General features: G+C 43.6%; 85 protein-coding genes and 1 pseudogene (2 of these 86 running past the window's edge). 16 read left to right on the plus strand and 70 right to left on the minus strand.

Annotated features, from left to right (window positions below; genetic code table 11):
* From ACDJ58_RS15435 to ACDJ58_RS15450, 4 genes are all read right to left on the minus strand, one after another.
* Nucleotides 1-120, minus strand: the beginning of a protein-coding gene (locus tag ACDJ58_RS15435; RefSeq protein ID WP_413379373.1) for a class I SAM-dependent methyltransferase. Its footprint begins 636 nt before the window's first position; the window shows 120 of its 756 coding nt (coding positions 1-120); it begins with the start codon at nt 118-120; its stop codon lies off the left edge, out of view.
* A 17-nt stretch (nt 121-137) separates the two neighbouring features.
* Nucleotides 138-2,426: a DEAD/DEAH box helicase gene (locus tag ACDJ58_RS15440; protein WP_413379376.1), complete on the minus strand. Its 2,289-nt coding sequence runs from the start codon at nt 2,424-2,426 to the stop codon at nt 138-140.
* Nucleotides 2,427-2,611: 185 nt separating this feature from the next.
* Complete coding sequence (locus ACDJ58_RS15445) at nt 2,612-4,915, minus strand: copper amine oxidase N-terminal domain-containing protein (RefSeq protein WP_413379378.1); 2,304 nt, start codon at nt 4,913-4,915, stop codon at nt 2,612-2,614.
* A gap of 300 nt (nt 4,916-5,215) precedes the next feature.
* Nucleotides 5,216-5,971, minus strand: a complete 756-nt coding sequence (locus ACDJ58_RS15450) for an alpha/beta fold hydrolase (RefSeq protein WP_413379380.1) — start codon at nt 5,969-5,971, stop codon at nt 5,216-5,218.
* 388 nt (nt 5,972-6,359) lie between these two features.
* Between ACDJ58_RS15450 and ACDJ58_RS15455 the strand changes: the two genes are divergently transcribed.
* From ACDJ58_RS15455 to ACDJ58_RS15475, 5 genes are all read left to right on the plus strand, one after another.
* On the plus strand, nt 6,360-6,650 hold the full coding sequence (locus ACDJ58_RS15455; RefSeq protein ID WP_413379382.1) for a hypothetical protein: 291 nt from the start codon (nt 6,360-6,362) through the stop codon (nt 6,648-6,650).
* Nucleotides 6,637-7,203: a class I SAM-dependent methyltransferase gene (locus tag ACDJ58_RS15460; protein WP_413379384.1), complete on the plus strand. Its 567-nt coding sequence runs from the start codon at nt 6,637-6,639 to the stop codon at nt 7,201-7,203. Before ACDJ58_RS15455 ends, ACDJ58_RS15460 begins: the two co-directional genes overlap by 14 nt.
* 90 nt (nt 7,204-7,293) lie before the next feature.
* Nucleotides 7,294-7,974 carry a response regulator gene (locus tag ACDJ58_RS15465; RefSeq protein ID WP_413379386.1) on the plus strand — a complete coding sequence of 227 codons (681 nt, stop codon included), beginning with the start codon at nt 7,294-7,296 and terminating at the stop codon, nt 7,972-7,974.
* Complete coding sequence (locus ACDJ58_RS15470) at nt 7,967-9,067, plus strand: sensor histidine kinase (protein ID WP_413379388.1); 1,101 nt, start codon at nt 7,967-7,969, stop codon at nt 9,065-9,067. Before ACDJ58_RS15465 ends, ACDJ58_RS15470 begins: the two co-directional genes overlap by 8 nt.
* A gap of 19 nt (nt 9,068-9,086) precedes the next feature.
* Nucleotides 9,087-9,698: a class I SAM-dependent methyltransferase gene (locus ACDJ58_RS15475; RefSeq protein WP_413379682.1), complete on the plus strand. Its 612-nt coding sequence runs from the start codon at nt 9,087-9,089 to the stop codon at nt 9,696-9,698.
* 382 nt (nt 9,699-10,080) lie between these two features.
* On the opposite strand, the gene ACDJ58_RS15480 is transcribed toward ACDJ58_RS15475, so the two are convergent.
* The 4 genes from ACDJ58_RS15480 to ACDJ58_RS15495 all read right to left on the minus strand — a co-directional run bounded on the left by ACDJ58_RS15480 (nt 10,081) and on the right by ACDJ58_RS15495 (nt 16,069).
* Complete coding sequence (locus ACDJ58_RS15480; protein WP_413379390.1) at nt 10,081-10,476, minus strand: VOC family protein; 396 nt, start codon at nt 10,474-10,476, stop codon at nt 10,081-10,083.
* Between the two features lie 405 nt (nt 10,477-10,881).
* Entirely contained in the window at nt 10,882-12,252 is a 1,371-nt protein-coding gene (locus ACDJ58_RS15485) for an MATE family efflux transporter (RefSeq protein ID WP_413379392.1), read from the minus strand.
* 1,271 nt (nt 12,253-13,523) lie between these two features.
* Nucleotides 13,524-14,822: an NCS2 family permease gene (locus ACDJ58_RS15490; RefSeq protein ID WP_413379394.1), complete on the minus strand. Its 1,299-nt coding sequence runs from the start codon at nt 14,820-14,822 to the stop codon at nt 13,524-13,526.
* Between the two features lie 446 nt (nt 14,823-15,268).
* The gene (locus ACDJ58_RS15495) at nt 15,269-16,069 is read right to left on the minus strand and encodes a GNAT family N-acetyltransferase (RefSeq protein WP_413371766.1); all 801 of its coding nucleotides are present in this window, start codon (nt 16,067-16,069) and stop codon (nt 15,269-15,271) included.
* A 166-nt stretch (nt 16,070-16,235) separates the two neighbouring features.
* Here ACDJ58_RS15495 and ACDJ58_RS15500 point away from each other — a divergent pair, with 166 nt between their 5' ends.
* Nucleotides 16,236-16,637: a VOC family protein gene (locus ACDJ58_RS15500; protein ID WP_413371767.1), complete on the plus strand. Its 402-nt coding sequence runs from the start codon at nt 16,236-16,238 to the stop codon at nt 16,635-16,637.
* Between the two features lie 435 nt (nt 16,638-17,072).
* Nucleotides 17,073-18,440 (plus strand): MFS transporter, encoded by a 1,368-nt coding sequence (locus ACDJ58_RS15505; protein WP_413371768.1) that lies wholly within the window; start codon nt 17,073-17,075, stop codon nt 18,438-18,440.
* Nucleotides 18,441-18,869: 429 nt separating this feature from the next.
* On the opposite strand, the gene ACDJ58_RS15510 is transcribed toward ACDJ58_RS15505, so the two are convergent.
* The 11 genes from ACDJ58_RS15510 to ACDJ58_RS15560 all read right to left on the minus strand — a co-directional run bounded on the left by ACDJ58_RS15510 (nt 18,870) and on the right by ACDJ58_RS15560 (nt 35,284).
* Entirely contained in the window at nt 18,870-20,990 is a 2,121-nt protein-coding gene (locus tag ACDJ58_RS15510; RefSeq protein WP_413371769.1) for a discoidin domain-containing protein, read from the minus strand.
* 315 nt (nt 20,991-21,305) lie between these two features.
* On the minus strand, nt 21,306-24,359 hold the full coding sequence (locus tag ACDJ58_RS15515) for a glycosyl hydrolase (RefSeq protein ID WP_413371770.1): 3,054 nt from the start codon (nt 24,357-24,359) through the stop codon (nt 21,306-21,308).
* A 17-nt stretch (nt 24,360-24,376) separates the two neighbouring features.
* The gene (locus ACDJ58_RS15520) at nt 24,377-25,378 is read right to left on the minus strand and encodes a glycoside hydrolase family 130 protein (RefSeq protein ID WP_413371771.1); all 1,002 of its coding nucleotides are present in this window, start codon (nt 25,376-25,378) and stop codon (nt 24,377-24,379) included.
* A gap of 32 nt (nt 25,379-25,410) precedes the next feature.
* On the minus strand, nt 25,411-26,238 hold the full coding sequence (locus ACDJ58_RS15525; RefSeq protein ID WP_413371772.1) for a carbohydrate ABC transporter permease: 828 nt from the start codon (nt 26,236-26,238) through the stop codon (nt 25,411-25,413).
* Nucleotides 26,239-26,251: 13 nt separating this feature from the next.
* Nucleotides 26,252-27,154, minus strand: a complete 903-nt coding sequence (locus tag ACDJ58_RS15530; protein ID WP_413371773.1) for a carbohydrate ABC transporter permease — start codon at nt 27,152-27,154, stop codon at nt 26,252-26,254.
* A 73-nt stretch (nt 27,155-27,227) separates the two neighbouring features.
* On the minus strand, nt 27,228-28,592 hold the full coding sequence (locus ACDJ58_RS15535; protein WP_413371774.1) for an ABC transporter substrate-binding protein: 1,365 nt from the start codon (nt 28,590-28,592) through the stop codon (nt 27,228-27,230).
* 173 nt (nt 28,593-28,765) lie between these two features.
* On the minus strand, nt 28,766-30,427 hold the full coding sequence (locus tag ACDJ58_RS15540; protein WP_413371775.1) for a response regulator: 1,662 nt from the start codon (nt 30,425-30,427) through the stop codon (nt 28,766-28,768).
* Nucleotides 30,424-32,103, minus strand: coding sequence for a sensor histidine kinase (locus ACDJ58_RS15545; RefSeq protein WP_413371776.1), 1,680 nt, complete (start codon nt 32,101-32,103; stop codon nt 30,424-30,426). The genes ACDJ58_RS15540 and ACDJ58_RS15545 overlap by 4 nt, the downstream gene beginning before the upstream one ends.
* 554 nt (nt 32,104-32,657) lie before the next feature.
* On the minus strand, nt 32,658-33,095 hold the full coding sequence (locus ACDJ58_RS15550) for a nucleoside 2-deoxyribosyltransferase (protein WP_413371777.1): 438 nt from the start codon (nt 33,093-33,095) through the stop codon (nt 32,658-32,660).
* A gap of 66 nt (nt 33,096-33,161) precedes the next feature.
* Nucleotides 33,162-33,962 (minus strand): Cof-type HAD-IIB family hydrolase, encoded by an 801-nt coding sequence (locus tag ACDJ58_RS15555; RefSeq protein ID WP_413371778.1) that lies wholly within the window; start codon nt 33,960-33,962, stop codon nt 33,162-33,164.
* A gap of 578 nt (nt 33,963-34,540) precedes the next feature.
* Nucleotides 34,541-35,284 carry an SDR family NAD(P)-dependent oxidoreductase gene (locus tag ACDJ58_RS15560; RefSeq protein WP_413371779.1) on the minus strand — a complete coding sequence of 248 codons (744 nt, stop codon included), beginning with the start codon at nt 35,282-35,284 and terminating at the stop codon, nt 34,541-34,543.
* Between the two features lie 216 nt (nt 35,285-35,500).
* Between ACDJ58_RS15560 and ACDJ58_RS15565 the strand changes: the two genes are divergently transcribed.
* Nucleotides 35,501-36,634: a LuxR C-terminal-related transcriptional regulator gene (locus ACDJ58_RS15565; RefSeq protein WP_413371780.1), complete on the plus strand. Its 1,134-nt coding sequence runs from the start codon at nt 35,501-35,503 to the stop codon at nt 36,632-36,634.
* Nucleotides 36,635-36,696: 62 nt separating this feature from the next.
* Here ACDJ58_RS15565 and ACDJ58_RS15570 read toward each other — a convergent pair whose 3' ends face one another.
* Together ACDJ58_RS15570 and ACDJ58_RS15575 are read right to left on the minus strand one after the other, a co-directional pair.
* Entirely contained in the window at nt 36,697-38,001 is a 1,305-nt protein-coding gene (locus tag ACDJ58_RS15570; protein WP_413371781.1) for a sensor histidine kinase, read from the minus strand.
* Complete coding sequence (locus ACDJ58_RS15575; protein WP_413371782.1) at nt 37,976-38,689, minus strand: response regulator transcription factor; 714 nt, start codon at nt 38,687-38,689, stop codon at nt 37,976-37,978. The genes ACDJ58_RS15570 and ACDJ58_RS15575 overlap by 26 nt, the downstream gene beginning before the upstream one ends.
* A gap of 333 nt (nt 38,690-39,022) precedes the next feature.
* Between ACDJ58_RS15575 and ACDJ58_RS15580 the strand changes: the two genes are divergently transcribed.
* On the plus strand, nt 39,023-39,523 hold the full coding sequence (locus ACDJ58_RS15580; RefSeq protein ID WP_413371783.1) for a DedA family protein: 501 nt from the start codon (nt 39,023-39,025) through the stop codon (nt 39,521-39,523).
* A gap of 586 nt (nt 39,524-40,109) precedes the next feature.
* Here ACDJ58_RS15580 and ACDJ58_RS15585 read toward each other — a convergent pair.
* The 4 genes from ACDJ58_RS15585 to bglS form a co-directional block, all read right to left on the minus strand.
* Nucleotides 40,110-41,318 (minus strand): CynX/NimT family MFS transporter, encoded by a 1,209-nt coding sequence (locus ACDJ58_RS15585; protein WP_413371784.1) that lies wholly within the window; start codon nt 41,316-41,318, stop codon nt 40,110-40,112.
* Nucleotides 41,315-42,007: a FadR/GntR family transcriptional regulator gene (locus tag ACDJ58_RS15590; protein ID WP_413371785.1), complete on the minus strand. Its 693-nt coding sequence runs from the start codon at nt 42,005-42,007 to the stop codon at nt 41,315-41,317. Before ACDJ58_RS15590 ends, ACDJ58_RS15585 begins: the two co-directional genes overlap by 4 nt.
* A gap of 239 nt (nt 42,008-42,246) precedes the next feature.
* Nucleotides 42,247-44,235: a Na+/H+ antiporter gene (locus ACDJ58_RS15595; protein ID WP_413371786.1), complete on the minus strand. Its 1,989-nt coding sequence runs from the start codon at nt 44,233-44,235 to the stop codon at nt 42,247-42,249.
* Nucleotides 44,236-44,507: 272 nt separating this feature from the next.
* Nucleotides 44,508-45,221 (minus strand): beta-glucanase, encoded by a 714-nt coding sequence (gene bglS / locus ACDJ58_RS15600; RefSeq protein ID WP_413371787.1) that lies wholly within the window; start codon nt 45,219-45,221, stop codon nt 44,508-44,510.
* Between the two features lie 304 nt (nt 45,222-45,525).
* Here bglS and ACDJ58_RS15605 point away from each other — a divergent pair, with 304 nt between their 5' ends.
* Nucleotides 45,526-46,632 (plus strand): FAD-dependent monooxygenase, encoded by a 1,107-nt coding sequence (locus ACDJ58_RS15605; protein WP_413371788.1) that lies wholly within the window; start codon nt 45,526-45,528, stop codon nt 46,630-46,632.
* 186 nt (nt 46,633-46,818) lie between these two features.
* Here the strand turns inward: ACDJ58_RS15605 and ACDJ58_RS15610 are convergent, their stop codons facing one another.
* From ACDJ58_RS15610 to ACDJ58_RS15640, 7 genes are all read right to left on the minus strand, one after another.
* On the minus strand, nt 46,819-47,307 hold the full coding sequence (locus ACDJ58_RS15610) for an NUDIX hydrolase (protein ID WP_413371789.1): 489 nt from the start codon (nt 47,305-47,307) through the stop codon (nt 46,819-46,821).
* Between the two features lie 129 nt (nt 47,308-47,436).
* Entirely contained in the window at nt 47,437-48,618 is a 1,182-nt protein-coding gene (locus ACDJ58_RS15615; RefSeq protein ID WP_063563670.1) for a NupC/NupG family nucleoside CNT transporter, read from the minus strand.
* 15 nt (nt 48,619-48,633) lie between these two features.
* Entirely contained in the window at nt 48,634-49,938 is a 1,305-nt protein-coding gene (locus tag ACDJ58_RS15620; RefSeq protein ID WP_413371790.1) for a purine/pyrimidine permease, read from the minus strand.
* 45 nt (nt 49,939-49,983) lie between these two features.
* Nucleotides 49,984-50,691 (minus strand): purine-nucleoside phosphorylase, encoded by a 708-nt coding sequence (gene deoD, locus ACDJ58_RS15625; RefSeq protein ID WP_413371791.1) that lies wholly within the window; start codon nt 50,689-50,691, stop codon nt 49,984-49,986.
* A gap of 159 nt (nt 50,692-50,850) precedes the next feature.
* The gene (locus tag ACDJ58_RS15630; protein ID WP_413371792.1) at nt 50,851-52,287 is read right to left on the minus strand and encodes a helix-turn-helix domain-containing protein; all 1,437 of its coding nucleotides are present in this window, start codon (nt 52,285-52,287) and stop codon (nt 50,851-50,853) included.
* 565 nt (nt 52,288-52,852) lie between these two features.
* Nucleotides 52,853-53,482 carry a DapH/DapD/GlmU-related protein gene (locus ACDJ58_RS15635; protein WP_413371793.1) on the minus strand — a complete coding sequence of 210 codons (630 nt, stop codon included), beginning with the start codon at nt 53,480-53,482 and terminating at the stop codon, nt 52,853-52,855.
* A 72-nt stretch (nt 53,483-53,554) separates the two neighbouring features.
* Nucleotides 53,555-55,000 carry an MATE family efflux transporter gene (locus tag ACDJ58_RS15640; RefSeq protein WP_413371794.1) on the minus strand — a complete coding sequence of 482 codons (1,446 nt, stop codon included), beginning with the start codon at nt 54,998-55,000 and terminating at the stop codon, nt 53,555-53,557.
* A 67-nt stretch (nt 55,001-55,067) separates the two neighbouring features.
* Between ACDJ58_RS15640 and ACDJ58_RS15645 the strand changes: the two genes are divergently transcribed.
* A complete protein-coding gene (locus ACDJ58_RS15645) occupies nt 55,068-55,967 on the plus strand; it encodes an AraC family transcriptional regulator (protein WP_413371796.1) in 900 nt (299 codons plus the stop codon).
* Here ACDJ58_RS15645 and ACDJ58_RS15650 read toward each other — a convergent pair.
* The 5 genes from ACDJ58_RS15650 to ACDJ58_RS15670 all read right to left on the minus strand — a co-directional run bounded on the left by ACDJ58_RS15650 (nt 55,964) and on the right by ACDJ58_RS15670 (nt 63,102).
* Nucleotides 55,964-57,757, minus strand: coding sequence for a sensor histidine kinase (locus tag ACDJ58_RS15650; RefSeq protein WP_413371797.1), 1,794 nt, complete (start codon nt 57,755-57,757; stop codon nt 55,964-55,966). The two genes, ACDJ58_RS15645 and ACDJ58_RS15650, sit on opposite strands and share 4 nt — an antisense overlap.
* Complete coding sequence (locus ACDJ58_RS15655) at nt 57,750-59,381, minus strand: response regulator transcription factor (protein WP_413371799.1); 1,632 nt, start codon at nt 59,379-59,381, stop codon at nt 57,750-57,752. The genes ACDJ58_RS15650 and ACDJ58_RS15655 overlap by 8 nt, the downstream gene beginning before the upstream one ends.
* 19 nt (nt 59,382-59,400) lie before the next feature.
* Nucleotides 59,401-60,942 carry an extracellular solute-binding protein gene (locus ACDJ58_RS15660; RefSeq protein WP_413371800.1) on the minus strand — a complete coding sequence of 514 codons (1,542 nt, stop codon included), beginning with the start codon at nt 60,940-60,942 and terminating at the stop codon, nt 59,401-59,403.
* Nucleotides 60,943-61,176: 234 nt separating this feature from the next.
* On the minus strand, nt 61,177-62,337 hold the full coding sequence (locus ACDJ58_RS15665; protein ID WP_413371801.1) for a Gfo/Idh/MocA family protein: 1,161 nt from the start codon (nt 62,335-62,337) through the stop codon (nt 61,177-61,179).
* A gap of 18 nt (nt 62,338-62,355) precedes the next feature.
* Entirely contained in the window at nt 62,356-63,102 is a 747-nt protein-coding gene (locus ACDJ58_RS15670; protein ID WP_413371803.1) for a sugar phosphate isomerase/epimerase family protein, read from the minus strand.
* A gap of 154 nt (nt 63,103-63,256) precedes the next feature.
* Here ACDJ58_RS15670 and ACDJ58_RS15675 point away from each other — a divergent pair, with 154 nt between their 5' ends.
* Nucleotides 63,257-64,090, plus strand: a complete 834-nt coding sequence (locus ACDJ58_RS15675; RefSeq protein ID WP_413371804.1) for an AraC family transcriptional regulator — start codon at nt 63,257-63,259, stop codon at nt 64,088-64,090.
* A gap of 52 nt (nt 64,091-64,142) precedes the next feature.
* Here the strand turns inward: ACDJ58_RS15675 and ACDJ58_RS15680 are convergent, their stop codons facing one another.
* From ACDJ58_RS15680 to ACDJ58_RS15730, 11 genes are all read right to left on the minus strand, one after another.
* Nucleotides 64,143-67,238: an alpha-mannosidase gene (locus tag ACDJ58_RS15680; protein WP_413371805.1), complete on the minus strand. Its 3,096-nt coding sequence runs from the start codon at nt 67,236-67,238 to the stop codon at nt 64,143-64,145.
* A 169-nt stretch (nt 67,239-67,407) separates the two neighbouring features.
* Entirely contained in the window at nt 67,408-68,769 is a 1,362-nt protein-coding gene (locus ACDJ58_RS15685; RefSeq protein ID WP_413371806.1) for an ABC transporter substrate-binding protein, read from the minus strand.
* Nucleotides 68,770-68,903: 134 nt separating this feature from the next.
* Nucleotides 68,904-69,881 carry a carbohydrate ABC transporter permease gene (locus ACDJ58_RS15690; protein WP_413371807.1) on the minus strand — a complete coding sequence of 326 codons (978 nt, stop codon included), beginning with the start codon at nt 69,879-69,881 and terminating at the stop codon, nt 68,904-68,906.
* On the minus strand, nt 69,878-70,774 hold the full coding sequence (locus ACDJ58_RS15695; protein ID WP_413371809.1) for a carbohydrate ABC transporter permease: 897 nt from the start codon (nt 70,772-70,774) through the stop codon (nt 69,878-69,880). The genes ACDJ58_RS15690 and ACDJ58_RS15695 overlap by 4 nt, the downstream gene beginning before the upstream one ends.
* Nucleotides 70,771-72,942 (minus strand): DUF5696 domain-containing protein, encoded by a 2,172-nt coding sequence (locus ACDJ58_RS15700; protein WP_413371810.1) that lies wholly within the window; start codon nt 72,940-72,942, stop codon nt 70,771-70,773. The genes ACDJ58_RS15695 and ACDJ58_RS15700 overlap by 4 nt, the downstream gene beginning before the upstream one ends.
* A gap of 46 nt (nt 72,943-72,988) precedes the next feature.
* A complete protein-coding gene (locus ACDJ58_RS15705; RefSeq protein WP_413371811.1) occupies nt 72,989-75,004 on the minus strand; it encodes a YIP1 family protein in 2,016 nt (671 codons plus the stop codon).
* Between the two features lie 28 nt (nt 75,005-75,032).
* Nucleotides 75,033-75,899: a carbohydrate ABC transporter permease gene (locus ACDJ58_RS15710; RefSeq protein WP_413371812.1), complete on the minus strand. Its 867-nt coding sequence runs from the start codon at nt 75,897-75,899 to the stop codon at nt 75,033-75,035.
* A 2-nt stretch (nt 75,900-75,901) separates the two neighbouring features.
* Nucleotides 75,902-76,807, minus strand: coding sequence for a carbohydrate ABC transporter permease (locus ACDJ58_RS15715; RefSeq protein WP_413371813.1), 906 nt, complete (start codon nt 76,805-76,807; stop codon nt 75,902-75,904).
* Nucleotides 76,808-76,869: 62 nt separating this feature from the next.
* Entirely contained in the window at nt 76,870-79,827 is a 2,958-nt protein-coding gene (locus ACDJ58_RS15720) for an extracellular solute-binding protein (protein ID WP_413371814.1), read from the minus strand.
* Nucleotides 79,824-80,942: an ABC transporter ATP-binding protein gene (locus ACDJ58_RS15725; protein WP_413371815.1), complete on the minus strand. Its 1,119-nt coding sequence runs from the start codon at nt 80,940-80,942 to the stop codon at nt 79,824-79,826. Before ACDJ58_RS15725 ends, ACDJ58_RS15720 begins: the two co-directional genes overlap by 4 nt.
* A 287-nt stretch (nt 80,943-81,229) precedes the next feature.
* Entirely contained in the window at nt 81,230-81,904 is a 675-nt protein-coding gene (locus ACDJ58_RS15730; protein WP_413371816.1) for a nitroreductase family protein, read from the minus strand.
* A 189-nt stretch (nt 81,905-82,093) separates the two neighbouring features.
* Between ACDJ58_RS15730 and ACDJ58_RS15735 the strand changes: the two genes are divergently transcribed.
* A complete protein-coding gene (locus ACDJ58_RS15735) occupies nt 82,094-82,690 on the plus strand; it encodes a TetR/AcrR family transcriptional regulator (protein ID WP_413371817.1) in 597 nt (198 codons plus the stop codon).
* A 294-nt stretch (nt 82,691-82,984) separates the two neighbouring features.
* Here ACDJ58_RS15735 and ACDJ58_RS15740 read toward each other — a convergent pair whose 3' ends face one another.
* Nucleotides 82,985-83,890 carry a LysR family transcriptional regulator gene (locus ACDJ58_RS15740; protein WP_413371818.1) on the minus strand — a complete coding sequence of 302 codons (906 nt, stop codon included), beginning with the start codon at nt 83,888-83,890 and terminating at the stop codon, nt 82,985-82,987.
* 130 nt (nt 83,891-84,020) lie between these two features.
* Between ACDJ58_RS15740 and ACDJ58_RS15745 the strand changes: the two genes are divergently transcribed.
* Complete coding sequence (locus tag ACDJ58_RS15745) at nt 84,021-85,046, plus strand: alpha/beta fold hydrolase (RefSeq protein WP_413371819.1); 1,026 nt, start codon at nt 84,021-84,023, stop codon at nt 85,044-85,046.
* Nucleotides 85,047-85,168: 122 nt separating this feature from the next.
* On the opposite strand, the gene ACDJ58_RS15750 is transcribed toward ACDJ58_RS15745, so the two are convergent.
* Entirely contained in the window at nt 85,169-85,597 is a 429-nt protein-coding gene (locus ACDJ58_RS15750) for a MarR family winged helix-turn-helix transcriptional regulator (RefSeq protein ID WP_413371820.1), read from the minus strand.
* Between the two features lie 158 nt (nt 85,598-85,755).
* Here ACDJ58_RS15750 and ACDJ58_RS15755 point away from each other — a divergent pair, with 158 nt between their 5' ends.
* Complete coding sequence (locus ACDJ58_RS15755; protein ID WP_413371822.1) at nt 85,756-87,066, plus strand: amidohydrolase family protein; 1,311 nt, start codon at nt 85,756-85,758, stop codon at nt 87,064-87,066.
* A 329-nt stretch (nt 87,067-87,395) separates the two neighbouring features.
* Here the strand turns inward: ACDJ58_RS15755 and ACDJ58_RS15760 are convergent, their stop codons facing one another.
* The 12 genes and pseudogenes from ACDJ58_RS15760 to ACDJ58_RS15815 all read right to left on the minus strand — a co-directional run bounded on the left by ACDJ58_RS15760 (nt 87,396) and on the right by ACDJ58_RS15815 (nt 104,324).
* The gene (locus ACDJ58_RS15760; protein ID WP_413371823.1) at nt 87,396-88,382 is read right to left on the minus strand and encodes a glycoside hydrolase family 43 protein; all 987 of its coding nucleotides are present in this window, start codon (nt 88,380-88,382) and stop codon (nt 87,396-87,398) included.
* Between the two features lie 83 nt (nt 88,383-88,465).
* Complete coding sequence (locus ACDJ58_RS15765; protein WP_413371824.1) at nt 88,466-89,488, minus strand: endo-1,4-beta-xylanase; 1,023 nt, start codon at nt 89,486-89,488, stop codon at nt 88,466-88,468.
* 18 nt (nt 89,489-89,506) lie between these two features.
* A pseudogene (locus ACDJ58_RS15770) lies at nt 89,507-89,663 on the minus strand (glycoside hydrolase family 43 protein); the annotation flags it as partial.
* Nucleotides 89,664-90,542 (minus strand): carbohydrate ABC transporter permease, encoded by an 879-nt coding sequence (locus ACDJ58_RS15775; RefSeq protein WP_413379684.1) that lies wholly within the window; start codon nt 90,540-90,542, stop codon nt 89,664-89,666.
* A gap of 74 nt (nt 90,543-90,616) precedes the next feature.
* Nucleotides 90,617-91,582, minus strand: a complete 966-nt coding sequence (locus ACDJ58_RS15780) for an ABC transporter permease (protein ID WP_413371825.1) — start codon at nt 91,580-91,582, stop codon at nt 90,617-90,619.
* Between the two features lie 141 nt (nt 91,583-91,723).
* Nucleotides 91,724-93,397 (minus strand): ABC transporter substrate-binding protein, encoded by a 1,674-nt coding sequence (locus ACDJ58_RS15785; RefSeq protein ID WP_413371826.1) that lies wholly within the window; start codon nt 93,395-93,397, stop codon nt 91,724-91,726.
* Between the two features lie 224 nt (nt 93,398-93,621).
* Nucleotides 93,622-95,160 (minus strand): response regulator, encoded by a 1,539-nt coding sequence (locus tag ACDJ58_RS15790; RefSeq protein WP_413371827.1) that lies wholly within the window; start codon nt 95,158-95,160, stop codon nt 93,622-93,624.
* The gene (locus ACDJ58_RS15795; protein ID WP_413371828.1) at nt 95,135-96,973 is read right to left on the minus strand and encodes a sensor histidine kinase; all 1,839 of its coding nucleotides are present in this window, start codon (nt 96,971-96,973) and stop codon (nt 95,135-95,137) included. Before ACDJ58_RS15795 ends, ACDJ58_RS15790 begins: the two co-directional genes overlap by 26 nt.
* 43 nt (nt 96,974-97,016) lie before the next feature.
* Nucleotides 97,017-98,543 (minus strand): helix-turn-helix domain-containing protein, encoded by a 1,527-nt coding sequence (locus ACDJ58_RS15800; RefSeq protein ID WP_413371829.1) that lies wholly within the window; start codon nt 98,541-98,543, stop codon nt 97,017-97,019.
* A 322-nt stretch (nt 98,544-98,865) separates the two neighbouring features.
* Nucleotides 98,866-99,219 (minus strand): VOC family protein, encoded by a 354-nt coding sequence (locus ACDJ58_RS15805; protein WP_413371830.1) that lies wholly within the window; start codon nt 99,217-99,219, stop codon nt 98,866-98,868.
* 326 nt (nt 99,220-99,545) lie between these two features.
* The gene (locus ACDJ58_RS15810; protein WP_413379686.1) at nt 99,546-100,832 is read right to left on the minus strand and encodes a cellulase-like family protein; all 1,287 of its coding nucleotides are present in this window, start codon (nt 100,830-100,832) and stop codon (nt 99,546-99,548) included.
* Nucleotides 100,833-100,928: 96 nt separating this feature from the next.
* Complete coding sequence (locus ACDJ58_RS15815; RefSeq protein ID WP_413371831.1) at nt 100,929-104,324, minus strand: DUF5107 domain-containing protein; 3,396 nt, start codon at nt 104,322-104,324, stop codon at nt 100,929-100,931.
* A gap of 127 nt (nt 104,325-104,451) precedes the next feature.
* Between ACDJ58_RS15815 and ACDJ58_RS15820 the strand changes: the two genes are divergently transcribed.
* Nucleotides 104,452-105,348 carry an AraC family transcriptional regulator gene (locus tag ACDJ58_RS15820; protein WP_413371832.1) on the plus strand — a complete coding sequence of 299 codons (897 nt, stop codon included), beginning with the start codon at nt 104,452-104,454 and terminating at the stop codon, nt 105,346-105,348.
* A gap of 119 nt (nt 105,349-105,467) precedes the next feature.
* Here the strand turns inward: ACDJ58_RS15820 and ACDJ58_RS15825 are convergent, their stop codons facing one another.
* From ACDJ58_RS15825 to ACDJ58_RS15860, 8 genes are all read right to left on the minus strand, one after another.
* Nucleotides 105,468-106,697 carry a multidrug effflux MFS transporter gene (locus ACDJ58_RS15825; RefSeq protein ID WP_413371834.1) on the minus strand — a complete coding sequence of 410 codons (1,230 nt, stop codon included), beginning with the start codon at nt 106,695-106,697 and terminating at the stop codon, nt 105,468-105,470.
* A gap of 362 nt (nt 106,698-107,059) precedes the next feature.
* Entirely contained in the window at nt 107,060-109,318 is a 2,259-nt protein-coding gene (locus tag ACDJ58_RS15830; RefSeq protein ID WP_413371835.1) for an FAD-dependent oxidoreductase, read from the minus strand.
* Nucleotides 109,319-109,337: 19 nt separating this feature from the next.
* Entirely contained in the window at nt 109,338-110,165 is an 828-nt protein-coding gene (locus ACDJ58_RS15835) for a carbohydrate ABC transporter permease (RefSeq protein WP_413371836.1), read from the minus strand.
* 15 nt (nt 110,166-110,180) lie between these two features.
* Nucleotides 110,181-111,065, minus strand: coding sequence for a carbohydrate ABC transporter permease (locus ACDJ58_RS15840; RefSeq protein ID WP_413371837.1), 885 nt, complete (start codon nt 111,063-111,065; stop codon nt 110,181-110,183).
* Between the two features lie 106 nt (nt 111,066-111,171).
* Nucleotides 111,172-112,479 carry an ABC transporter substrate-binding protein gene (locus tag ACDJ58_RS15845; protein WP_413371838.1) on the minus strand — a complete coding sequence of 436 codons (1,308 nt, stop codon included), beginning with the start codon at nt 112,477-112,479 and terminating at the stop codon, nt 111,172-111,174.
* A 93-nt stretch (nt 112,480-112,572) separates the two neighbouring features.
* Nucleotides 112,573-113,340, minus strand: a complete 768-nt coding sequence (locus tag ACDJ58_RS15850; protein ID WP_413371839.1) for a response regulator — start codon at nt 113,338-113,340, stop codon at nt 112,573-112,575.
* Complete coding sequence (locus ACDJ58_RS15855; RefSeq protein WP_413371840.1) at nt 113,318-115,141, minus strand: cache domain-containing sensor histidine kinase; 1,824 nt, start codon at nt 115,139-115,141, stop codon at nt 113,318-113,320. The genes ACDJ58_RS15850 and ACDJ58_RS15855 overlap by 23 nt, the downstream gene beginning before the upstream one ends.
* Before the next feature lie 159 nt (nt 115,142-115,300).
* Nucleotides 115,301-115,343: the 3' end of a phosphoenolpyruvate hydrolase family protein gene (locus ACDJ58_RS15860; RefSeq protein WP_413371841.1), read on the minus strand. It continues 788 nt past the right edge of the window; 43 of the gene's 831 nt are visible here — the last part of the coding sequence; its start codon lies off the right edge, out of view; the stop codon is at nt 115,301-115,303.

The following is a 115,343-nucleotide window of genomic DNA, read 5'->3' on the forward strand; positions in this document are numbered from 1 at the left end:
GTTACTGTTCGCACGTAAACCGACGACGTCGTACAAATAGTCGATAGCCTCTTTTGGATAGCTCGGGCGGTATTTTAAATACGAATCGACCCGGCTCGAAAACCGTTCTCTACTGTTCATCGATCGTCACGCTCCCATCAATATTTTGACAGCCTATGTACCGGCCACAGTACCAACCTCAAAATCTCGCGTCCCCAAAAAGCAAATACCGTCGTTCCGGTCCATGAGCTGCGCTTATCTTGGCTGTATTGATCGTTGATCATATAAGTCCGAGTCGAAATAGGACTCTTCAGACCGAACTGTTCCCATTTCGCCGGATCATTCGAACCTCCAAGTTTTCTAAGCATATTCGCCGACTCATGATCTATTTTAGCCGGAATTTGCTCGAATGCTTGGGTGATTTGCGTATGAAACTCGTCGATCGGGTTGCGACTGGTAATGCTCTCGAGATGGATGCTTTCGCGAATGTAAGAAACGTATGCCAGATGGTCAGCCCAGAACTCGTCGATATAAAAAAGCCGTACCCGCTGCTCCGATGGGCTCATCGGTCTCTCGCCTTTCAATATTCCGAGCCGTTCTTCGTATAGGATTCGCCTCTGATCCTCCACCATATCCGAATAACAGTTCAATTCCCGCTGAATATCGAAATTTTGACCTATGATAACGCGCTGAATATGCTCGATTTTGCTGCGGAGCGCCGGATCATCAAGAACCTCGTCCTGCCTGGGAGCGCGAAACAGTCTATGAATGCCGAAGCGAAACATCAACTCGTCTTCCAGGCTTATATAAAATACGGAAGCTCCCGGATCACCTTGGCGGCCGGAACGCCCGCGCAGCTGGTTATCAATCCGCATGCTTTCGTTCACATATGTACCTATCACGTATAATCCCCCCAGCTCGGCAACCACTTCTGCCTGCGCTGGGTTGCCGCCGCCGAGACGAATGTCGACGCCGCGTCCTGCCATATTCGTAGATACCGTTACGGCGCCGATTTCTCCCGCTTTGGCGATGATTTCGGCTTCTTTCGCATCGTTTTTCGCATTCAGAACCTGGCAAGGTACGCCGGCAACGGCAAGCGCCTCCGCCAGAATGTCAGACTCCTCGACGCTTGACGTACCAATAAGAATGGGGCGTCCCACCCTATGGACGGAAGAGATTTCTTGTACAAGCGCCTTATATTTGGCTTCTTTATGGGTGTAAATTCGGTGCTTGTGGTCGATCCGTATGTTTGGCTGGTTCGGCGGAATTTGCACGACCTGCAGCGCATAGATATCTTCGAATTCCATTGCTGAAGCGTGCGCCGTAGCCGTCATTCCGCAAATTCCTGAGTACAGGCTAATGAAGTGTTGAATGGTGATCGTACCGAGAATTCTACCACCGGCCTTCCACTGCAACCCTTCTTTCGCCACCAGTGCAGCTTGCAGCCCGTCCGGCAAATACCTGTTCTCAGCCACACGGCCGGTATGTTCTTCGATTAGCTCAATTTCACCGTCCCGGACGATGTAATCGACGTCTTTTTTTAATAACGATTCCACATGCAGCGCACAATTCAATGACGTTAACAAATGACTATTATGGCTATCGTACAAATTGCCGCATCCCAGCAGCAACTCCGCTTTCGCAGCACCCGCATCATTCAAGTAAACGTTCCGCTGGAACTCGTCAAAATCGTAATGCTCTGCTGGCTGCAGCTGCCGGGCCACTTCTGCGAAAAGAACGCCGTCACTCTTGGAAGCGCTCGAATCGCCACTAATGACTAACGGCACCCGTGCTTCGTCAAGAAGCAGTGAATCCGCTTCGTCGACGATGACGTAGTGGAAAGGACGGTGTACGGTATCAGCTACATTGAATGCTATTGTGTCACGCAAATAATCGAACCCTGCTTCTTTAGCCGTAACATAGGTTATATCCTTGGCGTAAGCTTCCTGTTTCTCCAACAGTCTCATGCCCGCTTGAACCGAACTTACCGTTAACCCGAGGTAGCGGTAGATTGGGCCCATCCACTCTGCATCTCGATTTGCCAAGTAGTCGTTAAATGTGAGCACATGAACGCCTTCGCCTGTCAACGCGTTTAGATAAGCAGGCATAACAGCAGAGAGGGTTTTTCCTTCACCGGTATGCTGCTCGATCAAAAATCTCTCGTGCAAAGCAATAGCAGCCATAACCTGGACATCGTAAGGCTGTAATCCGAGTGTCCTCTTCGCAGCCTCGCAGACTAACGCATAAGCATCAACAAGCAACTCATCCAAATGCGTGCCTAATCTTGCTTCTTCTTGCAGCCGAAGGGATTCCGCTTGCAGGCGCTGATCGTCCCAAGCTTCCAAATTCCGTTTCCTGATAAGCTCCACTTTGTCTCGATAGTCTTTCAACAAACGTCGGGTATCGCGCTCTTTGAATTCACGTATCAACTTGGCGACTACATTCATCGGAATTTGATTCCTCCTCAGTAGAAATAAGCGGTTTTAAATATGGCTTTTTAAGCGGCTTCCATTCCGTATATCCTCATATTGCCCCGTTATAAGAAAAGACTCCTTACGGAGTCCCTTCTTTAGATAGTTAATACGCCAGCCAAACCATTCGTTCCCGCTCTAGCTTATGAGAGACAACTTCATCACTTCTCCGATGGAAGCGGTGTAAATAGCAGATTGACCGGCAGGTTGCTTCCTGGCGCGGCAGAGAAAAGAATCGTTACGCTCTCTCCATATGCCCCTGTGCGGTAAAGAACGCTTTGTTCACTTGAATTGCTAACAGCAACGTTACCTTCGGCAATGGATACAACCTGATTGTTCACTAGAGCAACTCCTGAGTACTTCCCTCCACGAGGGTTAAATGAGATTAACGTACGTGGAGCCACATTGCTCAACGTGATTTTGTACAATACGCCAAAATTACCCGCGTTGGATGCGTCTGTGTAAGCCATTGGATCTGTTCCAACCAGATTGGGATCGCTTGCGTTATCACCCAGTGGCAGACGAGCTGGTTTGGCTCCCACTTGCTGATCATACGTTATGATACGAGTCGCATTCGGGTACGTTCCACGGTTGTGCACACCGTCACGATCAAGCACAGGCAGCATTGGTAAAGCCTCGAACGGATCTTTATTTTCTTCGACCAGGATAACGTTATAGTCCAGGGAATAATCACTATAAGCATCCGAATAGAGTGAGATCACTTGTCCTTCTTTCATCGGAGTTTTATTTAGTTCGGTCAAAATCAGTTTGCTTTCTCCAGGTTGAATAACCTCTTTCTTCTGATCGGCTCCGGTCTGAATCGATTTGAACCATTTATCAATCGACAATTTCCCAGCTACGGTAGCATACGGTGTAGGCCCAGCAAAGCCCATATTTTGTTGTTCGAATACTACCGGATTTGGGTTGTTATTGGTTGCAATAACATACATTTTCACTCTTTTTCCTGTATTGTTCACGTGGTGAATCATGAACCGGGTCTGCCCCGAAGATGATTCTTTGTACACGATGCCTTCCGTATTAACCGTTTCAGGACTGTTACTGCGGATCAGCAGACTTGGTTCATCCGTGTAGGTATAAGGCAATTTTTCCATGGAAGTTACTTCGCCACCGTTAAAGGTAAATTTCTGTCCTACCGGCGTGAAGAGTAAATTGAAATCGGAAAATGAATATAATGTCTCATTGGTTATGGTTATAACTTTGGAGTACGTGTTCGTCGCGCCGTGATTGTCAGTAACAGTGAGTGTCACCGTTTTGGGACCGGGTTCAAAGAAGGCCAGCGAATTGTTTTCCCATACCGTTTTATCAATACTGTTTTCATCATCTGTACTTTGATCAATGTATATTATTTTTTCACCCATTTTATATTGTTCCTTGTCTGTGGTGAACATGGCTACAGGAGGAAGATTAGGACTCAAAACTTGAATCGTCATCGAATAGGGATCGCTCCATTGACCGTTGGAATCCTGTACTTGATATGAAATCGTATATGTACCCGCTTGATCAAACGATTCCTGACGACCTGTCCAGCGTTCGTCTAGGATATCCAGACCATTTGGAGAACTGGAAGAAGTCACATAGTCCACCTTATCGCCCGCAAAAATTTCCTTTTGGGAAATCACAAAGCTTGCAATGGGTTTAGTATTCAGATTCAACACAACCGTTTTAGCAGACTGATTCACTTTATAGGTGATGTTCAGAGCTTGAGTAATGGAAGTTAAAGGCACCATGAACGTATTTTTTTGCTGATAAGCAGGGCCTTTCATCGTTCTGGACTCTCCATTTACGGTATAGACCGTGCTGTTGGTTTTGAATCGGAGCTCATTATCACCACTGATGATGATGGTTTCCTTGGTTTTGTTATCGTATTTGACCCCGTATCCCACACGGTCCACCAGTGCACGGATCGCAACATAGGATACGCCGTTCTTTACAGTCATTGGCTGGCCAGCAAGATACGTTTTCCCATCCTGCTCCATTTTGTTGCTATTCATGTACAACGTCAGATTGCCGCCTGCTGCTACGGCAGAATTTCCATCAATGGATGGTTGCTCTATTTGAGCAGGCGTAGCTGGCGTTTCAACATCCTCAGTGGATCCTTCCTGAATCGTAGTAGACCCCGTACTCGTTTTGTTTGTTGTCGTCTCTCCCCCATCTATGGCGGGTTTCTCGATATCTGTTTTAGGTGTTGCCTCAGTGTCTGTCAAAGTTCCGCTTTCTTTTACTTTAGTGGACGGAGTACTGCTGGATGCGTTACTGCTACCCGTTTTCACTTCACTCTCTGCAATCGGCTGCTCTTTCTTCAGCACCTCAACCGATTCTACTTTTGCTGTGTTTACTGAAGCTGTGTCATCTTGCGGTGCTGATTGCGCATTCACAGAACCGACTGCAAATGCTTGAAAAACGGCTAAAGCGGTAAAAATGGACAATTTCTTCTTCATATTCATGCTTTGTCTTTGGCTCCTTCTGCTCCCAAGTAATTGTTATCCTCTCAAAAAGTCATACTATTAGACGCTTGGTTTAGGAAAAAGTTTCTAGCAAACTTGTAAATTATGGATCAAGTGCAGCAATTTTTCAATGGAAATACTATTCATTTAACAAGAATGATACGTATTTTTAATTTACAGCTTTTGTTCCTCCCTACTAAACTCTTCACGTTCTCCGGTAATCGGGACACGAACTTGTTCCGATAAAACAAAAAAGCCACTTAAATAGCGACTTTCAAAGGTGTATTCTCGTACCGGTTCTCACCTGTGACAAAACTGTCGAATGTTATTTGCTAGTTTTTCCGCATGAGTAAGGACAAGCATATGATCGGCCCCTTTGATTTCGGCAAACCTAATCGCAGGTACACGCTTGAAGTGCTCGGCGATCTTATACATATCCGGCCATTCTATTGTTCCTTGTATAAATAACGTACTTGCTGCAATTTTCTCTAAACGTTCAATCGAAGGCGGCTCTGGCCAAAGGATCTCAAAGCTTCTCCACTCGGTAAATACCCTTGCCATGTAGTGAGCATGCATTTCACTCAGAAAACTCCGATGGGGGCTAGCCATCGTAACCCGATAGATGGGTCCGGCTAAAGACAACTCCACAAGTTTTGAAATATCGGGAGCGGCCGCATTCACCGATGCAATATATGTGGTGAATTCTTGCGAATATGCAAATCCCGTTAATGAAGGGGCAATCACCACTAGCCGCTCAACCATGGAAGGATATGATAACGTAAAATCAGTCGCGACTTGCCCACCGATAGAATGGCCAACAAGTGTGACACGATCTAGTCCAAGATGTTCGAGAAGTTTGCGCAAATCCTCCACGAGTGAATTCGGTTCTTGTATAGCAGGAGAGCGGCCGGTTCCTCGACCATCGAAGGTAATGATCTTGAATGATTTTGCCAGTTCAGGCACCATATACCTCCACACCCTTGAGTCGACACCTCCCGAGTGAATCATGACAATCGGGACTCCATTCCCTTCGATTTCGTAAAAAAGTTCCACCATGTCCCCTCCTTATTATGGAAATATTTTCTTTATTATAATTTTAATGGTGATTGAGCGCGCTGTCTATATTAAAAAAGATATCTAGAAAATCCCTCTCAAGTTACTGCAATGGGCCTTCATATATCCAGAAATATGATTAAGCTGCAAGGTGGTACGTTAACATTAAATCACACGAACAACATTATTATTTTGACTGTGCCACTTGATCACCGCTCCAGAATATATCCACTTTATCAAGTCTTGCAAGTAAGTTGGTAAGGCTTTTTGTCTTGAACGTAGTTATTTGGCTTTGCTTATGTATTCTTTAGATTTTCTTCAGAAATATGCTCATTAATTCCTTAGTTTTTTTCATTATGATTTCTGTATCGACACGAGAGGAGGCAAAACAATGATCAGTAATACAATCTTAGAGTTACTTCATCAGTATGGAAATCTGATTTTTTATTTTGCCTTCTCGTTAGGGCCATTCGGAATTCCAATTCCGAATGAGATCACGATGATCAGCGGTGCCATTTTGAGCCACACGGGTGTTATCAATTCATGGATCACATACTTCTGTATTCTAGCGGGAACCTACTTCGGCGGTCCATTCTATCTACGCTTCATTTATTACATGTCTACTGGTTTTGATAACATACCATCACATATATGGAGGAACCACAAAAATGAATTCCAATGAACCTATTTTATTTCTGAAAAGCTTTCTTCAAAGCCCTAAACATGTTGGCAGCATCATACCCAGTTCCCGGTTTCTCGCCAACAAAATGGTGAACCAAGCGCCTTGGCTAGAAGTAAAAGCAGTCGCCGAACTCGGTTCGGGTACAGGTGCCATCACTCGTTATATTCATCAACAGGCAAAAGATTGGACCAAAGTGTTATTGTTTGAGATGAACGAGACGATGAGGAATAATCTGAAAACTGAATACCCAACATTCCCCTGTTATCCAGATGCCTCTCGATTAGTGGAATCCATGAAGCAAGAAGGTGTTGAGCAACTGGACTGTGTATTTAGCGGGTTGCCTTTCTTCAACTTTGAGTCTGAATTGAGAAATACTTTGGTAGACCAGATCCATAAGGCACTCAAACCTGGGGGGTTATTCATCGCCTTTCAATATTCACTTCAAATGAAAAAAACATTATCCGAACACTTTATCATCGAAAAAATAGAATTGGTGCCTTTGAATATCCCCCCTGCGTTCGTTTATGTCTGTCGCAAAAAGGAAACAATTTAAACATTCTGGGCTATAGTTCACACTGATGGTATCCTCTTTATAAGGATTTAAAATTTTATTTAAAACAGGTCATAAAAGGAGTGTTGAATCATGAGTACCGTTCTCGTTGTTGATGATGAACCCGATATCCGAGATGTCATTCATGTCTATTTACGTAACGAAGGATATCAGGTCATTGAAGCAGCCAATGGTGAGGAAGCGCTAAATATTATCAAAACAACATCGGTCCAACTCGTAATACTGGATGTCATGATGCCCATCATGGACGGAATTAAAGCCTGCTTCAAAATAAGAGAAGTATCAACCACTCCCATTATTATGTTATCCGCCAAGGAAGAAGACATTGATAAAATCACGGGCCTGACTACCGGGGCTGACGATTACATGGTCAAACCGTTTAATCCGCTAGAATTGCTGGCTCGCGTTAAAGCTCAGTTACGACGTCAAACACTGATTGGCAAAGCCGAATTCAATTCACTTATCCTGATCAAGGACCTTGTCATTGATACAAGTAAACATTCTGTGAAGTTAAAAGAGAATGACATTCCACTAACTCCACTGGAGTTTTCCATTCTGGTGTTGCTTGCCAGCCATCCCGGACAAGTATTTAGCTCCGAGAAGATTTACGAAACCGTATGGAAAGAGCCTTTTGGATATTCGGATAATACGGTGATGGTCCATATTCGTAATCTACGAGAGAAACTGGAAGTGAATCCACGAGAACCTCAGTATATTAAAACGGTGTGGGGAGTGGGCTATAAAATTGACTGATTTATCTAACCCATCACATCGAAATCGAAAGAAAAAAATTCAGATCAACATTTTGATCCGAATTATTTTGAGCACTATTGCTGCAGCTGGCTTTAATAATATGCTCATTTTCCTTTCTATAGATGTTTTTAAAGCTTGGGAACAGGCCTGGTTCCGTAATTCGCTTCCGTATGTAATTACACCGATTTTTATAGTGATTTTTATCATAACCTTTCTGTTATTAACACGTCGAATGGTTAAAGATATCATTCACTTAGAGCAGGGGCTTCAATTCATATCTGAAGGTAATCTGGACTACCGGGTGCCTGTAGTTCGGCAAGATGAACTGGGGCGAGTCGCTTCCAACATTAATCACATGACTGAACAGTTGCAACTGCAGATGTTCAAGGAGCGCGAGCTGGAGAAATCCAAGATGGACATGATCACGGGCATCTCACATGACCTGCGCACACCGCTTACTAGCATAATCGGCTATATTGAGCTTCTTAGAACAGATTCCTTTCAAGACAAAGCAGAGTATGACCGGTTTATTCAGAATACCTATAACAAAGCAACGCATTTGAAGAAGTTGCTCGATGATTTATTTGAATACACGCGTCTAACCTCAGTGGACACCCAATTGGATCTGAAAAAGATTGATCTATATCAACTTCTGGACCAGTTGTTGTTTGAATTTGAACCTTTAGCTCAGGAGAATGGTATTCACATCGAGAAAGAGATTGGTGATGCCCCAATCATGGCCTGCGTGGATAGTGATAAGATTGCTCGGGCCATCGATAATCTTCTCATAAACGCCCTAAAGTATTCTTTTAAGCCTGGTACGATTCACATTCGAATGAACATGCGTCATGAACACATTACCATTGAAGTCGAAAATAAAGGGACGCCGCTCACAATAGAGCAAAAAAACAAACTGTTTGATCGCTTTTATAAGGTTGATTACTCAAGGAGCAGCGAAGGCATTCAATCGGGGTCTGGTCTGGGTCTATCGATTGCAAGAAATATTGCGGAGTTACATCAAGGTACCTTGACACTTCAACATACTCATAACGTATTTACGTTCCAGTTAAGCTTGCCTTCCAACATCCAGTGAAACATCAATGAATTCAACAATGGAGGATACAGCATTGAAAACATCCGAACCTCTTCTTTTCCTGCAAGGATTTCTGAAGAACCCCAAACGAGTAGGAAGTGTCCTGCCCAGTTCAAAATTTCTGGCCAATAAAATCGTCCAGTCTGTACGATGGGATGAAGTTAGAACCGTTGCAGAGCTGGGTCCAGGTACAGGTGCCATCACACGTCTCATGAGAGCACACTTACCGAAATCTGCAACCGTGTTTTTATTTGAGAGAGACCCAAAAATGAGAAGTAATCTGAAGAAAAAATATCCTGAATTCATGTTCCATTCGAATGCGTCCTATTTATTGAAAAGAATCAATCAAGAACATGTTCATCAGTTGGATTGCATCATTTGCGGACTACCGTTTTTTAATTTTTCCAGAGAAATGAGACAAAACCTCCTGTCGCAGATCAATACAGCGCTCCGACCTGGAGGCATGTTAGTGTTATACCAGCACTCACTTCATATGAAGAAACGGTTGGCTGAGCTATTCGATATTGAGTATATTCAATTTGAGCCCTTCAGCCTCCCTCCTGTTTTTGTGTATATTTGTCGCAAAAAGGAAGATGAGGGACACAGTGAAACGAGGGAATTGGGCATATAGTGTTTTGGAATACGAGAAATTTGTACAGCCTTCATTGATATCTCTCCTATCCTTTATTTGGGACAGTTATTACACCGCCTGAACTACAGTCTATTAAGTCAATCCCCTGATTTTTCATTTTCTTGCATAAATAATAAGAGTCTCTGGTGTATTTCTCTCTCTACTTTACACTCCGTGGTGAAGTAAACTTCTCTTTGCTTTGAACCCTTCCCGTTTACAATGGCAGAGCAGTTCTCCCAGTTCAGATCCTCAATGTTTAACCTCTCGACCTCTCCAATTCGGCAGCAACTAAAACAATTAATTCTAGTTTGCTTCTAATGGGAGTTTTTAGACTATGGATTCAACTAGCGTTTCTCGTTAGTTCAATGCGCAAACTTAATATCTATGACAATTGCTGCGCAATCTCCCAGACATGTCCTGCCGGATCTGTGAAGGTAGCAGTGCGCACACCCCACGGACGGTCCACTGGACCATGAAGTAGAGCAACGCCTCGTATATTTAATTCCTTACATACTGCATCTACATCATCCACCCGAATGGTAAACTGGAAACGAGATCCGGATTCTCGGCTTGCGACTGTTCCAGGATGGATCAGACCGTACGCCTCGGAAATATTCAGGAGGTTAATGCTCATATTTCCAAAGTTGAATACCGTAGACACATCGTCTTCATATACGGCGTAAACACCAAATACTTCTTGATAGAACGCCCACGCCCTTTGCAAATCCTCCACAAACAAGGTAATCACATCAACATTCATAGAACCTAAATTCTTCATACGTACACCCCTTCACATTCAGATTAATTTAAAACACAAGCTTTTGTACCAGTTCGTCCTTTTGGCGCAGGTGATGGACAAAATGCATACCTACCAAATCGAGCCACTCGCGCGCGTTGAGCCACCCAAAGCCGTCATGTCTTCGCTTTTGTATGACTCAATTAGCTCGGTACAATTCAAATAGTCACATCTCTTTATCCGAATATATACTCCATATTACCATGCAACAAAAAATGTATTTTTTTCTATTGTTAAGTCAAGGATGTTCTTTAGTGATCCTTGATAAAGGATCACTACAACTGCATATTTACATATCATTTTCTCCAGTGCAGGTTAAGGAGCATCAGCTCGATCGCTCTTCAATCTTTATTTATTGACTCCTTTCTTCTGGATCAGTCAACATATTCAAGATTTAGTCGATTTATCTTTTAAAAGCTTTTTGATGGTAACTCCAAATAAAACACAGCAAGTAAGTGCAGCACATAAATCTGCAATGGGCTCAGCAATAATAACTGCATCAGTTTTCGGACTAATAAAATTAGGGAGCAAGAGTACTAATGGAATAAGCAGAATAATTTTTCGCAAAATCGCGATGAATATAGAAACTCTAGCTTGTCCCAAAGCAATAAAGACCTGTTGAAAGGCTAATTGAATACCATAAATACACGTTCCCAAGAAAAATATTTTCATTAGTCTAGCCGTCAAAACAATAAGCTCTAGATCATTGGTAAACATGTTAATGGGTAGCTGCGGTATAAAAATGGCTATGCCCCACATCAACAAGCCTATAGTAGCGCAAATAATACTACAATATAAAATTGTGGATTTCACTCGTGAAAAATCGCGAGCTCCGTAGTTATAGCTAATGATTGGTTGTGCGCCCTGTGCAAAACTGGACAGCATCAGCCCAAATATTTGCATCAGTGTTCCCAAAATCCCCATAGCCGCAACATACATATCACCACCATATCTAGCGAGAGACGTGTTAAATACAATTTGAATTAAACTTTCCGTCGACAGCATAATGAATGGAGAAAGCCCCAACATAAGAACGCTTGTCGCTTGTTTAAGGTTGATGCGCATATTGGATAAGCGTAAGCGCAAAAAGGCACGTTTGGACGTTAAAAAGCCTAAAACCCAAATCGCCGAAATAAATTGTGCAATAACAGTAGCCCAAGCTGCACCCTTAATGCCCAAATTCATCCCAAAAATAAAAATGGCGTCGAGGATGATGTTCACAACCGCACCAACACATACTGTGAGCATGGCTGTTTTAGCATATCCTTGTGCTGCAATAAATGGATTCAATCCCAGAGAAATGAGTACTCCCAATGTACCAAAAAGGTAAATGTCTAGAAAATCATTGGCGAACGGCAATGTTTCATGGCTTGCACCAAATAGTGTTAAGAATGGTGACTTAAAGAGAAGAAACACAGTTGTTATTATTATAGATGCCATTAGTAGCATAGAAAAACAACTACCTAGTAATTCTTCCGCTTTTTTATGTTCTCCTTCGCCCATTTTTATAGAAGCTAGAGGAGCTCCACCGGTTCCAAATAGAGCTGCAAAAGCTGAAATCAACATAATTATCGGAAAAGACACACCTATAGCCGATAAGGCTAGCGTTCCACTCTCTTCCATTCTGCCGAGGAACATCCGATCAACTACACTATACATGGCATTGATCAACTGAGCTATGACGGCAGGAGTAGCTAACCAAAAAATTAGCTTGGGAATACTTTCGTTCGCAAAACGGTAATTTATTCGATTTTTCATTACAGTTGACACCTTCTTTTTGATCTTTAAAAAATGTTAAAAATGTTACTGATGCTAACGAAGCCAATATCACTCTTCGGTTTGAGTTCTCTCCTTCTCCAATGAAAGTAGTAAAACTGCCTTTCTAAGGATATGGTGAAATTCCATTCCTTTAAATAAAACGCTAACTATGTTGTTAGCTGAACTGTGCAGTGGAATATACACTTTTCTGCCTTGCTGTGATCATTATTCCGTTGGCTGCACTCCAGTAACGTACGGCGAATGAAGTTCAGGTGTGAGATGAGTATCCTCAAAAAGATAGATGGGAATCCCGTGTTATTCAATGGTTAAAGCTGCCTCCATTATTCTCGTTCTAATTGTTCATGAAGTTCAGTGTCCAGAAATGTTAGATTCGAATCAACAAATACAGATTAACACAATAAACCTCGATGTAAAACATCGATTTTAACACCTCTATTTCGCGCCTCATAGCCCTTAAAAGGCATGGTTAACCCCTATATACTGGTATAGTGATATGAATAGTTATACGATGAAATGGAGCGTCTACAAAATAAATACTCCATAGCATTTCAAGCACTCTGGTACCAACGAGGCGGGAACAAAAACCAATTCACACCGTAACATCTGAATACACTTCTGCGAAATATCCAAAAGGTGACGGTGTTACAAACAATGTGGGATTAGGCGATACTAAGAGAAGTTTAATATTGATGTCAAAACTGACTGGGTCAACGATGAGTACGATACCAAATTGAATTTGGCTATAGCATAGAACGATCTTCCCGACGTGTTTAGTGTTAATCCATCACAATTGAGGCAGTTGGTCGAAGCTGATATGGTGATGGACCTTACCGATGGCTTTGATCAACACGTAACGTAAAGCGGCAGCCGAAAGCATTGTGCTTCTGAAAAACGAAAACGCCATTCTCCCGCTGCAGCCGGAATCGATTTCGTCGATGGCCGTGATTGGCCGGTTTGCCAAAAGCCCAGAATTCAAGGGGCGGGCAGATGTTTACTCCTGGCCCGAGCAACAATTCCGTGTTCCAAGAGGAGCCTATCGCATATCCTGTTGGGTAACAGGTCGCGGGAACATTTTCTGTCGTGATGCCCATTTCTTCATCACTGTTCGTTTTACGGATCCCGTTTGTTCATTCCCCGAAATGATGTGCTACCCGTAAATGGCATGAATAGATTACGTTGAGTCTAAATGTGATGTAAAAAAGGAGAACTGCTGTATACAAGCAGTTCTCCTTTTTATTAAAGCGTTTCTCTCAGTGATCCAGGAATACAAGCTGAATGAAGAATAATACCGCAAAAATGTAGAATATCGGATGAACATCCTTGCCCTTTCCGCGAAGCAGCTTGAGTACCGGATAGAAAATGAAGCCTACGCCGATGCCTGTCGCAATACTGTGCGTCAACGGAGTAAGTATGATTATCAGGAAAGCAGGAAATGTTTCTTCGAGATCCTTCCAATTGATTTTGCTGATTACGCTAATCATAAAGTAACCAACAATAATCAATGCCGGAGAAGTGATCGCCGGGATACCTGATATCACACTTACGATAGGTGTAAAGAACAAAGTAAGACCAAGCAGTACACTTACCGTTACCGCCGTCAGTCCTGTTCTTCCTCCTGCAGCCACCCCTGTGCTGGACTCGATATAAGCCGATGTTGGGCTCGTTCCGAGCAAAGCTCCAGTGGTAGTCCCTACGGCATCAGCCAATAGGGCGCCGCGTGAGCGGGGAAATTTACCTTCCTTCAGAAGTCCCGCTTGTTCAGCAACTCCGAGCATCGTCCCCGTCGTATCAAACAGTGTGATCAACAGGAAAGTAAATATGATGGTATACAAGCCATTAGAGAAAACGCCTGCCAAATCCAGTTGGAAGGCCGTTGTTGTGAGGCCTTGCGGCATGGATACAATCGATTCCGGCATTTGAAATAGTCCCATAATCCAGGCAAGTATCGCTGTTACCACCATTCCGATGAACAGATAACCTTTTACATTGTAAGACATAAGCACCACAGTGATAATCAAACCGATAATGGTCAGGTAAGTCATAGGCTCTGCCAAGTTCCCGATCGTAATCAAATTTGATTCTGAATCGGCAATAATCCCGGCATTTTGCAGGCCTACCGTTGTAATAAACAATCCGATCCCTGCTGTTATCGCGTGCTTAAGGCTCGCAGGAATGGCATCAAGCAGCATGTAACGAAATGAAGTAAGCGATAAAATAATAAACAAAAGCCCTGCTATAAATACCGCTCCTAGTGCAACCTGCCAAGATACACCATATCCAGCAACTACACTATAGGCAAAGAATGCATTCAGACCCATACCAGGCGCTATGACAATCGGATAATTGGACCCGATTCCCATAATCAGCGTCGCCACAATACTTGCCAACACCGTAGCAATGAATACGCCGTTAAAGTCCATCCCCGTACTGCTGAGTATTCCTGGGTTTACAATCACTATGTATACCATCGTGAAAAATGTCGTAATCCCTGCGATGATCTCTGTTGATACAGTCGTGCCTCTTTCTTTTAGTTTGAACCAATTGTCCATGATTAAAGCCAGCCTCCAACTTTCAAATTATTCACCAAAGCTAAAAACAAAAAAAAATCCTAATCATCGTAATAGGATTGTAATATTATCGCTCCTATATTCGTCATTAGGATTAAAAAGCTAAGATTCTAAACCAATGATAAGGATACTCATATCTGCTTTACCCTGATGCCCCTTTCGAATTTTAATAAATATAACACTCATTGTCAACGAATTAACGTATTGTTCACAGTTGTTTACGAACTATATTGAGATGATATTAAGTATTCATTCGTTTTTTTAGAACAGGCTATACTGAATCCAGACCACAATTAGCATATTATAGATTAAATGTTTTTACATACGGCGATAAAAGAAAACGCTGACATACGGCAAACGAAGCCCATCCTTTAAATGCTTATATCGATAAAACAAAAAAGCCGCTAAAATAGCGACTTTAAATGGGACTAAATTTTTGTCTTAGATAAAGTAAAATTGACAATAAAAAGTTCCATTGTTGTTTGGTAACCCAAGCCTTCATATAAGTGAACAGCAGGCAAGTTATTTGCTAATACGCCCAGATAGACATCTGGTGAATTTTTTTTACCGAGGTGTGTCAATTCACTTGTTAGGCGTTTAGCTAATCCTCTTCCTCTGTAATCTAACCTGGTAACAATGTTCCCAAGCTCTACTAGCTGAGGGTCATAAAAATGGTAGCCTCCTACAGCTATGAAATCTTCCCCTTCCTTAATTCCAAGAAAAGGATAATTCTCTAACTCACTCCTTGTGAAAAACCTCATTTCCCCAGTATGTAAAAAATCAATTACCTTAGAATAATCATTTTCATTTATCTTTTTTGCAATGTTAGATTCAAGGAGTTTCGATTCATCCTGATGTTTCATAGTTAAAAAACGTTGAGGAATTCCTTTGATGAGACCGAAGGATTGAAAAAGTTCAAGGTCCCGTTGACAGAGTATCGTGCCACATACAGCACTTTCGTCAAGTTTGATAGTTTCTCTTGTAAAAGCAATTAGTTCTGGAAAAAAGATATCACGATCTTCAACTCGGAAGAAAGAAAATGCAGGAAAGGATAGTTCGCTAAAATAAGCTAATACGGCTGTAAGTTGGCTATTAAAAAATTGACAAATATATTGGGCCTTATCCTTACGTTGAGTTAAATAACTATAGAAAAGCAGATTCTGTTCTGTATTAATGTGAGGCAATAATTTAATAATTGTATCGTGAATAAGCAATCGATGCGAAAGCATTTTAACACCTCTCTATCTATAATTTCTATTCTAATGGATAAGGCGCATAGACATAAAGGGAAATTTTGAACGAATACTTACAGATCTCTTTTATAAAATTCGCTTCTGCTTCCAGAAGTAGAGTATAGTAGGCGTAGTAAAAAATATATTCCAGGAGGTTACAACCATGCCACAGGATATCTGGATTAACCTGCCAGTCAAAGATGTTGAGAGGTCAACTGCCTTTTTCAATGAGATTGGATTCCATGCGGTGAGCGTTGGTAACGAGAGAGCAAAGCTTTCCATAGGTCAAACAACGATTCTGCTATTCCCGGAGTCAGCGTTTGAAAAATTTACAGGTTCAAAAACAGCAGATACTTCCCATAGCGCAGAAGTAATATTTTCCATTGGTGCTGAGAGCAAAGAAGAAGTAGATGCCTTCATTCAAAAAGTGGAGTTTGCCGGAGGAAACATCTTTGGCAAACCGAGTGAAATCGACGGCTGGATGTACGGTGCAGGATTTGCCGACCTGGACGGTCACCGCTGGAACCTGCTTTACATGGATGAGAGCAAAATGCCGAGAAAATAAGTGAAAACGCCGGTCACCTGTTAAGGTCACCGGCGTTCCTCCTATAGTCTCATATCGTAATTAAATCAATATCGTGACTTGGACGGAAAAATTCGTAGGTTGATTGCTTTTACCCAAGAACTCACTACAAATCTGGTTAATTTCCTGTTTTCACCGAATCTATTGAATAATACAATACTCTTTTCGCCTTATAGGAATTTGCAAAACCATATATATGAGAAATATTTTCGATGTGTTGATCTTTATTCTTTCAACTAATCTCCTTACTTCTTTTAACAGGATATGATAAAATTGTATTGATTTATTTTTTAATTTCACATATTTGGAGGCGTATTATATCATGCGGCAAAACAATTCTGTAAGGGTACAATATTTGGGGGAAGACGCATAATTGACCCTATAAACTGCGATTCCCCTTCATCTTAAAGGGGTTATATGGAAGTGCTACATCGAAATGAAGTTCACGCGTCACGATTCATCCTTTGGCTGAGCATTTTAACATTTTTCAGCGTTATGAACGAAACCATGTTTAACGTAACATTGCCGGATATTGCCGCTTATTTTGATATTCCACCGTCGGCGGCAAATTGGACCAATACCTGCTTCTCGCTATCCTTCGCCATTGGCATCGCTGTGTACGGCAAGATATCGGAACATATAGGTATGAGGAAGTTGCTGTTATTCGGTATTCTGATCTACGGTTTCGGTTCGATTGCCGGCCTATTGTGTCATACCTGGTATCCGGGCGTTCTGATCGCGCGTTTTTTTCAGGGAGTTGGCGCTTCGGCAGTTCCATCGCTTATTATGGTGATCATCGTCAAGATTGTCGAACCGGGAAAACAGGGCAAGGCGTTCGGCCTGATTGGCTCTGTGGTTGCATTTGGCGAGGGGATCGGCCCGGTCATCGGAGGTGCGATTTCCGACTATATTCATTGGTCCTTGTTATTCGCACTGCCCTTGCTGTCGCTGCTAGCCCTTCCTTTCGTACTACGGACTCTGCCCGACGAGACTTCGGAAAGAAAATCATTCGATATTACCGGGGCCATTCTGCTATCCGTCGGCATTCTCTCGTTTGCGCTGTTCACGACGCTTTACCATTGGATTTACCTCACTGCGAGTCTGGTTCTGTTCGGGCTTCTCGCTCTTCATATCCGCCGGCAACAGGCACCGTTTCTGGAACCGTTCCTATTTCGGAAGAAAAGGTATATTGCTGGTGTGCTCACCGGTGCCTTGCTGCTCGGCACGGTCGCCGGTTTCTTTTCCATGGTGCCTTATTTGATGAGAGCGGTGTACCATATGCCGACTGGCCTCATCGGAAGCGCCATTCTGTTCCCGGGCACATTAAGTGTCATCTTGTTCGGGATGCTCGGCGGGATGCTGGCTGACCGCCGGGGCCATATCGCCGGGATGTTGTCCGGGCTTGGCATGATTGTCGCCGGTTTTCTGATCGTACTCTTCTATACGGATCGAGCGCCTTGGCTTATTACAGGTTCGATGATCCTGACGTTTGGAGGTCTTTCGTTTGTAAAAACTGTCATTTCGGCAAGTGTCGCCAAGACGCTCGAGCCGGATGAAGCAGGTTCCGGAATGGGCATGCTCAACTTCGCCTGTTTCCTTGCCGAAGGTATTGGCATTGCCGGTGTGGGCGGACTGCTGACGAAGTCGTGGCTAAACTCCCCCCTAATCGCGACCGTAACCAGTCAAGCAGCCGTGCTTTACAGCAATATGATGCTGATATTTATTGCGCTCGTCACGTTTGGCGGCCTCCTGTTCGCCCTGTCGTACAAGCGCAATCGTCAATGATTTACTGCTCTAGGGATTTTCTGGAGCTTCATTAATTAGAACATGAAGCCTCCAAGTCCATTTTCAATATCATCCATATTAGACACTCCACATGTGGTGGCTTCTACTCTCAACTCAACTCTCCGCTGTATCAGTATGTGCGATACACACACCGTGCTATCTGTAACGGCAAGTTTTTGGGCCATCCTTTTGCAGGATGGCCCTTTCTTTAATCTCGCTTTGTTCGACTAACGTTTCCCGTTAGCTTAATGCCAATATGATTTCAGACTTGTATTAACTTAACCTAAATTCACATCTCGAAGCGACTTAACCTCCTGAAGCAACCAGCATGTAGAGCAGTCATTCACAGCGTGGGATTTGCCTACACATGGCCAGGATCGATTTCAGAAGAAACTAAACGACCAAGGTTATTAATCATAACTATAGGAATTATTGCGCCGGTCCGTATACCTCAAATTCCCAAATTGAATACCCATAAATCGTTGCCCGGGCGGTTCCGTACATACGAACATAACGAGCTTCCACTTCGTTAAAAGTAATCCTCTCTAAACCACCTTTGCCGTTTGTGGTGCTATAAACGTCCCTCCAATTCGCCTCCTGGTTTGGATCGTCAGTTACCTGTATGCGATAACTTTTACCGTAAGCAGCCTCCCAGTACAACCTGACTTCATTGATCTTTTTGGTTTCTCCAAGATCCACATAAATCCAGCCTGGGTCCACTCCGCGCTTTGAACCAAAGCGGGTTGTTAAGTTTCCGTCGGTCACATAAGGTGCGGTGTTCTCAACCCCGTCATTGGATGAAGCTACCGCTGGACGATGGAGCGCCAAATTAGTTAAGGGAAGCGGCTCATTATTCTGAACCGGCTTAATCGTTACTCCGCTGTAATGCTCTTTATTTAGGAAATTCATCTCTTGTAGCGTACGTGCAGGGGTACTGCTACCAGGCATATAGACATTCTCAAACGTCAAATCAGAGATCATGGCTCCTTCCAATCCTTTAATCTTGGCAAAGCTTTCCCCTGCGTCACGCACCATAATATCTTTCACTGTGACTCCTCGAATGGGTCCCACTCCATGGTTGCCACCATTAACCGTGAACAGGGTCATCCAGGCACTATTGTCTTCGTTACTTCCACTGATGTCCTCGACATCCATCGATTCAAACCTCACATCACTGACGATTCCGGTCCCATATTTATGATGGATAGCGAAGCCCACTGCGGCTTTATAAACGACTCCGTTTCTGAATACAATATTAGATTGATCCTGCATAACGCCTTGACCAATCTTGTACCCATAGCATAATGTCCACGCTATCGTATCCTCGAATAACACATTTTGAACCGGTTCTGGATTTCCCGGCCAAGGTACTTTACCTGAAGCGATGTCAGTGTCCTCTTTCCAGGCTTTCGTAGAAAATGGATCATCCAAGGAAATACCGATCGCATTTTGTACAACTACGTCCTGGGATTCGCAAATATCAATGCCGTCATTCTCTCCCATTCCCAGACTGTTGAACAATTTCAAATTCGTGAAGGTTAGATCATTAGAGCGAACCGTAACAACGGCCCAGCCCGATGATTCCCTTATAAGGATACCATCCATGACAAAATTGGAAGTGGCAATTGGAACAACCAGATTATTGATCATTCCTTTACCATTGGTAGTCTTATTATCGTGCAAGGCTTGCCCGTTTCCGTCGAGCGTCCCCCGTCCATATATCCGGATATTTTCGGATTGGAAAGCAGTTGAGATCCACCAGGTAGCTGGCCTACCCATGGAATCCTTAAACCAGTGCTCCTTATAATCAACTGTTTTACCTGTACCAATGAACGTTGCTCCGGGTTCCATATAGACTGCTGTATTACTTTTCAATACCAGATTGCCAATGTAATAGGTTCCGGCCGGTATATAGACAATGCCTTGTCTACCGTCTCCTTGAAGAGTACCGTACTGGCTGGCATCATCAATCGCTTGCTGAATTGAAGCCGTTCTTGTGGATACTCCGGATCCTGGTGTGCCTGAGGTCACCACATGATATGGTGCGGTTGTAACATTAAAAATGCCGTCCCCACTTGAGGCGGGAACATCAGTCTCCATCGGATCTGCAGCAATGACCATGCGCGTTTGACGATTATTCATCGTTACGATCAGGTATTCGTCAGATTGTGTTGTGAAGGTAATCGTTTTTCCCTCTATCTTGTCAGCTTGTATACCGAGCTTCTTTGGACTTATGGAATATTCATGCACTTTATCGGTATTTAAAATCGTTAATTCATACGTAACAGGCCCTTCCGACATGGAAAAATGTGCATAGTCATAGTCACTGAATCCTTTGACAACCGGTATAACCACCCCGTTCGCTTTCAGAGTATAGTTGGCCGAGTTGGAATAGCGCACTGATGGTTGATAAGTGTGAATTGTAGCTGGTGCCAAGCGAGTTCCTTCCGGAGTACCTAGTCCAGATTGGGCATTCGAGGTAAGTGTAAAAATGGTAGCAACTAACATCAACCCCAGAGTAGAGCATAAAAATTTTCTAATCATTGTCATCACATTTGCCTCCTTAATCTTTTTTTGAAAGCCCTTTCATATTAAAATGGATGGAAATTGCAGTCCGACCGGCATGCAATTTCTCCCAGCACAATCATTATAAACTTCATCTGAAAATCAGATAATGAGGGTAATTCCACAAAAAGGGCAGATTACACACATTAATTAAATACACAAAGTATAACTCGCCTTCCACTGTGAGAGGTGAGTTATACTCATATTAATTAAGTGAGCATCTGCCCTGAAAGGGAATTATTGATTAACACGATATGTCCTTTTGTAAAAATCAAAAAACTTACCTATCTTCTTGCTCTTTCATGTCATCATAACTATTCGTGGTAATGTACTTAGTCCAAAGCGAACGAAAGCGTAATGAGATTGGTACAAATTGATATCTGGGTCTAGGTCTCTATCCGTCCAACCGACTGTATTTTTAAAACTGTCTGGGCCAACCTTCATTGGTTCTCCTTTCACATGATGGTGAGGCCCGAGCAAGTTTCTGCAACTGCTGGTCAACTCCAGCTCAATCAAATTCTCTCCTTGTTGGAGATATCCTGAAATATCTGCTTCATAGGGTTCCCATAAAAAGGTACGAACTTCTTGTCCGTTAATTGATAATCTTGTAACAATCGCATCCGGATGTGAGCCGTACTGCCATAGCCATGAAGCGCTATCTTCCAGATTTATTGCAACCGTCTGCATCAGTCGAATGCTGCCTGCAAAGAAAGGTAAGCCCTGACAGCCTAGATCAGTTGTCAGTACATATTGATGAGGAAGTTCTTCAAGTACAAATGGACCATCTGTATATATAACACCATGCTCTCCATTTTTATAAGGAGACTCCGATTTCACTGCAAAATGACCAACTAGATACACGCTTTCAAGCTCCGTATCAAATGTCAGCTTATTCCCCTCAGACTCAAAACTTTGAGCACGTTCCATAGCTTCATACGTTTCAGGAGAGTTCCAGAAATCCAATGTTAAGCTGATAGTATTTCGACCATGTTGAAGGAAACCACTTAGATCAATTTTCTTGAAGGATACATCTCTCCACCAATCACAGCTATGAGATGCTATCTTGCTTCCATTAATAATAATTCGCGCTTTCTCTGGATTTTCCAATACCAGATGCATTTCCCGCGTAATCATAAGATCATAGGCGATCTGAAATTCGAATTCCAATTCGACTTGAACAGGATAACCAATCTTTAATAGTTTTTCCTGGATAAAAATGAGAGGCTGCGACTCAGACCACTCACCATTCTCCAACCGATACCTGCAGGTATCCAAAGTCAAGCTATTGTGATCGATATGATCAATCTTCCATAATTCATTTAGTTGTTGATTGTTAACTTTTGAATGGTCTACTCTGAGTTCAGTTACCTGATCCACTTGCGATTGATCTTCCATCGGAACTAGTCTGATGACATAGGATTGAGCAGGGTGCAAAGTCAGTTTCAATTTGACGCCGTTACCTGCCCCAGTATAGTTTAGTGGCCTGATATCACCACTCTCCAAATCAATTAGGGACAGTGTACCCTTTCGAGGGAGAGTCACCTCTACGTCTGGATAACACTTTTCTCCGGAATTCACCAGATAATAGAGATAGGAATCTTCTAACTTAAGTGTCTGGATATTGACCATATCCGATACGATAGGGAGTCCTTCCTTGTCAACGATAGAGATCGATGGAGAAACGGTTCTGGAAACAGATTCTACCAAGGCACTGCGATTCCAATCGGGATTCACTGCAGCGTTCACTAACCGACTGATTTCTTCACTCGGTTGTCCATTGATGAGGAACGGAACAGGTTCAAATACGACTAAGCTTCCTCCTTGCAATACAAATTGATTAAGCAATTTCACCGTCATCTCACTTAAGGTCACACTCGGCGGAACAACAACCACTCGGTAACCAGCCTCACCTACAAAAAAAAGATTTCCCTCTACTTTGCCATGACGTTCAATAATTCCCTCGCTTCCATAATCATGCTCGATAAACGTTTGGCACAACCAGCGAGACAGCTGTGCAAACGATTCATGATATTGCTCAACCTCTGATGAGTTAGAACCCTCCAGTTCCACCCAAGCGGTTCGGATGGGATGTAGCAGTAATACCTCAGCTTGCCGTGCTCCTTCCACAAGGAGCATGGACAAACGGGCAAAGTAATCATTAAAGTGATAATAGTACCTCCACCAAGGCTGCTGGTAAAACAAAGATGGTGGATAATCCCGTTTACGAAGTCCCCTCAGCGAGTAGGCTTGCAAGTGTTGGCACATTAGATTCATCCCATGAACAAATTGCCATTCCCCAATCCGCTTTAAATCCTGAAAGCTGACATTCCAACCGGAACAGCCGTAACTCTCCGTGATGGCTTGCTTTTTGCCCAACTGGCGAACAACCGAGCTAACTTGCTTAGGAACAACCGGCTCTTCGCTCACAGAACGTCCAAGCCAGTCACAACCGGGGATTTGCAGATATTCATAGAATAGCAGTGGATCACCTACTGAAGTCGCTTGACTCATAAGGGTTTGCTCGTCCACAACATGACCGGTAGCTGACCATCCCCTTTGCTCGCACCACTCTCCAATTTGCTTTGCGTAGGACTCAGTAAACAATGTGGTGACACATGACCAATAATCATGCCTAATTCTGCGACAGTCCTTGGTTTCCAGGAACAGACCTGGAAGTACCTTGCGCAGCGAATACCCGTGCTGGTTCTGAAAGGCATCTTCGATTTCTAGCGACCATGGAAGATCTCCGCGTCCAAATTGCGGTTCATCCGTGAATATTCCTTTCAACACAGAGCCGAATTGATCACCGAACTCCGCCCAGTAAGCATTATAGGTGGAATCAATGAACGCAGCTACAGCCTTTTTGCTTAACGTGTCGATATAATAAGGATTCAACTCGTAATATACTCGGAAGTCAGGATTACGTGTGTCGTCAGCGGTGAGTAAATGCAGTTCTTCCTCGGACTGGACGTAGGAGGCAATCGTCACTTTATTACCTGTATTAAAAGGAGCCCTTTCATAAGCCAACCGCTTCTGTTGATAAGCCACCCCAAGTGCAGGCACCTTTCCATCAGCGAAACCGCTAGGCCAACCATTCTCATCATAGAGCCATGTTTCCATCCCAAGCTCCTGACTTTTCTCGATACAGATCTGTATGGCCTCCATCCACTCTTTTCCCATGTATGGTACAGTAAGACCACCACGAGCATGTATAAAAAAACCTCCGATTCGAGCTTTGTGCATCTCTTCGATCTGCCGTTCGAGCTCATTTTTATCCAGATCGTCATTCCAAGACCAGAATGGCACTGTACGATAATTAGCAGGAGGATGTTGCAAGAGATCCCATATAGTCATTGTCTCATCCCCTCCTGTTAACCCTTCAGACATAACTGGATCAAATCATCGATGTGGGCTGTTGCGAGACATTCAACCGTGTCTGCTGCACCATAATAAATCTTAACCTCACCATCATCTTCAAGTACCATTCCGCCTGGGAAGATAACGTTGTTACGGAAGCCTCCTTCGATCTCATAGCTAGCTTCTGGTGCCAGCAGCGGATTCTGATACATGCCGATTATTTTTTTGGGATTATCCAAATCAAGCAGCATTAAGCCTGCAGTATACCGTTTCTGCCACGATGTTTCCCACCCGTTCTTGCCTCTTGCAGGGTCAATATCAACGGCATGAAATGTAGTTAACCACCCCTGCTCTGTCTTGATGGGGGGAGCTGCAGGACCGATCTTATCATTGGCAAATGGTACATCTTCAACAGCAAGCAGCAAGTCGGAATTTCCCCAGTACCTCAAATCCGGAGATTCTGATATCCACATGTCGAATCGGTCGACTCCCCCGCGGCTGTATACTGTGAACGGCCGTTCAAGCCGCATGAATTTCCCGCCAATCTTCTCCGGGAATAGTACCATGTTTCGCAAATCCGGTGTCGACAAACTCAATATTTCAAACTCTTCAAAATCGTCGGTAACGGCCACACCACCGCGAATGCCATGGTGTGTGTCTACGGCAAAACACATATAACAGCGGCCATCAATTACAGTAAGCCTTGGGTCATAGGCGCGGATAATCTCTTGGTCATGTAGCTTAAAACACGGCTTCGGTTGTACCTCCCAATGAATCCCGTCATCGCTGAAGGCAACACCAAGATCTGTTGTATGATGAGCCTCAATCGTCTGCTGCTCCAAAGAGCCGTAGTCGTTTCGAAAAACCATCACATATTTTCCATTGAATTTCGTTACGCCTGCATTGAACACAAGTGCCGTGGGATATGGGACGCAAGAAGCATCTAGAATCGGGTTGTTCAGATAACGTTTAATTACAGAACTTGATGCGAGTTTTCCGATATAAGGTGAATTCATTTCCATTCCTCCTGATGATGTTAAGAATACTACTAGCCCTTTAAGGAGCCCGCAGTCATTTGCATAAAGGATTTGTTAGCAAAAATATAAGCAATAAGGATCGGGAGAATGGACAGGCATGCCCCCGCCATCATGAAGTGTGTCTGTGAAGCAGCCGAGATACCGTACTTCAGATTGGCTAGTCCCACGGTCAATGTCTGCAGCTCGGGTTTACTGAGCGTAAACACAAACGGAATCAGGTATTCGTTCCATGCTCCCCGGAAGGCAAACAACGCACACACACCGAGCCCAGGCGTAAGCAGCGGAATAATGATTCTCCAGAATGTTCTGCCCGGAGAGCACCCATCGATGCGTGCAGCCTCATCAAGCTCTTTGGGAATTCCGTTCATGAAACTGAGCAGGATAAAGAATGCTGAAGCATGTGTGCTGATCAGAATCAGAATTACGCCCCACAGCGTATTATGCAGATGAAGTTTAATCATCAGCTCGAATTGAGGTCGGAGAACGACGGCTCCGATCGCTACAAACATAGTAAATGCCTGGATGCTGACGTATAGTTTTTTGCCGATAAAGTCCATTCTGTTCACGACATAGGCTGCCATGGACGAGACGATTAATGTTCCTATGGTTGACGCGACGGCAACAAATACACTATTTAGTGTGTATGTTGAAAAATTCGCCTGTTTCCATGCTTCGATATAGTTGGTGAACTGCCAAATAGCTGGAAGAATAGTCGCTCCGGCAGTAAGTTCGGCATTCGTTTTAAAGGAACCGAGCAGGGTGATAATTATAGGAAACAGCGTTAGAAATGCGACCACTAGCAGAAACGCCCACAGTACGGTATTCCATGCGATTCTCATGAACGTTCCTCCCTTATTCGTTATGACTCATCCGTTTGGATCCATAAAAGTAAAGTATCGTGATGATGCCGACAATAACAGCGGTGACAAAAGCCACAGCACTACCATAGCCAAATTCTTGAATTTGTGTAGATGCCGTGGAACCCGCAGGCGGGAAAAACAATTTATATACATATAAAAACATGACATTGGTTTTTCCAATTGGCCCGCCATCGGTCATCACCATAATACTCTCATAACCTTTTAGCGCATTAATAATGGCTAGCATAATTATCATTTGCATGACAGGGCCCAGCATTGGAATGGTAATGTAGCGAAATTGTTGGAATTTGTTAGCCCCATCTAGAGCAGAACTCTCGTACACATCTTCCGGGATATTTTGAAGGCCTGCTAAAAACAAAAGCATGTAGTTCCCAACCGCCCCCCATACAGCAACGAGGATGATCGTCAGCATAGCATAATCAACGCCCAGCCAATCAATGGCACTGCCGATCAATTTATATTTCAGAAGGAACTGATTGAGGATGCCATTATACGAGTTAAAAATGGTGAAAAATACGACCGCCATAACTGCTGTACTAATGATCGTAGGCATAAATATAATGGCTCTTAGCAGATTTCTCCCTTTAATTTTCCAATTCAGAATGACGGCTAATATCAGAGCAAGCGGTATCGATAGCAGGAGTTTGCCTCCAGCATAAACGAACGTGTTGGCTACTGAATCCCAGAACTGATGATCTGTCATGACTCGTTCTAGATTTGCCAGTCCTACAAATTGTGCAGTCCCAAACCCTTTGTAATCGTAAAACATATATCTCATGGCCCACATAATCGGGTAAATACCCAGAACAATGGTTAGAATATAGCTGGGCAAAAGAAAGCTGTATGAAAAAGCTAGATTCTTTGCTTTATTCATATCCTCTCAACTCCTTGCAATCTCTATATGATTTAATGAAGGATGGAGCATGCCCCACCCTTTGAAAACACCTCTATTTTACGTACTTTCCTGCAAGTTCCGCTGGATCGAAATCCGCAATAGGCTCGGCTTTCACGTCACCACTTGCAATTGCTGTATCCAAAGCGGCATTATAACGTGTATTCAAATCGTTGATAATAGAATCTAGATTACCTCCGCTTAGGATGTACTTTACGAAGGCGTCGTCAGACTTCATACCATGTACCGGCACGGTTGGGTAGACCGGCCAGACACCGTCGTACTTGTTGGGCAGGAAACCTTCTATACCTTTAACCTCTGGCGTTGCTGCAACAGCGCTTACTGAAGGAACCATGGATATTCCAAAGCCATTCTCTTGATATTGTTGAAGGACAGATTCATTATACATATACTCAAGGAACTTCCAAGCTGCTTCCTTATTTTCGGTCTCTGAACTTATTGCCAGCCATTGGCCCCCTAGGAATCCAGAAGCACCATTGAAATTGCCGTCAATGGAAGGTACAGGTGCTGCGGCCCAATCGATTTTGGCTGGAAATTGAGATTGGTAGACCCCCGCTTCAGCAGAAAAGGACAAGTACATTCCGATTTTCCCTTCAGCGAATTGAGCGCGTAATGGATCAATGTCAAGCGACTCGACACCCGGCAACATACTTCCGTCATCCTTGATTTGCTTAAATGCTTCCATAATGGATTTAAAGCCGCTATAGTCATATCGAGCTGTCTTAAAATCATAACCATACCCTCCATAACCACTTACTTCTGCAATAACACGGGCAGATCGGCCCAAGGCGCTGGAAGGACTCTTGAAATTCTGTGCGAAACCGTAGGCTCCGTTTGACTTACCCACTTCCGTAATTTTCTTGGCTGCCTCGACCAACTCATTCAATGTCGTCGGTGGTTTTTCAATACCCGCTTTGGCGAAAAGCTCTTTATTGTAAATCAGACGCATCGTTGTACCATAGTTCGGCAAGCTATAGCGTTTTCCATCGAAGCTGTTCAGATCCTCCATAACAGGAAATGTATCTTTTATTTCTTCTGTGAGGAACTCGTCAATTGGAGCAAGGAACCCTTTCTTATAGAAAGTCTGTATGGTGTTTTCTTTAACACGAATGATATCCGGTGGCTCTGAAGTCTGAAAAGACATATCTAGTGCTTGATCGAAATCGTCTCCCTTGATGACCAGTTCCACCTCAATGTTATCCTTATTCGTTTCATTGAATTTATCGATCGTCTCTTTCACAAACTCAGAATCGTGGCGGTCTCCAGTCCAGTAGGTGATCTTGGTTTTAGCTGATGTTCCGGTTCCTTTTTCTGTGGATTCAGGACTACTGCAAGCTGCGAGACTTCCCGTGAGAACGATACACAGTGCAGTTAGAAGGAATTTCTTGCTTAACTTCATACATATTACCTCCCTTTTTTATCTAATAACTCTCTTTCTCCTCCATTATAGTTTCTTGTAATCGTTTACATAATGCGGTAAACCACACATCAAGGGCAGGTTTTCTTATGAATCTGTCATTAAAAAACTAGCCCTGCATCCGAAACTCACGGAAACAAGGCTACTCTTACGAATTATGATTGCTTATGAGCAAGATCTAAAGGTTGACTGATCTTCCCCGTACTATATAGCTTGAATTCAGATGGGGTCATATTGGTATGCTTCTTGAAAATTTCGCTAAAATAACGGCGATGCTCATATCCTAATTCCCTTGCAATCTCCTGTACCTGATAATCATCGATCAGCATCTCTTTAGCCTTTTCCATTCTCTGATGGATCACGAATTGCTGAAATGAAATATTCAGTACTTTTTTAAATAAATTCGAAAAATATCCGGGACTTAAATTGAACTGCTTTGCACAATAATCAAGAGATAAATTTAAATGTAAATTGGCACATATGTAATCCTTCGCCTGATAGATCAACTTAGTTGATTCATCCGAGCGTTCCTGCTCAATCCAAGAACACGCTTCAAGACAGAGTTCTCTCACCGTATCCCGCATAATCTGAAATGTAATTACACCTGTACGCTTCACATGGTTCCATTGTTCTTCAAGTCTCTTCACGCGATCGGGCGGGAATTGTTCTAACATGACTCGACATATTTTGGATGACAATTCATAGCATAGATTGTCGACTTGTTGCGGTTTGGGAAGCGGATCTCGCTGCAATAGATCATTGAAGATTTGCTCTAGGATAAGCCGACATTTTTCCCGATTGCCCGAGCGTAGAGCCATGAGAAACTCGTGCTCAGTTGACGCAGTATAATTAAGCAGTGTTTTCTCGTCTTCGGATATGCCTGAATAACTGTTAACACCATTACCATCTGAATAGAAGTGATAGGCCAGAGCACTTAAAGCTTGCTCATATGAATCCGGTAATTCATCGATAGAAGTAACACAACTACCAATACCAATTGAGATGGTAGAGTTCGTGAATTGATAAATATTCAACCTGCATGCTTCAGAAATTTGCTCTGCCATTATCATATCTTCACAATTAATTAAACAGACAAATCGATTTAACGCTTCGCTAAAAACAACACCACCACTAATAAAAGCTGCGATGGTTTCCTCCAAAATATTTCGAAGGCTGAACCTGATCAATTCGACTTCCCGTGCAGGTTGTGCTTTATATTTGTCCATGAAACGGTCTAGCTCTACGATAAAGAGGTTGAAATTTTGAGGGGCAAGTTGAATGCCGAGTGTTTGCCATTTCTGAAAAGCAGCGTCAGCATTCGTCCTGTGATGAACAAGCAAGGACAAATACTCCTGCTGCAATACCGGTAAACTCTTCCTTACCTGTTGCTCCATTTCAATTGCCTTACTCTGGCCCTGCCGTTCTTCTTCGAATGCAGCCTTTGCTTTCAACACGACCTGAATGATTTCATCTATAGAGAAAGGTTTCTTTACAAAATCAAATGCACCTAAACGAATCGCTTGTCTTGTAAATGAGAAATCGGTATACGCGCTGAGAATGACAATTTTCGTGGAGGGAGCGCTTACGAGAATTTCCTGCGTCATGGCCAACCCATCCTTTTTGGGCATCCGTATGTCTGTAAGAACAATATCAGGTTTGGTTTCTTTCACCAGTCGAATACCCTCCTCACCATCGAGGGCCGTACCAACCACTTCAATGTGATGTTCTCCCCAAGGCGGCTTCTGAGAAATCATATCGACTACACTTCGAATATCATCAATGATGCATAATTTAATCCGTTGGGGTTCATTTATCATGGTTCAACTTCTCCTTCTCTAATCGGAATCCAAATGTCAGTTCTCGATCCTTTGCCAGGAAGGCTGCAGAGTTCGATTCGCGCTTCTTCTCCATAAAACAGGTTGAGCCGATTCACGATATTGTTCAGAGCATAACCCTTCTTGGAGACTGGCGGCTGCAACATCGCTTGACTTACCATCGCCGCATCCATGCCCACACCATTATCCTCAATAATCAGATGAACCAAATTGTTTTGCCTGTCCACCTGTAAATGAATCTGACCTCCGAAAGTAATGTCCTTAAAGCCATGTTGGATACTATTTTCCACAATCGGCTGCAAGAGAATCTTTGGCAAAAGGCAGTTCAGCACAGATTCATCCAGTACGGTAACTTCAAGCTCAAACAGCCCTTCATAGCATTTTTGTTGAATCAGACAATACTGCTCTGCGTGCAACAATTCATCTTGGAGCGTGTTCCAGTCCTTCCCTCCGCTCAAGCCAAGCTGAAACATCTGGGACAAGGATAGAATCATCTCATTGACTTCCTCATTTTCCCCCAGGACTGATTTGCAATAGATCGTATTAAGAGTGTTATACAAAAAGTGTGGTTCCATTTGCGCAGTTAAAGCTCGCATCTCTGCCTTACGTTTTCCGGATTCGCTCAACTTTACATCATCGATGAGTCGGTTAATTTCATCCAACATGCGGTTGAACTGGAATCCGACCTGAGCAACTTCGTCGGAGGAACGGCTGGTAAAGCGAACATTCAGACGGTTATTCTCTACTTCACGCATAAGTCGCTGAAGTTTATATAGGGGATTTAGCAACAGCGCCGTTAGTTTATTGGTTAAAAGGCTAGTGAACAGCAGGAAGAAAAGCATAATATACAGGGTGGTACGCTTTACTCCGTTCATTTGTTCAAGCAGTGTATCCTTCTGTTGAATACCGAACAGGCTCCAATCTTTGACTACTGTTGATCTTGTGTAATTAACCAAGTAATCGGTTTCATCGAACTTATGAAAGAAAGAGCCCTGATTACTCTCAGATACATTGTACAAGAAGGGTTTATCTTTCATTAGATTATGGCTGGATGACCATGAAGTCCGGATTACTTCCTCGCCTTTGGAATCGATTACAAAATAATCGCTATCATCATTTGAAGAATGTTTGTTAACCAGCCCAATTAATCCACTCTCATTAACATTCACGACAATAAATACATTTGTGTTGGGGACATTCTCTTGAGTTCCCTTTGTAACAAATGAAATGGCACGCTTGTTCCCAGTAAAAAGCTTATCCGTATGCCCTTTTATCCACTTCCCACCATAATTCTCAATCATATCGTAATACATACTGGATTCATAAAAGGACTGTGTCTGAGAACGTCTTTGTGAAATGGGATAAAAATCTCCAATGGGCGTAGCAATAAGTATGCTTTCGATTAGAGGTTCGTTGAAATAAACCTGTGAAAACACATATTGGAGCTCGGACAAATGCACATAGTAATTAGAGATATCGTTACTCTGTACATCCAGCATCATATCCTTGAAGGCATAACTAAAGGTCAGTGAACGAATGGAGTTGGAAATCCCCGTTAATTTGTCGTCCAGAATTTGAGTCGTTTTGTTTACGGTTTCTTGACTAGTCTCAAATGCGTTCTTCTGGAGCTCCTTGGATGCAATCCAATAAGTTGTCATGCCCACTGCCCCGATTGCAAGCGTTATCATAGTGATGATAGATAAGCGAATTCTCTGTTTGAAGGAGCTGCTGTAAATCAAACGATTGAATTTGTCGGTGATACGATCTGCCCACAGTCGTCTCATAAATTTCCATATCAACCTCTCTTGAAAATAAAAGAAGTCTTGCCGAGATTAGACTAATCTATTTGCGAATCATTTTAGTCATTTTACATTAAAATATCAATTTAGCAATAGATTGTTCATATCGATAAGGATTAATTATAAATGGTCCGCAACCGGAATAACTCCTGAACTATGGCCAAAATGTTGCCCAGCTCCGAATTTCACATCAGTATCTTTCGCCACAAGATCTTTGTATAACTCTTTGTTTAGCCCGGCGTAACCCCACTCTCGTTCGATCAAAGCTTTCCCTCTATTGTGCAGTGAACGCCTTGATAAGCTCTTTCTTGATTGCTGGTCCGTCCGTTCATCACATTTTCTATTTTTTTGAATACTTGTTACTATAGGCGATGAGATATGTCTCTGTTGAGTCTTCTACAGCAATCATATATCTACACTGTTTTCGTTTTTGATTTTAAATAGTTTTGTGCCTGATCTAATTGCCCTTTGAGTTCTTCCACATTATGACAAACAACTGAAGAATTCATCAACATGAGTTGTCCCCATTGATTGATATTGAATTCACCTTCAAGTAGACAAAAAATAGGTTTCTTATGCGCATAAGCATAACCAATCTCCCAAAAGGCATCACTTAAATTCAAGTCATTGTTGTTTAAAACAGCGACAAACATATCACATTCTTCTATCGCCTTAACTGCAAATTTGAACATTTCATCTCCACTTTTTGAGTGTACAGATTGAGTTTCTATGTCTCTATGCGGTAGATGTGTTGTTAAGAAGTGTGCTTCCATAATCGTATTTAACTGTTCCAACTTCCGTCGTTCCTCAGAAGTAAGTACAGAGCCTGACAAATATACATTTTTACGCAAATATCCCACGCTCCTTTTCACATGCTTCGTCATATAGTAATTTCTATTTGAATGTTTAGAGCAGTCCTACTGTAAATCCATCATTTTTTGAATGGTTGTAAGAACGCCGTTTTCTTCATTAGATTTTGTGATGAAACTTGCTGCTTTTTTGGTGTTCTCGCAAGCATTGCTAACAGCAAAGCTGTATTTAGCAATTGCCATCAGTTCAACATCGTTTTCTCCATCACCGAACGACATCGTTTCCTCCGGGGTCACCCCCAGCATATCCTGTAATTTTTTTACCGTTTCACCTTTATGGGTATGAAGAGCAGTAATATCCAGCCATCTGGCTTCAGAGTCGACAATATAGATTTGGCCATTTAACGTTTGTTCTACATGTTTTCTAAGCATTGTGCTTCTGCCTTGTGTATCAAATACGGTTATTTTGATAAAATCACTATCGATTTCGGAGAAGGATTCCATTTTTATGACTTGTTCATAAGAGCCCTTAACTACGTTGTACATATCATCAGAGATAGAGGAATGTACGTATGCTGCATCGCTTGCACATACAATGATTGTCATTTGGGGATCAAAACCTTGAATTTCTTCAATGGCTCGCAGAACGAGTGTGCGATCAATGCTAAACTCTTTGACGACTTTTCCATCTTTCTTGATTCTGGCCGCGCTATCTCCAAGAATCCAAATTCCTTTCCCATGGTCACCAAACAACTTTTCTACTCGTTCACACTGTTTTCCCGTGCAGGCAACAAACGTTATTCCTTTCTTTTGCATTTCTTCATACACTTCATTAAAAAGTTCAATATCAAACGAACCTTGATTATTCAAAAATGTTCCGTCCAGATCAGTTACTACGAGTCTAATCATTTAAAATCCTCCGAATTCAAGTTGGATTTATTATTGAGTTCTTTGTTGAATACAGGTTTACTCATCTTTAAAATAGTTTTTGTCTTTATAAAGAGTGCTTATTAAGTGTCCATGGCAATTCCTTTAGCTATTCAAAGAGATCATTAATTGATCGAATTGGCTTCACTTCAATAGGCTGACTCGACAATTTCAAAGTCGCATAAACCCCAATCCAAATGATAGCTGCTAAAATAATATATACCATGACTCTCACCTCCTGTATCTAAATGCAAACCAGAAAAAAATCATCCCATATTCATTGAGTATGATGAATACAAGCAGATTTAGTAAAACACGCACTTAGAGCCTAGATCCTTCCAATGTGGTCAGCTCTTTCTATAACCCTCTTTATAAAACAACTTTATAAAGTCAGTATGCAGGAAACTTTAATGCTCTGTCAAAGGGTAATTTAGGAATCTTCTATAGGCTACGCCGTATGTAAAAGAAAACCTCTAAATCAATGAAGAAGTCTTCAATGATTAGAGGTTTATTTCGATTTGATAATCTGTTTTCAGATACCATCTTTTATCTGACCAAAATTAATGTGCGGTATAACCTCCATCAACAAGCAAGGTCGTACCATTCACGAAACTAGCATCATCGCTGGCTAAAAACAACACAGCTTTTGCTACTTCTTCTGGTCGGCCAAGTCTGCCCTGTGGATGAAGTGAAGTTAAATATTCTTTGCTTTTTTCATCTACGTTCTTCAACAGAGGCGTTTCAATGTATCCAGGACATACCGCGTTGACCCGGATTCCCTTGCTTGCATACGCAGTACATAAATTCTGAGTTAACAGTTTAACGCCTCCTTTTGCCGAGGCATAAGCTGTTGTTTTAGGCAATGCAACAAAGCTGTGTATCGAGCCAGCATTAACAATAACTCCGCCATTTCCTTGCTTAAGGAACTGCTCAATAGCATATTTATCGGAAAGAAATACACCTGACAAGTTAATATCGATCGTTCGTTTCCATTTATCATATGACAATACATCAGCGGTTTCGTCATCGGCAACCCCTGCATTTGCATACATAATATCCAGCTTACCGTATTTCTCAACAGTTTCATTAATCATGTGCTTAATATCTTCTTCTTTAGTCACATCTGTTTTGACAAATAACGTATCATGACCTTCCCCATTGAGTTCGGCAGCTAGTTCTTTACCATGTTCAGAGAAGTCAGCAATGACCACTTTTGCTCCTTCTTTTGCGAAAAGGCGAACGGTGGCTTCACCAATTCCACTAGCACCACCTGTAACAATAGCTACTTTTTCATGTAATTTCATAAGATTCAACCGCTCCATTTCATCATCAGTTATATATCCATATTTTGCCCATTCATTAAGATCTTATCAATCCTAATTGGACTCAAAAGACTCAAGAACTTGTACTCCTCAATATTACTCCTTTAATTTTGAAATACTATCCTATAAAGTTCTGTGTAATAATGGATTGTATACCCCCCATTTGTAGGGTATTTCATTTGAAGGGAACGGCTTATTATGACACAAAATTTTCATCCATATACTGAAATGACTTTTCAGGAATTTGTATTATTTTTCAAAACGCATAGTAAACAGCTCGAAGAAAACACAAACATTTACCTGATCGCGGAAGCTAATATCTCTGAGACACATCGGAACGAAACGGAAGTACTGATGAGATCTTTTTTCCAGATGTTTACTTATTCAGACTTGGATCATATGGATAATCATTATTCTTCTTATTTGGATACCTGGGTTCAATCCCAGCTAACTATTTTAAATATGGCAAGCTTACAATGGCTTCAAATTATATTGGAAAAAGCTTTGCTGACACTATTAATCCAATTGAAACATCAGCGGATGATGGACCCGCTCATGTTCCTGTTATCTGTCTTCTCGTATCTGATGTATAGCTTTCATAAGTGGGCTGATACGGAGTCTGGTAATCATGAAACGGAGGAAAATGACGAATTAAAAAAACTGCGTTTGCTGGACCAATTAAACCAACTCCTAGTCAGTTCTTCCGGAGCTTCAGATCTAGCCTTTATCCTGAAAAAATGTGAGAAGTATTTCAATTATAAACGCTGTGTCTTCTATGCATATGTACCTTGGTCCAACCAGTTTTATGGGGTCATCGGCGAAGAACTTCCGAAAATTCAGAGTATGAAAGGACAATTGACCGAGCAAAATCTAATCTTCAACTCTAAAAGACCGATCTATTTGAAAAATCCAAAACCTTATCTAAGAGACGAGCATATCCAGTTATTTCAGTTGTCTTCGATTATATTTATACCGATTGCCCACGAGCATCAATTGTATGGCTGGGTCACTTTTGACCAAATGGGAGATTCATTTGATTGCACGAAGGGTGAGCTGGATTTGCTTGAACAAGTGGGAAAGAGGCTTGGTTTGTTTTTATCTAGGAAAGAGAAGGAAAACACCGCCAAAACGATGGCCATCGCCTTAACAGAAAGAGAGTCTACCGTTCTCGAACTTCTAGCGGAAGGTTATGATAACAAGAAAATCGCTTCCTTGTTGTTCCTCAGCGAGTATACAGTAAGAGATTACGTAAGCAGCTTGATGACCAAGCTGCGTGCAAAAAATCGGACACAGGTCGTTGCCTATGCTTTCCGTTGGGGATTATTGAGTTAGTTCCATTCGTTAAAAAATAAGATCACCCACATGTGTATCATGTTAGTGATCTTATTTTTCTTTCAGCGCTTCTTAGGTAAATGCACAATAACGTTGAATTGATCGCCGTGAATCTCGACTTTGATCTGCCCTCCATGCAACTCAACGATGCTTTTCACAATAGCCAGACCTAGTCCCGAGCCCTCTGTCTGACGGGATTCGTCTGCTCTTTTGAAACGTTCGAACAGTTCTTCCGCGTCAAAATCAATCTCATAGGCAGAGGTGTTTTGAATTTTGAATCTTACCAGATCATCAGTCTCGTCCAAATAAATATAGATTCGGGTTCCTGGAAGCGAATATTTCTGCGCGTTGCTAATTAAATTTTCGAATACACGCCATATTTTATTACCGTCCAAATGCGCATGGATCGGGAACTTGGCAATCCTCTCCCGCATTTCGAGCGACTCCTGTCCCATATGAGTGTTGGATTCCGCTATCGCTTGTGTCAATAACGTTGCCACATCGACGTACTCCATATCCAGCTCTATTGTACCGCTGGCCATCTTAGAGATATCGAACAGGTCTTCAATTAACAGTTTCAGTCGAAGCGACTTGCGCTCCAGCGTTTCAATATAGCCTCGGGTTGTCTCCGAAGAATGATTTTCTTTTTTTAATAAATCGACATAGTTGATAATCGAAGTAAGCGGAGTCTTCAAATCATGCGATACGTTGGTTATCAGTTCCGTTTTTAACCGCTCGCTTTTCATTTGATGTTCCAATGCGCTTTGGTACCCGGCTTTCATATTGTTAATATAGCCAGCAAGTTCAGATAGGGAATCGTTTCCGGCAGTATCTTGAATTGAATTCTGAATATTCCCTTCGGATATCTTTTTACTTCCATTGATGATGGCGATGAAACGTCTAAGCTTGGAGAGCATATAAGGAACCACAAACAGCACAAATAGCAACAAATAAAGGATGAGCCATCCCTCACCGTAATATGTGACTGCCTCCCAAAAACAAATACCGGTTAATGCAATCAGCAGAAACATAATAATGAGGCCAAACGTTAGTCTCCCGTTTTGCAGACTGGCTCTAAAACCGGTTCTCCAAATATAAAAGTAATCTAGCAACACACTGCCATCCCAGAAGGTACGTTTATTATGAGGCGCCTTAAAATAACGAAACAGTCTGGCTACCAACAAACCCAAGATAATAATGGAAAGCAGTTCCAAAATAAAACGTGAAGTTGAAAATCTCAGACCCACCCCCAAGTATGAATACTCGTTAATAAGTAAGAAGATCCCTAAAATAACTGCGATGATGAGGACAAGAGGGTCAATTCCAATCGTTCGATCCGCTTTACTTTTTCTCGATTTTGTATCCAATTCCCCATACCACCTTCAAATATTTTGGGTCTTTAGGATTGATCTCAATTTTTTCACGAATGTTTCTCACATGTACGGCAACCGTATTCTCTGAAGCAAAAACCGGCTCATTCCACACGCGTTCATAAATTTCTTCAATGGAGAAAACTCTGCCCTTGTTCTCCATCAACAGCTCCAAAATTTTGTATTCCTTCGCGGTCAGTCTAACGTCCGCTCCATCCACCTCAACAGTTTTCGAGCTTTTGTTCAACACGAGTCCTTTTACTTGAATGATCTCTTCCCCGATGGAGTGAAAGGAACCTAAATTCGTAAACCGGCGTAGCTGAGATCGGACTCTAGCGACCAGTTCCAAGGGATTAAACGGTTTCGTTATATAATCGTCAGCTCCAACGTTGAGTCCCAAAATCTTGTCACTATCCTCCGATTTGGCGGAAAGCATAATGATCGGTATATTTTTATCTTCACGAATTTTAAATGTCGTCTTGATCCCATCAAGCTGCGGCATCATGATGTCCATGATAATAAGATGAATCGTTTCATGTTCAAGGATCTCCAGTGCCTCCAATCCGTTAGAGGCCGTAAATACATCTACATCATTGCTTTTTAAGTAAATAATGAGAGCTTCTCGAATTTCCGGCTCATCGTCTACAACAAGAATCTTATTTATTTCCATATTTCTCACCTTCATCGCGTAATTGCTCCTACAACTCTACAATACTTTCTGCGGAGGCACCAGTTATGTAAAGCGAATACATTTTTCCATTTTCGATTCATCAGATCATCATACACAATCTACATGAAAAATCTCTGGTATAAAAACGAAGGAATTTATGAAGTTTTTATACATCGATAGATAAGTGATTGAGACCTTAGTGAATCTCATGGCCAATGTTTATCCAATATGGTCATGCGGTTCATTTTTTTTCACTGCAACTTCTTTAGATTTTCTTTAGAAATACTCTAATCAATTCCTTATTTTTTCTCGTTAAGATACATCTATCCACATGAGGAGTTGAAAAAAATGATTGTTCATAACGTGCTAGATCTTGTCCATCAGTATGGTTACCTTTTCTTTTTTCTCGCCTTCTCCCTAGGCCCATTCGGAATCCCAATTCCTAATGAAGTAACCATTCTTACCAGTGCCGTTCTAAGTCGCTCGGGTTTTATCAATCACTGGGCTGCCTATATCAGTATTCTGATTGGTCTGATAACAGCGATCACAATTGCTTATTTTACAGGCAAATTATTCGGCCACAAATTTAAGAATAAATTCTCACACAATAAGCACTATCTCATAGCCGAATCCATTTTAAGAAAAAGAGGCCATGTAGCGATGTGTATCGGAATGTTTATCCCGGTTGTGCGTTATTTCATGCCTTTGCTCATTGGAGTGAGCGGTATTCATTATACAAAATTTGCTCTTATAACATACTCCAGCGCTCTACTCTGGACGATCACTTTTTTTTGTTTAGGAAATTTTTTTGGAATCCCAATCTTATCAATGCTGGAGGACATACAATGAAATCAAAACACAAAAGTTTTATTATTTGAAATGGATCAGACGATGCGCAGTATTTTACAAAATGAACAAAAATTTATTATTGAAAAATTAAATTTGCACCTCTGAATATTCCCTTCGCATACGTTTATGTGTGTCCTAAAAAGAAAACTCCTTTGTAATTTCTCAAACTGCATTCGAGGGTAAATAAAAAACCAGTGAATGAATTAAAATTTCACTGGTTTTCTCATTTTGTTAGCACGGATTCTTTCAATACATAGGATACCTAAGGTTACCGGAACCATTCATGAAAAAGAATATCTGAAAAGCCGAGAGATGCTGTTCCTAGCAATCCAAGATACATCGTCCATAAAAAGTAAACCACTTACATTCCTCATTTTTGTATTTTTTTATAAATTTCATTTCTCCTTTTATACCTTTTGCATTATAGCCAATCATTTTCGCAATTGATATATTAAAATACTTCCATATATAGGTGCTATTCCGCTATCTGCTCACGGCCTACCCTGATAGACTTGAGCTACAAATCTCATACTGCCTCTGCCGTGGCATTCGGCGCGTTTCACAAGCTCTGCTTATTCTTCTTTCCTTATACCGTGCGATTTCTGGAGGCGCCCAAGCCAGACAGGAGCAGCAGAGCACTAACGACAAGCAGCAGCAACAGCGGGGAGTTCCAGCTTGCCGTGATGTCATGAAGCAAACCGAACAAGATCGGTCCGGTTGCTGCCAGCAAATATCCTACGGATTGCGACATGCCAGACAAAGAAACTGTATCGTGGGCATCTTTCGTACGTAAACTTAAAAAGATCATGGCCAAGCTGAACGCACATCCCCCACCAATTCCGAGTAAAACTGTCCATAACGAAATGAGAGCATTTCCCCCAAAGTAAAGGCCTCCCAATGAAACAAACAACAGGATAGTCATTATGATGACCAGTAAACGTTGGTTCTTCATGCGTCCCGCAACAATCGGCACGATGAACGCTACGGGCAGCGCAGCAGTTTGAAACAGCGATAGCATCCAACCGGCGCTGTCTTCACTCAATCCCCGGCTTGTCATGATTTCTGGCAACCAAGCGACTAAAACATAGAAAAAGAGAGACTGCATCCCCATAAAAATCGTAACCATCCATGCCAGAGGCGAACGCCACAGACTTCGGCGCTTGGACGCACCACTTGTTGCCGCTACGGCAGACCCCCTACTCGCCCGTGCCTGAGGCAACCAGAACAGCGCGGCCAACAAAACGAGTACGCCCCAAATGCCAAGCGCGCCATTCCAGCCGAAACCGAGGTCGCGGGCGACCGGAATACTGACACCGGATGCAATCGCCCCGGATAAATTCATCGACACGGAGTACACACCGGTCATGAGGCCGACTTGATGAGCAAAATCACGTTTGACCAGACTTGGAATGAGCACGTTGCACACCGCAATCGATAGCCCAATCAAAGCAGTGCCTGCAAACAAAGAAGCTGTTGCGGCCAACGAACGGATCGCGATACCTACTATGAGTAAAACCAACGCATAAAGAAGGGTTCGTTCCACCCCAAAACGGCGTGCCAGAATGGGGGCGAACGGCGAGAGCAACGCGAAAGCAAGCAACGGCAGCGTAGTGAGCAGACCTGCCGTAGCATTTGACAGTCCGAGGGATTCGCGAATCGAGCCGATCAATGGGCCTACCGATGTTAACGGCGACCGCATAATCATTGCAATCAGGACGATGCCGAGGATAATTGGCCAAGCCAACGACAACGGTTTCTTCCCAATCGTTGACTTTGTATCGCTTAGTACGCTCATGGCTGCTCGTCTCCTTTGACCTCAAGAACAGCTTTCGATTCCGCAATATGACGGTGAACCGCTGCCACGGCACGATCGGCATCTTGATCAACAATCGCTTCAACCAGTTGCCGGTGCATCTCCTTGAAACTCGCTTCGATTTCATAACGAGTCAAGCTGATAATCGTATCTTGTGATGCGTCCGCGATATGATTGTATAATTCGATCAAGATTTCATTATGAGACGCCGCGATGATGCCTTGGTGTAGATGGATATCCTCCGTTACAATACCATCCATGTCACCGCGTGCTGCCGCCCCCTCCCAGCGTTCCAATTGGAGAAGAAGTTCGCGCGCCTCGTCGTCCGTTCTGCGCTGTGCGGCAAGATGGGCTCCCTCGCGCTCGAGCGCATGCCGGACTTCCAATGTCTGCATCGTGTCGGAGCGCATGATTCGTTTATGTAGCACAACTCCCAGCACGCTCGAAGAGCAGACGTACGTCCCGTCCCCTTGCTTCGTCTTCAAGAGTCCTGAGTGGACCAACGCCCGAATGGCTTCCCTCAATGTATTGCGGCTAACATTCAACTCGACCATCAATTCCGGTTCAGCCGGAATACGCATCCCGACAGCCCACTTGCCAGATTCGATCTGTCTTTCCATTTGCAATGCGACTTGCTCGACCAGCGTCAGCCGATTTGTTTTCTGAAGCATACGTAAGCCCTCATTTCATCTATTTTTTCAAACGTAGGATGTTTGGTTAATAGGTACTTTAACACACTTATATCCTCTAGGCAACTCCTTGCCTAAAAACAGCCTATGAGTATTCAGGTCAAGAACAAAGTTCCATAAAAACAAAAAAACCGCTAAAATAGCGGTTTTCTTCAATGAGTTTTCGTAAGAGATCTTTGCATTCCCCCTAGGTTTTTGACAAAAACATCGATCGGTACCTCTTAGCTTGTCTCTTCTCGCAAATCATGCTCCATGAATAGAATATCTCGTTTCATCTCCTTCACGCCCTGTCTTGAAATCCTCCCTGTCTCGAACATGGACTGGATGTTGTCTCTCTCCAGCTGAATTCCGACTCGGGCCAGCTCCTGCATCGATATGCCAAACTCTTTTCGGGTGCCGGTGTCCGGTTCATTTCTGGTCAGACCCAGCAGCATTCGTTCATACTGCAGAATCAGCGAGCTGACCATCTCCATATCCCAATCTCCTTCTGCGAGTAGAACATTTAGCTGCTTAATGACATAAGCAATATTTTTAATTCTAAGACTATTCAATTCAGCCCGTCTTTCACGGAAGCTTAACCGGACTTGCTGCAGAATCCCTAACACTTCGTCCCAATGCTTAACGGGGAAAAACTCTTTTTTATAACGGGCATCTCTTGTGTGCATAAACAACAGTTTGTTAATCCGGTTAAGGTAACGGTACGCTGTATATGGATTCACTTCTTTCTTTTCAAGAGCATGCAGAGTATTCTCTCTTTCCCATTTCAAAACGGACAAACCCAAGGACCGCTGTGCCTTATCTTTCTTCTCATCTTTCTTGAGTGTTCGTATTCTGGAAGTATACGTATTGATGATTTGGGCGGTTGCAAGCCGGTTCTGGTCTGTGGTCAGTTCATTTAATCCGGTAACCACATTCCTCAGAATCTCAATTTTTGCCTGAATTTCGTCCTCTTCCTGCTCCGTTTGTGTTTCTTTACCCAATAAAAGCGGCAACAGATAGTTGGATGCCAGAAGAGTCCACAAGATAACTCCAGCCGCGAGGAAAATGATCAGATCTCTGGCTGGAAATGCAGTGCCATCATTAAGTAAAAACGGCAGCGACAAGGTACTCGCCAGTGTAATCGTTCCCCGAACTCCCGAAAGACTGAGGATAAGCGCCTTCTTCAACCTGAGCGCCCAAGGATCACGCGGTTTGGTCCCTTCGGAAATATCCATCAGCATTGCCCAGATGAGACGCAGTCCGAGTACAGCCGAAGTCAATAATAGTGTGTACATAATGATTTTAAAATTACCTATTTCGGGGTTACTCCAAATTGTCTGGATAATATCAGGAAGCTGTGTTCCAAGCAAGAGGAAAACGAGTCCGTTTAATACAAAGATAATAACCGACCAGGTGCTTTTGGATACAACAATTAGCTTGGCTACCTCAGGGTTCATTTTCTTGTAACCGAAGGAATGGGCAATTCCTGCAGCGACAACGGCCAGGATACCGTTGACCCCTAATTCCTCTGCAGCCATGAAAATCAAAAATGGAGTTAGAATCTCAATCAGCATGTGAAGCGTGACATTCTCCATCCCCAGTTTGCGCAACCACTTCACCACACCATATTTTGCTAAGGTGAGCAGCAGGCCCAACACCACACCGCCAAGTGAAATGGCAATAAAGCTGATACTGGCAGTTTTGAAAGAGAATACACCTGTGACCATTGCGGCTACGGCAAACTGAAAGGAGACCAGTCCTGATGCGTCGTTTATTAAAGACTCTCCCTCAAGAATTTGCATTGTCTGATGGGGGATCTTCACTTTCTGCTCCAGTGCGCCTACGGCCACAGCATCGGTAGGCGCCAGTGCTGCTGCCAATGCGAAGGCTGCCGCCAGCGGGATGACCGGAAGTAACCAATTCAGGAAATATCCCATCACAGCTACCGTTACAAAGACCAAACCCAGCGCTAGCAAAAGGATCGGTTTCTTCAGCTTCCACAGTGCTTCTTTATCCGCATGTCTGCCATCATTGAACAGCAACGGGGCAATGAATAGAAGTAAAAACAGCTCCGGATTTAATTTCAGTTCATAGTGCAAGGGCAGCAAAGTAATCAACATTCCCAGCACGATTTGAATAATAGGCACGGAGATCGAAGGTATAAACCGGTTTACTAAATTGGATAAAGAGACCGCCACCAGCATCAATAAAATAAATTCAAACAATTCCAAACGAATCTTACCTCCATATTTATCTGTAATAAGCAGCTTTTCGTAAAACACGTTACTAACAAGAATTTATCTTATTGTAAATTGCATTTATGAACTGTATATGAATCGCTTGCCCCTAGGCTGCCCAGAGCATTCTTCCATAATCCCCTCAGCTATTTTTATCGGAATTGCCGATAATTTCATTAACATCTTCTACTCGAAATTTCTTTTCAGGAGATACCTCGTGCTCTTGAAAAAACAAAAGCAGCCGCTGAGCGGCTGCTTCTGCATAACTAATTACTCGTATATTTAACCCAATCGTATTCAGCGTACAATGGATTGGCACCGTTATAAGCACCTAACCAACTATCAACCCCGGTCCCATTCCATATGTTCATCATAATTTTACCGGGAGTTATGGGGATATTGCTGGTTGCGGTATGCTTCAATACGCCATCAACATACCACTTGATATACCCTGGTTGCCAGTCGAAAGCATAGGTATGGAATCCCTGTGATGCATCAAAGCCAAGGTTAATAGCCTTTTCATGACCACCGACCCCATTTGTAAAATAATTAAACTGTACTTTGGTCGTGTCTTTTCCCAAGAATTCAATATCAATCTCATCCCATTGCGTACCATGAGCAGGTCCTGTGTAGGTAAAAAAGGAGGAAACTATGCCGGTATTTTTGGCAGGCTTCATGCTGACTTCATACAGCCCATATCCGTAATTATTAGTGGAGCGATACTCCCCACAATCAAACTTGTTGTATGCAGAACTTGTCAAACCCAGTTTGAGCTTCCCATCATTCGTAAAATTAACGTTGTTGGCCCGCCACGTGCAGTTGAACATGTCTCCGTTGGAGTAGCCGTCTGCCTTTTGCCATGTTTCCGGGTTAAAATAAGTCAGTGGTTCCCAGAAAACATAACTTGCGAAAGCGCTTACCGAAATAAACAAAGATACCACACCTGCCACCACCAAAGTATACCAAGACTTCTTCTTCATCACACACCTCCATGAATGATTCCAAACATGTACGAAGTTTGGGCAAGTGATCCCCAAAAAAAAACTAGTAGATCCTCTTGCGGCAGCAGAAATGTAAAACAATTACATGTTTGGTGTTCTCATTCTATATGGATGTAAATGGGATAACTATAGCAATCTTTAAAGATAGATATTCATTTCTAAAGCTTTTCTTGATGAAAATATCAACGCCTGGCTCTGCACGAGCCATTCATATTCAGTTCACAAAGCTATTTTATTCTATACAACATCATTAGAAATATTATGGATCATGGGAGGAACGAATATGAAAAAAAATATTCTAGTTAGCGGGGCGAGTTTCGCCGGAATTTCAACAGCCTACTGGATGAAGCAGTTTGGCTACAACGTGACCGTTGTTGAGATCGCTGAAGGTCTTAAAAAAGGCGGCACACCTGTAAATATCCGCGAAAATACCGCCGACATTGCGAAACGTATGGGGCTTCTAGACCAAATCCAATCGAACAAAATAGACATGGAATTGATGGAATTCAAAAATTCCGATGATGTCACTGAAAGAGTCGAAATCCGTGAGCAGCTTGTAGAAGATGAATATGAAATCGAGCGAGATGTATTGCTGGATATCATGTTCGAGGCTGTCCAAGATGACGTTGAGTTTATTTTCGGGGATAGCATTACGTCTTTGAAAGAAGAAGCTAATGGCGTTGAGGTAGCTTTCAAAGGAGGACAAAAACGCTCTTATGACCTGGTATTCGGCTGTGATGGTATTCATTCGGCCGTCAGAAAATTATGGTTCGGCGAGGAAGCGGAATTTTCGCATTTTCTTAAAACGTATTTCTCTATCACGATCGTGGATAAGTTGTTGATCCGGGAGAATACGACACAGATGTACAACGAGCCGGGCAAGGCGGTCATGCTGAACTCTTATAACAATAAAACCGATATCGTACTCTGCTTTTCTTCGGAGAAGGAGCTCCCCTACGACTACCGAAACGAGGAACAGCAGCGGGATATCATTTTGAATCAATTTTCCGGACTAGGCTGGCGAACACCGGAATTGCTGGAAGAAGTGAAGAACTCAAAAACTTTTTACTTTGACAAGCTGTGCCAAATGAAAATGCCGTCATGGACAAAAGGTAGGGTAGCGCTAGTCGGTGATGCTGGATACTGCGCCTCTCCAGCTGCCGGCATGGGAGGATCACTAGCAATCGATGGGGCGGCAGCCTTGGCTGATGCTTTCCAAAAAAACCATGGGAATTTTGAACTTGCGTTCCAAGAATATAATCAGAGTTTCCGTCCTTTCATCGAGGAAGTTCAAGCAAACGCGGAATTGATGGTAGATTTTCTAGTTCCACGAACTGAAGAAGACATTCGCGAAAGAATTTCGCAAACGGCATCCATCAAGGACATCTAGGGACCGCTCTGTAGGATATTGAGAGGTTATTATTTGATGGTATTTTTTCAGTGTGTCTTTGTTGAGTTTAATGATTAGGACCAAGTTCTTGTCCTCAGTTTGGGGCAAGAACTTGGTCCTACAAAAAAAGCCGCTATTATAGCGACTTTGGATGTATCAATGTTCTTGTTTGATCCTTCGTACACTTTAAACACGCCTTTGAAGCTTGATATCACATTCTGACATTGTCCCCGTGACGTATTCGATATAATTCACAGAACCGTTAAAGTTCAAATAAGCTTCATAACGCATGCGGATGGCAGGTAATGTGATCCAATCCAGAACATTTTCCTTGGGAACCCACCTACATTCGCTTGTTTCATCAGAAGTCGCTAGTTCTCCACCTACAGCTTTGCAAACAAAATCAAACATGACCTTCGTAGGAACATCGGTCACACCGTCATACCACTTATGGATCGCTGTATTCGAAACAACATTAATTAAATGGTTAACCTCGGCATCTATTCCACTTTCCTCTTTAATTTCACGAATCACGCCATCAATCAGATTTTCTCCAACTTCAGTTATACCACCCGGATACACCCAACCATCGTCATGGGCTTTTACTAATAAGATATTTCCATTTCCATCTTCTACAATTCCACCTGATGAGACAATATGTGTCGGAAACGCCATTTCACGACCTCCAGATTCGTTAAAGTTGTATATTTATTCCACACGACTCCTGAATTGTCCTGCTTTTGTGAAATATGCTTGAAAAGCTCCATTTCGAGTTCAATTGTATTCAAAATAGAAATGATTCAACTAAAATATAATTCCGATAATTATAGCGGATAAAACGCTTACAAGTGTTGCGCCATATAACAGCTTCAATCCAAAGCGAGCAACAATATTCCCCTGTTTTTCATTCAGCCCTTTTACTGCACCCACGATAGTACCAATGGACCCAAAGTTAGCAAATGAGATTAGAAAAACGGAAACAATGGCTGTAGTACGCCCACTTAAACCGTCTTGAATCTTAACAAAGTCTAGCATGGCAACAAATTCATTCGCAACCAGCTTCGTTGCCATGATACTCCCCGCATGAACCGCTTCATGCCATGGCACACCGATCATAAAGGCAATTGGTGCAAAGACATACCCTAGAACTCCCTGAAATGATATTCCAAATATGCCACTAAAGACCCCGTTAATTAAAGCAATGATTCCAACAAAACCAACTAACATTACCCCAACTACGATGGCTACTTTAAATCCATCCATAATATATTCGCCCAGCATTTCAAAAAACGTTTGTTTGCCCTCTTCCTTAACTTCAACGATATCTTCTTCTGCTGTAACTTCATACGGATTAATGATGGATGTAATGATAAAGCCGCCAAATAGGTTCAATATTAATGCAGCTACTACATATTTAGGTTCCAGCATCGTCATATATGAACCAACAATGGACATGGATACCGTTGACATTGCAGATGCACATAATGTATACAAGCGATGTTTTGGCAATAATCCAAGCTGATTTTTCACAGAGATAAATACTTCATTTTGTCCTACAATTGCGGCTGCAACCGCATTATAAGATTCCAATTTTCCCATGCCATTTACTTTACTTAGCACCAGACCAATATATTTGATAATGAACGGCAGTATTTTGTAATGTTGCAGGATTCCTATTAATGCTGACATAAAAACAATTGGCATCAACACAAACAGGAAAAAGGTATGAGCTCCTTCATTGGCAATCCCACCAAAAACAAAGTTCGTTCCTTCATTGGCATATCCAAGTAATTTCGAAAAACTATCGGCAAACCCTTTAATTAAGAATTCGCCTATACTCGTTTTTAGTATAATTAATCCCAAACCTAACTGAATAACAATCATTATGATGATTGGACGATATTTAATTTTCCGCTTATTATTACTCGCAAGCCAGGCCAGTAATAGAACAATAACCAGACCGACAACTGAAATTAGATAATGCATGTTTAACCCTCCAAATTATCGATACATTTTTTTGGAATCCTCATATCGATTTGCATCTTTCCACATTAACCCTTGTTCCAAAATAATCGCCAATAGACTGCCGCAAATTAACCCATTATTCAAAATGGCTATTACAATCGGAGATAAATGGCTCGTAGCGGATGTAGGAATAAACATTAAACCCACACCAACTAAAAGAGAAACTCCGCTAACAACAAATGTTCGTTCTTCATGCAGAACCTTCTTCAATTCCTTCAGCGATAATCCAACCATCTTCACAAAGATGACGAATGTAACGGCATAGCCTATAGGCGCTGGAATACCGGATATTACGTTCATTATTGGCGGAAACAAGGATACAGAGATGACTAAGATGCATCCAATTAAAAACGATTTCCGTTCCCTCATCCCTGTTTGTTCAACATATCCCGCCGCTCCCGAAATAGGCACTGAGCCAATCGCTCCGAAACTGCCACCAATAAAATGGGTAATGCCAGAAGTAAATCCAGCACGTAAATAACGGTTATGGTCCAATTTCTTTTGTTTCATAACGGTCTCCATCAACCGAATAGACGCAAGCGCATTGGTTATTAACAATAGTGTTAATAGAAAGGCAGTTGTGACTGTCCCGCTATCAAATCTTGGACTTCCAAAAGGAAATACTTTTGGCAGTTTAAATAGCGTATCCGCCGGTGAAATCACCGGCATCTTGTCGCATATGATAAACAATAAGCAGCCTATCGATATACTGATTATTACTGAAAATTGGCGCAGCAAAACAAAGCGACTGTTCCCTAACCCAAAGGTAATGCAAATCACAATCACACTCAGCAAGAACACTTTAACATCTAACAAGGTGTGGCTTGACGTGATCCCCATCATACCTTTCATAAAAGAACCGCTTAATTGAAAGATCAATAAGAGCAAATATATAAAAGTGACCGTTGGCGTAAATAGACGAGCGATTTTATCCATTAGCTTAAATGCTGAGATTAGGATAAATAAAACTCCACTACAGATCATTCCCCCACTTAAAGCTTGCAGGGCAGCAATATTCGAAGAATACAATACCCCCACTAAACTCGCGTAAATGGTGAAAATGCTCCACCATAACCCTGCTGGACCTTCATGAATAGGGAATTTATGGCCGATGACACCTTGTAAAAATCCAGCTATTCCTAAAGTAATCAGTGTGCTCTGGATGAGTCCAGACGTCTCCACAGGTGTTAGGTTATATAAATCTGCGATAGCAATTGGCGCAGCGATTGCACCTGCAATCATAAACATCATCCACTGCAACCCAGACAGTATTCCCTTCATTTCTTGCTCACTCTCTTTTCTTGCAACATTACTCTTATCGATAGATTAGCTCTCAATGGCTGTGTTAAGAGCGATTTCGACCATTTCATAAAATGATTGTTCACTTTCTTGATGAGTTAAGTGCTCCTGTGTTAACAGTTGACTGCCTACTGTCAAAATGGATAGCGCTTTCACACCATATTTAGAGGCTAATGTATATAGGGCTGTGCTTTCCATTTCTACCCCTAATACACCAAAATCCATAAACTTGTGAAGTCGATCTAAGCTCTCACGATAGAATTCATCAGAGTTATAGATGTTGCCAACAAAGACACTTACTTGTTTAGCTTGTGCTTGTTGATACGCTTTCATTAACAATGAGAAATCTGCTGTAGGTGCATAATTGCAGCCATGGAAGATCTTATCCGTCATATTACTATCTGAAGACACGGATTGGGCTATTACAATATCGCGGATATTAATTTCTTTCTGCATCGCGCCACATGTACCAATGCGAATCAATTTCTTCACTTCATAATCGACGATCAATTCCGTTGCATAGATACTCATCGATGGATTTCCCATCCCTGTCCCCTGAACCGATACCGGTATCCCCTTGTATAATCCGGTGTACCCATACATGCCTCTTACTTCGTTATAACAATTGGCCTCATCTAAAAAGTGTTCTGCTACAAATTTTGCACGCAAAGGATCTCCTGGAAGCAAAACGATGTCCGCTATTTCTCCTTTTTTTGCGCCTAAATGCCTACTCATATTTCTGCCTCCTACTCTCAATGTTGAACTCAGGCTTACCGAAATCTCTTCCGCTTGCCTTCAAGAAAATCTGTTCGGAAAGTACATTGAGCATAAGATTTTTCAGCATAACAAACTAGACCAAAATCTTACGGAGGGTAAGGGAAATAATTGATCAAATTATAAAAGCAATTCTTTACGAATATTGTCTAGATCTCTTTTGGACGGGATTGTAGAGATAATAACAACAGGCACGGTCTGCAATGCAACCGGGATATTACTAATGACAAAATCAATCTGATGTTGCTGCATCATTTCGTCGGAGAGACCTTTCATTATGGAAGTATTGATGATCAACTGATCCCCAATTTCCTTCTTTATCAAATCCGCTATGTAATGACGAATTGAAAATTCTTCACCAATCACCAAGAAGGCCCTTTTCCTTTTATATCGTAAACTGGAACGAACAATTAAGGTTAGCTTGGTTAAATGAAAATTATTGTACAAAACGGCTGGATAAGCTTTACTCCACGTTTGCATGCAGGTTTGCAGTTCTTGATAAAGCTGTTGGCATTCCTTTTGAACATAAGCCGTTAAATTACTTTTTGATATCATCATCCATTCAGGAATTGCATTATCGATTAATAACTTGTCAAAGAATGCGTATATCTCCAATAGAAATCGTTCTTCCATCTCCAAGTTGGGGTATACGTTTGCCAATAGTTTTAGAAGCAGATTACCCATTTGATATTCTTCTTTGTCTTTATGCAATTCGACTTCTTTCATCGGCGTAATTTCTGATCCTTCATAATAATGATATTGGCTGAGACTAACCTGGGATTGCATGAAGCAGATTTCACTATTGGGAAAATTAATGGAAAGTTTTTCTCCAAGACTCTTTGCAAGGGTCTTCACAGGCATATAAAACATGCCCTTTTCCCAGGGGTAACCACTTTCGTCGATTTTTACGCATTTCCCTTGAGCGACTCTTTCCACAACAATGGCCAACAAAAAGGATAATCTCCTTTTGGAATTGATAAAATACACAATATTTTTCTCATTCTCTGTAATTGTGATTAACTGATTGATATATGCAAAATCGACATTCGCAAAGGGCCATCCTGTAAACTCATACGCATCACAATATAACTTCCAATAGAAATATCGTATATTCATTTCATTCCCTTTGATCATAGGGGTTGAATATGTAATGCGTAACTTATACGCTTTTAGATCATTATTATTTAATTGCACAATCAGTTTCTTCAACGACGAGGTACTCATAAACATGACTCCGGCAAGCTCCTCCACGGACAGTCGATCCACATTCATGAACAATACATTCATCAGTCGATAAAAAATGGTTTGTCTGAACATCGTAGAAATCACTTCACTCATCGTCTCACTTCGTCCATCTCGCCGAAGAACGATTCCCTTTCCTCTAGAAACTTCTATGGTCACAGTAGGAGGTAATTGCTTGCTGATTTCCTCCACCATTTTACGTATGGTTTTATCTGAGATACCTAAACTTTTTTCAACTTCGGCTAAGGTAAACCATCTTTGTTCCGTATCCAGCAGCGTTAATAGTTGACTAGCTAATGTAAATCCCTTATCCATGTTTCCACCCTATTTCAATTTAATTTGACTGTTATATTGTTTTTTGCTAAAGAAAAGTCGATTCCCTCATAAGGAAAGAATCGGCTTTTTAATGTGTTTAAATACGATCTATGATAAACCAGTGTGAATAGCTTAAACTATCCCACCCGTTAGTTCAATCCATATACAAGCCGACCCTTTCGGCTACACCATTGATCATTTTTTCCTTTTTTATCCATAAAAAAATCCCCTCCGCTCAGCAAGATTAAGTCCATCTTAGCAGATGTCTTTTTTCTCTTGTCTACAAAAAGGGGATAACAGCAATTTATCCTATAGTTCTTATACCTTATTATTCAATTTGCTTTGTCTTCATAAAGGTTTTTTTCAAATTGTTCTTCTAGATGCTTTACGTAACTGACAACTCGTGGGGATTCCAATAAACTACCTACTACAAAATATAATCCAATCAAAATACATACTGATATAATGATTTCAACAATAAGTGGCATCATTTTCCCATATTCTCTCCTTGCCAGGTAGCGTCTAATCGGCCCAAGTTAGATTTGATTATTTGCTTGGTTATCCATTACCATTCCACTTGGTCGAAACGCATGTTTTTGTAGTAATACTCTCTGTCATGATCCGTAATATCACGTAGGACCCTGCAGGGATTTCCGACAGCGATTACATTACTAGGGATATCCTTGGTTACCACGCTTCCTGCACCGATCACACTACCCGCACCGATAGTAACTCCTGGCACAATCACAGCGCAGCTACCGATCCATGCACCATCCTCGATAACTACCGGTAGAGCGAACATTCCACCTTCTTTGCGCTTTTCTGGGTGTACTGGATGATTGGTTACAGCAATCGTGACATTTGGGCCAAACATGACATCGTTTCCAATCGTGACTTTATAGTCATCGACAACAGTTAAATTAAAGTTGATATAGACATTATTGCCTACTGTAGTGTTTGATCCATACGACATCCGAATAGGAGGTTCCATCCAAACATTTTCACCAATACTACCGAAAAGTTGTTCCATCAGAGTCTTACGCATTTCAATATCATCGGGATGTAAGCGATTGATCTCATAACATAGTGCCTTTCCTCGTTGACGCGCCCGAGCCAGATCAGAAGCTTCCTGTGGATAATTCGCATCGTGATCAGTAAACAGTTGTCGGTTTGCCATTCGTTCTGTAATATTCATGCCTTAGTCCCCTCTGCATTTAATCTAATCTATTTATTTTAGTTGACCTTACATGCTAAGATCGCATATTTCTTAACTGGCTTGCGAAAAAGTCCTTGTAATATTATTTAGCCATTTGTATTGGCGATAACGATAAAATGCCAATGGCAACTTAATGATCTCATCCAAACTAATGACAATATATAATACAATGGGTGATACGTTCCATACAAAAGCACAGAAATAGCCAAGCGGCAAAATAATACCCCACATTACAATCGAATCACACCAAAAGCCAAATTTAGAGTCACCTCCTGCAGTGAATATTCCTGAGATATTGGTTGCATTAATAGACTTGGCAATACAATAAAATGCACTGATATATAACATTCCATCCAAGTAGTTTTGAGAAATGACATTTAGATTTACTACGGAGAAAACAAGCGGTTTTATCAGGATAATTGTGCATCCTGCTATTATTCCAAATAGTAAAGCATATAGATTCATTCTGTTTCCCACCTGTTTGGCTTTCTCGATCTCCCCTTTACCTAGATATTTCCCAACCAATATAGATCCTCCACTAGCAATACCTCCACACAGGACAATGGTTAAATTCTTAACCACGGATGCAACAGAATTCGCCGCAACCATATCAGCACTTACATGTCCAATAATTGCAGCAGTCGCAGTTAGTGCCCCTCCCCAAACAATATAATTGCCTTGTATAGGCATGGTGTATTTCAGGAAATCTTTTAAGAGATTGCGTTGAATTCCATCCCATATGGGAAAACGAAAACGAATCGATCCTCTCGTCACTGAATATATAACACAGCAGCCCAACTCAATAAATCGAGCTAAAACTGTAGCAAGAGCTACCGCCATGATTGCCATTTCAGGTCTGTCTGGGAAAAGTAAAAAGATGCATAACGCATTAAACAAAATGTTTAAAATTAAACATAGTGAACTAATCCAAGCGCTTAGTTTTGCATTTTCCATACTTCTAATCACGCTAAGATACATTTGTGAAATGCCCATTGCAAGATAAGAAAACGAATTCATCTTTAGAAATATTGAACCAAACCGAATTAATTCACTATCATTTGTAAAAAAACGCATTAACGTTTCAGGATATAAAAAAGATACTAAAAAAAACAAAATAGAGATACTAAATGAGAACAAGCAGGCAGTGCTGAGAATACGCTGTATGGTTTGTACATCCTTCTTCCCCCAATATTGTGCAGTCAAAACCCCTGCTCCCGTAGCCATTCCCATGTAAAACAATGTTAATGCAAAGGTGATTTGTCCCGCTAGCGATACGGCCGACATTGTAGATTGGCTAATCATTCCCAACATAACTACATCAGCTGATATGACTGTGGCTGAGATTAGATTTTGTAATGCAATGGGAATGACAAGCGTGATTAATTCCTTATTAAAATCTCGCGTCATAGGAGTAGTTAACTGTATAGGCTTTTTCTTTTTAACGTACATCCACTCCTCTCTGTTGGTATCCATATTATCAAGATAGGATAAATTCATTGTCCTTTCCACAAATATTGGCTATACTTTTGTCAAAATCGTATATTTATTGGAGGCACTTTGTTGGATGAAAAATTTAGAGGTATTTTCTGATTTATCGGAACGATTGAATTATAATCTACCTGACCTACCCTTGTATGTCCGGAGAGGAAGCTTGAATGAATTTGATAATTTTACAGCTGCCGCTCATTGGCATTCGGACGTAGAGTTCATTTACATTCTGGAAGGCTCCATGGAGTATTCTGTTAACGGACAGACCATTAAATTAGAGCAAGGAAATGGGGTTTTTGTGAATAGCCATCGTTTACATTTTGGTTTTTCTCATACTCATTGTAATTGTTCATTTATTGTTATAGTGATCCATTCATCTCTCATCGGGGAAGGTTCGTTCATACGAGCTTACTGGGAAGAGAAGTTTGGTCCAAACATGGATGATTTTGTATTACTAGCAGAACAGATATCCTGGCAGCACGAGATATTGTTATCCATTCAATCGATCTATGCTGAAATGCACAATAGCTTTGCTCCAAATCCGTTCCGCTTAACTTCACAGGCTTTATCTTTATGTGCTGGTATTGGAGATCACTTGCAACAGAAGGTGGGGGATATCCATGATGTGCAATTATGGACGAATATTCAGAAAATGACTCGATTCATTCATCAAAACTACGAGCAAAAAATAACTCTTGAAGACATTGCGTCCTCAGGAGCCGTTTGTCGAAGCCGCTGCTGTACTTTATTTAATAAATACGTGGGTCAAACTCCCAACAACTATCTAACTCGATACCGCCTTCATAAAAGTTGTGAGATGTTGAGGGAGACCAAAAGATCTGTGAGTGAAATCGCACTTGCCTGCGGCTTTCAAAGTGTGAGTTATTTCTCATCCCTTTTTCGCAAACAAATAGGATTAGTTCCGCTAGCATATCGCAAAAGCGGCATGAATGGCTTAAGTAAAACGGAGAATTAAACCGATTTATGCCCATTCTCTAATTTCTCTTTCAGAATCGGATGCCGGATTGTAATTCGGGTGCCTATGCCCTCCTTGGATTCGATTTGTAATTTATACTCTAAACCAAAATAAATCTTTAACCGCTCATTGACATTGCGCAGGCCGACACCAGATCGCCCATTCATCTTCTGATCCTCAGATTCCTCCTCCAATGCCTGTATAACTGAATCGGGTATTCCCTTCCCGTTGTCTGTAATGTCAATGACCAGATCCTGCTCTTCTATTCGTCCGGAGAGTATAACTTTGCCATGCTCGAAATTCCCTCGAATGCTGTGTTGAATCGCATTCTCAACCAGAGGCTGCAATAAAAGCCGCATGAACGTTAAATTCAGCATATCCTCATCAAAAAAGTACACCACCCGCAGTGGCATGCCGATTCTGGCCTGTTCGATTTGCACGTAAGCCTTCACCTGATCGATTTCGCGACCAACTGTCGTAATATCCTTGCCCTGATTGAGACTGAGCCGCAATAAATTGCCTAATGCGGACACCATCTCACCAATATCATTTCGTCCATGATTCTCCGCTTTCCAGCGGATCGATTCCAGCGTGTTGTACAGAAAATGCGGATTGATTTGATGACTGAGCACTTGAAATTCAAGTTCTTTTTTGCTCCGTTCGGCTCGGGTGGATTGTGCAATCAAATCCTCGATTTTACGTACGATGCTGCCGAATCCACGAAACAGCCACCCTATCTCGTCCTTGCGTTCTTGATGCGGGATGTACATTCCAAAATCGCCTTCTTCAAGCTTTCTCATCAGACGTACCAATCGTAAGACAGGCTGCGTGAAATTTCGGGTAAGATAAATAACGACGCCAATGGATACAAGCAAATAGACAATAATAATGACTAGGAGCAGCCGATTCATCTCCGTAACGGGCTCCACTAGAGCACCCATCGGAGTCAGACTGATAATTGTCCAAGGGAGGCTGTCCATCCGGACGAAAGTGATCAAATGCTCTTGATCATAGATCGATAATTTCTCAACGCCTTCGTTATACAGATTGCGCTTGGCCAGCAGTTGTGGAGAAGGTAAAACATCACCTGTCCATTCGTTCCCGGCCGAATCAAAAAGAATGGCACCTTTATCATCAATGATCAGAAATTTTTGCCTTGGCAGCCGTTTGGTAGGTGAGAAGAATCGGCTTAGATGATTGTCAGCCAGATCCGTTACCACAATGCCGCGGGGCGTCCTGCTGTGCAGACTTGTGAACGTCTTGATATAAGACAACAGCGGCCCCCGATTCGGACCATCACTCACTGATAATTGCCAATATGGCACATTACTGTCCGCTGCTTGCCGAAACCATTCTTCCTCACCAACCGAGGCAGATTCCTCCAAAGCTCTCATATAGGTTGGATAATCTGCAGGAATTAGTGGATATACTCGAAGCTTCAGCGCATCCATCTGTTTTTTCTTTTCATACACGATACTCAGCATATCAACGGAGATCGTCTCTTCTTCCTTTGGACTTAACGGCGGCCTCTCCAATAAATACTGCAATGTTTTGTCACCAATCAAGCTATTGATACCTTCGTTTAACTGAGCTAAATAAGTTTCCACGTTTATCTTGGCTTGCTCCAAATAACTCATCGAGAATGCAATATTGGCTTGCTGAATGCCTTCTATCGATTTGGTATGGGCATATGCAGAGAATAGGACGAAGGGGATGATCGTTATCGAGAGAAAGATCAAAATCATACGGTTACGGAAGGAAGATGCCAGGCGCAGAAAAGCATTAATCATCCAAAATCCCCCGTAATCTACGGAATTCTTTCGGTGTCACCCCGACATGCTTTTTGAACAATTTTGAAAAGTGAACCGGATCCTTATAGCCAACTTCATATGAAACATGATAAATCTTATATTTTATATCCCCCAGCAATTCTTTGGCTCGTATCATCCGGATACTTGTTAAATCCTCCAGAAAGGTATGACCCCTTTCTTTTTTGTACAGCTTGCTGAGCCAAATCGGAGTAACATGAACCATCGATGCGACGTATTGCAGCGAGAGATTCTCGCTGTAACGGGTTCGGATCAATTTTGCAGCTTCCTGTACAATTCTGCTGGAAGAGTTGTCCATTTTATGAAAATCAGTTGCTAACAGATGCAAGTTTTTTTCTACATGCTTCTTAAGGGATTCCAGCGTGTCATATTGTTCCAAGCGTTCCCATAACCCAATAGGATCGCGTTCCCATGAACGGTCCGGCCAACCGGCGGATGCAGCGATTCGATAGATGCCCATTAACCACTGGAATATTTGCTGTTGAATGTCCTTCAGACTTAAGAGCTCCCATGATTTAACTATGTCTTCGAAACCTTTCATGGATTCAGTAATATCCGTTTCTGTACCATACCTGACCAGATCCAGCACTGCCGCCGGTTCGCGAATGGACATCTTCTCATGCTCAGTATCCATCCCATCAACAGATTCAGTGAACAACCGATTACCCCCATAAATCACTTTCTGCTCTAACGATTCAACGCATTCAACGTACAAGGCATTAAGATGCTTTAGCTCCTTCGGGACAGGACTTACTGCAATACTGGCCTTCACTTTTACGAATTGATTGATCCGTTGCAAGCAAATCTCAGCCACTGATTTGCATAACTCCAGTATTTCTTGATCAAGACAACTGATCACACCCACCCAACGCTTCGTGGAATCCCTGAATAATGCGGCGGGTACACATAATTCTTCAGCCAGTGTCTGGCTGACCACATTACCAATGCCGAAGAGTACGAGATCCTTCTCATCCGTCTGCATGTTGACCAGCGCCTTCAGATCATCTCCTTCAACGACCATCAGGAGCAAGGCAGATTCTTTCATCCAATCCAAATTCAAAGACTTCAGTCGATGGGTAATGCGGGTTTCGCGATACGGATTATATTCGTTTTCTACCACCTCGCGCAGAAGCTCTTCTTGCAGTATGGGAACAGCGAATTGAACCTGGTACGCGATATTGGTTTTATTTTGCCGCTCTAGTCTCTCCTGCCTGATGTGATCCGTGGCCTTGCGCACAATCCGTTCCATTTCATCCATGTTGATGGGTTTCAATATGTAGTCGATAGCACCCAGATGAATCGCCTGCTTCACCAGGGAGAAATCATCATAACCGCTAATTAAAATCGCTTTCCAATCCTTAGGTTCCCTCATCTGCAATTCACTGAGCAGTTCAAGTCCCGACATCCGGTTCATCTTGATATCCGTAATGATCAAATCGGGTTTGTACTCCTGTGCAATCTGTAGTGCTTCGTCGCCGTCGGAGGCAGAACGGACTGTTCCAATCCCATATTCATGCCAAGGAAAGCGCTTACGAAGACCTTCACGAATTTCATACTCGTCATCAACAATTAACACACTAATCATGAAGTAAGCCTCCCGGAAGTTAGTCAGGGTGATTCGACGCCAGATTCAGATCGACTTGCCGCTGCACCTCGACAATGATTTTATCAAGCCCGTTGTTCTGTTGTTTTATGCGGTAATCCAATACTGCCTCCTTAACATCAGAGACCAGTCCGAATTCAATGGACCGACCCATATCTTCATACAACTGAACCCGTTTTTCAACTTCCTTGCTGATCGCATAATCACTAAGCAGCAAGCCTTCTAACGGCGAATCCAAATTGACCGGTATTTTGGCGAACCGTGCTTCCTCTCCCCAGAAATCCCCAGGGTATGTCTCCGTGGACCTGATGAATCGCGAATTCCAAAGCGCCCATTGTCCGCCCCAGCCCATATAATTGCTTGTCGAATCATTTAAGTTGTGCGGATAAACCACCTGTTCCCCGTCCATCTGATACGTCTTGCCTTCAATGCCGTAGATCACTAAGTCATACAGCTTTCGATCGGTCTCCATCATATCGAGAAATTGCAGCACCAATTCAGCGTGCTCCGAGTTACGGTTAATGGCAACAACGTTCGAAATCGGACTGCGGTTGACCTGCTTCTTATCCGGGTACAGAAGAGACATTTGCTGGCGATAGTTTGGATCAACAAAACCCTGATCAGCAGCATGTGCCCATTCATGCGAGGTAAGAGTAAATAACACTTTACCATTGCGCCATTGATCGGAACTGTCCGCTCGGTCAATCAGTGATTCTGGACTCAAAATCTTGTCTTCATACCATTTCTTGCTCATCGCTGCGGCTTCCACATAGAAGGGTTGCTGCTCAATGGCCTGCACTTTATGATCAGGGTCATTCAGATTAATACCTAGTCCATGAAACCCCAAATCCAGCCACTCCTCCCGCACGAGATAGAATGGAAGTGCTGTTATACGAGTCACTTTACTGTTCGGATAAGCGTGCTTTAGTTCATGTAAGAGTATGTCCACATCTTGAACCGTCTGTACCGAATCCGGTTCTCGGTAAATTCCCGCTTTCTCTGCGAGATCTACCCGCCATCCGGCATATGGACGCTGATTCATTTTGATAGACCATGGCAGTCCGACAATATCTCCGTTCATCGTAGTAGATCGCAGGTTACCATCCATCTGATATTTTTTATAGACGTTTGGCGCATACTCGGGTAAAAGTTTATCCAAGGCCATATAAGAACCCCGCGAAGCCATCTCTCTGAAGGAAGAATCCGAATCAAAATTAAGGTCCCACCGATCACCGGCGGCAGCCATAACTAGAAGTTTCTCCGGATATTCAGGCCAGGAAATGAAATGAATAGAAAACTTTACATTCAGTCCTTTGTCTTTTACGTATTCGCTGACTGCCGTCCATACTTCATCGGTCGCTGCTTTTTTCTCTCCGCCAAAATAAAACTTGAGTGTCACTTCCGGCTCACTGGGATGATTAGATGATGTGAAAAAATCATTGATATCTGCCCCTGGGTTGCCCATGCATCCAGACAATGCCAAAGCCATGCATAGTAGATAGGGTACCAGCCACCTCTGGAATCTGAAAACGGAACTCTTCATTTAATCCCCTTCCATTTCTGAAATACGGACATCGCCATCCATTCAAGATTTCTATATCAAAAAAAGCATTCACCCGTGTTCACTGTTTAAATATACCCACTTCTTTTTAGTAAAACAATGGAAATTATATATCTCATCCAGTTTAAACGATGTTCTTCTTCAGCCAAAAAAAGGAGGGGTTATTCTCCCCTCCATCTGCATTTACGAACGATCAGATTTCTTTCTCCATCCATTTCATGTACCAAAACTTCCTGTTGTATCAAATAGTACCGATTCCCCTATCTTTCGTTTGGATGTCGAGATCCGCTTCTTCAACTCGGATAAATACAAATCCTCGTCAATTGGAAATTCAACGGTTTCACCAATCCAACTGGACAAATGCATGGCGTTCGACAACATTAAGCTATGGATGCCTTCCTCGCCGTCCGCAATGAGCGGTGTGCCGTGCAGGATCGCGTTCGCAAACGAAGCAATGATGCCCATATGCTGGCTATTATCCCCTTCCGCTGGAACGACGGATACTTCAACGGACGGCGTTGTGAAGCCTTCCTTTGATTCGAAACAATAGTCACGTTCGTTTTGGCTGAGCTTATGCAACGTCAGTTTACCGTGTTCACAGACGAGCTTTCCCATCTCCAGCGTAATCTCAAGACGGTTCGTTCCCGGCAGATCCGCGGTTGTGGTTACAAATACGCCAGTAGAACCGTTCGGAAATTCCAAATACGCCGTCACATCATCTTCAACCTCAATATCGTGCCACTTACCTTCATGGCAAAAAGCACGTACTTTCGAAGGCATCCCGCAGATCCATTGGAGCAAGTCGATGTTATGAGGACATTGGTTGATGAGCACACCACCGCCTTCGCCAGCCCAAGTTGCGCGCCAGCTCCCAGAATCATAATAAGCCTGAGTTCTATACCAGTCAGTAATGATCCAGTTCACCCGTTTGATGGCCCCAAGCTCGCCACCTTGCACCAACTCGCGCATTTTCCGGTACATTGGATTTGTGCGCTGATTAAACATCATACAGAATACGACGCCACTTTCCTGCGCCTTCTCGTTCATCTCTCTTACCTGTTTTGTATAGACTCCGGCCGGCTTCTCGCACAAGACATGCAATCCTTTGCTGAAAGCTTGTATCGCAAGCCTTGGATGATCGTAGTGCGGCGTAGCGATAATAACAGCGTCGCAAAGACCGCTGTCTATCAATTCTTCCGGACTATTAAAATAGCCTAATGTCTCCGGTAAATACGTCTTGGAAGCCGTAATCCGCTTTTCATCCATGTCTGATACGGCGGTAAGCTCCACCTCCGTTACGGTGCCATTAATCAATTTTTTCGCATGGTCCGACCCCATATTTCCCATTCCGATAATACCGATACGTAATTTTTTCATGATCGATCTCCTTTTCCTCTAGCGATAGCCAAGAGAAGCCAAATTGTTGTAGCTCGTCTGCAAACAATCGAACGGACTCGTTTGACAAACGTCCTGCTCTACGAGCAAATATTTCGTATTCGCATTTTCAAGCGCTTTCAAAATTCCCGTGAAATTCATGTTACCTTCCATCACCGGTTCCATTTGCTTATCCGAACCCATGTCCTTCAAATGCACGCAATGAAGGCGGTCCTTTAATTTGTCGATCCATTCGCATACGTCAGCTCCGGCAGCATGTACCCAATACGTATCCAGAGTAATTCCCAGTTCCTCGGGTGAGAAATCCTCGATAAGACGTTCGATCATACGCCTGCCATTCGATTTCTCAAACTCGAAGTGATGGTTGTGATACATGAATAGCTTTCCGGACCTGGCGATCCGCCCAGCCGCTTCCCGGAAGTCACTCGCGAAATATCCGTACCAATCCAGTGACCGATATTTATCCGGCATAGCTCCGATACCGATATAATCGCAACCAAGAATGTTATGCTCCTCAATCACTTGATCGGTTTCATACAATATCCGCTCAGGGCTCGTATGCGTCAGAGCAATTTGGAGCGATAACTCGTCGCACATGGCTCTAAGTGTTTCCGGCTTGATTTTACCGATTGCAGAAACCTGGATCGATGTGTAACCCATCTCCGCAATTTTTTGCAATGTACGTTTGATGTCTTTTTCAGTTTGAAGAAAAGAACGTACTGTGTACAACTGTGCACCTAAAATCACATGAAACAGCTCCCTCTCTACGTTTGGAATGTGTCTACATTAATTAATTATAGTTCTGACGTGTAGATTTTCCATTGTAAATCGGAGCAATTACATTGCAAATATAGCGTCGATCTATTAGACTAACTTTACACCGATTGGAAGAGGTGACTGAATGAATACTGTCAATATCCATACCGACTCGTTAATTCTTCACCATGCTATAGACCATAGGAAGACTGAACAATATGCACTTCACTGTCACAATTTCTACGAGGTGTTCTATTTCGTTGCCGGTGATGTGAGCTATCTTGTAGAAGGCAAACATTATGTTCCCAAGCCCCACAGCCTCCTGCTTATTGCTCCCCACGTTTTTCATGGGGTCAAAATCGAAAGCGACATTCCCTATGAGAGAATATCGCTACATTTTGTACCTGGCTTTCTGCCTCTTGAAAACCAGTCAGTCTTATTATCTCCGTTCCATCCTGATTTCGGTTCGGCTGACATCTATTACATGGATAATGGGGATCAAGTTATGTTTCCTTTTTTTAAACAATTGATCGACGCCAGACTTGCTGACGAAGCTATTCGTGAATTATCGCTTCGCGTGCGTCTCGAAGCTCTTTTATCACAAATATTGATAAGCAGCTATTCACTCAAAGGGGCATCTGAATCTTCATCATCATCCACTAAATCCGTATCAAAAATCATTGCTTATCTAAACGATCATATTACCGAATCTATTAAGCTGGACGATTTGTCTGCTGCATTCTACATCAGCAAACACCATCTGAACAAAATGTTCCGGAGAGCAACAGGCACAACGGTTGGCAATTATGTCATTCATAAACGGGTCACTATGGCGCAAAATTTGATATCGCAGGGCCAAACAGCCAATTCCGCAGCATCAGCCGTAGGCTTTCACGATTATTCATCTTTCTTCCGCGCTTATAAAAAGGTTCTCGGCTATGCACCTTCTGTCAAACAAAATACAATGCTTCTCAAGTGATGGATTTATCGTTCTGTAATTCTATTTAACATTCAACCATCACTGTTTTATTTTAATAACTCACCTTTATTGTCTTGATTTCAAACGGTTTGAAAACAAGGTTCATATTAGAATCCAAGCTTTCTAGCGTTTCTTCCAACATATTAGTTATTTCCATTTTGTCAAAAGAGATATTTAAATTCCAAGAGGTGATTGTGTATGCTCCTTCTGCCTCATACATTCGAATGACAAATCCTCTATCATTATTCTCTAACGGTTTGATAGCTTCCACGAGAATATTATCAGCCTCTATCGATAAAAGACTATTTTGCTGAAATTCCCCTGCCAAAATAAGCGGCTTCATATTGAATTGATATGCAGGATGCACAACATTTTTCGCACAAAAGCTACCATCATGAGGTAAGAAAGAATAACTGCATTCATGTAAGCCTTTATCCCCTCGAGGGTCTGGACGATTACCTCCCTTATGTAGCGAAAGTTGCATGCTTGAATTTTCCACACTGATTCCATACTTACAATCATTCAATAAGGTGGCCCCATACCTTGCTTCGGACAGATCCGTAAATTTATGATTAACCACTTCAAATTTGGCTTTTTCCATAGAATTATTTCTTGTTGTTGGTCGTTCAATATATCCAAACTGTATTTCCTGTTTTGCAGTATTCGTAAAAATAGATGTATCAAAAGCTGTTTTCAAGAAACGATGTTCGTCTTGCCAATCAATCAGAGTATCGAACCTCACTTGCAGACTGTCACTATAGATCACCATATCCTGAATGATGGTTGTTTTCGCTGTAATTTGATACTTGCTTCGAATACGTATTTCAAGAGGGCCATTAGAAATCAATTCTCTTGAAATCATTGCAGCAGTATCCGCGAATTTATACTGGCTATCCACATCCAGATCCCAATTATCCCATGCAGTCGGAACATCCTCGGCTATAAGGAAGGTATTGAATGCGTAGCCTTCACCACGAAGTTCCCTCTTGGCTTTTTTGTCAAAGAATGATTCAATATAACCCTTTTCATTAAAACTTACTTTGATTAACGGCGTTTCTAATTGATTCCCATCCAAACTAAACGCTGCTTCACCATCAGGCGCACCTTCCTCCAGTTTTAACACGATGCTAGAGAAAGCAGGAATCATAACTTTTACGGCTAGTTTCTTGTTCCCGTGAATGTCGGCAGTCACTTGTTGAAGATAATCTCCTTGCACCTTTAAACCGTCAGTATAATCAAGATAAACTACTTCACTCCGGTCAAAAGATAAGGTATTGATAACCGTCCTGGATAGTGGTCTGTTCTTAGGTTTAATCAATTCTTGAATGTACTCGGCCGATTTTTCAATGATTGCAGATGTTTCAGCTAAGGATTCATCATGGACTCGAGCAATACTTGTACCTGGCAAAATATCATGAAATTGATTAACCAGCATATCTTCCATTAGTGGACGGATTTTCTCGTCACTGGCTATTATATTTTTCCTAATGGCTTCCCGTACCGTTACATACTCTAGGTTTCTTAAAGAAATTTCGGCCAATCTGTTATTCCTTTTGATATTATGTTGATTGGTTAATGTTCCGCGGTGTAGCTCCAAATATAGTTCTCCACTGAAAATGGACGGATCTATTGCAGTTTCTTCGAGTTCTTTCATGAACTCACTTACTGTAGTGTGCTTTGCTTTAGGAATGCCTTCTAAATCCCTAACACGACGTGCCATTTCAATCATTTCAAATTGTGGACCTCCACCGCCGTCACCAAAACCATAGGCTAATAACCTTTGGTTTATAACGGATTTTTCCTTAATTCCCCTCATATCTCCCCCCGCAACATAATCTACCAAGCTTGCAGCATCAGGCCATATATGAGTTCGATTAAAATGAACGAAAACTCTCGATCCGTCTAATCCTTTCCAAATAAAGGTGTCATACGGGAATACATTCGTATCATTCCAGTCCATTTTCGTTGTCAAAAAATATTTTATTCCGCAGCCCTTCATAATTTGAGGCAAAGAAGCGCTATAGCCGAACGTATCCGGTAACCAGAAACAATCCGAACGGTAATTAAAATTCTCCTGCGTGTATCGTTGTCCCCAAATAAATTGGCGGATTAAATATTCACCATTAGGCAAATTACAGTCACTTTCGATCCAAACCCCTCCATTGGGTTCATACCTGCCGTTTATAACCTGTTCTTTGATACCTTCAAATACTTCAGGATAATGCCGCTGAACCATTGCTGTATGGTATGCGGAACTTTGTACAAATTTATATTCATCGTACTGTTTCATAAGGTTTAATTGATTGGCATAGGTGCGAGTACATTTCTTCAATGTCTCGTCTTTATGCCACAACCACGCTGTATCCATGTGGGAGTGTCCAATAATTCCGGCACTTGGTGCGGATATAGAATTTTGATTTTTTAGTAGGTTTTGCAGAATCGGATGTGCTTTTCGTATAGCGCCCATAAAAGTATCGTAATCTACATTGTCGTAATCGTAGTACAATACTTTATGCACTTCGACTAGCTGGGCAACGATATTGCTTCTAACGAAGTTGTTAGAATCCAATTTAGCAACAACTTGATTAAGTGTTTTTAAATCAAAATAGAATTCGCAAATTTCATCATTCTTGGTGCAAATGTCAACGCTTTCATATACATAAGTAAAGTTTCCTTGACTCTCTGTCTCCAGAGGTGCTACACCCGGAAAATCATGATGAGCATAGACTTCTAAAGCGATCTCTATATTCTCGCCACCTTTAACCTGGTGTTTTAACATGTCGCAATAATGGTTACCATGGCTGTTCACAATGATTTTGGAGCAGAAAATTCCAGACGGTACACCGTCGACCCACATCATCATTTCATATCCACCGATGTGAGGATACAAATATAAATTTTGTCCGGCGAGATTACTGAGTACTTTGTAGCTTCCTTTAAACCAGCAGTATGTTTTTTCTCCTTCCCAAATATCCCCCTTCTTGCAATCCTTAAAATTCGATTCGTCTGGAATCGAATATAGAGATTCAGTTGTATGGTATTTCTTCATCGGCACTTCATCCACTTTGGTAAACATAAGAGGTTCAATGGTCTTGGTAAAGCGAACTAACTTCCCGAGCATCCGTTCTAATTGTCTATCTGGCATCATATGAGTACCCTCCATAACATGATTTGGTAGGCTAGCATTCATTGTTACTTCAAGCATGAGCGGAGAAATTCCTGTCAATTCAACGATTTCGTTCTCTCTTTTATCTTATATAACACCAAGTAGAATAACCGCTGATCATAGGACCAACGGCTATTATTTTCACTTCAGGTTACTTCAGACTTTCGCGTAACTCTAGCGTTTTTTTGTTCCAGGCTTCGGTTTCCGGAATGATATCGTTAATATCACGATCTCCGAAAATAATATCGTTCAAGAGGTTATTATAGTTGTATTCTCTCCATCCCACTACGGTCAAACCAGACTGGATTCTAGCGTTTTGCTGTGCAATTTTTACCGCTTCAATGTTCTTACCCTCCCATATTGGAGCTTCATCGTAATAAGCGGTGATTTCCGGATCGTTGACCGATGCATTTGCCCCTTGGTCAATCTTCCATTTCTGCGCTTCTGGCGTGAATTGGAAGCTGAGCCACAGGAACGCGGCCTCCTTTTGTTTGGAGCCTGCGAGCATGGCGAGCGGTCCATAAATGGAATACCCCGGCTGGCTCACTTTCCCTTTAGGGAACGGAAGCACATCCCATTGAAATGGCGCCTTCTCCTTCAATGTCGGAAGTACCCAATCGCCGCCAATTGCAAAACCTGTTTTACCGTTTATGAAATCCTTAGTCACATTTCCGTCTGCTTCTGCGGCTGCGTTACTCTGCATGGAGCCATCCTTGGTAACCAGCTCCTGGAACCACTTCACTTCGTTCATGATCTCCGGCGTACTCAGCAAACTCTGTGTCATATCTTCGTTCATGTATTGGTGGTTCGCAGCATAACCATCCGCGATCGCTTTACTGGAGAGCATGCGCATTTGAATTTCTGGTTGGCTAGTCACTCCATACTCGCCTGCATTCGAATCGGTAATCTGCTTAGCAATATTTCGAAAATCATCGTAGGTCCAATCATTTGAAGGCATATCGACGCCATGCTTGGCAAGTAAATCTTTGTTCACCAAGATCCACATCGGTACATCGACCATCGGTATCGCAAGCCTTTTGCTGTTGAACGTCATGGTGTCCAAGAAACCCTCAGGAAATTTGGCATTCTGGAAAATTTCGCTTTCTTCAATGTAAGGTGTTAAATCTTCAATGAGACCCCCCTGCTCAAAAGCCACCAAATCGGTATCGATCTCGGTCACATCGGCCGGCGTTCCGGCAGCTTCAAGTGATGCAATGATTTCCATGATCGGTTGCTTATTGACCGGAATTTGCTCAATGGTTATCCAAGGATATTTTTGATGGAACAGTTCATATAAATCGTCATAAGTGCCCTCTTTCCAGGAAATGAACTTCAGCGTAACCGGCTCCCGGTCCCCATCCTGACCCGGCTCCGTTACTACAGTGTCATTCCCCGCTGGTGGTGAACTCTCCTTATTCCCGCTAGTTCCTGAATTTCCGCTGCATCCCGCCAACATAAAAGTCAGAGACAAGACTGCAGCCAATATCGATGTTCCTAACCGTTTCTTTTTCAAGCTTTTCCCTCCCCATTTGATCTTATTTGTGATCATTCCTTCAGAGATACAGACCGCCCACAGCCACTACCGGCCAGCATTCCCCCTTTCCAGTGAATTCAAAGTTATAATCGCTATACCTCCCCATTAGTGATCTACTCTACAATTCCAGTTCGTTCAATTCCGGTGATGAACCAGCGCTGAAGGAACATGAAGATCAACATTGGCGGGAAAATAATAAGGAATGCCGCTGCCATTTTGGTCCCTTCCGTAACCGGGTTATTAACCGACTCCTGGCTGCTGAGCAGAGAGGGATTCAACACTTCTTCCAGATTGTCCAGACGTATCGACAAGGGTGTAAATCCCTTGGCCAAAAACATGGATGGTTCATAATACATGTTCCAATACCAGATGAAGGAGAACAGAAAGACGACCAGACAGGCGGACTGAGCCAGTGGCAGCATAATTCGGAAGTAAAGTCGGGCTGCAGATGCACCGTCAAGCTTCGCCGCTTCTTCAAGGCTAGGGGGCTGGGATTTGAAGAACTGGCGGAATATGAGAATAAACAGCGCTCCCTTTAAACCCTGGCCGAAGATCGCTGGTACCAGGAATACAAACAACGAATTTAGTAGTCCTAACTTGCTGAAAATAACATACAGCGGAATAATGATGACCTGTGGAGGTATAAGAAAGGTCAACAATACCAGTGCTGTAATTAGTCCTTTGAAGGGGATTGCTAGCCGTGCAAGTGCATATCCGGTCATAGAACAGATCAGCACCTGTACAAGTGAACAAGTAAGAGCAATCACCGCCGTATTCCGCAGCGCTTCCGGGTATTGCAATCCCTCGTAAGCCTTTGTCATGTTCTCCCATGTAACGACGCGGGGGATCCATTTCACAGACGGGTCCAACAGGTCGCTGACCGTCTTTAGCATCGTGGTGATCATGTAGAGAAGTGGCTGCAGATACAAATACGCCACAATAGACAGCAGCACATAAATGATCAGTTTAGCCAGCAATCCGTCTGACAAATTCCTGCCCATAAGCAGAGCTTTAAGCCTTTGCGACTCTCTCCGCCACAGCAGATCTCTTGCATAATTTTTGGCCCGATCGAACCATAGTTCTTCTTTCATGATCTTCTCCCCCTCTGGCGCATGCTATGGCTGAACATTCCTAGTACTATCGCGATCAGGACAAAGATGAATCCGAAATAGATCCAGGCCAACGCACTTGCATATCCGTATCCGGTATCCACTTTGAACATATTGTCGCGAATATGCTTCAGCACCGGATTGAGAGGGAAGGTGAATAGGTCTATGATGGTATACAGCACATTAAGGCTTATGAACGGAATGCTGGCAGGCAGCGTTATTTTCCAGAAGCTGTCCCAAGGCGATGCCCCATCAATCCGTACTGCTTCATAAATGGATGGCGATATCGTCTGAAATCCGGCGATAAAGATCAAGATCTGTACCCCCGAATACCAGAGAATTAGGACAACGCGCCCCAGCACTTCCATGATCATCTTCGCCATTTCGCCTCCGACATATTGCTTCACTAACGGTTCCAGATTGTATTGATCCAGAAAAGGGATATCGCCTGCCCCCTGCGTAAACAGCTCCGACAACACCTGACCAGTGGCGAAGATGACAGGTAGAAAGAATAAAGCGCGATAGATGAACCTTCCGGGAAACTTCTGATTCAGCAGCAGCGAAATAAGCAAAGCGAAGATGACGATAATCGGAACCATCAACAACATTTGCTGAAAATAGGTGATCATCTCGATCGGGAACACATTGTCCTTTAGGAAAGCATCCCGGTAATTTTGAATGCCGATCCAATCATACTTAAATCCGCCTGGCACCACCGCCACCTTGTGCAAGGACATGAACATTGACCAACCGATGGGTATGGCTACGAACACACTGAATCCGATCATCCAGGGCAGCATGAAAAGCAAGCCGACGCCATAGCGCTTGAAGTGGTACTGAACCGCCTTCTTCTTGTGTTCTTGCAACTTGCTCATTGGGCAGCCCCTTTCTCCACCTTGAAGCTCTTGGCTGCATAATCCACAATGACGCGAGTTCCATTCTCATACGTGGTCATATAACGCTCATCACTTATTTGCTCGTGATCAACAATCCTAAGCGAATAAAGATCGCTTAAGCTATCAAATCGTCCGTATTCCTCCACAATGCGGCTCTCCCACTTGTCGAACCTGCTGCTGTATAGCCCATATACAGGTGTGTTTTTCAGCTTCCGGGAGTCATCATGAGTGACGAAAAAGGATGGCAGCGCTCCATATTCTATCGCCTTCAAAAATTCAGTATCCTCATCATCGCGCAAATTTCCTGCTTCGAATGTGTAAGGTACGTTGCCATGCAGTGCGATTGGGTAAAACGGAACGGTCTCATCGATCATGAAATCATAACTGGAGGAGGATGCCATTCCGTCAATGAAATCAGTGCTGCCAAGCACATAAGCATTGCCGCGTTCAACGCTAGCCGATCCCAACTCCTTGCGGGTGTAATCAAGTAAACCGTTGTATACGGTCTTCGTATATTCTCTTGTACGGATGCCGGACAACTCATAATCATGCACAAGAATCTCGCCCAATCCGCTGTAATGGATCCCATGCACTCCAATATCTTTTAGCTTGTCGATGGTCTTTGCTGCACTTACTGCGGTGTATACTGGTTTAGCAAGATACCACCCATCAATGTTATAAGCCGTGCCATCAATACCGCGGATGGCATCTGTTTTGCCAGAGAATGATGACTCGCTATCCACCCATAGGAAATCCTCTTGGAAAGCAACATCAATACCGGATTTCTTCATCGAAGCGACGAAGGATTTAGCTCCAGCCTCCCCTCCGAGCGAACTCTCAATTGGGAAACGCTTCTCCATGTTGTAATCGCCCTCGTTCTGCCAGCCATAAAATATCGTCTTAAGCGAAGCGACACCCTGCTGTTGCAGCCGCTCTGCAATCTCAGTCGCTTGATCAAACGTAGTGGTAGCAACATATTGCACTCTTCCAAAAGCTTTCTCATAATTTCCGCCCATCAATTTCAGGTAGAGGGGTATATGCTCTACCGGTTGCAAAGCTTCTCCCAACTGGCCGGATTCTTGTAGATAATCTCGGTAGGCATTCGCCATTCCGACATAAGAAGCTTGCTCCCCATTCAGAAAGCGGTACTCTACCTCACGGTCCAGGTCCAATTTTTGCTTCTGAATGGCCTTGCTTGGTGTAGCCAACCTGCTCATTCTGTATAAATACTCTTCTCGGTATATTTGACTCGAGTACACATTGTAGAAGGATGAGCGTTGTCCAGGTGCCATTGCGACTACATTAGCAGAATCCTCGCCCTTCCTCATGACAGCGACATAAGCATGATCTCCCCGTTTCAACCCGAATACCGGATAAGCGATATCCTCTCTGTTCTGAACCATTAAATTGATATTCCCTGCATTGGTCAGTTCCTGGCCATACACCTGATGGATATACCCTCTGGACAGGCTTGCCTTTGCCGTATCATAGCGGATCAGTCCGCCAGGACCATCAGGCACAAATAAATATCCATCTTCACTAGCCATAGCAGCGCCGAAATGAGGCAGGACATCCAGTGAAAACAACACGTGATCTCCTTCTTCGCGGATGCCTGCTGCCGGCACTTTGACCTTTAATCCGGATTCCGTCAATTCGTATTGAATAGCAAAACCGATGCGTTTGTCAGGAAACCAGTATTGAATTTGAAGTCCTTTCATACCACGGATCATCGTCGTCTCTAAACCGGGCGCTTTACTGTTCAAAGTTTCCCTAACCGTTTGATCTGCCCCTTGCGTACGTACATGGGTTAATACAAACGGGGACTGCAAATTATCCAACAGTTGCCCCTTGACGGTCTCATCCGCGAGCTCAACTTCAGTCGGATTGCTGGTCCAACGGTATCCACTGCTTTTGTCCAGAACGTAGATTTGAGTATTGAGCGGATTCACATACAGAGTGTACTGATCGTTATCTACCGCAATTGCATAACCATCTGCTTGTGTAGCAGGCTCCCATCTTTCACCTTGATAGAGGGGATCTTTCTCTGGCAGCAGCATTTGCATTCCAGTAGCGGCAAAACTCTCCGTTGTACTCTGCTGCCATGGTTTTATCACCAACATGACCAGCATCAGGCCAAGCACCAGCACAATGATGGCGGACCACCCTGCCCTATTCCATTTTCGTTTGAGTGTGTTATAGATTGATGTTCACCTCTTTGTAAAGCTCATAGAAAAAGTCATACAGATTAAAGGACAATCCGAATATAATGAAGCCAAACATCCAGATCGTCAGAATCGCAAACACAGTAACGGCCGAGTTTTTGATCGTTTCCACAAATTCAAAATTGTGAATTACTTGCGTCATCACAAAGAACATTGAGAGAAGCCACAGTACCATCACCATATTCATCGCATGAATGATGATCGCTTCATCCAGTGAGACGATGTTGGACAATAACAGTAGTGGAATCGAGAAGAATACGTAGGGTGAGAGCGCATACACACTTCCTTGAATTACTTCCCGGAATTTACCCTCACCGTCTTTAACACTGCAAACTAAGTAATTGGCAACAATCCAGGTGATCCAAGGTAGGATGAAGAACCCCATCTCTTTCAGTAAATTAACTTCTGAGAGTTCTACTGGATGAAAGAGGAACCCAGTCCAGTAGATTGTGCACAATTTGATGGCCAGGACGAGAAACAGCAGTGCTATCGTAATCCATGGTGCAATTCTCGCTTCCTTGATCCGGTAGAATCCTTCATATGGATGAAACATCACATAACTGAAATTTTTTAAATCAGCCAGAGGCTGCTGCCAGCGCTCGGAAAGCGGCTGCTTCCGAAGGTATGCGCGTAATCCGCGTATACCAAAATGGAGGAAGAGTCCACCCCCTATTAGGCTATATATCAGGATCATAAAGTGGTTCTGCAACCAGTCTAGCCTCAGCTTCCAGAATGCTTTGGAGTAGCCTTCCGTATCAAAGGCTGCCTTCATAAACATCAACGCATCATCGTTCCGTCCTTCATGTAGAAGCACTTTTCCTAATCCTTGAAAGGTCCCGTTATACATATCGTTACGGGCGTACACGGCTTCCCAGTAAGGCTTGCTTTGCTCGTATTTCCCTTCTGCATACAAAGCTAGCGCTTTCAGGACATCCCGCCCCAAATCAGTACGCACATATTTGTGGACGGTATTCGTACCGCTGTCCGAGATCCAGATCGCATGATGGCTGTCCACCCCGATGCCTGTCGGATAACCCAATATGCCATACTGCTGCGTATCTTTACTGACAAGACCAAACTCAAACATCGCTTCCCCATTACGGTCGTACAAATTGATGTGCATAGAGTCAAGGTCAATATTGTAAAGAAATGCATCAGCATCAATCGCAACATCAACAATACCGTGACCGTTCTCTAACGTCTTATTTTTGAATATGTCCACGCCACCTGCATTCAACTTGCGGATGGCTCCCTTCCCCTCACCGCCAGCAGTCGAGGTAAAGATAAAGCCGTCTTTGTCTAGCGAGACATTCGTAATCGGTTTAGGAAGCGCAGCCTTCTCCTTGGCCAATTGATCTTTATTCAGAACCAGTTTCTTCAACCAGTTGAGCATAGATTGATCAGCTTTATTAGCACCGAAGTAACCCATGAATTCACCTTGGGGATTTAACCGTACAAGTCCTTGATAAGATGAATTCAGTTGTATGTACATGACACCCCGACGATCAACGATCAACTTGACGGGCACAAAGTGCTCGGATCCCATTAATGGTGTATCCGGTTTTTTGAAATCACGCTGAAACACCCCGTTTTGATCAAATACCGCGATCCTCTGATTACCTGAATCTGCAACATACACTGCATGCTCCGGTGTCACAAATACACCTTCCGGTGAAGACAACTGTCCTGATCCTTCTTCTTCACCGATCGTACGCAGCAGGCTACCATCCTGATCCAGCACTACGATTCGGTTCTGCTTCTTATCTGCGATGTAGACCTTGTCGTCTGAGGCGACGTCAAGGTCTACCGGTTCCCCGAAGTCGGCGGAATAGGCGCCTGCTGGTCTATAAATCGGCTGAATTTGGAACCAGTTAGACTGGTTACTGTCATAATAAGCCGTCCAGTATGGAAGACTTGCCGAAGCTGCCCTCGGCAGAACGGTTAACGCAATCAAGCCTATGAGTGCCATTGATAACCATTTTTTCATCGCGATTCTACTTCCTTTACTGATGACTTTACTTAATACCGGAATGGACCATTGTCTCCAATACCTTGCGTTGGAAGAGCAGGAAGATGATCAAATTTGGAATGAAGATGAGCAGTCCGGCTGCTGCTGCCATATTCTGTCCTGCGACATTGTTCTGCAGTCCGCTAAGCAGACTATTCACATAGAACGGTAATGTACGCATTGCCTCTTTTTGCATGAACAAAGTTGAGGTCTCGACATCGCCCCACACATTTTGAAAAGTAAGAATGGATATCGTTGCAATGGCTGGAACGGATAAAGGGAGAATGATTCGTCTGAATATGCCGAAATGACTGGCTCCGTCAATCTTAGCAGCCTCCATCAGATCATTTGGAATCTGAGAAATAAATCCGACCAGCATGAACACCGCTACCGGTGATGCAAGCGAAGGTAAGATGTGTCCGAAATACGTATTGTTCAGTCCAAGAGCGCTGATGACCAGATAACGTGGAATGGAAACAGTTTCGGGTGCGAACATAAGGGAAAGCGTGATCATTCCCATAATGAGTTTCTTGAAATGGAACTGATATTTTGCCAATACATAACCTGCCATTGTACTGACCATGATTACACTGATCAGTGTAAATGACACAACAATCATACTGTTAAACAGGTAACGGGTGAACGGTACCATGGCATTGGAAGCATGAAGAAACAACGTCTCAAAGTTATTTAGTGTCGGCTGTTGTACAAAGAATTGAGGTGGAAACAAAAACAATTCATTTTGCGGTTTAAAGGCATGATTGAAAATAAATACAATGGGCAAAGACATAAATACTGCCAGGCAAGTAAACAACAAGATCAGGATGACATCGAAGGATGATACTGAACGGAGCTTGCGTAATTTGGCTATCATAATTACAGCTCCTCCTTCGAGTTGAACAGCCGATATGCAAACCTCATCACAAAATAGCTGAACAACAGCAGCATGACCGACACTGCAGAAGCATAACCAAGTTCAAACCGGATGAATGCATAATCGTCGACATGATTAATAATCAGATGACCCGCATACTGCGGAGTCACCGCCATACCCGTAAGCTGGGTCGAAATACTGCCTGCCTTCAGTGTAGACACGATGGTCATGACGGCACTGAATAACATCTGTGGCTTCATCGATGGGATGGTGATATAGAATACTTCCTGGAGCCGATTGGAGAGGCCGTCGATGCGACCGGCCTCATACAGCTCGCGATTGACCGTTTGCAATCCGGCAAGCATCGCCAGAAAGCCTACGCTGAAACTCATCCATAAGGAGACCATAATCATAATAGGAAGCAAATACTTGGGATCTTGCAGCCAGGTGATTTGGGAGTCAATCCAGCCCATTCGCAGTAAAAAATTATTAAGATACCCGACCCTGTCTCCGCTGAACGCTGCGATCCAAACGACCGATAATGCTACCCCACCGGCCATAGAGGGTGCATAGAACACTAATGTATAGTAATCCCTGACCCGCAGAGGCAGCTGATGGATCAGCCAGGCGAAGAAGAACGATAGAATATAGCCACCCGGCCCAACAATTAATGCAAACAGAAATGTATTCGGAAGTGCTTTGGTCAAGAAAATAATATCTTGCGTAAATAATGCGATAAAATTGTCAAAACCGATAAAATTCAGACTTCCAAACCCATCATAAGATGTAAAACTGAGTGTGGCCGCCATCACGACGGGAATGACGATAAATACGAGAAAGCAGATCAGAAACGGTGCCAGAAAAAGATAACAGAAAGCATCTTTTCTAAGCTCTCTCAGAAAACGCATCCACTTTGACACCAAAAGTGAAGGTCGCTTAGCTGGGTGTAACACGGGAAAAACCTCTGTTTTCACGATTCTGTGTCCTCCCATACGTAGGGCTCTGTAATCTGTGGAATATTTAAACTTCTGCCCATGATACCGAAGTTCCGCTGTCTGCGGTCCATCTCCCGTTGCAGGGACAAATGCGCTTCTTCCAATGATTCATCCGCTGGTATGCCGTCAAATACTGTTCGGTTCCATGCAAAATCCATCTCCCTGCCCAAGAAATAGTATCCCGGTACATTCGGCATGTTCAATGCCCAACTGGCTTGTTCCCGAATAGCTTTCAAATCATCAGAAGGCCAGTTTAGCGATTCCATCGCGTTTACGTTGGCTGTATTCCAGCGGTATTCGATACCATAAAATGATTCCATATCCGCAGCATACCGAGATTGCACTTCTCCTGAAGTCCACCACTTCAGAAATTCCCAGGCTTTGTCTTTCTGCTCGCTTTTTTTCATGATCATGGCGCCAGTTAAGCCTTGAGGAGACCAGCGCACAACCTCACCATTTTCCTGCTTAATTCCAGGTAACGGAGCGACCTTCCAATGTCCTGTAATTTCCGGAGCAGCTACTTGTAACTGGACATAGGTGTTAAAATCAGATATCCCAATCGGAATATCCCCATCCCGAAAGTGCTGAAAGAAAGCCGGGATATCAATGGGCAAATTGTATTTGGTAAACATCTCGGTCCATAATTTAAATGCTTGTTGTCCAGTGTCGCTGAATATATTAGATTTCAGACCGTCTTTTGTGTAAGGGTCGGTACCATGTTCCAGAAACAATGTGGAATAGTCACCTTTTGGCACGTTCATGGTCATCCCATTCTCTTGCAGAGTGGGTAGGATATCAAACACATCGTCCCAGGTATCTGGCACTTCTAAATCCAGTCTTTCAAGTATGTCCGAGCGGTAGAACAACAATTGAAAATTCTGTACTTCTGGCAGTCCATAAGTTCCACCATCATACATCAGAGCTCTGGTAACACCCGGTATGAACTGATTCATCACGTCATCAAAACCCGGATACTGTGATAAATCCTCGACAGCATTCCGCATGGCATAATCTGCCGGTGTCGATTCTCCGACTCCTAGTGCAATATCAGGAACTTCTCCTGCTGCATTGCCAAGGATTAGCATGTTGGGATTTGGCATAAGATTGATATTGACTTCAATCCCTGTCTTTGGCGTGAAATCCTGGCTAACCAGTTCGCGCAATAAATCAACATAATCCCGCCCTCGTCCGACCCAGATCGTCAACGCACCTTCTTCTTCTGGCCCTCCGAGATCATAATCTACATAGAAGGAACGTGAGAAGTCCGCTAAGGAATAAGGTATCCGCGAGAGTGCAGTAGGCTCTTTGAGGCCTGTCTTAGCATCCGGTTTCCGCACAACTAGATAATCGAGAAGCAACGGTTGCTTGGTCAGAGTCGACATCCATGTCCCAATATTGGCTTGTATCGTGGAGAATTCTTTGATTTTGCTAGGAATTTCGTTCACATCGCCCAGCATATCCTCCAGAATGGTGACCGAAGCTTTAATGGCCTGTGATAGATCTGAATCCCTCTCATTGACCGAATTCGTATAGAGGCGAATCATATTCAACCGGTCTGTAATGGCTTGAAGCTTGTTCTCAACTTCCGGATCGTACTTTTTCATCTCCCATGTCCGGGTTGAGTCAATATTGGAATCGGACGCGCTCTTGCTGTAGTTTCCGGTAATCAACCTCATCTCACGGTCAAAAGAGGCGATCTGTAACAAAGTATCTTTAAGGGCAATCAATATTGGCTGCATACTTGATGAATCCGCGGTCATGCGTATAGAGTGCTTTCCTTGTTCAAGATAGAATTTGAAGGGTTCCCCGGAAATATTAGATAGGGTCGTAATTTCAAATTCCTTATGATAATCAATTGCGTAGTTCAGCATCTCCTTGAAAGGAACTTTACCGTCAATGGAGATGGTACGATAAGCTTTAAATCCTGAACGATAGTTCTGGAAGTTCTTGAGATCAATCTCGTACCAACCGTTTGTTGGCACTTCAATATCCCATTCCACCCATTCACCTGGTAAGTTCCAGTGGGTTCCACCAAGCACATTATAGGTGATCCGTCCCTTGGGATCCGGTGATATGTAGGGCTCTGCCCAATGATCAGTCTGAATCGATAGATGTGATTTGCGTTCAAATTGCTCTGCTTCCCTCACCATGTACCAGTCGGAAGCATCCGATGCTGAAGGATATGCCCCCTTATATTCCTCATACGGTTTGACATGCTCCTGACTTTGGAATGACAGTTGTTGCAAAGCAACTCCACCCCGTTCGCCCACTAGTCTTAGCGTGTGTTCCCCTCGCTCCAGCCGAAACAACAACGGACGGGAGGAAACCGAATAATCTGATACCGCTTTGCTTGTCCATTCGTTCAGTTCCGTCTGTTGTGGTCTTACCTGCATGCCTAGTTCGTTGCGGTCATACGGATACTTAGCATCCTTCCACATCCGTTCCAACTCAACACGTTCCGACTCCTCGAAGGGGTAACTGCCATCAATCATTACTCCCCGGATCACGGAACTGTTACTGCCCGCCAAGGGCTTATAATCCAAATGAAGTTCATACCAGCCGGCTTTCGCTACATGAAATGTCCAATCTACTGACCCTGCTTCGTTATGCCAGTTGAGCACCGTTTTTCCGTCTTCCTTCGATTGACTGAGTTTGGTTATCGGTGCTGCTGTGTCATATTGACTAGGATTGATCCGTATTTCATTCCCTTTTTCTCCAGAACGTTCTTGTTCGCTTACTCCCTGCATCAGGATGGCATAAGGGTTTTTATCGCCTGCTGGCTGGAATTGAAGCAGCTGATCAGCTGTGACACTACCAGAGTAAACAACCTGTTCCTCGGATGTCATCCACCGGATAACTCCAACAACCAAGGCAGCAACGATCAGTATTTGTATCGGAATGCGAAGATAGCGGGGAAATGGACGCTTCTTCATGTTTCATCTCTCCCAAATACAAGTTCCGTAGTCTCATCAAAAAAATGTATCTTGTTCATTTGAAGTCCAACCGATACGATCTCATCCGTTTCATATCGTGTGACTGGTTCTGTTCTAACAATTAGCCTGATATGCCCAAGCTGGATGTAGACATAAGAATCGGCACCAGTCTCCTCAGTCATCTGTACAATGCCTGGTAGGAATGAAGGATCATCAATACGTCCACGGCGAAGTGAGATGTGTTCTGGCCTCACGCCCAGAATGACGTTTCTAACCGCTCCAGATTTCCGTTCTAATCGAGAGACACCGTTTTCTGGAAGAAGCAGTCTCATCCGTTTGTTGGAGAAGTAATAGAACCCATCACTCACTTCGATCGTGCCCTTAATGAAATTCATTTGGGGAGAACCAATGAAGCCTGCTACGAAAACATTCGCAGGTTCATCATAGAGCTTTCTTGGGGGGGCGACTTGTTGAATAACCCCATCTTTCATCACAACAATACGTGATCCCATCGTCATTGCTTCCACCTGATCATGCGTGACATAAACGGTTGTCCGTCTTAGTTCCTGCTGAAGCTTGATCAGCTCTGCACGTGTCTGTGCTCTAAGCTTGGCGTCCAGATTGGATAGAGGTTCATCCATCAAGAATACTTGTGGTTCTCTTGCAATGGCTCTACCAAGGGCCACCCGCTGCTTTTGGCCTCCAGATAACTGACTTGGTTTGCGGTCCAATAGATGCGAGATTTCCAGTATCGAGGCTACCCGTTTAACACGGGTATCAATCTCATGTTTCGCGGTCTTGCGCAATTTCAGACCAAGTGCAATGTTCTCCAGTACAGACAGATTGGGATAGAGGGCATAATTCTGAAAGACCATGGCTATGTCCCGGTCTTTTGGCGAGACATAATTAATGAATTTCCCATCCAGGTATAACTCTCCGCTGCTGATTTCCTCTAACCCGGCCAGCATACGCAGCGTTGTTGACTTTCCGCATCCAGATGGTCCTACCAGGACGAGGAATTCCCCTTCATCAATCGTTAAATGAAAGTCGTTGACGGCTGGGCGGGATTCGCCTTTATACCGTTTAAATACATGATCAAAAGTAATGCCTCCCACCTATTCTCACCTCTCCCTTACTCAACTTCCGTTTGTATTCTCAATGGTAGCGCAAACATTTCCAGTAAAAAATGAGATAAAATTAATCTTTGTAGTTCATTCTTAATCTGTATTTCAAAACAGCAACTAAAGATAACAAAAGCCCGTGTATGGAGCCACTGATCAGTGGCTCCATACACGGGCTTAGTTAAAAGATTGAGATTAGTCTTTAAAATATTTAGCTATCTAGACAATAACGCCACTGTCTGCATGATGAGAATATATAGGACTTCAACAACGCTCACACGTTATCCATCGTGATCTTCCTTAGGCATTTCGTTAAAAAAAGCTACATCATCGACTGCCAGCCTTACCGTCGGATGACCGGGCTTCGCCGCCTTGCCGATAGCGATCAGCATAATCGGAACGTAGCGTTCTGATATACAGAAAGCTTCCATGAACTTTTGTTTATCGTAGCCGCCCATCGATACCGTGTCGTAGCCTTTAGCCCGGGCGACAAGCATGAGTTGCATCGATACTAGCCCGCCGTCAGTATACAATTTTTCGCGGATAGCCTCGGGCGGCATGCTCGAATACATCCCGGTATAACGGTCCACGAACGATTTAGCCGTCTCTGCAGGCATGTAACCCGCATCGACCGTCATTCCGTATATTTTTTCGGCCAATTTATAACATTCTAAATCTCCAAGTACCGCAATGACAGCCGAAGCCTCGACCACTTGCTGTTGATTGAATGCAATCGGAAGCAGCTTCTGCTTCAGCTCCGGCGAGTCGATTACGAGAAAACGCGACGGCTGCAGGTTAGCGGCTGAAGGAGCCAACGTGGCTTGCCGCAATATTTCGGTCAATTCCTCCCTCGAAATCTTGATCTCGGGATCATAACTACGAACCGACCGGCGTTCTCCAATAACATCAAAAAAAAGTTGTTGCTCCATCGTTAGTGACGGTTGTGAAGCTGACATGGTTCTCTCCTCCTTTTGGAAAAGCAGCGTTCTGCTTTGGTTTCAATACAACATGAGTAGTTTGAACAACACTTGTTGTATTTGTATGTTATAATACCAACCGAATGGTGCGCAATCATCAATAACCGTAAACTGTTGGATAGACAACATCACTTCTATAATGTCGTTTTATGAGGGGAGATTTTAACGATGACAAATAAAAAGAATGAAGCTGATCCTCGTGTGATACGTACACGGCGACTCCTTCAAGACGCTTTTGCTTCATTAATTCAAGAAAAAGATTTTGAATCGATCACCGTCAGGGATATAGCAGAGCGGGCTACTGTTAACAGAGCGACTTTTTATGCGCACTTTGTTGATAAGTTTGAAATTCTTGAGACCAAACTAATGGAATCATTTATGACAATCATAGATCGTAGAATAGACGGTCACGAAGTGTTAAATGAAGAAACTATTCAGAGTATTTTTCTAGGTGTGTGCGATTTTCATGAGGGTCTAAGCACGATGTGTAAAAGAAGGTATACATCGCTTGGATCTGTATTCGAAATTCAAATAAAGGAAAAAATCCAATCGATACTTCTTTCCTTTATAGACAAAGACAAGATGCCATCGAGTCCAAACGCACACCTACTAATAAATACAGCTTCTATCATGTTAAGTTGGGGGATGTATGGGGCGGCTTACGTTTGGAACAATGAGGGGCGTCCATCAAGTGCGGAATCATTCGTTAAACAGACCATGCCCTTAATAATGAACGGAGCCAAGGAACTAAAATCGCTAATTTAGCGACTTTCAAGAGAACCCTATTTTTGCCCCACGACATAACGGATATTAACAGTATAAAAATTCTTTTAGATTCATTATTCCACTCATCGTTTATCTTTTTTCCCATTATGATCGTATCTGTTCTAGGGTTACCGAAACCTTCTCATCACCTTTTTTATTAATCAAAGCAACTTCAAAATCAGATAACCATTTAAGTTCACCCAGATGTCTAGCATAGGCGAATTCATCTGGTAGTTCTGATATGACCCTCTCCTTAGATTCCTTTCATGAGCGTTGTCTTTGGAGTTCACCCTCTTATGAGCCAGATACTTCTTCCGTTTTTAACTCACTCTTTGCTGTATGGATGAAGGCAGCCATTGATGGAGAAATCCATTTCTCACGATGCCAGAGCATCTGTGCGGAAAAGGATACATCCGATAAATCCCATGGTAAAGCAACTAGCCTACCCTCTCTTAATTCTTCCTTCAAAGCCATCTTAGGCAACAGAGCAATCCCAAGACCAGCCACAGCGCATTGTTTAATTGCTTCTACACTATGAAACTCCAGTTCTGTCAAAGCATCGGCGCCTTTTTTCAATAAGGACTGGTTAAAATGAGTGCGATAAGAACAGTTTTTTTCAGTCAACAAAAAGTGCTGTTTGTGAAAGTCATCAATGATCAATGAAGAGCGAGTTGCTAACATATGATCTGGAGAAACCACCATTTTAAAATACTCATCTTTCAAAAATTCTGAATGAAGGTCTTTGGCTCCAACGAATTCATCCAATACAAATATCACATCTGCAAGCCCTTCTCTTAGGCTATTTCTAAGCCCTTGTCCGGACAAGGGACGAAACAAAAGGCGAACGTCTGGGAAGTCTTCACGGAAACATTTAAACAAAGCAGGAAGAAAGTATGCACAAAGAACTTCGTCCGCTCCGATAGTAACGGTTCCTGTCGTTTCCCCGTGCTGACTTGATACAGACTTGGCCTCTTCTACATCGTTCAAAATTTTAGTAGCATAAGGCAAGAATTGTTGGCCTGCATCCGTTAACATGACATTCTTGCCTAATCGATCCAGCAATTTCACGCCCAATTCTTCCTCCAAGGATTTGATTTGCATGGTTATGGTGAATGGTACATAGCTCAATAGTTCAGCAGTCCGACTAAAGCTGCGCGTAGAAGCAAGAGTCCAAAAGGTTTTTAGTTGACGTATTTCCATTAATCGAACACCTTCTTTGTTCAATAAAATTGAATGTTATATTCAAAAACGTTTCGTTGATTTGATGATAAGCGTATTGTAGAGTGAAAATCAAGTTATTACTAATTTGGTTATGAAGGAGCATCTATCAATGAATGATTATGAAACTTATCCCCTTGGAGATATATCGCTTCAATCCGGTCAGCAACTCCCTCAAGCATTTATTGCTTATAAGACCTACGGAACTTTAAATGCCGCAAAGGACAATGCTATTGTGTATCCGACTTGGTTTGCTGGTCTTCACACAGATAATGAATGGTTAATTGGAGAGAACAAGGCACTAGATCCTAATCGATATTTTATCATTGTGCCCAATATGTTAGGTAATGGATTATCGTCCTCTCCTAGTAATACTCCCGCTCCTTTTGGTAAGTCCAATTTCCCACTCATCTCTATGTATGACAATGTACGTTTTCAACATCAACTCATTACTGAAAAATTCGGTATCAGCAAAATTAAGCTGGTTGTGGGCTGGTCTCTGGGAGCAATGCAAGTTTTTCAATGGGGAACGAGTTATCCTGAAATGGTCGAACGTATTGCACCATTTGGCGGAACGGCGAAAACGAGGCCTCTTGCACAAATGGTATTCCAGAGTATGATCGCCGCATTACAAGCGGATTCAAAATGGGAAAAAGGACTTTACAAGCACCCACCTGTTGACGGTCTCGCAGCAATGGGGAGAGTCTATGCCCCTTGGGGATTTTCAAATTCATACTATTTGGAGAAATTGTATCAATCCGAGGGATACAGCTCATTGAAACAATATGTAGAAGAATACTGGGATCAAGTGTTTTTGTCCTTTGATGCTAATGACTTGATTGCCATGTTACGTACAGGAATAAGTGGAGACATTAGCAATAATCACGTGGACTGCTACAACTTCGAACAGGCATTACGTAAAATCTCCTCTCCTGCACTCGTTATGCCGGGGTCAAGTGATTTGTTTTTCACTCCAGAGGACAGTGCGTATGACGTTCAACATATGCCGAATGCTGTATTTCAACCCATAGAATCCAAGTGGGGACACTGCTTTGGAATCGGTGCAAACGAAGCGGATTCACTTGTTATAGATAGTCATCTAAAGCGATTTTTGAAGTTAGGCTTTCAATGGGACTAAAACCTTTAATCATTTTTAAGAATTCCCCCAGGTTCTCTAAATCGTAATCACATGCAAATCCGGGACAACCTATTATCAAAGGAATAAAATTGTCCCCATCATTTCACAGGAAATTTTCTTCTTTATATCGTCTCATTGATTTTGATCAACAATTTCTTTAATACTTGCTTCTCTTCGTCAGTAAGGACTTGGACGATTTCTTCCTCCACCTTTTGGAAAGAGTCTTGGAAGTCTTCAATCAGTTCAACTGCTTTTGGCAGTACGTATATATTTTTTTGCCGTTCATTATTGGCCGGGATTTTACGCTCGATTAACCCTTTTTGCTCTAGAGCTTGAAGCATACTTGTAATGCTGGCCCGACTTAGATGAAACCGATCTGCAAGATCCATTTGAATAATATGACTATTTTGGTTTTCGTAAATATAATCGATTACTTTTCCTTGTTGAGCGTTTAAGCCCAGCTCCTTTATACTCTCGTCCGCTCTTTTCTTTAACTTAAGACCGATAATCTGAAATAAATCCAGATAAGGTGTTTCCTTTCGGGATTTCATAATCGTCCCCCCTGTGATTGTTAGGAATCTAATTGTAAGTAAATAAACTATACAGCGATCCTATTGGCTTGTCAAAAAAACATTAGTTTGTTGACAGTTAGACAACTAACAGTTATTATTCGAATTGTTCGAGACAAAAACACTTGGGAGGAAGTCAAATGGAGAAGGTAACTCAAAATGCTGCGATAGAACAAGTTACAGCGATTACAAATGTACGTATCTTTGATGGGGAGCAAATCATTGCGCCTAGACATGTTGTCATTAAAGGGGAGTCTATTGTTTCAGTCGGTGGAGACCTTCCGGCCGATGCAACGATTATCAATGGAGAAAATGCGACTCTAATGCCTGGTCTGATTGATGCACATGTCCACACTTCCATCGGCGGATTACGAGATGCTCTAAAATTCGGCGTTACCACTGAACTCGAAATGAACGGTGATTTTACTAAACGAGGGCGCGAAATTCAGTTGAAAAATGTGAATGACATCGCAGATGTACGTTCTGCTGGCACAGCAATCACCGCTCCGGGCGGACATCCGGATGAACTATTGCCAGATGGAGATGAAATACCTGAATTCGTATTAAAGGAACTAGAGAAATTATCGGAGGAAGACCGGGAAGCAATGTTAGCCGCATACGCTCACGATCACGATGAAATACCGCAAGTGACAACGGTCGAAGAAGCGATTAAACATGTGCATACCCAAGTCGAGAATGGGGCCGACTATATTAAGATCATGATTGAAGAAGGTACGGTCATGGGTGCACCTGGCCTGCCTGTATTGAGTGACGAGATTCTAAAAACAGCCGTGACAGAAGCCCACAAGTCCGGTAAGCTGGTCATCGCCCACGTCTTGACGGCTCTTTCATCGCAACAAGCCATCGATTTTGGAGTCGACGGTTTGGGCCACTTGTTCATCGACAGACCCGAGTACACCTCCGAGTTAGTGAAATCTATAGCAGGTTCAGGCGCATTTGTTACTCCGTGCTTGGTGTTGAATTCATCGATTATTGGAAATACGGCATCCGAATTAGCGAATGATCCGCGTGTGCATTCCAAATTAAGTCCTGATTGGATTGATATTTTGAACTCAAGCTTCAATACGTTCCCTCAAGGCAATATGGAGAATAGCTTTAAGAATGTGATGGACCTTCACCGTGCTGGAGTTGATATTCTGGTAGGGACAGATGTCGCACCGGTTCCCGTTCCAAACCTCGGCGGCCTTGCTCATGGGGCAAGTGTCCACCACGAGATGCAGTTGCTAGTGAAAGCCGGATTCACTCCGATCGAAGCTCTTCAGTCGGCTACTTCGAAACCGGCCCGTTGCTTTGGTCTTCACGATCGCGGCCGTATTACCGAAGGTGCGCGTGCTGACCTCGTTCTCGTAGACGGTGATCCAACAACTAATATTTCGGATACCTTGTCGATCAAATCCGTGTGGTTTAATGGTTCGCAGCAACTAGGTTAATCCCATTCGATCTGCCCGTATATTGGAAAACTCCGTGCTTTGGCACGGAGTTTTAAGCATTTTCTTCTTCTGCACTACTACAATGTTTCTTCGTCCAACGTCCCCGGTAATCCTCAAAACTCTCCCCATTTTGGATTCTGGCTTGTGGCCTTTCTCCGCTGACATAACAAAAATCCCCTTCGGTATCCAGTGTTTGAGTTCATTGTAACATGTCCTCTTTTTTCACTGTCTACCATGAGGGGATAATACCAGAGGTTATATTGGAATTTGTTCCTTTTCAGGATCTACGGTTACAGAGAAAAGGACATCGGTTCCCATTCACATCCATTTCACTTCTCTGGATACGGATCAATCATGCGAATCGTGCCATTCGGATTGTATGTTAACTCAGCAAACTTGACGCAGCGCTTGTAATCGACGCCGCCGGAAAGGGAACAATCATGATAAAACAGATACCACTTCTCCCGGAATTGTACAATCGAATGATGCGTTGTCCAGCCCATGACCGGCGGCAAGATGGTCCCTTGGAACGTAAACGGTCCCATTGGATTGTCGCCAATGGCGTACACCAGCTTGTGCGTCGTTCCTGTGGAATAGGACAAATAGTATTTTTCATTATATTTGTGCATCCATGGTCCTTCAAAATATCTGCGATCCTCGTCCCCAGCGGTTAGCGGCTTTCCTTCCTGATCCACAATGGATATCTCCAGCGGCTCCGACACCATCGATAGCATATCTTCACTCAGCTTTGCAACTCTTGGTCCGATCGCCGGAGCATCCTGAGCAGGGCCCTCCGTATGTTCCACATAGCTTCCTGTCTGCCATTTTTCCAACTGTCCCCCCCACAGCCCGCCAAAGAGCATATAGACCTGCTGATCCTCGTCCACGTACACAGCGGGATCAATGCTGAAGCTGCCCTGAATATATTGCTCTTCCGGCTTGAATGGTCCTGCCGGAGACGACGACGTAGCCACGCCGATGCGGAAAATGCCATCATGGTCCCGAGCCGGGAAAAACAAATAATAGTTGCCGTTTCTGTACGCAGCATCCGGGGCCCACATCTGACTGGACGCCCAAGGTACATCCTTTACGTGCAGCACCTCGCCATGATCCGTCACGGGTGAATCTGTGTCCGCCATAGACAGCACATGATAATCCTCCATCTTGTACTGATCCCCGTTGTCATTCACCGGACCGTCGTGATCCAGATCATGGGAGGGATAAATATAAATGCGATCCTCGAACACATGAGCTGAGGGATCAGCAGTGAATATATGCGTAACTATAGGTTGATGCGGTTTAGGAAATTTGGACATACAAATGGCTCCTTCCAAAAGATATGCAACCTCGAACATCTCTTCGAGACTGCTAGGGGTTAAACGATATTGATCCGTTCACGTCACTTGGGTACAGCGATTCGCGCAACACGCTGATAGGCTTCCTTCGGACGATGCGACTCATCGAACAGGAATGGCCAGTTTTTCCGCCCTCGGACAGGGAAATTGTCAAGCCAGGTGTAATCGTCGGCAGCCCCCCAGAATGTCACGGCGCTAATATGTTCCTTAAATTCGTGAAGCAGGCGGAAGATAGATTCGTATCGCTCGGCTTGCAATTCCAGCATCTCTTGCGAAGGCCGAACAAGATCCGTACGCTTGTCTTCAAAGCGAAATACTGATACATCCAGTTCAGTGAGCTGGAGCTGCAGGCCAAGCTGCGCATACCGCTCAATCGCGGCGCGCATATCATCCAGGGACGGATCATACAGATTCCAGTGTGCCTGCAGACCGACACCATGAATCGGCACACCTTGATCCAGTAACGAACGAACGAGCCGAAAGATGCGTTCCCTCTTATGCGGATTGGATTCGTTATAATCGTTATAGAACAACAACGCCTGCGGATCTGCTTCATGGGCGAATTCGAACGCTTTGGCAATAAAATCCTCTCCGGCGATATCCAGCCATTTGGATGGCCGCAGTAATGCATTTTCGTCATCTGCATCATCGGAAATAACCTCGTTCACGACATCCCATGCATAGATAACGTCCTTATATCTGCCAACGACGGTCTGAATGTGCGCCTTCATTCTCTCCAACAATACCCCGCGCTCCACCAGCCCACCAGTTTCATTCTCGAACAGCCAATCCGGAGTCTGGTTGTGCCAGACCAGCGTATGCCCGCGCAGCGCCATACCTTGCTCTCTGGCAAAGGAAGCGATGGCATCTGCATCCTCAAACGTATACAGCTCCTGCTGTGGATGCACACTGGAGAATTTCATTTCATTTTCTGCTGTCAGGCTGTTGAAGTGATATGCAAGCAATGAACGCTGACTTTCAATCGTCTTCGGACTCACTGCTGCTCCAATGTGGAACGCATCCTTGTACAATTCCTTCAGTGGAGCCTCTTCTCGAAACGAACCCATGATTTCCCTCCTCTAAACTCGATCCAATACATTGCCAATCTGCTCCCAATGAATGAGATCCCGACTTCGAAATGAGGTGAAAATATTCTTCCGACTTCACGATGCTGGGATCTGGATAGAATCCAGGAAGGATCGGGTTGGCATAACAGATGGTATTAGCTTGAAGTAGCCCCATCTATTCCTTCACACTCCCTACATTAAGTCCAACAACAAAGTACTTTTGCATAAACGGATACACCAGCAGAATCGGTACCGAAGCAACAATTGTAATCGCCGCTCGGATCGAAATCGGTGTAACCTGGGTTGAATGCTCCATGCCCACGCCATTAGCTACCGAAGGATTGCTATTCGCATTCATGCTGGAAGACAATAACTTCATCAATTCATATTGCAGTGTGCTTAGCTCTTGACGGGAGGAGGTGTACAGGAAAGCATCGAACCACGAGTTCCACGCACCTACTGCAACGAAAAGCGCGATGGTTGCCAGCACAGGCTTGCATAGTGGGAAAATGATTTTCCAGAAAATTCTGAAATCTCCGGCACCGTCGATTTTCGCTGATTCGATCAGGCTTTCGGGAATCGTGTAAATATAGGTACGAATAACGATCAGGTTGAACGCACTGATCAGCGATGGTAAAACATACACCCAAAATGAATTGATTAAGTGCAGGTCCTTCATCAAGAAGTACCCCGGAATAAGCCCTGCGTTGAAATACATGGTGAGTACAAAAATGGTCGTAATCAGCTTGCGGAAAATATATTCCCGGCGGCTCAGTGTGTAGGCAAGCATCGTTGTAAGGAATATATTCAATACAGTGGACAGAACCGTACGCGCCACGGAAACCAAAAACGCGTTATAGATCGTGCCTGACGCAAATACGGCTTTGTAATTCTGCATCGTGAAATCGCGGGGCCATAAATATAGTCCCCCCCGAATGGTGTCGTTCCCTGCATTGAACGAAACGACAATCGTGTTCAGAAACGGGTACAACGTTACAATGACCAGCAAAATCATGAAAATCGTATTGAAGGTGTTGAACAGGAGCGGTTCCATGCCCCTACCACCCGGGCGGCGAACGGAAAGTGCCGCTGTATTTCCTGAACCAGACAATGGTGTTTTTTTCGTCATTATAACAGCCTCTCTTCCCCAAGCCGCTTGGCGGTCCAATTCGCGATGAGCAACATGGTAATGCTGACTACCGTTTTGAATATGCCACCGGCAGTAGCGAGTGAATAGTTGCCCTGGGCGATCCCGTATTTGAGTACAAAGATATCAATCGTTTCCGACCAGTCAACAACGAGTCCGTTGCCCAGCAAATATTGAACCTCAAAACCTGCTTCCAGAATATGTCCTATCGACATAATCAGCAGGATGACAATGGTAGGCTTGATTCCCGGCAAGGTGATGTTCCACATTTTTTGATAGCGATTGGCTCCATCAATGTCAGAAGCTTCGTACAACGCCGGATCAATAGAGGCTATGGCTGCCAAATAAATAATCGTGTTCCAGCCGACTTCCTTCCAGACATGGGAACCCGCAACAACACCCCAGAAATATTTCCCTTCCGTCAACCAAAGAATAGGCTCATTGATGAGATGTAACTTCATTAAAATATCATTGACAATACCATCTGAAGCGAGCGAGGTCGCCACGATGCCAGTAACGATAATCCATGATAAAAAATGGGGCAGGTAAGAGATGGTTTGCACCGTCCGCTTCCACATGACCTTTTTGATCTCATTAAGCAAAAGGGCCAGAATAATAGCGGTTACAAATCCCAATATCAGATTGATGACGCTCATGGCCAGCGTATTTCGCAGCACTCGCAGGAAGTTATCATCCGTGAACAAAAATTGAAAATGCTTGAATCCTACCCAGGTTTGCTGGGAGAAGCTTCTCGCAGGCTTATAATCCTGAAAAGCCATCGTCCAGCCCCAGACAGGTACATAAGCAAAAGTGACAATATACGCGAGCAGAGGAACAGACATCCAAATCAGTTGTCTCTGCGCTTTGATGTTCTGCCAGGTCAGCCGTCGGATTTTCGGTTTTTTCTTTGGGCTGAGCGGCTGGTTACCCACTACAATTTCCTCCATAATATCAAGCTCCCTATCCATCTTTATAATGAAAGGAAAAACGTCGAGCGACACATTTCCCACAATGACAGACCGCGTCCAGCGACATGTTTCTTTGAAAAATCAGGAAGGAAGATAGCCTTCCTTCCTGACAGCAATTTCTTATTTCACAGACCAGTTATCGATTCTCCACTGCAATACTTCATTGATGCGGCCTTCGAAAGCCTTGATATCCAGCTTTTGAATTTCGGAAACGTATTCGCTCCATACACTGCTGAATTCGGATGTGTTAGCCAAAATCGCTTTCGGCAAATATTTGGTTGATAATTCGTTCAGCTTCGTATTGGCAATTTTGGCTGGAGAGCCCTCAACCAGATCGACGGACCAAGCCGGGTAATAGATCGGGTTTTCTGGCGGATCACTGAAGAAGTCTACGAAGCTATTGAATCCATATGCATCCAAAACTTCTTTATCAAACGGTTTCAAGCTAGCCTGATATTCCTCTGGCTGATTGCTTGCCGAAGTGGCGTTGCCATCGCTGAAGTAACCTTCCATCTTCGGCCCAGTGCCGTAGAAGGCATCTGCTTTGTTGGCCAGCTTCCAGGCGGCATCCGCAGAATTGTCGCGCTGCTCTTGGGTTTTCATGAAACGGCCTTCGTCGTTGACATAATAGTCTTCATCTTGAATGCCCCAAGTGAGTGTCTTTTGCCAATCTTCTTCCATGAGCTTGTCGAGCGCTTTAATGATTTTCACAGGGTCCTTAGCACTTACAGTGATGCCGTAACCATTGTTGAGGTTAAGCGCTGCGCGGTCGCGATAGTAGTCCTTCGTACTGCTGTCGTATACCAGCGGGAAGCCGACATACGTGCGTTCGATTTTGTCCTGCGTTCTCAAGGAATCTTCCGCGCTGCCGAAGTTCCAGTGTTGGTCGAACATACCGAGCACTGCGCCGCTAGACAATTTGGCCATGTACTGATCATAGTTTTGGGCAAAAGCCTCCTTGTCGAGCAAGCCTTGGCCGTTAATTTCATTAAGCTTCTCATAGTACGTTTTGGCGTAATCCTTGTCTGCAAAGATCTCTGCCTTGCCGTCGTTTACAACGACACCGCCATCATTCGGATGACCGATCAAATGCTGTGGTGGGTTTAGCAATCCCCAGTTTTTCCAGTCATAGTTCAATACTTCAAAGCCAATGGTCGGCTTGCCGTCGATCGTGGGATACTTCTCCTTGTATTTCGCGATCAAGTCGAAGTATTCGTCCAGTGTTTTTGGCGTCGGATAACCAAACTCTTTCAACACGGCTTTCTGAATCCAGAAGGCTGGTCCGCTGTAGTAGGTATCCGACACCTCACCGTTGTATGCACCATAGTTGGGCAAGTAATAGATATGTCCATCGTTAGGGTCCTTCATCTGGTTCCAGTACTTCTCATAGTGCTTCTTCAGATTAGGCGCATGCTCCTCGATCAGGTCTTCCAACGGAATGACCGAACCGGCTGCTGTCAGCTTGGTATCCGCAGAGATCAGATCCGGATAATCTCCTCCGGCAATCATGACGCCAAGCTTTTGGTTCTTGTCGCCAGCCAAAAATTCAAATTTGAATGTAACGCCAAGCTCATCCTTGATTTTTTTGTAGATTTTGTTGTCAGCGGTTGGCTGTTGTCCGGCCTCGTTCAGAAATACCGAGATTTCTAACGGATTGTCAGCCCCCACCTCACTACCTTTACTGCTCTCTTCTCCGCTACCTGAATTGCCACCTGAGCATCCTGCTAGCACAACGCTCAACGACAATAACAGTGTTGCCCCCATACGGAAGAATGATTTTTTACTGTCCCCCATAAAGCACCTCCAAAGTTTGATCTCACTATATGAAAGCCCTTTCATTTGAATAATTTAATTATAAATTTACATCACTATGGAAACTATATTCGAATTATAGCTCTTTCCGAGAAAAGCTCAGGTTTTCTTATAATATCGAAATGGTTAAACTTCAGAGCAATGCTTCCTGATATTTCAAGAAAAACTTCTACTAAACGCGGTCTGGCTTCTTTGAAGGTACATCGCTAGACGTTTTTCTTATATTCGTTAGGAGACATGCCCATGCGTTTCTCAAATTGCTTTAAAAAATGATGGTAATTGGCGTATCCAACCTTTTCCGAGACCTCGCTATTTTTGTGCTGATTCATCTGTAGCAACCGACATGCCTCCTCAACCCGCAGGTTATGAAGCAGTTCATTGAAGCCGATCCCATTTTTGCGTATCAACAGTTGTCCCAAGTAGGCCGGATGCAGGAAGAAACGTTCCGACAGCAACTTAATGGTCAATCCCTCCCGGAAATGCGTATGAATATAATCGTTGATATCCTGTACAATACCCTGCGCTTCGAAGACGCTCTCTTTGAGCAAAAACTCAAAACAGACTCTTCCGCACGAATGCAGCATGCCAATCAAATCATCAAAGGTTAACAGTGCTTCATCCAGATCCGGAATTTCGAACATACGGTAATTCTCTGAATTTTCTGCCATTTGCGCCCTCATGTAAGCCCGAATTTCATGAAGAAGGTAAATGACAAATTTTCGGGCCTCATCCGGATGGACCCGCATCTGTCGAAAGGATTGCTCCATAAACTCCACAGCGGATTGGTAGTTGGCGTAATCAATGAGCTGAAGTGCTCCCAGTACTCGCTCGATCAGTTCAACCTGTTTGTTATGCCTTTGAAAATCATGGTTCTGGATATCAGCATAATCCAATATGCTGTTCCCTTCCGCTTCATAAAAGGCGTGCAGCAACGCCTTCTCCGCTGTTATTCGGGAGTTGCTGATGTGATAAAGAGAGGATTCGGTTGAGCCAATCGCCATATATGTACGAAAGCCCGCCAGACGGCGAGCCAGTGTTTCTATTTGATTTCTTAAATTATCGCTCGTTCTCGTAGGTCCGGGGGAAACATCGCCGAACACAATGGATACGAGATCATTTCGCATACGAATGATATAAATGACATGTGGTCCGTTCAGAATCTCTGAAGCAAGACTGCTCCACCGGCCAAACTCTTTCTCGGATACCTGAACCAGGCATACAATCCAGGATTGAGCTGACCGGGACAGGGACTGCATTAGTTGAGTTCCTTCTGTAGATAGCACTTTGCCTAATAAAGCCTGCTTCATCGTCAAAATTTCCTGCTCTCTCAATGCAATCTGTCCAATATAAAGCTGCTCTTGCTCCTTTAGCAGTTCCATGCCCATCGTGCGAATCTCGGACTCCGCCTGTTCCTCATCCAGTGGTTTTAACAGATAACCGGAAACTTTGAATTTAAGCGCTTTTCGCGCAAACTCGAAATCGCTGTACCCCGTAAGAATAATGAACTTGGTCGACCAGTTTCCTCTACGTCGCCATTCTTCAATCATTTCTAGTCCATTCATTATTGGCATTTGAATATCAACCATGACAAGATCCGGCTTTAGCTCTTCCATTCGTTTCAACCCTTCTGCACCGTTGCCACACATAGCGCATACCTCAAAGCCAAGACTTCCCCATGGAATCCACAGCTGCAAACCCTCTAGCGCCCATGGCTCGTCATCAATCAGCAGCACTTTGAATGCCATTGTCCCTGCCTCCTTCTTCACCCTGATGCTCTAGAAGTTGCAATGGAATTTCGAAGGAGACCTCTGTCCCCTCACCTATTCTGCTCACCAGGTTAAAATTCACTTTATCGTCATAATACAATTCAAGACGGCGATATACGTTGCGTATGCCAATATTACTCCCCCCGCTCTCCTCCTTGCTCCGCATATGATACAGAACCTCTTGCAGCCGTTCCTTATCCATGCCCTTACCATTATCGGATACAACGACGCGCAGGCGCTCGCTCACAACTTCCGCTTTAATCTTCACATAGCCGAGCCCCTCAATAGCCTGAATTCCATGTTTACAAGCATTCTCGGCCAATTGCTGGATACTCATTTTTGGAATTCTATACTGCCTCGCCTCATCGCTAATATCAATGTAATATTCAAACTTGTCTCGAAAACGGAATTTCTCAATCCCCAGATACATGACCGTAAAACTCATTTCCTCTTCCAGCGTGACCACATCGTCCTTCCAATTCAACAAACGGCGGAGCAACTTGGATAGGTCCTTGATAATATATTTGACATCCACATAATTGTTTTTGGTGCTTACCACCAGCAACGCATTGAGCGTATTAAATAAAAAATGAGGATTCATCTGGCTTTGCAGCAAATTCAGCTCAGCGCGAATGCGCTCAGCCTCCTGGCTCCGTTGCTGAATTTCAAGCTTGTACACATTATTGATCAAGGAATGGATCTGAGCCGTCATCATATTGAAATTACGAATCAGATGACCTATCTCATCCTGTCCACCATCAATGTTGATCAGATCAAATTTCTCGTTCCCCACTTTTTGCATATGTCTGGACAGACGCTTCACTCGATAATTGTATGAACGCAGCATGACATAGATGAAGATGGAGGTAACCAAAGTAATAATACCGGCGAGCATGCCGAAATAGAGCTTCATGGAGAGCATCGCTTGTTTGACACGTGTTTCCTGAGGCACGCCAATGAGCTTCCAACCTTTCACATAGCTGGCCTTGCCAATCGGAACGATATGTAGGTCCTTGTCCGCAGCCTTGCTCGTATCAAACAACGCATAATCACTATCTACCTCGCCCTGATACTTGTCATCTGTGGACACGATAATCTGATTTTTGGCGTTGACCAAATACAGATCCAGCGAACTCTTCTCTCTCGCAATAACGTCATAGAATCGATTAAGATAAAAATCAATGCGCACCAGCTTCTTGTAAGAGTTGTCTGAGTTGTAATAGTCCATTTTTTCAATCACGCTAAAATACGACGCGGTCGCCGCGCGATCATTCGCTGCCTGATCGCGATAAGCGAGTACATTTAGTGATTCCCCTGCCGCTTCCCATTCTCTGAACCAGGCACTGGCGTTCTTTGAGCTATCTAGATAATAATAATCACCTCCAGACACAATCGTTGGGTTATCTGTGTAGATGCCGATTCGCTGGATCTGATTGTTCACGGGCATATAGGAAGTCACCCGATGGCGAAGCTGTTCATCGAACGTATTGTAGAAATCCAGTTGGCCATTGTATACACGATCCATGGATTCGGACAACAGCTTGTCCGTGATTAAGGCGTGACTGACAGCGATCCCCCCGTCAATCATGGTGTGAATGTCCTTTCTGGCCCGCTCCAGCGAGATTTGCAGATTCTGCTCTTCCCGCTCCTTGATTAGCCCCGACATACGATCCATGAACAAATAATTGCTTGCTATTATCGGAAGCAAAATACCGATGACGTAGATCAGCATAAACTTGTAGTTCAAAGGAATATCGTTCACGATGCCGCGAAATCGGAATTTCTTAAACATGTCTTCAATCGCCATCCTTCTTTCGTTACTTTTCGAATCGGATCTATGGTTGTTTTCGGTACGCGGAGGGAGCCATACCTGTCATTCGCTTGAACTGACTTACAAAATAGTCGGCATTGGGGTATCCTGAATGGATCGCAACTTCAGCTATGCTACAACAGCTCTGACGCAACAGTCTCTTCGCCTCCTCGATCCGTTTATCATTCAGATATTCCCGAAAAGACTTTCCAGTCTGCTGTTTGAAGGCTTGCCCCAAGTAGTTGGCATTCATATGAAATTTCTGTGAAATTTCCTGGAGCTGCAGCTTCTCCCGAAACTCAAGGTTAACATACTGCACTACGCGAAAAATCGTACTGCATTCTTTTTCTTTCCGCTGCTCCTGAAGAGCTCGTAAAGCATTGAGACTTAATATAAGTGCATATTCCCGAAATGCAGGATAGGAATCAATGTCGGTTAAGCCGCCCAACATATGTTGTAACAGCAACACAAACCTGTCTACATCCCCATCCAGCTCCTTCAGTTGCTTGAGAACTCCCATTTCAAGGGCAAGCAATTGTACCCGAACATATTCTATATCTGACACAGGCAGCCCTGAATCTGGATTAGTAAGCAGCTCATGTACCTCTCTCTCCAGCCCATCCTCTTCACCCGTTAAAAGGGTTTTAAACAGGTTAGTCAAAGCTTTTTGATTCACAATCGCCATGTTACCATCCCTTGGCAAATCTTGATCGCGAATAATGCCGCTCCCTTTTTGATAACGCTTCCATTTCAAAGCAGAAAATGCTTTTTCATATGCCGGCCGCATAGCGACTACTCCACCTGAATGATATCCAAATGCCACAATAATCGATCCATGACCGGAGTACATCTCAAACAAGGTTCTTCCTAGCCTCTCAACCCAACTCAGAGAATCCTCAATTTCAGCAGCAAACACACCCATTCTTCCTTCAGCATCCATAAAAAATTCGTAGTGATGAGCGCTAGCAAAACGCTGTACCTGTAACTTTATCTCCTCATTGCAAGTATCCGTTTCAATTAAAAGACAGGCCATGTTCTCATGACCCTCCATTTGCAATATACTTTCCACTTCGGCTTGCAGTTCGCTGCTGTCCTCACCCTGAAACAGGCGGTTGAACAAACAATTTACATATAAAGTACGCTCGTGTTGATGCAATTTCTCAGCGACAAGCTCGTTCTGAATTTTACGACTCATCTGTTCTAATACGTTTTCAATCTCAACCTCATCAATGGGTTTGAGTAAATAATCCTCCACACGCTGTTCCAGCGCTGTTTTCGCATAATCGAAGCTATCATATCCGCTTAATATGACAAATCGCGGCGGTTTGGCAAGTTTTTGTATTGAACGGTCAATCAGTTCAAGTCCGCTCACAGAAGGCATATGAATATCTGTAAACACCAGGTCTGGCTGAAGGTCCTCAATAATGGACCAAGCGGCGTTTCCGTTCTCGGCTTCTCCACAAATTTGAAAACCGTATTTGTTCCAATTCACCATTGTTCGCAGACCTTCCAGTACCCATGGCTCATCATCCACTAACAAAACATTCATCATTCTTGTTTCCCCCCATAGTGATGAGTAAGCGTCTTTACCTCGGACACAAACATGATTCATTCTGATTCAATCTGTCATTGTACTGCTCGAATTTACGACTTTTATTTAATCATAACATCCGAGAAAAGAATGCCAATACTTCAAGCCAATATACAATGATTTTTAAAGAAAATGCTTTAATTTGACCAGTAACTTGTATGCTATTCTATAAGAAATACAAAAACAATGGGGGAAAAGAACTTCACAAGAATATTAGAAGGCGCTCACAAAACTTCCGAGTATGTTGACAACCTTGCTGCTTGTATACACGCCCTGACCTGATCTAATGATCATGAGCAAGAATATTGATTAGCTTACCAAATGGATCACGTACATAGAATCGACGAACTCCCCAAGGTTCATCCGTAAGTTCATATTCTATTGTATAACCCGCGCTTTTCATGCGTTCGTACACTACATCGACATCATCGACTTCAATCGAAAGATCAGGTGTAGGTGTATTGGAGCCACCTTGTGTGGCGATACTGATTTGAACGTTCTCCTCCCCAAGTAATCCGTATGTTTCAATCCAACCATGATTCATCAATAAATCAAGTTCAAGCACGTCCTGGTAAAAGCTTTTTGCTGCTGGAACGTTTTGTGTATTAATATTGGTGACAATTCGTTTTATCCTCATTTTCAGAACCTCGATTCAAATAGTATATTCCCACAAAGAGGAAGCCTCGCCCTTATTTCACATTATCATCTAGTACCACGTTATTCAATCGGCATCCAAGGAATTAGCTCGTTTAAATTGCAACGGATTCACCATGAAAAAGGTGTAGCCACTCCGATCCAACGCCAAATCAAACTCTAGAACCTTCCAGCTAATATCACTGCATGACGCTTGCTAGAACCTGATGCTTAGAAACGGTAAAAGACCTTAGAACGCCGTAGTTTATGCGGGCACCAAGGTCTTTTATATTTTGTTATTCCTTAGGCATTTCGTTAAAAAAGCTACAGCTATTGCGATTCAAGAATATATCGATTCCATTTCTGCTGCCAGGCGACATCGTCCCAGAAGGGATGATGCGGTGCACAGTTAGAGCATAGAGTCATTCCCCAGAAGCCAAGTGCTATTCCTTTACGCAGCGCGTACTCTGCAATAAATTTCCCGACAGGCCCTTCCTCGAATCCGGCTAACAGCGGCGTATAGCCCACATATCCTTCCCCTATAACAACCGGTAACCCGGAATGAGCGGCCCATTCGTTAGCTTCCTCGAAACGCATATCTGCCTTTTGCAGCATAGCCAGCTTATGTTTACTATAATTGTCGTATAAAAAAAGATCCCATTGATCTGGCTCCACCCAGTCATGCAGATAGAGCAATCTTAGCCCTACTGGATTTCCTTCCATCCTCCATTCTTGGCCGCGCGGTAGCGTATACTCTTCAAATGGAGGCGCATCCTCCCGCAGGAGTGATTGGACGAATGCGCCGGGAAAAGGTGCCTGCTCATCATCAAGTCCGGCCGCTTTGGTTAGTTCATTCAGTACCCCTTTGATATACAGATGGAAATGTGCAACCTGTAAATTTCCCGCCACATAGGATTTGGGGTAGGCTTCATTTAGTGTATAGCTTGCTGTCATCAGGATATCCGGGTGGACACTTCTAAGATATCCCACAGCTTCTTCAATATAAGGCTGCATGGTTTCCACCAGAGCCGGCACATTGGACGGGGCAATGCCTTGAGCGGTTCCAATGTCGGTCAGTTGCCCGAACTCCACCTCATTATGCAGCTCCGCGTAGACGATCTGCTTGTCGTATCCTTCCGATTTTATATACCGGATAAGCTGATCCATGGATCTCGCAATAGCCATAAACCGCTCCTCCGGAGCTATGGCAGCCAGCTCGTCACGCAACCCGGGAAAGGCCAGGAAGCTGGGGCTCTGCTGATATTCCCACGAAGACAGGATGATATAACAGCCATGGGCCTTGGCCTGTCTGAATAACTCCAGCAAATGCGCATGCCCATCCAGCTGGGCGCCGCCCCGGCAGTTGTACCAGCGTGTCCGCTGCCCGATCTCTCCAAGGCTGCCGAAGTGTAACGGGCCCGGCCGCTTGCCGGCCGCCGTGAACAATAAGAAAGGCATCGCACAGATTCGAATTGTATTGTAGCCTCTCTCCACCGCTTCCTTAAACCTAGCCTCAAGATCACTGTACGGTTCTCCAGGTAAAGTCATGGTGTACCAGGAGAAATCCCACATTGTGATGGTCAGTTTACGCGGCAATTTGCTAAGCACTACATCCATTATCATTACACCCTCTTTTTGTTTTTAGCAATACAGATTTCTTCTCTGTAAAGCGGCCAATGGACAATATCTCTACATCTCTTTGATGATGGAGTATCAAGGTTGAAATCCTTCGTGCAGTTGCCGGGAATACCGTCTATGAACCATCGCCCCTTGATGATTAGGCTCCATTTCCAGGGCCAACTTAAGTTCGGTTCCAGCTTCTTCATCACGGCCAAGCCCCAGAAGTCCCAAGCCCCTCATGTACCGGCAATGGATTACATTGCGCCGGTTCAGGTCATCCTCAAATACTAGGAAGTCCGGCAAGGATACAGCAAAGTAATCCATTTTGATGTCGTCAAAAATATGCTTTTCAGCATAATCAATCAGTTTATTAAAACTGCGCTTAGCTTCCTTCCCGTTACGGAGCTTCAACCAAGCCAACCCTTGGTAGAAGATCATTTCTGGCGGCTGATCGTTGTAGAACAACGCACTTGTCGGCTCATCCAGACCCTGTGAAGCTATGGTGTAACTGGAGATGGCTTCTGTTTCCCGCTGCAGACCTTCGTAGGCCATGCCGAGATAATAATAAATATTATTCTCCTGAGTTCCTTCCAACTTACCTTCACCCAAATTCAGCGGATACACTAGTGCTTGTTGTAAATACTGAGCTGCTGCTTCATAATGACCGTTCTGCAGCGCTTGTTTACCAAGCTCGGTATGAGCCAACTTATATTGCCCCGTCACTTTCCCCTCTCCACCTTCCCACGGATGGAAATTGCGCAGAGACAAGGCAGCGATTGCCTCTTGATAACGTTCAAGATTGTTTAGCAGCGTTACGTATTCCACATACAGATCATCCCGCTTCTCAACCAGATCCCGCCGCTCTTCAAGGATATGGAGGCGTTCGTCTGTTGACCACGCAAGCTTCTTACGCAGCTGATCCAGTTCAAAGAAAATACGCCCCTCATCCGGTGCACAAGCAAATGCCTGTTCAAGCGAAGCTAGGGCCGCTTGCGGATTGTTCTGCTTGTTATAGTAGGCCAACCCCAAGTTTCGGTGTACCGTCGGAAAATCATCCCGCAGTTCGCGGGATTTCTCCCAGCTCGCAATCGCCTCAATAGGTCGTTTCTTGTCATAATAGAAGTTTCCGAGATAGTAATGAGCCTTGTCATCCTGCGGATTAGCATGAACTGCACTTACCAGCAGCTCAAGTTCAAACAACGTGTTCGGGAAACAATAGGTGGGGTTGGCCATTTGTCCATTACGAAGAGCTTCTTGAGCATGTTCATGTTGTCCGATACGTTCATATAATTTAGCGAGTGCATAATGCAGCATTGGATAGACGGAATTCTCCGAATTCATCATCCTTTCCCCAACTGCAATGGCTTCTTCATAGAAACCGCTGTCCATATAGTCTGCGATGACATTCAGATAGTTGTGAGCGTCATTTCTCATCAATTGCTGCAATTCAGTCTGAATACCTTGTGCAGCATCCTTGTCTCCCATAGCTGTATGAGCCAAAGCCCACTCATTATAAGCTCCAAAATCCGCAACATCCAATTCAAGGGTTTCAAGCGCACAGGCCTTTGCATTATCAATCAGACCAAGCTTGCGCAGCAATGCGGCTTTCAGATTACGTGCTTTGTAGTTTCGTGAATTGCGGATGAGTGAACGATCAACTTGCTCCAGAGCCTCGGTGTACTGGCCTTTCAAGCTGGAGATCTGAGCAAGTGAGAGGTACCCTGCATCCTGCCACGCTGCCGACCATACCGATTTGTGAAAAGCAGTAAAAGCTTCATCCAAACGGCCTTGACCACGAAGTGCTACTCCCAGCTGATAGTAGGCCTCGCTGTCATATGGGTTCGGATTGCGCCAGGTCAACCGTTCAATCGCTTTGCGGAAATACTGTTCGCTGTCTATATATAATCCACGACGAAGCAGTAAAGTTCCATAAGCTACATTCAACCGGATATCACCGTTATCCCGCTTCAATCCTTCCAGATAGTACGCTTCAGGCTCAAACGTAGCATGCCGATATTGCTCCAGATGCTGGCCTGCCAGATACAGTTCTTCGGTCGAACGCAGTTCTTCTGGTGCTACCAGTGGTTTAGCAGCTTCAGGGATCTGTTCAATAGCCGGACGTTTCGGTGAATAGGAAATCAGCAGCCTGCCTTCCCTATTTCGGACCAAAAGCTTCAGATCATGCTCCTGCTCCCCGCTCTCCAGCGGTATAGCCTTCTGATATACATCTACCGGGGACAATTCAACCGTTTCCTGCAAATACCGGGTTGCTGCCCCACTCAACTCCACAACGGCATGTTCGAGTTTAGATGTTGCATATACCTTGATCACTGCCTCTCGGGCTTCAGCATCAACTTCCAGATTGATGGCTGCTTCGATGGAGGCATTTTTTACGACACCGATGTTTTTGTAAGGCATGAAATACTGGGTGAAGGTCTTCTCCTCGTAGGGTTGTAGCCAAGTGAAGTCAGGCTGATTGTCTGTGTACACTCCAGTCATAAGTTCAATATATGGGCCATCTTCATCCGTCAATTGACGGTCCCACGCCTGACCGAACTCCCCATTCCCCCAGGTCCATTGTTTCTTGCCGGGAGAAATATGATGATTCGCCACATGCAGCAATCCGGCCTCTACGCCGTGATCATATGCGCCGACGAAATTATAATCGGATTTATAAGCCATGTACGAAGTCGGAACCGGAATGTTCTTATACCGGGAAATATCAACGCCTTCCGAGTAATCCTGTTTGTAATAAGTTCCGGTAGCGATAGGAAAACGCGAGACATCCCTTTTGCCATGATCAAATACAGCCGTTACGTCTGGTGGAAACACGGATTGCGTATATTCATTAACCGCTACGGCCGGATTTGCCCACCACAGGAAGGTCTGCGGCTCAGGTGTCCGGTTGTATAATTGAGCATTGATTTCCAAATAGGCCTTGTCCGGATAGAGCTTGAAGGCTACAGTGACTTTTGTGCCGTACATCCGGTCAATCTCACTTACCCATACTGTAGCACTGCCATCGTTTGTTGCTTCGTATTTGTATTCAACTGGACCAAATGTATTAGGACGGTGATGCTGGGGCCAGTTAAATTCAATTCCTCCGGAGATCCAAGGACCAGCAAGGCCTACCAGCGCAGGCTTAATGACGCGGTTATAATAGACAAAATCATAATTGTTCGTCTTGTCAAGCGCGCGATAGATTCTGCCGCCGATTTCCGGCATGATCTCAATACGGATATATTGATTCTCCAGAATAACCAATTTGTAATTTTTATCATGCTTCACATCCGAGATACTCTCGATCACCGGATGCGGATACACACGGCCGGAGCTTCCCTGATAGACTCTTTTCTCCAGAAACATAGGATTCGGGTCAGCTTCACCCGCCTCATATGTAGGTATCAACACGCTCGTCTCCCACACTTGTACCTGGCTGGAACCGGTTGGATCCGCCTCCAGTTTATGATCCACAGCTTCATGCTTCATGTTACAACTGCCTCCCTTGTCTTGATAGTTATACTGTATATTCAGGCAAGGAAGGTTCCAATTGACGAAATGCGGGAAGTGATGGATTATATTCTTATTCTGATTATTAATTACGGGGGTAACTGGAATGGGTCCTGACCATATACGCAAGCGTGAAGGATTTGTAGAGGAGAAGCTATATGTACTTCCGGAATACTGGATGAAAGAACTGGAACAAGAAGAACTAACCTCTACCTTATTTATTACGGACATCGGCTATTTCCCTAACGCTCAGTATCATTTCAGGGAGCGCCTGGAAGGCAGCCCCTCGCATATTTTCATCTTTTGCGAAGCGGGAGAAGGATGGGTTGAGCTGAATTATGGAGAACGAATAATCATGCAGCAAGGAAATATGATGATAATCCCGCCCGAAACTGCACACCGTTACGGGGCAATGCAGGAGAATCCATGGAGTATCTACTGGTTTCATTTCAAAGGTAGCCATGCGAATAGATTGGTGAAGATGTTTGGTTTGTCTAACGCATCGCTCGCTTTATCCCCAAGCGGCAAGGCCCGTTTAATGGAATGGTTCGTACCTACCTATGAAATGCTGGCCGAGCGGACGTATGCCCTGACTACCCATGTACATGTGGCCCAAACTACAAGACAGTTGCTCTCCGGGATTGGCTTAAATGCCGTCAAATCGGCACAAGAGAAGAAACGTGAAACTTATCTGGAACAGGCGATTCAATACATGAATGTACATATGAGTGGCTCTATTTCTCTTACGGAGTTGGCTAATCATGTCGGGGTGTCGAAACAGCATCTGATCTTTCTGTTTAATTCTGAAACGGGCGTCGCTCCGATCGAATATTTCCTACGGCTCAAAATTCAGCGGGCAGGTCATCTTCTGGATCTTACCGAAATGAGCATCAAGGAAGTCAGCTCTACAGTGGGCATCAGTGATCCCTATTATTTCTCCCGACTCTTCAAGAAGATTTCGGGATTCTCCCCTTCCAGCTACCGGAATATCCCGAAAGGCTAGCCTTTCGAAAGTTCTTTGCTGTCTCGCCTTCATTAAACACAATAAAAAACCGTTGAGTCTTTAAATTAAAGTTCAACGGTTTTTTTATATCTAATAGAATCAATCCCTCATATTCTCAATTAAAAGTCAGAATCAGACTGAGCATGTTGAGATGTGTGATGCGAGATGTTTTTAACGAGTAGGAAGTACGTAAGAATCGCAACGAGACTGGTCATTAATAAAGTGAGTCCAAGCGGGACGGCAGTGTCTTCACCTGCGATACCAACCAGAGGAGCAACCAGGGCGCCTAAAAGAAAAGGAACAACTCCGAGCAGCGCTGCTGCACTTCCAGCCATCTTGGCTTGGCTCTCCATCGCAAGTGGAAATGCTGCAGTAGACGTAATACCTATGGAGCAAACAAAGAAGAACAATGGAATGACCAAAGCGAACAGCGGGCCATGAACTAAGGTTACCACCAAAGCTGCAACACTTGCCGCTAAAGCAAGCCACAGTCCAGATAATAGAAGAGTCTGCTCAGGTATACGTTGTGCTAACCGACCCACAATTTGGGAACCGATTATCAAGCTGATCCCGTTCGAAGCAAATAAAATAGCAAATACAGTCGGTGTGACTCCATAAATATTTTGGTAAATAAATGGTGTTCCTGCTACATATGCAAAGACCCCAGCCGTCATAATTCCCTGTGCAAGCATATAGCCAACAAACTTGCGGTCACGTAGAAGCGTTCTGTAATTCCCTAACTGTTGTTTGAAGTTGGGAGCCATACGTCGTTCAGGCGGGTTTGACTCCTTCAAACCCCATTTTGTCATTATTAATAAGAAAACGCCCAAAAATGATAGTGAGATAAATACACCAATCCATGTCGTGAATGAAAGAATGCCACTTCCAGCGATCGGTGCTGCCAAAGGCCCCAAATTCCCTACAAGCAACAGCAAAGAGAAAAATTTAGTGAGTTCATGTCCACTATAAAGGTCCCTAGCTATCGCACGAGAAATGACAATTCCTGCTGAAGCCGCAAATCCTTGAGTGAAGCGAAACAAAATCAATAGTCCGATATTAGGAGCAAAAGCGCACGCCAAAGAGCAAATAATATAGGCTGCCATGGAGATTAACAACGGTTTACGTCTACCGTGAGCATCACTCAAAGGACCCATAACGAGTTGCCCCACACCTAGACCTAATAAACAAGCAGTAAGACTAAACTGAACAAGTGATGCGCTTGTATTGAAATTCTTTGCAATCTCAGGAAAAGCCGGTAAATACATATCAATAGTAAATGGACCTAATGTTGAAAATAAACCCAGCAACAATGCTAGGCCAAATACATTCCAATTTTTACTCTTTATCATTGTTGATTAAATCTCCAATTCATTACGTAATTTAGTTTATTTGAATCGTCATTACAATCCATTTAGCGTTACCTATCCCCCGTTCACACCCCACGTCTTATTGATCCTAACAAATTGTAACTGCCCTACTCCAGAAAAGCCACTTATTTTTCTTTCCTATTCGGAGTATAAGACATAGAGTTAACTGTAAGTCAAATCATATATTTTAAAAAAAGGGTTTGGGCTTAACCACTGGATTCGCTTATCCGCTTCATATCGGAAACCAAAGTTCGCTTAAAAACAATAACCCCCTACTAGAGCAAATTATAGTTTTGCTCTAGTAGGGGGGTTAGATTTTCTTCATTTCGATCAAAAGGGGACCATCATCTATGGGAATCATATAGTCGAATTTCGTACACTTCTGCCCGATCGCCACCGTGCGTTTCCTTGATGATGACCCTAATCCGTTTTGATTGTATCGGATTCTCAAGACGATGAATCTTTTTGCGTGTAAGGTTATGGCTATCACCAGCAAAACTTACCCACTTCCCATTAATGTATGCATGCACCTCATAGCTTTTAACCAACTCCGGAATGATCAGAAACGGTGTTTCATGATGATGCAAATTGATCAAATCCTCATTAACATCGTCATTAAAGGTAAGGTGGATTTCCCTAATATCCACCAGTTCTGGAAGTTTGACTTCAATCCATTCTTCACGGCCATTAGCGATGGGTTCTGATACCCACAGCTGTGGACCGCCAAACGGGCGGACATAGCCGTTGATGACTTTATCAGGTGAATAAGCGCCAGTCTCAACTGCAAAACAGAATGGCTTTCGGACAAGGCGCTTCATCGACCATTCGATAATGGGCTGATTCGGCTGATGATCCTCCAGATCGGAGCTGACTATTGGCTTGACTCCCCGCTCAAACGCGAGGACACCACTGATCGGGACAGCTGATGTGTAGAGACTAACTGCTTCATTCGCACGAACAATGATAAATACATTACAAGGATCGCCTCCAAACATTGCACTGTCTGCTGGCACATTCAACCATTGATTTTTACCTACATCGATCTGGATATCCAAAGCTTGCTTGAAGTTTGCCGGTACATAATTCTCAGGGCGACCTGTATCCCATAGTTCTATAGTCAGACTTGTGGCCTCACGGGCAGAGACCAACAGAGTAAATCCTTCAATTCCACCCTCGGCCGGGAACAGCCATCCAACGTCAGCAACCAGCCGGTACTCCTCGGAAGGTTCGTTGATCAAAATTCGGGTCATCGTGCTTGAAGCCGTGATGGTCCCCTTTCTCGCAAGGTCAGCAGAATCAATATTTCTCAGCCCTATAATTGAGGCATCGGTCCGCAACATCGTTTGTTGCAATTCGGTCAAATGCTGCTCACGCAGCTCACGAGGCGTGATGCCTTTGATTACCGACAAGGCAGCGGCTACACCTGCCGCTTCTCCCAATACCGCACATGTTGCCATGACGCGGGTTGTTCCGAATGCAACATGCGATGCACTGATATTACGTCCCGCAAACAGCAGATTGCTGACATTGCGGGAGTACAGGCACCCAAACGGAATATGATAAATGCCATCTGCATGCAGATGCTTGGAGCCGCTCTCAGCTGCATACATCCCTTGTGGGGGATGCAGGTCGATGGACCAACCGCCAAAGGCGACCCGGTCTTCGAATGGGCGCTGAGAGAGGACATCATTTTGCGTCAGGATCGTATCACCAAGGAAACGGCGGTATTCGCGTTTGCCTGGAATCGAGCCTACCCATTCCAGCGTCATCTCCTCGGCTTGAAACTTGCCGGAGTTCTTAATATAATCCCAGACGCCATAAATAACAGACCATAACTCATCCCGAATCTGCTCATTCTCATGTACCGTATCCAGCTCGCCGCCCCATTCAATCCACCAGTAATGACAGCCGGAATCTCCACTGCGGATCACACGCTTTAGCGGAATTGGGGTTGTTGTAATGTCTTTAGCAAACGATGGGGCTACAAACCGTACCGGTTTTCCGGTATCTTTCGTATAGAACAACAGTGTGCTGCCTAGCGTAATATCATCAGCAACTTCCGGTGCCCATTCTTCCCCAAACTCATGACGGGCTTCACGGCCAATCCGGTATGCTGCTCCAGCGAGAAATCCGACGAGTCCGTCACCTGTACAGTCAAGGAATATCTCACTTTCAAACGTAATTTCACGCTCGGAGCCCATCATCCAGCCTTTCACGCTACGAATTATCCTTGCATCCTTCTCACCGTCTGCTTCTACTTCTCTAACATCTGTATTCATAAACAGAGTCAGATTAGGTTCGGCTCTTACTGCCTCGAGCAAAGTAACGTCCCACAAATAGGGGTTGCCTTCCGGATTCCGTTGTTGATTCTGAATGAACAATTCACCCATAATGCCGGTCTCCCGTGCATAACGGTTCACGCCATGCCCAGTTGCACCGCATACCCATACACGTACCTCGGAGCTGGAATTGCCGCCAAGTACAGGACGATTATGCACGAGTGCAACCTTTTGACCTAATCTTGCCGCTGCAATAGCGGCACAAATCCCCGAAAGTCCTCCGCCAATGACCGTAACATCGAATAATAATTTTTCGCGTCTCATTATATATGCCTCCTTTGAATTAGCCTTTTACAGCTGAACTGGATACGCCTTGAATAATATATTTCTGACCAAGCAGAAAGATTAAAATCATGGGGATAATCGCTGCCGAAGAAGCTGCCATCATTCCGTTATAATCAACGTTGTTTTCCAGAACGAAATTTTGTAGACCAAGCGGAATCGTATAAAGCTTTGGACTCTGCAGGAAAACCAGAGCATTCTCATAATCATTCCACTGCCAGGAAAAATCGATAATCGCAAACGTTGCAAGCGCTGGTTTGGCTAACGGTAACACCAGCTTGAAGAAAATTCGAAAATGACCGGCACCATCGAGTAACGCAGATTCTGTAATCTCGTTCGGAATACTGAGAAAGAATTGACGGAGCATAAATACGCCAAATATCGAGAACATGGCTGGCAGAATTAATGCCCAATGCGTGTTATAAATATGAAGCCAGTTAAACAGGATAAACTTCGGAACAAAAACGACTTGAGGAGGTATCATCATCATTGATAGATACACGATGAAGAGGGTATTACGTCCTTTAAATTCCGTACGGGCGAAGCCATAAGCAGCAAAGGCCGACAAAAAAACGGCACCAGCTGTACCAATCACGGCAATCTTAATTGAGTTCAAATAATAAGGGAGAAAATTATAGTTTCCCGTCCAGATTCGCTTATGGCTGGTCCAGTCCAGCTTCGAAGGAAGCCATTGGCGGAATACTTCACTCGGGGTCTGGAAGGAAGTACTGAGCATCCATAAAAAAGGGACAATCATAAACAAACCTGCAATCAGCATAAGGATCGTGACAGAAAGCTTAACCGAGCGTGTCTTAGTTGTTCTAAGCATACAGCCAGCTCCTCTCTAGTAATGGACCCAGCGTTTTTGGCCGACCCATTGGATAATGGTAATGACAAGAATAACCGCAAACAGAAACCAGGAAATGGTTGACGCATAGCCCATCTCATAATAGCTAAATGCCGTTTTGTAGACGAACAGCGACAGAATCGTGGTGCTTCCGCTTGGGCCGCCGCCCGTAATCGCTTGGATGAGAGAAAAGGATTTGACCGTCATAATCAGCCCCGTAATCAATAGCATAAATGTCGTTGGACTAACAAGTGGCCATACAATTCTCCATGTAATAGTCGCTTTCCCTGCACCGTCGATACGTGCCGCTTCAAGTTGCTCCGTCGAAATCTCCTGCAGGGCTGCCAGATAAATAATCATGTTGTAGCCTAACATAAACCATATTTGCACGACGTCAATGGCATACATCGCCGAACTCGAATCGGCGAACCAGCCCGGAGGCGATACAATGCCGATAAAGCGAAGTACTTCATTAATCGGCCCCTGGGACGGCTGGAACAGCAGCATCCATACAAAAGCAACGGCAACACCGCTAGAGATATATGGCAGGAAGAACATGCCTCTAAGCAATCCTTTCAAATACACGCTCCGGTTAAGCACAAGAGCAACGAGAAATGCAATTGCCAATGAAATCGGAACGGACATCAGGAATATGATCGTATATTTGATTGAAGCATAGAACTGATCATCACCAAAAAGGCGTTTGATATTATCTAATCCGGTGAACGTCCAATTCGGATTGGCGAATTGATAGTCCGTGAACATCATAAAGAAGGAGTACAAGGCAGGCAGAATAAAAAATGCGAGGATACCGAGCATATTAGGCAAAATAAATACGTAGCCTACCCAGCCTTGTTTCCGAATCCAGCTGTTCCTTTTCACAGAAAACGCCGCCTTTCTTCTCGTATGGAACTTTTTAAATACAGCAAAGAGAGAAGACGGAAGCGAAGAATCCTTCTTCTCTCTTAAGGATATTGTCAATATTCGATTATTTGATATATTCCTGATGGCGTTTGGCCATACTCTTAAGCGTTGTATCGATATCCTGCTCATTCAGGAAGTATTTCTCGTATTCTTCCTTGCGGGCATCCAGCGCTTGCTGCGGTACATTCAGTTGGAATGATGGGAACTCACCGAACACAACGCTATTCATCGACTCTGTATCGTATTTGTCTTCAACACCCTTGAGCAGCAGGTCCATCGCCTGCTTGTTATCAACGCTCTTCGAGGATGGAAGGCGTCCTCCGCTTGCCATCGGCAACATTCCGCCGTCCGCATACCACTTTGCGAATTTCCATGCCGCATCCTGATGCTTGGATTTTGCATTAACGGAGAGCATATCACCTAAACCGCCAGCATATTTATAATCCTTCTGATCGGCAGATACTTTCGGAATTGTAGCGAATGCTATTTTGAAGTCATGCGGAAATTCCTTCAGGTTATTGGCGTTGCGGAAAATAAATTCTCCTGCGGCTAACATAGCTGCCTCCCCTTTGAGGAACATTGTGTCTACCGGCATCTTACTTGTTACTTGTTCTCCATATTCGGGTGTCGATTTGTCCACAAACATCATGTCATGCACGATTTGAAGCTGCTTTTTCCAAAGTTCATTATTGAAGTTAGATGTTCCTTCCGGCGTGGTTACGCCAAGACCCGCTATGGTACCGTCAATTGCAGCCGTAATGGCAGAATCATGCTGCATAAGACCGTACACATTCGATTTTGTTAGCGCTTTCGCATATTCTCTCAAGTCGTCCCATGTCCAATCAACGGGAGGAATCGGAAGACCTGCTTCATCCAGCATGCTTTTGTTAAGCCAGATGAATAACATGTTTTTCTTTGTCGGAATGCCATAATACTTATCCTCAATTTTCCATTGAGCGGCGTCTACCCCCATTTGCTCGTCGATGTTGTAATCTGTTCTGCTGCTCAGATCCAAAGCGACTCCTGCATCAACACGTTTCTGTAAACGGTTAATCGTGTAGTTGACGAACAAGTCCGCGTCCTGACCCGTCATGAGCGCCGTATCCAGCTTCAGGTTGCCGGGGTCATCATTTACATAACGGAAGTACTCGACCTGAATGTCAGGATTTTCTTTGTTCCAGCTGTCAATCACTTCTTGAGGTCCAGCCTCGGCAGGAACAGCTCCCCAAAGCGTGAGATTAATGGTCTCACCGGAATTTTGATTTGCCGATCCTGCACTCGCTCCCTCGTTGTTAGACCCTCCGCACGCACTGAGCATCGAAGCTATCAAAGTCGTAATCAAAGCTACCTTTAACCAGTTTCTATATTTCATTTACAGTCCCCCTTATCGAGTTGATAAGCTGCTTGCTACGTCTTTAACTTTATCACCAGCCTGACATTGGGGGTATGAACGGTGTTTGGATATTCATAGAACGTTTTTTTGTTCTTTCCGGTATTCATTTGGAGTCAACCCGCACCACCGCTTGAATATTTTAATGAAATAATTGTCGTTCTCGAAGCCTACCAACCTGCCAATTTCACTCACCGTTTTCTCCGTCTCTGTCAGCAGCATTTTCGCTGCTTGAACGCGGCGGTTCTGAATGAAATGCGTCATCGTGATCCCCATCTTTTTCTTAAATAAGTCACTAATATAACTGGCATCCATGCGAACATATTCAGCCAATCTCTTTAATGTCACATCCTCGGCGAAATGCTCCTCAATGTAGGTAATCATTCGGTTCAGTTCCGGATGATCTGTTGGTTCTTGGGCAGTCTTATCTGGGAACCATTTATCTGCCAGGCGAAGCTTATCCATTCTTGTCAGCTCTCCGGCTACTTTGTCCATGGTTTGCTTCAGTTCCTTCAAATCCAGAGAAAGTTTCATCAAATAACCTGAAGCTCCGTATTCCACAGCTTGTCTGGCATACTCGAATTCACTTACTGCCGTCAACATAACGAATCGGCATTCATGTCCTTCCTTTCTCGTGAGCTGGAGTAAACGGATGCCATCCATTAGCGGCATGAAAATGTCGGAAATGACAACATCCGGCTGCAGTTCCCGAATCAACTTCAAACCTTCCTCGCCATTTACCGCCTCACCGATAATTTCAAACGGGATATTCGCCTTCGCAAACAATTTACGCAAGCTTGCTCTTGCGTACTGTTCATCTTCAACGATCAATGTGCGCCACAAAGGTGCTCCCCTCCTTCAAATATGGTTTGGATAACAATAATGGGAAATGCATGATAACCTGCGTTCCTTCGTCCGTCGACTCTATCCGAAGTCCTGTTGGCTGGTTCTTAAACATAAGCTCCAAGCTCTCGCGAAGGTTTTGTACACCTATGCTTTTTCGTTTTCGGTAGGACTGATTTGCCTGGGATTTTTTAATTCCTATGCCATTATCCGCAACCTCCAAAATAAGCAGCGAATGGTGGCTTGATGCACGAATGTCGATCCGCCCCTCAAGCTGTGTTTGTCCAAACCCGTGAATCAACGAATTTTCTACCAGCGGCTGCAGACAAAATTTCGGAACCAGCGCATACTCCAGATCCCTGGAAACATCATAATGGAGCTCGATGCCATGTCCAAACCGTTTCCGTTGGATATCCATGTAGGATTCAATTAGTACAATCTCCTCCTTCAGAAGAATAAGATCAACCTCCAAATTCAGCGTAGTTTCTAATATTTTTCCTAGCGATACACAAATCTCGTAAATCTCATCTTCATCCTTATCCAGTGCAATGCTCTTGATTGTATTCAGCGTATTTAGCAAAAAATGAGGATTCATCTGACCAAGCAACACCTGAAATCGGACAAACTGCTTTTGCCGCTCCTCAAGCTTTAACTGTTCCAACAGATTATTGATGTCTGCGATCATGAAATTGAAGCTTCGGGTTAGCGCCAGCAATTCACCTCTGCCTTGTTCCGGCAGCTTTGTCTTCAAATTCAATTTTACTGTTGTCTCCATCTTTCGTTGAAGGTGCTTTAAAGGACCGGTAACGGTTGAAGAAATGAAGTAAGTCAACAGCACAAACAGTAGCAGGATGGCCCCATATACGGTATAGAACCTCAGCTTCTGTTTGTTCACTTCTTCAAATAGCAAGGACAGGGGTATCTTTTTCACAAGATAACCGTCAAGCTCTTGAATCTTGCTATAGGTATACATCATATGGTTGTTCACAATGGATTGGGAGGAGGTATCCTGTCCCTGGCTCTGACTTGCTGCTGTAATGGCAGATGACACGGTAGAGGGTACGTTATCCCCCGACTTGGATTGAAGCATAATATTCCCATATCCATCCATTAGAAAATAGGCTCCTTCCCTATCGCTACCGAATGTATTTTCCTCCGTTTTTTCCTGAAACCATGCTTCATAATCGATACTAAAACGTCCATAAGCGAATGGTTTTAGTCCATCGTCACGCAGCACTTCGTAAAGGCTCAGCATCCGATTTCCTTTTCTCTCACGAACGCCGATCGTCAAATCATTGGATTTCCATACGTACCGCTGTCCCTCAGTTCTCTTCAGCTCCTGTACCCAGGGCTCGGAACTGATGTGGGCATAATTCAGAGAATTCTCCGGCGTATACGAGGTGTAAGCGTTTCCTTTTAAATCGATCAATGTGTAGAATACGGTAGCTCCCGTAAGGAAAAAGCTGTTTTCAATACTAGCGAATTTATTTTCCACAATTCGCTTTCGATGGATGGCATCATATAATTCCGGCTTCTGCATCACTTCGCGGAGGACAGAATCCTGATCTAGCAGCATCCCAGTCTTCATCACAAGACTCATCAAATCGATAAGATCGGCTTTGATGCCTTCGAGTTGCTTGACGTTAATGTCCGAAGCGTCCCGCTGGAGCATAACTTCCGTTTCTCGGAAGTTGTAGAGGAATAATATGGCTATAGGCGTCAGGAGGAATAACAGAAATGAAAATAGTATTCGGTGTTTAAAAGTGCCCGGCGTTATTCTTCGCAGCCATCTGGTCAACATGATTATTGCTCAACCCTCCCATCGGTGTATACCTCCCAATTTACTGAACATTATGGCTGATCGCAACAGTAAATTATAAGCCCTCATATGAGGAGTTGGTCTCCTCTTTCCTTTGGATAAAAAACGACAGCCAAATAATTGACTGTCGTTAGGTTGATGCTATTTCCGAATCGACTTGAAGGACTCCGTCTGCTGTGTAATG

The sequence above is a fragment of the Paenibacillus taichungensis genome, assembly GCF_047302525.1.
In the GTDB taxonomy this organism is placed as follows: Bacteria; Bacillota; Bacilli; order Paenibacillales; family Paenibacillaceae; genus Paenibacillus; species Paenibacillus taichungensis_B.

Excerpts from the sequence above, each read along its gene's own strand:
- ACDJ58_RS15555 (WP_413371778.1), bottom strand. The coding sequence starts at position 33,962 with ATGATTAGACTCGTAGTAACTGATCTGGACGGAACATTTTTGAATAAT.
- ACDJ58_RS15655 (WP_413371799.1), bottom strand. The coding sequence starts at position 59,381 with ATGATTAGTGTGTTAATTGTTGATGACGAGTATGAAATTCGTGAAGGT.
- bglS (WP_413371787.1), bottom strand. The coding sequence starts at position 45,221 with ATGAAGAAGAAGTCTTGGTATACTTTGGTGGTGGCAGGTGTGGTATCT.
- ACDJ58_RS15790 (WP_413371827.1), bottom strand. The coding sequence starts at position 95,160 with ATGGCATTCAAAGTGCTGCTGATTGATGACGAGCCATGGGCGCTAGAG.
- ACDJ58_RS15545 (WP_413371776.1), bottom strand. The coding sequence starts at position 32,103 with ATGACAACTTATTGGATTGCATCCAAGGAGCTCCAGAAGAACGCATTT.
- ACDJ58_RS15705 (WP_413371811.1), bottom strand. The coding sequence starts at position 75,004 with ATGAAAAAATGGTTATCAATGGCACTCATAGGCTTGATTGCGTTAACC.
- ACDJ58_RS15720 (WP_413371814.1), bottom strand. The coding sequence starts at position 79,827 with ATGAAGAAGCGTCCATTTCCCCGCTATCTTCGCATTCCGATACAAATA.
- ACDJ58_RS15515 (WP_413371770.1), bottom strand. The coding sequence starts at position 24,359 with ATGACTATATGGGATCTCTTGCAACATCCTCCTGCTAATTATCGTACA.
- ACDJ58_RS15810 (WP_413379686.1), bottom strand. The coding sequence starts at position 100,832 with ATGGATGTAGTGCTTAGCAAATTGCCGCGTAAACTGACCATCACAATG.
- ACDJ58_RS15475 (WP_413379682.1), top strand. The coding sequence starts at position 9,087 with ATGGAGGATACAGCATTGAAAACATCCGAACCTCTTCTTTTCCTGCAA.
- ACDJ58_RS15640 (WP_413371794.1), bottom strand. The coding sequence starts at position 55,000 with ATGAATTTATCCTATCTTGATAATATGGATACCAACAGAGAGGAGTGG.
- ACDJ58_RS15695 (WP_413371809.1), bottom strand. The coding sequence starts at position 70,774 with ATGAGCAAGTTGCAAGAACACAAGAAGAAGGCGGTTCAGTACCACTTC.
- ACDJ58_RS15565 (WP_413371780.1), top strand. The coding sequence starts at position 35,501 with ATGACACAAAATTTTCATCCATATACTGAAATGACTTTTCAGGAATTT.
- ACDJ58_RS15590 (WP_413371785.1), bottom strand. The coding sequence starts at position 42,007 with ATGCTTCAGAAAACAAATCGGCTGACGCTGGTCGAGCAAGTCGCATTG.
- ACDJ58_RS15490 (WP_413379394.1), bottom strand. The coding sequence starts at position 14,822 with ATGGACAATTGGTTCAAACTAAAAGAAAGAGGCACGACTGTATCAACA.
- ACDJ58_RS15795 (WP_413371828.1), bottom strand. The coding sequence starts at position 96,973 with ATGTTTAAGAAATTCCGATTTCGCGGCATCGTGAACGATATTCCTTTG.
- ACDJ58_RS15710 (WP_413371812.1), bottom strand. The coding sequence starts at position 75,899 with ATGATAGCCAAATTACGCAAGCTCCGTTCAGTATCATCCTTCGATGTC.
- ACDJ58_RS15820 (WP_413371832.1), top strand. The coding sequence starts at position 104,452 with ATGGGTCCTGACCATATACGCAAGCGTGAAGGATTTGTAGAGGAGAAG.
- ACDJ58_RS15455 (WP_413379382.1), top strand. The coding sequence starts at position 6,360 with ATGATCAGTAATACAATCTTAGAGTTACTTCATCAGTATGGAAATCTG.
- ACDJ58_RS15535 (WP_413371774.1), bottom strand. The coding sequence starts at position 28,592 with ATGAAGTTAAGCAAGAAATTCCTTCTAACTGCACTGTGTATCGTTCTC.
- ACDJ58_RS15750 (WP_413371820.1), bottom strand. The coding sequence starts at position 85,597 with ATGAAATCCCGAAAGGAAACACCTTATCTGGATTTATTTCAGATTATC.
- ACDJ58_RS15560 (WP_413371779.1), bottom strand. The coding sequence starts at position 35,284 with ATGAAATTACATGAAAAAGTAGCTATTGTTACAGGTGGTGCTAGTGGA.
- ACDJ58_RS15620 (WP_413371790.1), bottom strand. The coding sequence starts at position 49,938 with ATGAAGGGAATACTGTCTGGGTTGCAGTGGATGATGTTTATGATTGCA.
- ACDJ58_RS15495 (WP_413371766.1), bottom strand. The coding sequence starts at position 16,069 with ATGCTTTCGCATCGATTGCTTATTCACGATACAATTATTAAATTATTG.
- ACDJ58_RS15610 (WP_413371789.1), bottom strand. The coding sequence starts at position 47,307 with ATGGCGTTTCCGACACATATTGTCTCATCAGGTGGAATTGTAGAAGAT.
- ACDJ58_RS15465 (WP_413379386.1), top strand. The coding sequence starts at position 7,294 with ATGAGTACCGTTCTCGTTGTTGATGATGAACCCGATATCCGAGATGTC.
- ACDJ58_RS15760 (WP_413371823.1), bottom strand. The coding sequence starts at position 88,382 with ATGTCCAAATTTCCTAAACCGCATCAACCTATAGTTACGCATATATTC.
- ACDJ58_RS15540 (WP_413371775.1), bottom strand. The coding sequence starts at position 30,427 with ATGATAAATGAACCCCAACGGATTAAATTATGCATCATTGATGATATT.
- ACDJ58_RS15525 (WP_413371772.1), bottom strand. The coding sequence starts at position 26,238 with ATGAGAATCGCATGGAATACCGTACTGTGGGCGTTTCTGCTAGTGGTC.
- ACDJ58_RS15830 (WP_413371835.1), bottom strand. The coding sequence starts at position 109,318 with ATGAGACGCGAAAAATTATTATTCGATGTTACGGTCATTGGCGGAGGA.
- ACDJ58_RS15485 (WP_413379392.1), bottom strand. The coding sequence starts at position 12,252 with ATGAAAAATCGAATAAATTACCGTTTTGCGAACGAAAGTATTCCCAAG.
- ACDJ58_RS15665 (WP_413371801.1), bottom strand. The coding sequence starts at position 62,337 with ATGAAAAAATTACGTATCGGTATTATCGGAATGGGAAATATGGGGTCG.
- ACDJ58_RS15835 (WP_413371836.1), bottom strand. The coding sequence starts at position 110,165 with ATGCTTAGAACAACTAAGACACGCTCGGTTAAGCTTTCTGTCACGATC.
- ACDJ58_RS15825 (WP_413371834.1), bottom strand. The coding sequence starts at position 106,697 with ATGATAAAGAGTAAAAATTGGAATGTATTTGGCCTAGCATTGTTGCTG.
- ACDJ58_RS15815 (WP_413371831.1), bottom strand. The coding sequence starts at position 104,324 with ATGAAGCATGAAGCTGTGGATCATAAACTGGAGGCGGATCCAACCGGT.
- ACDJ58_RS15675 (WP_413371804.1), top strand. The coding sequence starts at position 63,257 with ATGAATACTGTCAATATCCATACCGACTCGTTAATTCTTCACCATGCT.
- ACDJ58_RS15680 (WP_413371805.1), bottom strand. The coding sequence starts at position 67,238 with ATGATGCCAGATAGACAATTAGAACGGATGCTCGGGAAGTTAGTTCGC.
- ACDJ58_RS15800 (WP_413371829.1), bottom strand. The coding sequence starts at position 98,543 with ATGATGAATGTTTTGTTAGTGGATGATGAGCCATGGGTACTGGAAGGT.
- ACDJ58_RS15585 (WP_413371784.1), bottom strand. The coding sequence starts at position 41,318 with ATGAGCGTACTAAGCGATACAAAGTCAACGATTGGGAAGAAACCGTTG.
- ACDJ58_RS15460 (WP_413379384.1), top strand. The coding sequence starts at position 6,637 with ATGAATTCCAATGAACCTATTTTATTTCTGAAAAGCTTTCTTCAAAGC.
- ACDJ58_RS15630 (WP_413371792.1), bottom strand. The coding sequence starts at position 52,287 with ATGGATAAGGGATTTACATTAGCTAGTCAACTATTAACGCTGCTGGAT.
- ACDJ58_RS15715 (WP_413371813.1), bottom strand. The coding sequence starts at position 76,807 with ATGCGTTTTCTGAGAGAGCTTAGAAAAGATGCTTTCTGTTATCTTTTT.
- ACDJ58_RS15615 (WP_063563670.1), bottom strand. The coding sequence starts at position 48,618 with ATGCATTATCTAATTTCAGTTGTCGGTCTGGTTATTGTTCTATTACTG.
- ACDJ58_RS15755 (WP_413371822.1), top strand. The coding sequence starts at position 85,756 with ATGGAGAAGGTAACTCAAAATGCTGCGATAGAACAAGTTACAGCGATT.
- ACDJ58_RS15575 (WP_413371782.1), bottom strand. The coding sequence starts at position 38,689 with ATGAAGGTGAGAAATATGGAAATAAATAAGATTCTTGTTGTAGACGAT.
- ACDJ58_RS15745 (WP_413371819.1), top strand. The coding sequence starts at position 84,021 with ATGAATGATTATGAAACTTATCCCCTTGGAGATATATCGCTTCAATCC.
- ACDJ58_RS15690 (WP_413371807.1), bottom strand. The coding sequence starts at position 69,881 with ATGAAAGAAGAACTATGGTTCGATCGGGCCAAAAATTATGCAAGAGAT.
- ACDJ58_RS15520 (WP_413371771.1), bottom strand. The coding sequence starts at position 25,378 with ATGAATTCACCTTATATCGGAAAACTCGCATCAAGTTCTGTAATTAAA.
- ACDJ58_RS15530 (WP_413371773.1), bottom strand. The coding sequence starts at position 27,154 with ATGAATAAAGCAAAGAATCTAGCTTTTTCATACAGCTTTCTTTTGCCC.
- ACDJ58_RS15765 (WP_413371824.1), bottom strand. The coding sequence starts at position 89,488 with ATGGGTTCGTTTCGAGAAGAGGCTCCACTGAAGGAATTGTACAAGGAT.
- ACDJ58_RS15730 (WP_413371816.1), bottom strand. The coding sequence starts at position 81,904 with ATGTCAGCTTCACAACCGTCACTAACGATGGAGCAACAACTTTTTTTT.
- ACDJ58_RS15500 (WP_413371767.1), top strand. The coding sequence starts at position 16,236 with ATGCCACAGGATATCTGGATTAACCTGCCAGTCAAAGATGTTGAGAGG.
- ACDJ58_RS15650 (WP_413371797.1), bottom strand. The coding sequence starts at position 57,757 with ATGATTAATGCTTTTCTGCGCCTGGCATCTTCCTTCCGTAACCGTATG.
- ACDJ58_RS15775 (WP_413379684.1), bottom strand. The coding sequence starts at position 90,542 with ATGGAACCGCTCCTGTTCAACACCTTCAATACGATTTTCATGATTTTG.
- ACDJ58_RS15740 (WP_413371818.1), bottom strand. The coding sequence starts at position 83,890 with ATGGAAATACGTCAACTAAAAACCTTTTGGACTCTTGCTTCTACGCGC.
- ACDJ58_RS15510 (WP_413371769.1), bottom strand. The coding sequence starts at position 20,990 with ATGACAATGATTAGAAAATTTTTATGCTCTACTCTGGGGTTGATGTTA.
- ACDJ58_RS15505 (WP_413371768.1), top strand. The coding sequence starts at position 17,073 with ATGGAAGTGCTACATCGAAATGAAGTTCACGCGTCACGATTCATCCTT.
- ACDJ58_RS15450 (WP_413379380.1), bottom strand. The coding sequence starts at position 5,971 with ATGGTGGAACTTTTTTACGAAATCGAAGGGAATGGAGTCCCGATTGTC.
- ACDJ58_RS15845 (WP_413371838.1), bottom strand. The coding sequence starts at position 112,479 with ATGAAATATAGAAACTGGTTAAAGGTAGCTTTGATTACGACTTTGATA.
- ACDJ58_RS15785 (WP_413371826.1), bottom strand. The coding sequence starts at position 93,397 with ATGGGGGACAGTAAAAAATCATTCTTCCGTATGGGGGCAACACTGTTA.
- ACDJ58_RS15855 (WP_413371840.1), bottom strand. The coding sequence starts at position 115,141 with ATGTTGACCAGATGGCTGCGAAGAATAACGCCGGGCACTTTTAAACAC.
- ACDJ58_RS15605 (WP_413371788.1), top strand. The coding sequence starts at position 45,526 with ATGAAAAAAAATATTCTAGTTAGCGGGGCGAGTTTCGCCGGAATTTCA.
- ACDJ58_RS15735 (WP_413371817.1), top strand. The coding sequence starts at position 82,094 with ATGACAAATAAAAAGAATGAAGCTGATCCTCGTGTGATACGTACACGG.
- deoD (WP_413371791.1), bottom strand. The coding sequence starts at position 50,691 with ATGAGTAGGCATTTAGGCGCAAAAAAAGGAGAAATAGCGGACATCGTT.
- ACDJ58_RS15440 (WP_413379376.1), bottom strand. The coding sequence starts at position 2,426 with ATGAATGTAGTCGCCAAGTTGATACGTGAATTCAAAGAGCGCGATACC.
- ACDJ58_RS15660 (WP_413371800.1), bottom strand. The coding sequence starts at position 60,942 with ATGAAGAGTTCCGTTTTCAGATTCCAGAGGTGGCTGGTACCCTATCTA.
- ACDJ58_RS15635 (WP_413371793.1), bottom strand. The coding sequence starts at position 53,482 with ATGAATATTACAGAACGAATGGCAAACCGACAACTGTTTACTGATCAC.
- ACDJ58_RS15580 (WP_413371783.1), top strand. The coding sequence starts at position 39,023 with ATGATTGTTCATAACGTGCTAGATCTTGTCCATCAGTATGGTTACCTT.
- ACDJ58_RS15645 (WP_413371796.1), top strand. The coding sequence starts at position 55,068 with ATGAAAAATTTAGAGGTATTTTCTGATTTATCGGAACGATTGAATTAT.
- ACDJ58_RS15805 (WP_413371830.1), bottom strand. The coding sequence starts at position 99,219 with ATGAGGATAAAACGAATTGTCACCAATATTAATACACAAAACGTTCCA.
- ACDJ58_RS15780 (WP_413371825.1), bottom strand. The coding sequence starts at position 91,582 with ATGGAGGAAATTGTAGTGGGTAACCAGCCGCTCAGCCCAAAGAAAAAA.
- ACDJ58_RS15480 (WP_413379390.1), bottom strand. The coding sequence starts at position 10,476 with ATGAAGAATTTAGGTTCTATGAATGTTGATGTGATTACCTTGTTTGTG.
- ACDJ58_RS15445 (WP_413379378.1), bottom strand. The coding sequence starts at position 4,915 with ATGAATATGAAGAAGAAATTGTCCATTTTTACCGCTTTAGCCGTTTTT.